This window comes from Mitsuaria sp. 7 (assembly GCF_001653795.1).
Taxonomy (GTDB): Bacteria; Pseudomonadota; Gammaproteobacteria; order Burkholderiales; family Burkholderiaceae_C; genus Roseateles.
The window spans coordinates 4,652,436-4,765,303 of the sequence record NZ_CP011514.1; the positions used below are offsets into that span (position 1 = coordinate 4,652,436).

Annotated in this window: 98 protein-coding genes and 1 pseudogene (2 of these 99 cut by a window edge); 39 read left to right on the top strand and 60 right to left on the bottom strand. The window is 69.1% G+C overall.

Going from position 1 to position 112,868, the window contains the following annotated elements; all coding sequences use genetic code 11:
• From ABE85_RS20465 to ABE85_RS20480, 4 genes are all read right to left on the bottom strand, one after another.
• Window positions 1-491 carry the 5' portion of a methyl-accepting chemotaxis protein gene (locus ABE85_RS20465; protein ID WP_067283221.1) on the bottom strand. Its footprint begins 1,027 nt before the window's first position, so only the first 491 of its 1,518 coding nucleotides appear in the window; its start codon is at window positions 489-491; the stop codon falls past the left edge of the window.
• Between the two features lie 105 nt (window positions 492-596).
• Complete coding sequence (locus tag ABE85_RS20470) at window positions 597-2,051, bottom strand: heavy metal sensor histidine kinase (protein WP_082938795.1); 1,455 nt, start codon at window positions 2,049-2,051, stop codon at window positions 597-599.
• Between the two features lie 40 nt (window positions 2,052-2,091).
• Window positions 2,092-2,799 (bottom strand): heavy metal response regulator transcription factor, encoded by a 708-nt coding sequence (locus ABE85_RS20475; RefSeq protein WP_067278956.1) that lies wholly within the window; start codon window positions 2,797-2,799, stop codon window positions 2,092-2,094.
• A gap of 78 nt (window positions 2,800-2,877) precedes the next feature.
• Window positions 2,878-3,699 (bottom strand): alpha/beta hydrolase, encoded by an 822-nt coding sequence (locus ABE85_RS20480; protein WP_067278958.1) that lies wholly within the window; start codon window positions 3,697-3,699, stop codon window positions 2,878-2,880.
• A gap of 216 nt (window positions 3,700-3,915) precedes the next feature.
• On the opposite strand from ABE85_RS20480, the gene ABE85_RS20485 reads away from it, so the two are divergent.
• Both ABE85_RS20485 and ABE85_RS20490 read left to right on the top strand, forming a co-directional pair.
• The gene (locus tag ABE85_RS20485; RefSeq protein WP_067278960.1) at window positions 3,916-5,043 is read left to right on the top strand and encodes a patatin-like phospholipase family protein; all 1,128 of its coding nucleotides are present in this window, start codon (window positions 3,916-3,918) and stop codon (window positions 5,041-5,043) included.
• Window positions 5,044-5,080: 37 nt separating this feature from the next.
• Window positions 5,081-6,304, top strand: a complete 1,224-nt coding sequence (locus ABE85_RS20490; RefSeq protein WP_067278963.1) for an MBL fold metallo-hydrolase — start codon at window positions 5,081-5,083, stop codon at window positions 6,302-6,304.
• On the opposite strand, the gene ABE85_RS20495 is transcribed toward ABE85_RS20490, so the two are convergent.
• Window positions 6,282-7,898, bottom strand: a complete 1,617-nt coding sequence (locus ABE85_RS20495; protein WP_067278968.1) for a CHAT domain-containing protein — start codon at window positions 7,896-7,898, stop codon at window positions 6,282-6,284. The genes ABE85_RS20490 and ABE85_RS20495 overlap by 23 nt on opposite strands.
• Window positions 7,891-10,422: a GAF domain-containing protein gene (locus ABE85_RS20500; protein ID WP_067278971.1), complete on the bottom strand. Its 2,532-nt coding sequence runs from the start codon at window positions 10,420-10,422 to the stop codon at window positions 7,891-7,893. The genes ABE85_RS20495 and ABE85_RS20500 overlap by 8 nt, the downstream gene beginning before the upstream one ends.
• 333 nt (window positions 10,423-10,755) lie before the next feature.
• Between ABE85_RS20500 and ABE85_RS20505 the strand changes: the two genes are divergently transcribed.
• Both ABE85_RS20505 and ABE85_RS20510 read left to right on the top strand, forming a co-directional pair.
• The gene (locus tag ABE85_RS20505; RefSeq protein WP_157522676.1) at window positions 10,756-11,700 is read left to right on the top strand and encodes an endonuclease/exonuclease/phosphatase family protein; all 945 of its coding nucleotides are present in this window, start codon (window positions 10,756-10,758) and stop codon (window positions 11,698-11,700) included.
• On the top strand, window positions 11,697-12,104 hold the full coding sequence (locus tag ABE85_RS20510; RefSeq protein ID WP_067278975.1) for a hypothetical protein: 408 nt from the start codon (window positions 11,697-11,699) through the stop codon (window positions 12,102-12,104). Before ABE85_RS20505 ends, ABE85_RS20510 begins: the two co-directional genes overlap by 4 nt.
• A gap of 229 nt (window positions 12,105-12,333) precedes the next feature.
• On the opposite strand, the gene ABE85_RS20515 is transcribed toward ABE85_RS20510, so the two are convergent.
• A complete protein-coding gene (locus ABE85_RS20515) occupies window positions 12,334-14,145 on the bottom strand; it encodes a sigma-54-dependent Fis family transcriptional regulator (RefSeq protein ID WP_310732586.1) in 1,812 nt (603 codons plus the stop codon).
• Between the two features lie 101 nt (window positions 14,146-14,246).
• Window positions 14,247-14,507: a hypothetical protein gene (locus tag ABE85_RS28815; RefSeq protein ID WP_310732587.1), complete on the bottom strand. Its 261-nt coding sequence runs from the start codon at window positions 14,505-14,507 to the stop codon at window positions 14,247-14,249.
• Window positions 14,508-14,692: 185 nt separating this feature from the next.
• Here ABE85_RS28815 and adh point away from each other — a divergent pair, with 185 nt between their 5' ends.
• The 9 genes from adh to ABE85_RS20560 all read left to right on the top strand — a co-directional run bounded on the left by adh (window position 14,693) and on the right by ABE85_RS20560 (window position 26,294).
• Entirely contained in the window at window positions 14,693-16,213 is a 1,521-nt protein-coding gene (gene adh / locus ABE85_RS20520; protein ID WP_067278978.1) for an aldehyde dehydrogenase, read from the top strand.
• 91 nt (window positions 16,214-16,304) lie between these two features.
• Window positions 16,305-16,886, top strand: a complete 582-nt coding sequence (locus tag ABE85_RS28545; RefSeq protein ID WP_231993107.1) for a helix-turn-helix domain-containing protein — start codon at window positions 16,305-16,307, stop codon at window positions 16,884-16,886.
• A complete protein-coding gene (locus ABE85_RS27730) occupies window positions 16,790-17,707 on the top strand; it encodes an IS3 family transposase (RefSeq protein WP_231993327.1) in 918 nt (305 codons plus the stop codon). Before ABE85_RS28545 ends, ABE85_RS27730 begins: the two co-directional genes overlap by 97 nt.
• 185 nt (window positions 17,708-17,892) lie before the next feature.
• On the top strand, window positions 17,893-18,993 hold the full coding sequence (locus tag ABE85_RS20535; RefSeq protein ID WP_067278981.1) for a carbohydrate kinase: 1,101 nt from the start codon (window positions 17,893-17,895) through the stop codon (window positions 18,991-18,993).
• A 66-nt stretch (window positions 18,994-19,059) separates the two neighbouring features.
• The gene (locus ABE85_RS20540; RefSeq protein ID WP_197507090.1) at window positions 19,060-19,989 is read left to right on the top strand and encodes a pseudouridine-5'-phosphate glycosidase; all 930 of its coding nucleotides are present in this window, start codon (window positions 19,060-19,062) and stop codon (window positions 19,987-19,989) included.
• A gap of 246 nt (window positions 19,990-20,235) precedes the next feature.
• Window positions 20,236-21,537: an efflux RND transporter periplasmic adaptor subunit gene (locus ABE85_RS20545; RefSeq protein ID WP_067283227.1), complete on the top strand. Its 1,302-nt coding sequence runs from the start codon at window positions 20,236-20,238 to the stop codon at window positions 21,535-21,537.
• A gap of 24 nt (window positions 21,538-21,561) precedes the next feature.
• Window positions 21,562-24,702 carry an efflux RND transporter permease subunit gene (locus ABE85_RS20550; RefSeq protein WP_067278983.1) on the top strand — a complete coding sequence of 1,047 codons (3,141 nt, stop codon included), beginning with the start codon at window positions 21,562-21,564 and terminating at the stop codon, window positions 24,700-24,702.
• Window positions 24,703-24,767: 65 nt separating this feature from the next.
• Window positions 24,768-25,463 (top strand): hypothetical protein, encoded by a 696-nt coding sequence (locus ABE85_RS20555; RefSeq protein WP_067278986.1) that lies wholly within the window; start codon window positions 24,768-24,770, stop codon window positions 25,461-25,463.
• Window positions 25,464-25,571: 108 nt separating this feature from the next.
• Window positions 25,572-26,294 carry a hypothetical protein gene (locus ABE85_RS20560; RefSeq protein ID WP_157522682.1) on the top strand — a complete coding sequence of 241 codons (723 nt, stop codon included), beginning with the start codon at window positions 25,572-25,574 and terminating at the stop codon, window positions 26,292-26,294.
• Between the two features lie 26 nt (window positions 26,295-26,320).
• On the opposite strand, the gene ABE85_RS20565 is transcribed toward ABE85_RS20560, so the two are convergent.
• Together ABE85_RS20565 and ABE85_RS28110 are read right to left on the bottom strand one after the other, a co-directional pair.
• Entirely contained in the window at window positions 26,321-26,929 is a 609-nt protein-coding gene (locus tag ABE85_RS20565) for a DNA-3-methyladenine glycosylase I (protein WP_067278992.1), read from the bottom strand.
• Between the two features lie 142 nt (window positions 26,930-27,071).
• Window positions 27,072-27,413: a hypothetical protein gene (locus ABE85_RS28110; RefSeq protein WP_197507092.1), complete on the bottom strand. Its 342-nt coding sequence runs from the start codon at window positions 27,411-27,413 to the stop codon at window positions 27,072-27,074.
• On the opposite strand from ABE85_RS28110, the gene ABE85_RS20570 reads away from it, so the two are divergent.
• Entirely contained in the window at window positions 27,408-29,315 is a 1,908-nt protein-coding gene (locus ABE85_RS20570) for a hypothetical protein (RefSeq protein WP_197507094.1), read from the top strand. The two genes, ABE85_RS28110 and ABE85_RS20570, sit on opposite strands and share 6 nt — an antisense overlap.
• A gap of 31 nt (window positions 29,316-29,346) precedes the next feature.
• Here the strand turns inward: ABE85_RS20570 and ABE85_RS20575 are convergent, their stop codons facing one another.
• From ABE85_RS20575 to ABE85_RS20585, 3 genes are all read right to left on the bottom strand, one after another.
• Complete coding sequence (locus ABE85_RS20575; protein ID WP_197507096.1) at window positions 29,347-29,820, bottom strand: low molecular weight protein-tyrosine-phosphatase; 474 nt, start codon at window positions 29,818-29,820, stop codon at window positions 29,347-29,349.
• A 20-nt stretch (window positions 29,821-29,840) separates the two neighbouring features.
• Window positions 29,841-30,527, bottom strand: coding sequence for a ribulose-phosphate 3-epimerase (gene rpe / locus ABE85_RS20580; protein WP_067278998.1), 687 nt, complete (start codon window positions 30,525-30,527; stop codon window positions 29,841-29,843).
• 74 nt (window positions 30,528-30,601) lie between these two features.
• Window positions 30,602-31,456, bottom strand: a complete 855-nt coding sequence (locus ABE85_RS20585; protein ID WP_067279000.1) for an ABC transporter substrate-binding protein — start codon at window positions 31,454-31,456, stop codon at window positions 30,602-30,604.
• Window positions 31,457-31,653: 197 nt separating this feature from the next.
• Here ABE85_RS20585 and ABE85_RS20590 point away from each other — a divergent pair, with 197 nt between their 5' ends.
• The 4 genes from ABE85_RS20590 (at window position 31,654) to ABE85_RS20605 (ending at window position 37,755) form a co-directional block, all read left to right on the top strand.
• On the top strand, window positions 31,654-33,918 hold the full coding sequence (locus ABE85_RS20590; protein WP_157522688.1) for a hypothetical protein: 2,265 nt from the start codon (window positions 31,654-31,656) through the stop codon (window positions 33,916-33,918).
• A gap of 68 nt (window positions 33,919-33,986) precedes the next feature.
• Window positions 33,987-34,361, top strand: a complete 375-nt coding sequence (apaG, locus tag ABE85_RS20595) for a Co2+/Mg2+ efflux protein ApaG (protein WP_067279006.1) — start codon at window positions 33,987-33,989, stop codon at window positions 34,359-34,361.
• Entirely contained in the window at window positions 34,361-36,418 is a 2,058-nt protein-coding gene (locus tag ABE85_RS20600) for a site-specific recombinase (protein ID WP_067279009.1), read from the top strand. Before apaG ends, ABE85_RS20600 begins: the two co-directional genes overlap by 1 nt.
• A 164-nt stretch (window positions 36,419-36,582) precedes the next feature.
• The gene (locus tag ABE85_RS20605; protein ID WP_067279012.1) at window positions 36,583-37,755 is read left to right on the top strand and encodes a murein transglycosylase A; all 1,173 of its coding nucleotides are present in this window, start codon (window positions 36,583-36,585) and stop codon (window positions 37,753-37,755) included.
• Here the strand turns inward: ABE85_RS20605 and ABE85_RS20610 are convergent.
• Window positions 37,745-38,026 (bottom strand): DUF427 domain-containing protein, encoded by a 282-nt coding sequence (locus ABE85_RS20610; protein ID WP_067279015.1) that lies wholly within the window; start codon window positions 38,024-38,026, stop codon window positions 37,745-37,747. The two genes, ABE85_RS20605 and ABE85_RS20610, sit on opposite strands and share 11 nt — an antisense overlap.
• A gap of 11 nt (window positions 38,027-38,037) precedes the next feature.
• On the opposite strand from ABE85_RS20610, the gene ABE85_RS20615 reads away from it, so the two are divergent.
• Window positions 38,038-38,307, top strand: coding sequence for a hypothetical protein (locus ABE85_RS20615; protein WP_067279018.1), 270 nt, complete (start codon window positions 38,038-38,040; stop codon window positions 38,305-38,307).
• A gap of 111 nt (window positions 38,308-38,418) precedes the next feature.
• Here the strand turns inward: ABE85_RS20615 and ABE85_RS20620 are convergent, their stop codons facing one another.
• Window positions 38,419-40,065 (bottom strand): GDYXXLXY domain-containing protein, encoded by a 1,647-nt coding sequence (locus ABE85_RS20620; RefSeq protein WP_067279021.1) that lies wholly within the window; start codon window positions 40,063-40,065, stop codon window positions 38,419-38,421.
• Entirely contained in the window at window positions 40,062-41,012 is a 951-nt protein-coding gene (locus tag ABE85_RS20625; protein ID WP_067283231.1) for a DUF2157 domain-containing protein, read from the bottom strand. The genes ABE85_RS20620 and ABE85_RS20625 overlap by 4 nt, the downstream gene beginning before the upstream one ends.
• 112 nt (window positions 41,013-41,124) lie before the next feature.
• Here ABE85_RS20625 and ABE85_RS20630 point away from each other — a divergent pair, with 112 nt between their 5' ends.
• Complete coding sequence (locus ABE85_RS20630; RefSeq protein WP_067279023.1) at window positions 41,125-41,796, top strand: dienelactone hydrolase family protein; 672 nt, start codon at window positions 41,125-41,127, stop codon at window positions 41,794-41,796.
• A 20-nt stretch (window positions 41,797-41,816) separates the two neighbouring features.
• The gene (locus tag ABE85_RS20635) at window positions 41,817-43,310 is read left to right on the top strand and encodes a M28 family peptidase (protein ID WP_067279028.1); all 1,494 of its coding nucleotides are present in this window, start codon (window positions 41,817-41,819) and stop codon (window positions 43,308-43,310) included.
• 21 nt (window positions 43,311-43,331) lie between these two features.
• On the opposite strand, the gene ABE85_RS20640 is transcribed toward ABE85_RS20635, so the two are convergent.
• The 9 genes from ABE85_RS20640 to ABE85_RS20680 all read right to left on the bottom strand — a co-directional run bounded on the left by ABE85_RS20640 (window position 43,332) and on the right by ABE85_RS20680 (window position 50,518).
• Window positions 43,332-43,892: a DUF6036 family nucleotidyltransferase gene (locus tag ABE85_RS20640; RefSeq protein ID WP_067279035.1), complete on the bottom strand. Its 561-nt coding sequence runs from the start codon at window positions 43,890-43,892 to the stop codon at window positions 43,332-43,334.
• A 14-nt stretch (window positions 43,893-43,906) separates the two neighbouring features.
• Complete coding sequence (locus tag ABE85_RS20645) at window positions 43,907-44,584, bottom strand: helix-turn-helix transcriptional regulator (RefSeq protein WP_067279038.1); 678 nt, start codon at window positions 44,582-44,584, stop codon at window positions 43,907-43,909.
• 67 nt (window positions 44,585-44,651) lie between these two features.
• Window positions 44,652-45,338: a YciI family protein gene (locus ABE85_RS20650; RefSeq protein WP_067279042.1), complete on the bottom strand. Its 687-nt coding sequence runs from the start codon at window positions 45,336-45,338 to the stop codon at window positions 44,652-44,654.
• A 59-nt stretch (window positions 45,339-45,397) separates the two neighbouring features.
• Window positions 45,398-45,847 carry a methylglyoxal synthase gene (locus tag ABE85_RS20655; protein WP_067279045.1) on the bottom strand — a complete coding sequence of 150 codons (450 nt, stop codon included), beginning with the start codon at window positions 45,845-45,847 and terminating at the stop codon, window positions 45,398-45,400.
• 36 nt (window positions 45,848-45,883) lie between these two features.
• Window positions 45,884-47,242 carry a glycoside hydrolase family 18 protein gene (locus ABE85_RS20660; RefSeq protein ID WP_067279048.1) on the bottom strand — a complete coding sequence of 453 codons (1,359 nt, stop codon included), beginning with the start codon at window positions 47,240-47,242 and terminating at the stop codon, window positions 45,884-45,886.
• 116 nt (window positions 47,243-47,358) lie between these two features.
• On the bottom strand, window positions 47,359-48,078 hold the full coding sequence (locus ABE85_RS28115; protein WP_067279051.1) for a hypothetical protein: 720 nt from the start codon (window positions 48,076-48,078) through the stop codon (window positions 47,359-47,361).
• Between the two features lie 49 nt (window positions 48,079-48,127).
• A complete protein-coding gene (locus ABE85_RS20670; protein WP_067279054.1) occupies window positions 48,128-48,847 on the bottom strand; it encodes a hypothetical protein in 720 nt (239 codons plus the stop codon).
• Complete coding sequence (locus ABE85_RS20675; RefSeq protein ID WP_067279056.1) at window positions 48,844-49,734, bottom strand: EamA family transporter; 891 nt, start codon at window positions 49,732-49,734, stop codon at window positions 48,844-48,846. The genes ABE85_RS20670 and ABE85_RS20675 overlap by 4 nt, the downstream gene beginning before the upstream one ends.
• Before the next feature lie 208 nt (window positions 49,735-49,942).
• Entirely contained in the window at window positions 49,943-50,518 is a 576-nt protein-coding gene (locus ABE85_RS20680) for an Lrp/AsnC family transcriptional regulator (protein WP_067279059.1), read from the bottom strand.
• Window positions 50,519-50,756: 238 nt separating this feature from the next.
• On the opposite strand from ABE85_RS20680, the gene ABE85_RS20685 reads away from it, so the two are divergent.
• The 3 genes and pseudogenes from ABE85_RS20685 (at window position 50,757) to ABE85_RS28550 (ending at window position 56,282) form a co-directional block, all read left to right on the top strand.
• Window positions 50,757-54,317, top strand: a complete 3,561-nt coding sequence (locus ABE85_RS20685) for an indolepyruvate ferredoxin oxidoreductase family protein (RefSeq protein ID WP_067279061.1) — start codon at window positions 50,757-50,759, stop codon at window positions 54,315-54,317.
• Window positions 54,318-54,622: 305 nt separating this feature from the next.
• On the top strand, window positions 54,623-55,540 hold the full coding sequence (locus ABE85_RS20690; RefSeq protein ID WP_067279063.1) for a DUF2167 domain-containing protein: 918 nt from the start codon (window positions 54,623-54,625) through the stop codon (window positions 55,538-55,540).
• Window positions 55,541-55,544: 4 nt separating this feature from the next.
• Window positions 55,545-56,282 (top strand): annotated as a pseudogene (locus tag ABE85_RS28550) (site-2 protease family protein).
• Between the two features lie 61 nt (window positions 56,283-56,343).
• Here the strand turns inward: ABE85_RS28550 and ABE85_RS20700 are convergent.
• Both ABE85_RS20700 and ABE85_RS20705 read right to left on the bottom strand, forming a co-directional pair.
• On the bottom strand, window positions 56,344-56,868 hold the full coding sequence (locus ABE85_RS20700) for a hypothetical protein (RefSeq protein ID WP_067279066.1): 525 nt from the start codon (window positions 56,866-56,868) through the stop codon (window positions 56,344-56,346).
• 97 nt (window positions 56,869-56,965) lie between these two features.
• The gene (locus tag ABE85_RS20705; RefSeq protein WP_067279073.1) at window positions 56,966-58,582 is read right to left on the bottom strand and encodes an inorganic triphosphatase; all 1,617 of its coding nucleotides are present in this window, start codon (window positions 58,580-58,582) and stop codon (window positions 56,966-56,968) included.
• A gap of 213 nt (window positions 58,583-58,795) precedes the next feature.
• Here ABE85_RS20705 and ABE85_RS20710 point away from each other — a divergent pair, with 213 nt between their 5' ends.
• Window positions 58,796-59,443: a hypothetical protein gene (locus tag ABE85_RS20710; RefSeq protein WP_157522691.1), complete on the top strand. Its 648-nt coding sequence runs from the start codon at window positions 58,796-58,798 to the stop codon at window positions 59,441-59,443.
• 159 nt (window positions 59,444-59,602) lie between these two features.
• Here ABE85_RS20710 and ABE85_RS20715 read toward each other — a convergent pair whose 3' ends face one another.
• From ABE85_RS20715 to ABE85_RS20730, 4 genes are all read right to left on the bottom strand, one after another.
• On the bottom strand, window positions 59,603-61,366 hold the full coding sequence (locus ABE85_RS20715; protein ID WP_067279077.1) for an alkaline phosphatase D family protein: 1,764 nt from the start codon (window positions 61,364-61,366) through the stop codon (window positions 59,603-59,605).
• The gene (locus ABE85_RS20720; RefSeq protein WP_082938805.1) at window positions 61,363-65,376 is read right to left on the bottom strand and encodes an alpha/beta fold hydrolase; all 4,014 of its coding nucleotides are present in this window, start codon (window positions 65,374-65,376) and stop codon (window positions 61,363-61,365) included. The genes ABE85_RS20715 and ABE85_RS20720 overlap by 4 nt, the downstream gene beginning before the upstream one ends.
• A complete protein-coding gene (locus tag ABE85_RS20725; protein WP_067279082.1) occupies window positions 65,336-67,138 on the bottom strand; it encodes a hybrid sensor histidine kinase/response regulator in 1,803 nt (600 codons plus the stop codon). The genes ABE85_RS20720 and ABE85_RS20725 overlap by 41 nt, the downstream gene beginning before the upstream one ends.
• A 289-nt stretch (window positions 67,139-67,427) precedes the next feature.
• Window positions 67,428-68,003: an HD domain-containing protein gene (locus ABE85_RS20730; protein WP_067279086.1), complete on the bottom strand. Its 576-nt coding sequence runs from the start codon at window positions 68,001-68,003 to the stop codon at window positions 67,428-67,430.
• A 322-nt stretch (window positions 68,004-68,325) separates the two neighbouring features.
• Here ABE85_RS20730 and ABE85_RS20735 point away from each other — a divergent pair, with 322 nt between their 5' ends.
• The 3 genes from ABE85_RS20735 to ABE85_RS20745 all read left to right on the top strand — a co-directional run bounded on the left by ABE85_RS20735 (window position 68,326) and on the right by ABE85_RS20745 (window position 70,308).
• Window positions 68,326-68,901, top strand: coding sequence for a cytochrome b (locus ABE85_RS20735; RefSeq protein ID WP_067283235.1), 576 nt, complete (start codon window positions 68,326-68,328; stop codon window positions 68,899-68,901).
• A 162-nt stretch (window positions 68,902-69,063) separates the two neighbouring features.
• On the top strand, window positions 69,064-69,624 hold the full coding sequence (locus tag ABE85_RS20740; protein WP_197507386.1) for a YceI family protein: 561 nt from the start codon (window positions 69,064-69,066) through the stop codon (window positions 69,622-69,624).
• 114 nt (window positions 69,625-69,738) lie between these two features.
• The gene (locus tag ABE85_RS20745) at window positions 69,739-70,308 is read left to right on the top strand and encodes a YceI family protein (protein WP_088407733.1); all 570 of its coding nucleotides are present in this window, start codon (window positions 69,739-69,741) and stop codon (window positions 70,306-70,308) included.
• Between the two features lie 71 nt (window positions 70,309-70,379).
• Here the strand turns inward: ABE85_RS20745 and ABE85_RS20750 are convergent, their stop codons facing one another.
• A complete protein-coding gene (locus ABE85_RS20750; RefSeq protein ID WP_197507098.1) occupies window positions 70,380-71,168 on the bottom strand; it encodes a hypothetical protein in 789 nt (262 codons plus the stop codon).
• 517 nt (window positions 71,169-71,685) lie between these two features.
• On the opposite strand from ABE85_RS20750, the gene ABE85_RS20755 reads away from it, so the two are divergent.
• From ABE85_RS20755 to ABE85_RS20770, 4 genes are all read left to right on the top strand, one after another.
• The gene (locus ABE85_RS20755; protein WP_067279098.1) at window positions 71,686-73,230 is read left to right on the top strand and encodes a sensor histidine kinase; all 1,545 of its coding nucleotides are present in this window, start codon (window positions 71,686-71,688) and stop codon (window positions 73,228-73,230) included.
• Window positions 73,227-73,679 (top strand): hypothetical protein, encoded by a 453-nt coding sequence (locus ABE85_RS20760; RefSeq protein WP_067279101.1) that lies wholly within the window; start codon window positions 73,227-73,229, stop codon window positions 73,677-73,679. Before ABE85_RS20755 ends, ABE85_RS20760 begins: the two co-directional genes overlap by 4 nt.
• 67 nt (window positions 73,680-73,746) lie before the next feature.
• Entirely contained in the window at window positions 73,747-74,583 is an 837-nt protein-coding gene (locus tag ABE85_RS20765) for a LytTR family DNA-binding domain-containing protein (protein WP_067279104.1), read from the top strand.
• Window positions 74,584-74,723: 140 nt separating this feature from the next.
• Window positions 74,724-75,836 (top strand): IS481 family transposase, encoded by a 1,113-nt coding sequence (locus ABE85_RS20770; protein WP_067270535.1) that lies wholly within the window; start codon window positions 74,724-74,726, stop codon window positions 75,834-75,836.
• A gap of 173 nt (window positions 75,837-76,009) precedes the next feature.
• On the opposite strand, the gene ABE85_RS20775 is transcribed toward ABE85_RS20770, so the two are convergent.
• The 4 genes from ABE85_RS20775 to ABE85_RS20790 all read right to left on the bottom strand — a co-directional run bounded on the left by ABE85_RS20775 (window position 76,010) and on the right by ABE85_RS20790 (window position 82,403).
• The gene (locus ABE85_RS20775; protein WP_157522698.1) at window positions 76,010-78,673 is read right to left on the bottom strand and encodes a hypothetical protein; all 2,664 of its coding nucleotides are present in this window, start codon (window positions 78,671-78,673) and stop codon (window positions 76,010-76,012) included.
• A complete protein-coding gene (locus ABE85_RS20780) occupies window positions 78,670-79,368 on the bottom strand; it encodes a lysoplasmalogenase (RefSeq protein ID WP_067279110.1) in 699 nt (232 codons plus the stop codon). Before ABE85_RS20780 ends, ABE85_RS20775 begins: the two co-directional genes overlap by 4 nt.
• A 104-nt stretch (window positions 79,369-79,472) precedes the next feature.
• On the bottom strand, window positions 79,473-80,081 hold the full coding sequence (locus tag ABE85_RS20785) for an ImmA/IrrE family metallo-endopeptidase (protein ID WP_067279114.1): 609 nt from the start codon (window positions 80,079-80,081) through the stop codon (window positions 79,473-79,475).
• Window positions 80,082-80,336: 255 nt separating this feature from the next.
• Entirely contained in the window at window positions 80,337-82,403 is a 2,067-nt protein-coding gene (locus ABE85_RS20790; protein WP_067279117.1) for an ATP-dependent helicase, read from the bottom strand.
• Between the two features lie 64 nt (window positions 82,404-82,467).
• Here ABE85_RS20790 and ABE85_RS20795 point away from each other — a divergent pair, with 64 nt between their 5' ends.
• Window positions 82,468-82,836: a DUF1304 domain-containing protein gene (locus ABE85_RS20795; RefSeq protein ID WP_067279120.1), complete on the top strand. Its 369-nt coding sequence runs from the start codon at window positions 82,468-82,470 to the stop codon at window positions 82,834-82,836.
• A gap of 42 nt (window positions 82,837-82,878) precedes the next feature.
• On the opposite strand, the gene ABE85_RS20800 is transcribed toward ABE85_RS20795, so the two are convergent.
• The 3 genes from ABE85_RS20800 to ABE85_RS20810 form a co-directional block, all read right to left on the bottom strand.
• Window positions 82,879-83,688 (bottom strand): ABC transporter substrate-binding protein, encoded by an 810-nt coding sequence (locus ABE85_RS20800; protein WP_082938807.1) that lies wholly within the window; start codon window positions 83,686-83,688, stop codon window positions 82,879-82,881.
• A 60-nt stretch (window positions 83,689-83,748) separates the two neighbouring features.
• Window positions 83,749-84,228: a hypothetical protein gene (locus ABE85_RS20805; RefSeq protein ID WP_157522701.1), complete on the bottom strand. Its 480-nt coding sequence runs from the start codon at window positions 84,226-84,228 to the stop codon at window positions 83,749-83,751.
• Between the two features lie 297 nt (window positions 84,229-84,525).
• The gene (locus ABE85_RS20810) at window positions 84,526-85,608 is read right to left on the bottom strand and encodes a hypothetical protein (protein ID WP_067279126.1); all 1,083 of its coding nucleotides are present in this window, start codon (window positions 85,606-85,608) and stop codon (window positions 84,526-84,528) included.
• Window positions 85,609-85,643: 35 nt separating this feature from the next.
• Here ABE85_RS20810 and ABE85_RS20815 point away from each other — a divergent pair, with 35 nt between their 5' ends.
• Window positions 85,644-88,190 (top strand): S9 family peptidase, encoded by a 2,547-nt coding sequence (locus ABE85_RS20815; protein WP_157522704.1) that lies wholly within the window; start codon window positions 85,644-85,646, stop codon window positions 88,188-88,190.
• A gap of 8 nt (window positions 88,191-88,198) precedes the next feature.
• Here the strand turns inward: ABE85_RS20815 and ABE85_RS20820 are convergent, their stop codons facing one another.
• The 3 genes from ABE85_RS20820 to ABE85_RS20830 form a co-directional block, all read right to left on the bottom strand.
• Window positions 88,199-89,089 (bottom strand): neutral zinc metallopeptidase, encoded by an 891-nt coding sequence (locus ABE85_RS20820; RefSeq protein WP_067279129.1) that lies wholly within the window; start codon window positions 89,087-89,089, stop codon window positions 88,199-88,201.
• A gap of 126 nt (window positions 89,090-89,215) precedes the next feature.
• Complete coding sequence (locus ABE85_RS20825; protein WP_067279131.1) at window positions 89,216-91,402, bottom strand: ATP-binding protein; 2,187 nt, start codon at window positions 91,400-91,402, stop codon at window positions 89,216-89,218.
• Window positions 91,403-91,417: 15 nt separating this feature from the next.
• Window positions 91,418-92,314, bottom strand: coding sequence for an ABC transporter substrate-binding protein (locus tag ABE85_RS20830; protein ID WP_231993145.1), 897 nt, complete (start codon window positions 92,312-92,314; stop codon window positions 91,418-91,420).
• 156 nt (window positions 92,315-92,470) lie between these two features.
• On the opposite strand from ABE85_RS20830, the gene ABE85_RS20835 reads away from it, so the two are divergent.
• Both ABE85_RS20835 and ABE85_RS20840 read left to right on the top strand, forming a co-directional pair.
• Window positions 92,471-93,118: a helix-turn-helix domain-containing protein gene (locus tag ABE85_RS20835; RefSeq protein WP_067279133.1), complete on the top strand. Its 648-nt coding sequence runs from the start codon at window positions 92,471-92,473 to the stop codon at window positions 93,116-93,118.
• Window positions 93,119-93,134: 16 nt separating this feature from the next.
• The gene (locus ABE85_RS20840) at window positions 93,135-93,854 is read left to right on the top strand and encodes a response regulator (RefSeq protein ID WP_067283241.1); all 720 of its coding nucleotides are present in this window, start codon (window positions 93,135-93,137) and stop codon (window positions 93,852-93,854) included.
• Between the two features lie 9 nt (window positions 93,855-93,863).
• On the opposite strand, the gene ABE85_RS20845 is transcribed toward ABE85_RS20840, so the two are convergent.
• Both ABE85_RS20845 and hemE read right to left on the bottom strand, forming a co-directional pair.
• Window positions 93,864-96,014 carry a primosomal protein N' gene (locus ABE85_RS20845; protein WP_067279135.1) on the bottom strand — a complete coding sequence of 717 codons (2,151 nt, stop codon included), beginning with the start codon at window positions 96,012-96,014 and terminating at the stop codon, window positions 93,864-93,866.
• A 318-nt stretch (window positions 96,015-96,332) separates the two neighbouring features.
• On the bottom strand, window positions 96,333-97,427 hold the full coding sequence (hemE, locus tag ABE85_RS20850; RefSeq protein ID WP_067279136.1) for a uroporphyrinogen decarboxylase: 1,095 nt from the start codon (window positions 97,425-97,427) through the stop codon (window positions 96,333-96,335).
• Window positions 97,428-97,598: 171 nt separating this feature from the next.
• Here hemE and ABE85_RS20855 point away from each other — a divergent pair, with 171 nt between their 5' ends.
• Genes ABE85_RS20855 through ABE85_RS20865 form a run of 3 tightly spaced genes read left to right on the top strand, consistent with a single transcriptional unit; the run spans window position 97,599 to window position 99,752 of the window.
• On the top strand, window positions 97,599-98,228 hold the full coding sequence (locus tag ABE85_RS20855; RefSeq protein ID WP_067283243.1) for a LemA family protein: 630 nt from the start codon (window positions 97,599-97,601) through the stop codon (window positions 98,226-98,228).
• Window positions 98,229-98,238: 10 nt separating this feature from the next.
• A complete protein-coding gene (locus tag ABE85_RS20860) occupies window positions 98,239-99,204 on the top strand; it encodes a YgcG family protein (RefSeq protein WP_067279137.1) in 966 nt (321 codons plus the stop codon).
• Window positions 99,204-99,752 (top strand): TPM domain-containing protein, encoded by a 549-nt coding sequence (locus ABE85_RS20865; RefSeq protein WP_067279139.1) that lies wholly within the window; start codon window positions 99,204-99,206, stop codon window positions 99,750-99,752. Before ABE85_RS20860 ends, ABE85_RS20865 begins: the two co-directional genes overlap by 1 nt.
• 85 nt (window positions 99,753-99,837) lie before the next feature.
• On the opposite strand, the gene ppk2 is transcribed toward ABE85_RS20865, so the two are convergent.
• The 16 genes from ppk2 to ABE85_RS27740 all read right to left on the bottom strand — a co-directional run.
• Complete coding sequence (gene ppk2 / locus ABE85_RS20870; RefSeq protein WP_082938810.1) at window positions 99,838-100,686, bottom strand: polyphosphate kinase 2; 849 nt, start codon at window positions 100,684-100,686, stop codon at window positions 99,838-99,840.
• Window positions 100,687-100,759: 73 nt separating this feature from the next.
• Window positions 100,760-101,605, bottom strand: a complete 846-nt coding sequence (locus tag ABE85_RS20875) for a D-hexose-6-phosphate mutarotase (RefSeq protein WP_067279141.1) — start codon at window positions 101,603-101,605, stop codon at window positions 100,760-100,762.
• A gap of 9 nt (window positions 101,606-101,614) precedes the next feature.
• The gene (locus tag ABE85_RS20880; RefSeq protein WP_082938811.1) at window positions 101,615-102,286 is read right to left on the bottom strand and encodes a DUF799 domain-containing protein; all 672 of its coding nucleotides are present in this window, start codon (window positions 102,284-102,286) and stop codon (window positions 101,615-101,617) included.
• Between the two features lie 19 nt (window positions 102,287-102,305).
• A complete protein-coding gene (locus tag ABE85_RS20885; protein ID WP_231993146.1) occupies window positions 102,306-102,755 on the bottom strand; it encodes a DUF4810 domain-containing protein in 450 nt (149 codons plus the stop codon).
• A gap of 14 nt (window positions 102,756-102,769) precedes the next feature.
• Window positions 102,770-103,456, bottom strand: a complete 687-nt coding sequence (locus ABE85_RS20890) for a CsgG/HfaB family protein (protein ID WP_067279143.1) — start codon at window positions 103,454-103,456, stop codon at window positions 102,770-102,772.
• Between the two features lie 10 nt (window positions 103,457-103,466).
• The gene (locus tag ABE85_RS20895; RefSeq protein WP_067279145.1) at window positions 103,467-104,192 is read right to left on the bottom strand and encodes a 4'-phosphopantetheinyl transferase superfamily protein; all 726 of its coding nucleotides are present in this window, start codon (window positions 104,190-104,192) and stop codon (window positions 103,467-103,469) included.
• Between the two features lie 29 nt (window positions 104,193-104,221).
• Entirely contained in the window at window positions 104,222-104,809 is a 588-nt protein-coding gene (locus ABE85_RS20900; RefSeq protein ID WP_067279147.1) for a hypothetical protein, read from the bottom strand.
• 20 nt (window positions 104,810-104,829) lie between these two features.
• Window positions 104,830-105,252 carry a hypothetical protein gene (locus tag ABE85_RS20905; RefSeq protein ID WP_067279149.1) on the bottom strand — a complete coding sequence of 141 codons (423 nt, stop codon included), beginning with the start codon at window positions 105,250-105,252 and terminating at the stop codon, window positions 104,830-104,832.
• 86 nt (window positions 105,253-105,338) lie between these two features.
• Window positions 105,339-105,809, bottom strand: a complete 471-nt coding sequence (locus ABE85_RS20910) for an excinuclease ATPase subunit (protein WP_231993147.1) — start codon at window positions 105,807-105,809, stop codon at window positions 105,339-105,341.
• 73 nt (window positions 105,810-105,882) lie between these two features.
• The gene (locus ABE85_RS20915; RefSeq protein ID WP_067279151.1) at window positions 105,883-107,112 is read right to left on the bottom strand and encodes a beta-ketoacyl-ACP synthase; all 1,230 of its coding nucleotides are present in this window, start codon (window positions 107,110-107,112) and stop codon (window positions 105,883-105,885) included.
• Window positions 107,109-107,855: a 3-oxoacyl-ACP reductase FabG gene (fabG, locus tag ABE85_RS20920; protein WP_067279154.1), complete on the bottom strand. Its 747-nt coding sequence runs from the start codon at window positions 107,853-107,855 to the stop codon at window positions 107,109-107,111. Before fabG ends, ABE85_RS20915 begins: the two co-directional genes overlap by 4 nt.
• 64 nt (window positions 107,856-107,919) lie before the next feature.
• Window positions 107,920-108,489 (bottom strand): 3-hydroxylacyl-ACP dehydratase, encoded by a 570-nt coding sequence (locus ABE85_RS20925; protein WP_231993148.1) that lies wholly within the window; start codon window positions 108,487-108,489, stop codon window positions 107,920-107,922.
• A complete protein-coding gene (locus tag ABE85_RS20930) occupies window positions 108,482-109,678 on the bottom strand; it encodes a beta-ketoacyl-ACP synthase (protein ID WP_197507389.1) in 1,197 nt (398 codons plus the stop codon). Before ABE85_RS20930 ends, ABE85_RS20925 begins: the two co-directional genes overlap by 8 nt.
• A 2-nt stretch (window positions 109,679-109,680) precedes the next feature.
• On the bottom strand, window positions 109,681-110,379 hold the full coding sequence (locus ABE85_RS20935) for a DUF3261 domain-containing protein (RefSeq protein ID WP_067279159.1): 699 nt from the start codon (window positions 110,377-110,379) through the stop codon (window positions 109,681-109,683).
• The gene (locus tag ABE85_RS27735; RefSeq protein ID WP_067279162.1) at window positions 110,379-111,500 is read right to left on the bottom strand and encodes a class I SAM-dependent methyltransferase; all 1,122 of its coding nucleotides are present in this window, start codon (window positions 111,498-111,500) and stop codon (window positions 110,379-110,381) included. The genes ABE85_RS20935 and ABE85_RS27735 overlap by 1 nt, the downstream gene beginning before the upstream one ends.
• Window positions 111,497-112,868: the 3' portion of an MMPL family transporter gene (locus ABE85_RS27740; RefSeq protein WP_067279164.1), read on the bottom strand. It continues 980 nt past the right edge of the window; only the last 1,372 of its 2,352 coding nucleotides appear in the window; its start codon lies off the right edge, out of view; the stop codon is at window positions 111,497-111,499. The genes ABE85_RS27735 and ABE85_RS27740 overlap by 4 nt, the downstream gene beginning before the upstream one ends.

A 112,868-nucleotide genomic window follows, 5' to 3' on the forward strand; every position in this document is an offset into this window, starting at 1 on the left:
AAGCCGATGATCCAGTCCCACGGCTCGAAGCGGACCACCGCGTAGAGCTTCTCGACCTCGTCCTTCGTGTTGGGCCGCGTGCCCAGCGCGATCACGGTGCCGATCTTCTTGCCCTCGAGCGCGGTGCGATAACGCACGCCGGCCTCCTTGCCGCCCTTGGCGTCGACGATGCCGACGCGCTTCGGGTTCGGGTGCACGAGGTTGACGTCGTCGCTGTAGCCGCGGACGAAGAAGTACAGCTCGTCCTTGCGGAAGCTGCCGATGATCAGCTTGCCCTGCTTCTGCGCTTCCTCGCGGGTGATCTTGCCCGCGGTCTCCTGCTCATGCAGCTTCTCCAGCGCGGACTGCGCCAGCACCACCAGCGTCGAGAGCTGCGCGGTGCGCTCCTTCATCATCGTCTGGCGCAGCGTCGTCAAGGACACCGCCGCCAGGACCACCATGCCGATCAGCGCGGCAAGACACAGGAAGAGGATTCGGGTTCGGAGTTTCATGGGCGTGTGGAAGGCTGGCAGGCCGCGCACGGCGGACGGGATGGCCCGAACGGGCCAATCCGGGTTTATCGGCCAGATCCCCACTGGGATGAACCCTGGCGAGCGCTAACGCACGGCGTTATCCGTCACAACCGCACGGATCGGGGTACGGAGCGTGAAACCGATTTCGGTCTTCCCATCAACCGAGTCGACGAAGGTCTCGCCCCCGTGCATGCGGGCGACCGCGCGCACGATGGCCAGTCCGAGGCCGAACCGGTCCCCCGCCTTGGAGCGCGAGGACTCGCCGCGCCAGAAGCGGTCGAACATCCGTCGGCGGACCTCTTCGGGGATCGGATCGCCGGGGTTGATCACGACGATCCTTGCGCCTTCGACACCATTGGCGCTCTCGCCATTGCCGCCGTCGCGCAAGCCCTGACCCTTCGTCACCGACTCGATGCACACCGTGAGCGTCGCCCCTTCCGGCGCATGCCGCGACGCGTTGGTCAGCAGGTTCACCAGCGCGCGGCGCAGCAGCGCGCGGTTGGCGGGCAGCCGGTGCTCGCCGTCCACGAAGAGACGCTGATGTTTCTCGTCGAGCAGGATCTCGACGAATTCGCCCACGCCGTGCGCCTCATCCCGCAACGACAGCTCGACGAGGTCGGCCGCCGCGTCGCCCTGGTCGGCGCGCGCGAGGAACAGCATGTCGTTGATCATCGACGCCATGCCGCGCAGCTCCTCGAGGTGGGACTCCAGCACGTCGCGCATCTCGGCCTCCGGCCGGTCCCGCGACAGCACCACCTCCGCGCCGTTGATCATGATCGCCAGCGGCGTGCGCAGCTCGTGGGCCACGTTCGCGTTGAAGCCCTCGAGCTGTGTCCAGGCTTCCTCCATCCGCGACAGCACCTCGTTGAAGCGCTGCGCGAGCGGCATCAGCTCGGCGCTGTCCTCCGGCAACGTGAGCCGGCGCGACAACGCGCCGGGCTGGATCACCGCCGCCTCGCGCGACAGCGCCGACAACGCGCGCAATCCGCGCCGCGTGGCGAGCCACGCCAGCGCGATCGTGCAGAGCACGCCGGCCACGCCGACCAGCAGTCCCGCGTCGTCGTAGGTCGCCAGCATCTGCTGACGCGGCCTGGGATCCATGCCGATCAGCACCTGCGCGTCGGGGAACACCGCGTGATCGGGCAGCAGGAAATGCGCGCCGCGCAACTCGACGCCGTCCTGCCGCCGCAGCCAGACCTTGTCGCCGTCGCGCTGCACCGTCGGCGGCAGCGGCTCCGCACCGTACAGCAGCGCGCCATCGCGGCCGACCAGCCACACGTTCCAGCGGAAGCGCCCGCCGATGCTCGTCGCCGAGAGATGACGACGCAGCATCGGCAGATCGTCCATCGAGTGCGCCTCGCCGATGAAGTGCTTCACGACCTCCGTCTTGCCGAGCAGGTCGGCACGCTCATCGGCGACCAGCACCTGCTCCAGCGCCTTGTGCAGCAGCAGGCCGGCGGCGGAGAACACCACCACCGCCACCAGCGCCAGCATCAGCACCAGCCGTGCGGAGATCGAGCCGAGACGCCCCGCGCTCACCGGCGTTCCTCCGTCGACACGAGAGTCGCGGCCGCTCGCCTCATGACGACGACGCCTCCAGCACGTAGCCCATGCCGCGCACCGTGCGCAGCATCTTGGTCTCGAACGGATCGTCGACCTTCGCGCGCAGGCGACGCACGGCGACGTCGACGACGTTGGTGTCGCTGTCGAAGTTCATGTCCCAGACCTGCTCCGCGAGCACGGTCCGCGACAGCACCTCGCCGCGACGCCGCATCAGCAGCGCGAGCAGCAGGAATTCCTTGTTCGTCAGGTCGATCGACTGCCCGCCCCGGAAGGCCTTGCGTCGCGCGAGGTCCAGCTGCAGGTCGCCGAGCGTCAGCATCGTCTCCGACGCGCCGCCCGATCCGGCGCCCGCGCCCGATCCCGAGCGCACGCCGCGGCGCCGCAACGCCGTCAGCCGCGCGAGCAGCTCCGAGAAGGCGAAGGGCTTGACGAGGTAGTCGTCGGCGCCCTCCTGCAGGCCGTGGACGCGGTCCTCGACGCCGTCGCGCGCGGTCAGCATCAGCACCGCGACGTCCTTCTCCGCCTTGATCGCCTTCAGCACGCTGAAGCCGTTGATGCCCGGCAGCATCACGTCGAGCACGATGAGGTCGTACTCCCCGTTCAGCGCCAGGTGGCGGCCGTCGATGCCGTCGGCGGCCACGTCGACGACGTAGCCGTTCTCCGTCAACCCCTTGCGGAGGTAGCCGGCCAGCTTCGGTTCATCTTCGACGACGAGGACACGCATCCCTGCTCCTTGGACGCCGCCGCCGGGCTCGAGTCCCGCGGCGGCACAGGCGTCACGTGGCGGATTATCGGCAGCAAGTCAGCGCTGGCCCTGCGCGGCCTTCACGATCAGGTCGGCGACCGCCTGCGGTTGCGACAGCAGCGAGACGTGGCTGGCGTTCAGCTCGATGGTCGAGGCGCCCATGCGCTGCGCCAGGAAGCGCTGCAGGTCGGGGTTGATGGTCCGGTCCTGCGTCGACACGGCGTACCAGCTCGGCTTCACGCGCCAAGCGGCGACCGTCGTCTTGCCGCTGGCCACGGCCCGGGCGAAAGGCTGCTGCACGGCGAAGTAGCTGAGCGCCTCGGCGGACGGCAGATCGCCGGCGAAGTCCTTCAGGAAGGCGTCCTGCGACAGGCTGCCCCAGTCGCCGTTCCACTTCAGGCCGGCGGCCGCGGGCGCCGTCGGGAACTTGCGGGTCAGGGCGGGATAGTCCTCGCCGGCGTCCGGCGCGCGGGCCGCGATGTAGACCAGGCCGCTGACCTTGGGGTCGGCGCCGGCCTCGCTGATCACCATGCCGGCGTACGAGTGCCCCACCAGCAGCGTCGGGCCGTCCTGCTGCGCCAGCGCGCGCTTCACGGCGTCCGCATCGTCCTGCGGGCTGGTCAGCGGGTTCTGCACCGAGGTCACGTGCAGGCCCTTGGCCTGCAGCAGCGGGATCACCTTGCCCCAGCTGGAACCGTCGGCGTACAGGCCGTGCACGAGCACCACGTTGTGGACAGCGACCGGCGCGGACTTGGCCGAGGCGGCCGCCGACTGCGGGACGGACGGCGCGGCATCGGTGTCGGCCTGCGCGGCGCCGATGGACACGGTGGCGAGGAAGGCGGTGGCCATCAACTGGCCGAGGAAGGTCTTGCGGTTCATGAGGCTCTTTCGCGTGGAGGGATCCGCAGCGGCCCTGTGCCTACTGCTTGGAATGGACTGTAGAAATCGGGCTCCCACGCGAAACGCACAGCCACATTACAAGTTTGAAATCTTCGCGGGGCGTCCCCTCCATTTCCTCGGTCATCCCCAACTTCGCAGATTGCGGCCCGCTCGCGCGAAGCCTAGGCTGGGCGATCCATACAGCGGGAGACCGCCATGCCCTTGGCCCATGACGCGCGCACCAGCGGCATCGCGCTGGCACTGTCGGGCGGCGGCTTCCGGGCCGTGCTGTTCCATGTCGGCGTGCTGTGGCGGCTCAACGAGCTCGGCGTGCTGGGCAAGCTGGCGCGGATCTCCAGCGTGTCGGGCGGCTCGATCACCTCGGGTCTTCTGGCCGTGCGCTGGCCGCGGCTCGCATTCGGGGCCGACGGCCATTCCGCGCAGTTCGAGTCCGAAGTCGTCGCGCCGCTGCGCGAGTTCTGCGCGCGCAACATCGACGTCGCCTCGGTGCTCTCCGGCGCGTTCAACCCGTTCCGCTCCGCGGGAGAAGCCGTCGCCGACGAGTACCGCAAGCGCCTGGGGCTCGATGCATCGCTGCAGTCGCTGCCGGACGACCCGCGCTTCGTGTTCAACGCGACCAACTACGCGACCGGCGTCAGCTTCCGCTTCTCCAAGCCCTACGCAGGGGACTACCGCATCGGCCTGATCCCGAAGCCGCGCTTCGATGTGGCGACGGCGGTCGCCTGTTCCAGCGCGTTCCCGCCGGTGCTCGCGCCCATCGAGCTGGACGTGCGCCCCGAAGACTTCACCAAGGTCGACGGCGCCGATCTCTACGACCAGATCGACTACCGGCGCCGCCTGATGCTGGCCGACGGCGGCGTCTACGACAACCTCGGTCTGGAGACGGTCTGGGGACGCTACGAGACGGTGCTGGTCAGCGACGCCGGCAAGCCCTTCGACATCGACGCGGGCATCGGCACGATGGCGCCGCGTCAACTGATGCGCACGATGGACATCGGCCTGAACCAGGCGCTGGCGCTGCGCAAGCGCATGCTGATCGCGGCCTACGCGCGCGGCGATGCGAAGGGCGCGTTCTGGGCCATCGACACCGACATCGCCGACTACCCGGCAACCGAAGAAGCGAAGCTTCCGGTGGCCCCGGCGCGCGTCGCCGACCTCGCGGCGATCCGCACACGGCTCGACCGCTTCAAGGAACAGGAGCAGTGCGAGCTGATCAACTGGGGCTACGCGGTCAGCGACGCCGCGGTGAGATCGCGCTCGCCGCATGCGGCGACGCGACACCAGTCGCCGGCCTGGCCATATCCGAAGCACGCGCTGAACTGACGTCGCTCAACGCACGCTGCTTCCGAACACGCCCGCGATGTCTGACATCTTCCGCATCGAACTGCTGCCCGCGCGCCACGGCGACTGTCTGCTGCTCGAATACGGCGACGCCGCGCGACCGCATCGCGTGCTCATCGACGGCGGTCCGATCGGCGCGTACGGCGCGCTGTCGCAGCGACTCGCGGCGCTCCCTGCGGACCAGCGCGAGCTGGAGCTGCTCGTCATCACGCACGTCGACGGCGATCACATCGAGGGCTGCCTCAAGCTGCTGAACCACCGCGAGCTGGCCACCTTCCGCGACATCTGGTTCAACGGCTGGCCGCATATCGCGCAGCCGCTGAAGGAGCCGCCGCCGCCACGGCCCGGTGCGACAGGCACTACGGGAGCGATAGGAGCGATAGGAGCGGCGGGAACGATGGGAGCGATGGGCGGCCTTGCGGCCGCCGAGGCCAACGCCCAACGCAGCGCACTGCAGGGCTCGATGATCAGCGTCCGCATCGAAGACCGTCAGTGGAACGCGGCCTTCCAGGGCGCACCGATCTTCGTGCCGGCGATCGGTCCGCTGCCCGTGCGCGAGCTGCCCGGCGGCCTGCGCCTGACGCTGCTGTCGCCGACGCTGGAGAAGCTCGAGAAGCTGCGCGCCGCCTGGGATCGCGCGCTGGACCGCGCCGAGCTGGACGCCACCGATGACGCCGCGCTGAGCGCGCGCCTCGAAGGCCGCGCGGCCTTCCGTTCCGGCGGACTGCGCCGGCGGCCGAAGCCCGAGGAGATGCTGTCCTCCGCCGCGCTGGCGCTCGGCCCGATCGACAACGCCGTGGCCAACGGCTCCAGCATCGCCGTGATCGCCGAGTACCAGGACCGGCGCATCGCGCTGCTCGGCGATGCGCACGCGCCGACGCTGACCGCCGCGCTGCGCCGCCTGGCCGGCGCGGCAGGAGAACCGCGCCTGCGACTCGACGCGGTGAAGATGGCCCATCACGGATCGGCCGCCAACCTGAGCGAGGACCTCCTCAGTCGCATCGACTGCAAGACCTGGCTGGTCTCGACCGACGGCAGCATCTTCAACCACCCCGACGACGAGGCGATCCACACCGTCGTGAGGAACGTGCCGGGGGTACGGCTGCTCTTCAACTACCGCTCGGTGCGAACGGCGCCGTGGGACGACCCGGCCCTTCGCGCCGCGCACGGGCACGAGGCCATCTACCCCGCCGACGCCGCGGCGGGTCTCTCGCTCGACCTCATGACAGGACGCCCGACGTGACCAGCATCGCCGAGGCCCAGGCGTTGTCCTGCCCTTCGTAGCGGCGGTAGAGGCGACGCCGCGCGTGACCGAAGGCGGCATCCAGCGAGCGGCTGCGCTGCAGCATCCGGTAGAAGAGCAGCGCCTGCACGGCCGCCGTCCGGTCGTTCACCCGGCAGCGATAGCCGAGCAGCGCATGGATGCCGGCCTCCGCGGCCAGCGTCGCGAAGCCCGAATTGCCGCTTTCGCAGCTGCTCAGGTAGACGAAGCGCGTGTCGCGCAGATAGCTCAGGATGTCGCCGAAGTCGACGCACTGCGGCTCCTCCTTCGGCCCGACGAACAGGAACCCGGTGCCGCCCAGCTGCCGCGCGCCGGCCGGCTGGAAGCAGGTGTGGCCGGCGAAGTGGATCAGGTCCCAGCCGCCGTCGCCCAGCGCCGCCACGAGGCTCTCCCGGCTGAGCGGGCCGTCGAGGCCGATGACGCTGACGTTGCGCTCGTGGAAGAGCGGCTGGCCGCTGCGCGGATCGGGCCGCGTCAGCAGCTTCTTCACCCGCGCGCATTCGCGCCGCACCGCCGTCAGCGGCGCCAGCTGCAGCGCCCCGCCCTTGAGCTGGTCGTCGTACGCCGTGCCATGCGTGTCCGCGCAGATGAGCAGCGCGCGGCGTGCCGCCACCGGACCGGCGAACAGGCTGCTCTGGCTCTCCTTCGAGGCCGCGAGCCGCCGCGACATCGACGCCGCCTTCGCCAGCCAGGGCACTTCCTGCGAGGGCTCGAACATCGCTTCGAGCAGCAACGGATAGCAGTCCTCCGACACCTCGAAGGTGATGCGGTCGGTCACGTCCTTGCCGGCATCGCCGAGCTGCTGGAAGGCCTTGAGGCGCGCGTTCTCGCGCTGCAGCCGGAAGCTCTCCTGGTCCTCGCACAGCGCGATGCGGATGCTCTTGCCGATGCGGGAGAACTCCTTGTACCAATCGGGCTCGTGCATGTACTGGGCCTGCCAGTCGAGCCGCGCCGACTTGCTGACGGTCAACGGCCCCGCCCCCGTGAACTGGAAATCGATGCCGTGCATCTCGAAGCGCCAGTTGTCCGCGATCGCGGACACCCGGATGTCGAGGCACGGATTCAGGGCCGCCACGCGCGCCCGTCCGCCGCGGCCCGCGAGCGCGCCATCCGCTGCGCCACGGCCTGCGCCGCCTGCATCGCCGCCGGCAAAGGCACCGTCCGCTTCAGGCGACTCCAAGCCCAGCAGTTCGAGCGCGAAGCTGCCCGCCGACGCCGGATCCGCATGCAGCGTCACGCGCAGGCGGATGCAGGCCATGTTCAGTTCCGTGGTCATCGCCGGCGCGAGCAGCATCATCGGCGTGCTGCCGAGCACGCGCACCTCGCGGCAGAACGCCAGACCGCCGTCCTCGGCGACGACCGCGCCCGCGTCGTCGGCCAGTTGGCTGCCGACGATGATGTAGTCGAAGGGCTGGCCGGTCAGCAGTTCGAGCCCGGTCTCACGGTTGGTCTCTTCCTGGATCGTGTGACGGCCCAGCTGCCGCAGCCGCTTCTTGATCTGCGGACCGAGGCTGCCCTGCTGCTGCGGGCTGAGCACGAGCAGGATGTCAGCCATGGATCCTCCGGCGCAGGAAGCTCAGCACGAACTCGGTGTCGCCGTCCGGCAGCACGCCGGCCTTGAGCGCGCCCCCCTGGTTCTTCATCAGCTTGCCCAGCAGCGGGTTGGCCAGGCGCAGGTCCGCCTGCGCCGCCTCGGGCGCGGAGAAGCGCTCGCCGTGGCGCCGCGCGGGCGGCAACCGGCCGCGCAGCCGCAGGAAGACGAGCTCGTCGTCCGGCACCAGCGTGAGCCGCACCATCGCCGTCTCCGGCGCCGCGCGCAGCAGCACCGACAGCAGGCTCTCCACGACGATGTGCATCTGCATGTGGTCGGCTTCCACTTCCACCTTGCGCGCCGCGGTCTCGAAGACGACCTTGCGGCGCTCCGACGCGGCCAGGCTGGCGAGCAGCGCGTCGATCTCGCAGTCGAGCCGGATCGTGCTCGCGACGCGCGAGGCCACACGCGCCTCGCGGTTGTACATGGCGAGCCGCGTGAACGCGTGCTTCACGCGCCCCAGTTGCCGCAGCACGGTCTGCAGCTCCCGCCCGCGTGCCTGCTCGCGCGCCGCCTCGGAGGCGAACGCGGCTTCGAGCTGATCCTCCAGGCACGACATCGCCATGCCCAGCGGCGCCTGCGTCTCGACGGCCAGCTCGTAGGCGGTCTCCTCGAGGAACTCCAGCTGCACCGAACGCCGGATCGGCCGCAGGTCGCGCGCGATGAAGACGTGACCGCCGAGCCTGCCCGGGAAGTCGCGCCGCGTGACGAAGACGGAGATCGCGCCTCCGTCCGCCGCCGGCGCAGCGGCGTCCGCGCCCGGCACGACGGCACCGGGCGCTTCATCGACCACGGCGCTTGTGACGCTCGCAACGCCCGCGACACCCGGACGGCAGACGCGCAACTCGCCGATCCGGTCGCCCGCCTCGGTGCCGTCGAGCAACGCCGCCAGCGGCTCCGGGTTCTGGAACAGCGCCAGCAGACTGCGTCCTTCCAGCGCCTTTCGGCCAACGCCGAACAGCGCTTCCGCCGCCGGATTGACACGACGGATGCGCAGCTTCGCGTCGGTCGCGATGATCGGATCGGAGACGTTGTTGACGCACTCCGTCATCAGCGTCAGATCGCTGATGCGCTCCATCGCGCCGGCCACCTCCTGCGCGATGTCGGCGAGCTGCCGCACGTGCTCCCGCGAGAACGCGTTCACCCGCGGATCGTCGACGTTGACGATGAAGCGCACGCGCTCGCCTTCCGAGAACACGATCGGCACGGCCAGCTCCGAACGGATGGGCTCGCCGTCCGGCGTCTTGACATACTCGGGGTCGCGCGTCACGTCGGGAATCTTCTGCGGCTGCATCGTCCGCACGACCCGGCCGAGGATGCCCTGGCAGAGGCCCTGCGCGTAGTCGCCCCAGGACACGCCCGTATCCACCGCAAGCCCGTCGTCGCCGCGCCGGGCCGAGGCCACGCGCACGATCGCATCCCGCGCGCTGTCGATCCGGAACAGCGACACGTGCTGCCAGTCGAAGATCTCGACCAGCGCATCGGACAGGCAGCGGCAGGCGCCCTGGATGTCGACGCAGCGGTTGAGCTCGCGGAACATCTTCAGCTGACGCCGGTCGCGCACGCGCTCCGCGTGGTCGAGGCTGCACAGCACCGCCTCGATCAGCGGCAGCTGGTTGAACAGCGCCAGGTGCTGCTCGTCATAGGCGCCGCGCTCGCGGCTGAGCAGCGTCATGATCGCCACGGTCCGTTCGTCCTCGCCCTCGCCGCGCGTGATGCGGCGCCACATGCTGGACTTGAGGTCCATGGCGTGCATCTGCCGGCTCATCGGCTCCTCCGCCATGTCGGACCAGGGCGGCTCGCTCATCACCGTCTCGAAGTCGTGCACGCCGCCGCACTGGCTCTCCATGAACGCGCGCTGCGCGGCGTTCAGCTCGTACCACGCGGTCGGCACGTCCTGCCGGAACGGCGGGTGGTTGAAGACGATCTCCGACTCCCAGGCGCTGTCGTCCTCGACGACGCGCGACACCAGCATGAGGTCGAAAGGAAGCTCCCGACGCAATGCTTCCGCCACCAGCGGCAGCAGGTCCGGGCGGCCGGCGTGGCTCAGCGTGAGCGCGCGTACCTGGTCGGTCAGCACCTGGTGCTGCAGGCTGCGGAAGAAGCCGAGCGACCCGACCACGGTGCCGCGCTCGTCCATCAGCGGCAGACCCGTGACCTCGACGGCGACCTGCCGTTCCGGATCATCCTGGCAGGTCAGCGTGACGCGGTAGGCGCCGAGCTCGCGGTTGCGACGCCCGCGCGTCTCCTCGTCGAGCACGCGGCCCGCCTCGCCGGCGAAGAGCCGGTCCAGGCGCAGCTGGTCGACGTGCTCGACGCCGCTCATCGCCAGCGCCGCGGCATTGGCGTAGAGCACGTGGTTGTCGAGGTCGCGCTGGATCACGGCGATGCGCGAGCCGTCGAAGACCGCCCGCTTCATCTGCCCCAGCATCGCGGCGGCGGCCGCCGAGGTGGGCCGCAGCGCGGCGTCTTGCGCGGAGTCATCCATGAGCCGCCTCCCGGCCATCCCTGGCCATCGTTGCTTGCCGACACTCCCCTGCCAACGGCTCGAAGGCTACGCCGATTGATCCGGCGACGCGCCTGACAACCTAGGGATCCGCGATCCCGACGCGTGCCCTGCACAGGTGTCGGTGGGTGCCATGACTCATCGACGGCATCAGCCGTTGAAAGTCCACCAATCGGAGAGCGCTCCGACGCTGGCGTTGCGAATTCCACCCCCGTAGAGTGACTGCCCTCCCCGCGACATTCCGCAGTGGAGCAGGCGCCGGCAGCCAGGGCTCGGCGATGTCGAACGCAGCGTTGCCGAGGATGCATTCCGGCCATGAAAAAAGACCGACCGACTGATCAACACTCGCCTGATCCGGGCATTCGCATTGCATGGTGGAACACGGGACTGTCGCCGACGCGAGTGCCCGACAGGGCAAGCCCGGACGACTTCAAGCTGGCCAGCAAGATGCTGCGCCATCTGGTGGAGGACATCCGGGCGGATGTCGTCGTCCTGGGAGAGATGGCGGAGTGCAGCGTCAAGGGCCTGCGCGAGGCCTGCCCCATCGCCCGTGCCGAATTCACCTGGCTACCCGCCTTCCACAAGGCAGGCCTGAGTCGTTTCTCGTTCTGCGTGCTCAGCAGGACGAATCGCCTCACCGTCAGTTTCAGCTCGCCCATCGTCAAAAACGACGGGGAGCGCATTTGCAAGGTGGGCCTGCACTTTCTCATCCGCCTGCACGAAGGTGGGCGACCTTTCAGCCTGATCGCGTCGCACTGGCCCAGCAGGCTCCATCTGGATCGCAGCGACAGCGCGCGAACCCACATCGCTGCCCATCTGCGGCGATGGATAGACGACCGCATCCTCTCTCTCAGGAGCGAGAACGTCATCCTGATCGGCGACTTCAACGACGAGCCCTTCGACGAGGGGCTGGAACGATATCTGTATGCGAGCCGGGACAGGAACAAGGTCTTGCGGAATCCCAACTTTCTCTACAACCCGTTCTGGCGCCATCTCAGTTCGCTCCCACAGCGCTCGCCCAAGGAACAGGAATGCGATGCCGGCACCTACCACCACCCCGGCGCGCAGTACTCCGACTGGCATACCTTCGATCAATTGATCGTGTCTTCGGCGCTGCTCTTCGGCCAATCCGGATGGCGTCTGAACGAAGAAAACACCCGGGTTTCAAGCGTCCCGGCGCTGGACGACGGCGAGGCATTTCCCCACGGCATCTTCGACCACCTTCCCATCATCGGACACCTGGAAAGGACTTTCCCATGACTGATTTCCTGCGACACATCCAGGAGGGCATAGCGACCGCAAACACCGCTGAGGCGGAACGCGCGGAGATACGCGGCATCCTCGATCAACTGAATCTCGCGGTCCGGACCGCCACCCTCGGCAATGCCGAGCTTTATGTCGGCGAATTCCGAAACAAGGAGGACGAGAAGCTCATGAGCATCTCTGATCTGCCGCAGCGGCTTGTGATCCGAAGCACCAAGAACGACAAGGAGGGCCGGATCATTGCAGGCTGGGACGTCGACATCGACGGCGGCTACTCGGTCAGCCTCGTCTACAACTTCATGCGCATTCCCTGCGGCACTGCCTATCAACTGACGGAGGAACTGAGCGTGCTCATGGAAAGCGCCCGCGTGGGTCGAGCGATTCAACAGTTCTCTGTCTGAGCCACACCGACGCACCGCATCCGCAGCCCAAAAGACGAAGGCGGACATCCTTTCGAATGTCCGCCTTACCCATTGACGTCCGGCTTGCGCCTTTGCGATCCACCACCAGGAACCCTGGACCGCATGAACCAAAGAATACGCAGCGACGCGCGCCCTCGGAAGGCGGGTTCACCCCATCGCGGCTTCAGCGGATCGCTGATGCGCATGTGAGGCGATGCCCTACGCTGCTCTACGCCTCGGGCGACTTGAGCAGCCGGTACAGCGTGTTGCGGCCGATGCCCAGACGCCGTGCAGCCGCGGAGTGGTTGCCTTCGCATTCGTCCAGGACGCGTCGTGCATGCACGCGCGATTGATCGCGCAGCATCGCCGGTGGTGCCTCCGTCGAAGCGGACTTCGACGCCGCCGCTTTCGCGCGTGACGTCGACGATGGCAGCGCCGGGATGAGCACCGGAATCGCCATCGGCTCGTTCTGGTCCAGCTCCTCCACGAGATCATCCGGCAGATGGCCTCGCCGGATCACCGACTCGCCGGGCTCCATCAACGCGCAGGCGATGCGCAGCGCCTGCTCCAACTGGCGCACGTTGCCAGGCCAGCGGTAGGCCGCCAGCTCGCGCGACAAGGTCGGATCGATCACCACGCGGCGGGCCGGCTCCAGCGCCGCGAGCAGGCGCTCGATCAGCAGGGGCAAGTCCTGACGCTCCCGCAGCGGCGGCAGGCACAGCGTCAGGCCGTTGAGCCGGTAGTACAGGTCTTCGCGGAACAACCCCTGCGCGACCAGCGGGCGCAGCGGACGGTGGCTCGCGACGATGAGCTGGAAGTCCACCTGCACCGACGGCCCGCCGCCCAGCGGCTGGACCAGCCGGTCCTGCAGCACGCGCAGCAGCCGCGCCTGCAGCGGCATGGGCATGTCGCCGATCTCGTCGAGGAACAAGGTGCCGCCATGCGCCTCGCGCAGACGCCCTTGCGCCCCTTCCCGCGCAGCGCCGGTGAACGCGCCGGGCCGGTAGCCGAAGAGCTCCGCCTCGATCAGCGTCTCCGGCAGCGCCGCGCAATTCACCGCCACGTAGGGTCGACCGCGGCGCGGACCGCTGTCGTGCACCGCCCGGGCGAAGAGGTCCTTGCCCACCCCCGACTCGCCTTGCAGCAGCAACGGGATCGGCTTGTCGAGCACCCGCCGCGCGCGGAGCACCGCCTGATGCATTGCCGCGTCGCCGAGGTCCAGCGCCTGCAATGCATCTTCCACCTTTGGCACGCAGGGCGACAAGCTCGGCAGAACCTCCGCTTCGACGATCGCCGAGCCCGCGCTCGTGTTTGCGTTCGCGTTTGCGTGTGGCATCGGCGGCGCGGGGCGTCGCCACCCGCGCGGTGCATCCAGCCGCAGCCATAGCGGCGGCGCGTCCTCGCGATGCAGGAGCCGGGCGCCTTCGCCGTCCCGTCGCGCCCAGTCCATCAACTCGGTCCATCGCAACGGCAACACCGACTCCAGTGGGCTCGGCCTCGCCGCGTCCGTCCCCAGCCACGCCTGCGCCGCCGCGTTGCAGCCGAGGATCCAGCCGTCCTCGCTCAGCGCGAGCAGGCCCTCGGTCGGTGTGCCCAGTCCCTCGGGCTGGACGTGGATCTGCAAGCGCAGTCCATCCGCATGGCGCGTCTGGAACAGGCGGTGCTCCACCATCCGCGCCGCCGAGCGCACCAGCGCCAGCGTGTGCCGCTGGAAGCCGCGCTGCTCGCCGGAGATGTCCAGCACGCCCAGCACCCGTCCCTGCGGATCACGGATCGGCGCCGCGGTGCAGCTGAGGAAGGCATTGCGCTCCAGGAAGTGCTCGCCGCCGAGCACCGCCACCGGCCGCTGCTCCGCCAGCGCCGTGCCGATCGCGTTCGTGCCCCGCCAGCGTTCGTCCCAGATCGCACCGGGCCGCAGCGCGACCCGCTGTGCGCGATCGACGAATCGACCGTCGCCGAGCGCGCCCAGCAGCAGCCCCTGCGCATCGGCCAGGATCACGAGGCCGTCACCGTCGCCGGTCTGCTCGAAGAGGTCCTCCATCACCGGGCGCGCATGGGCGACCAGCTCGTGCTGGCGCTCGAGCGCGCGTCGCAGTTGCGCGCCGGACGCGTGCGGCGCGCCGGGCGGTCGGCCGACCGGGCTCAGGCCGAATCGCGGCTGCGCAGCCAGCTGCGGCTCAGCCCTTCGTCGAGCGCCTCGACGCTGAGCCGGCCCGTGTCCAGCAGCTCGCGCCGCGCGGCGCGCAGCAGTCGCGGCGCCAGGGCGGCGCCGCTCGGGGTTTTCACCATGCCGTTGTCTCCTTGGCATTTTTCATGGACGTCACCGGCCCTTTGCGGGCTCTCGATCGTCTCGGCGCGTGATGCCCGCCGGGTTGAACCGGATTCGGCGATCAGGTGTTCCATTCCGGAACACCTGTCCCACCGTTCAGGCGTCTGGTCCAGCGTGGACCGATCCTGACCAACTCTGCCCTCGATGGGAAGAGGCTTTCCGCCCGGCAAGGAGGGTCTTGCGTCCGAAGCCCGCGTTGGCACGGGCCATGCAATGAGGTCTCCGGCGTCCCTCGCCTCAACTACACGGAGACAACACCATGATCTACTCCAAGCCCAACGCGGCCGGCGCGCCGCTGGAGTTCAAGAAGCGCTACGACAACTTCATCGGCGGCCAGTGGACGGCGCCGCGCGACGGCCAGTACTTCGACGTGATCACGCCCATCACCGGGCAGGTCTTCACGCAGGCTGCGCGATCGACGGCCGCGGACATCGAGCTCGCGCTGGACGCCGCGCACGCCGCCTCTGAAAAGTGGGGAGCCACCTCCGCCGCCGAGCGCGCCAACGTGCTGCTGCGCATCGCCGACCGCATCGAGCAGAACCTGGAGCTGCTCGCCTACGCGGAGACCGTCGACAACGGCAAGCCGATGCGCGAGACGCTGAACGCCGACCTGCCGCTGGCGGTCGACCACTTCCGCTACTTCGCCGGCTGCCTGCGCGCGCAGGAAGGCGGCCTCAGCGAGATCGACGCCAACACCATCGCGTACCACTTCCACGAGCCGCTGGGCGTGGTCGGCCAGATCATCCCGTGGAATTTCCCGATCCTGATGGCGGCGTGGAAGCTGGCGCCGGCGCTGGGCGCGGGCAATGCGGTCGTGCTCAAGCCGGCCGAGTCCACGCCGGTCAGCATCCTGGTCCTGGCCGAACTGGTCGCGGACCTGCTCCCGCCGGGCGTGCTCAACATCGTCAACGGCTACGGCAAGGAAGCGGGCATGCCGCTGGCGCAGAGCAAGCGCATCGGGAAGATCGCGTTCACCGGTTCGACCGCGACGGGCCGCGTCATCGCGCAGGCGGCGGCGACCAACCTCATCCCGGCCACGCTGGAGCTGGGCGGCAAGAGTCCGAACGTCTTCTTCCCCGACATCGCCGCGCAGGACGACGACCTGTTCGACAAGGCGATCGAGGGGCTGGTGCTGTTCGCGTTCAACCAGGGCGAGGTCTGCACCTGCCCGTCGCGCGCGCTGATCCATGAATCGATCTACGACAAGTTCATCGCGCGGGCGATCGACCGCGTGAAGGCCATCAAGCAGGGCAACCCGCTGGACACCGAGACGATGATGGGCGCGCAGGCCTCGTCGATGCAGCTGGACAAGATCCTGTCCTACCTGGAGATCGGCAAGCAGGAGGGCGCGCAGTGCCTCATCGGCGGCGGACGCGCGCAACTGGGCGGCGACCTGGCGGGCGGGTACTACATCGAGCCGACGCTGTTCAAGGGCACCAACGACATGCGGATCTTCCGCGAGGAGATCTTCGGCCCGGTGCTGGCGGTCACGACCTTCAAGACGGAGGAAGAGGCCCTGCGCATCGCCAACGACACGCCGTACGGACTGGGCGCGGGCGTGTGGTCGCGCGACATCAACACGGCTTTCCGCATGGGCAAGGGCATCAAGGCCGGACGCGTGTGGACCAATTGCTATCACGCGTATCCGGCGCATGCGACCTTCGGTGGCTACAAGGAGTCGGGCATCGGTCGCGAGACCCACAAGATGATGCTGGACCACTACCAGCAGACGAAGAACCTGCTCGTCAGCTACTCGCAGAAGAAGTTGGGATTCTTCTGACGGAGTCCTGAGTCCCAAGGCCCGCAGGCAGTGAGCGCGGGTGGGGCCGGAATGTCGCTGGGGGTTCCCGGAGTGAAGTGCACCCCGAAGGTTGGACATCAATCCAACCGATGGGGTGTTTTTCATGGCGAAGCACAGTGAGCGTCTGAAGCTCGAAGTTGTTCAGCGGTATCTATCGGGAGAGGCTGGCCACAGAGTCTTGGCCGCAGAGTACGGCGTGGCTCAGGAGCTGCTACGGCGCTGGATAGCGGCTTATCGCGTGCATGGAAAGGCGGGGCTGGAGGGCACCAGGCTTGGCAAGCGCTACAGCGCGGAGTTCAAGCTGGACTTGTTGCGCCGGGCCGAGTGCGAGAAGCTGTCCAACACCAAAGCGGCCATGCTGTTCGACGTGCGTGGGGGTGGTGCCGTGGTTGCCCTGTGGCGGCGCCAGTACGATGAGGGTGGCCCGCAAGCGCTTCATCCCAAACCCCAGGGTCGCCCTCCGAAGAACATGCCAACGCCCAAGCCCACCCCAGTCGCGCCCGAGAAGACGGAAGACAAGCGCTCCTTGGAAGAGTTGCGCGAAGAAAACGAGCAATTGCGTACGGAGGTCGCCTACCTAAAAAAATTAGAGGCCTTGGTTCGAGCCAATCGGCAAGCTGCGCTGAAAGGGCGCAAGCCGTCCTCGAGCTGAGGCCGCAGTTTTTGTTGCGTCGGCTTTTGCTGGCCGCATGTCTGCCGCGCAGCACGTTCTACTACCAGGCCGCGCAGCGGCAGGCCGGCGACAGGTACGCCGGCCTGAAGGCTGGCATTCGTGCTGTGTACGAGCGCCACAAGGGCCGCTATGGCTATCGCCGAATCACTGACGAACTCGGACGAAGCGGTCTGGCGGTCAACCACAAGACGGTGCAGCGCCTGATGCGGGATCTGGGCTTGAAGTCGCTGGTGCGTCCCAAGAAGTACCGTTCCTACCGCGGCGAAATGGCCACGATGCCCAACCTGCTCAACCGGCAGTTCACGGCTGAGCGGCCCAACGAGAAATGGGTGACCGACGTGACCGAGTTCAATGTCCGAGGAGACAAGCTGTACCTGTCGCCCGTGATGGACCTGTTCAACGGAGAGATCGTGGCCTACGAGATGAACGAGCGTGCACTCTTCCCACTGGTGGGAAACATGCTCAAGAAGGCGCTATCGCGGCTCATGGCCCACGAAGCTCCGATGCTGCACTCGGACCAGGGCTGGCAGTACCAGATGCCGGCGTATCGACAGCAACTGGCCACGCGAGGCCTGACTCAGAGCATGTCCCGTCGGGGAAACTGCCTGGACAACGCGGCAATGGAGAGCTTCTTCGGAACGCTGAAATCGGAGTTCTTCCGGCTCAACAAGTTCGACAGCGTCGAGCAGCTACGACATGGGCTGCACCGCTACATCCACTACTACAACCACCACCGCATCAAGCTCAAGCTGAAAGGCCTGAGCCCGGTGGCGTACCGAGCTCAGGCCTTGGGGGCCTAGCTTCCTACTGTCCAACTTCTTGGGGTCACTTCAGAGGGACGCCCCCTGCGACGTGGAGTGCCCGCGCTTGGCCGTCCGGAGTCGGTCGTCGCGCGGCTCCCTTGCAAAATCCCAAGATAGAACAAATGTTTAACTAAAAGACATTTGTTTGCCGCCATGGTGGATTCTCTCTAGAATTGGCCGCCATGACGCCCCCCAAGGAACTCTCCTCGAAGGAACAGCTGCTCTCGCTCGTCGAGGCCAATCCCTTCATCGGCCAGCAGGAGCTAGCGGACCAGTTGGGGCTCTCGCGCTCCGCTGTCGCCGGACACCTGGGGCAGTTGACCCGCGAAGGCCGCATCCTCGGCCGTGCCTACGTGCTGCCGCAGCGCCAGCCCATCGTCTGCATAGGCGGCACGAACCTGGACCGCAAGCTGCGCGCCGTCGGGCCGCTGCGGATGGGCAGTTCGAATCCGGCGCAACAGCATGAGTCCGCGGGCGGTGTCGCCCGCAACATCGCGGAGAACCTCGCGCGGCTCGGTCTGCCGGTGCACCTGCTGACCGCCGTCGGCCGCGACGCTGCCGGGCAGACGCTGCTGACGCAGTTGCAGGGGCTCGGCGTCGATTGCGCGGGCTGTCTGCAAGCCGCGGACGCGGCAACGGGGAGCTACACGGCCGTGCTCGATCCCGATGGCGAGCTGGTGCTGGCGTTGGCGCACATGGAGTTGACCGACCGGCTCGACCCCGCCTTCCTGCGCCAGACCGCGCCGCAGCGCGCGCCGGCGCGCTGGCTGGTCGCCGATCTGAACCTGCCCCGCGAGACGCTCGACGAACTGCGTGCCGAGGCGCGCCTGCGCGACCAGCGCCTCCTGCTGGTGGCCGTGTCGGAACCGAAGATGGCCCGGCTCGGCACCGACCTGCGTGGCGTCGAACTGCTGGTGCTGAACCGCGGCGAATTGCAGGCGCTCTCGGGTCAGGTCTTGCCCGACGACGCCGCCTTGCGTGCCGCGTGGCGATCGCTGCACGACGCGGGGCTGCAGCGGCTCGTGATGAGCGACGGCGCGGCGGGCCTCCGTTTCTCCGAGGGCGACGACCTCGTCCTGCTCCCCCCGCCGCGGCTGAACCCCGCCTCGATCCGCGAGGTCACCGGCGCCGGCGATGCCTTGACCGCCGGCATCGCCGCTGCGTTGCACCGCGATCCCGACGACCTGCGCGGCGCCTGTGCGCTCGGCCTGCAGCTGGCGGCGCTGACGCTGCAGAGCGACGCCACCGTCAGCGAAGCCCTCAGCCCGGCGCTGCTCGTCTGAGCGCGACCGGCGCAGGCCCCGCATCCGCATCCAAGACGAATCAAACACGAATCCAAGAGAGAGCCCATGACCACGCAAGACCTGATCGACCAGAACCTCCTCGACTTCTCGCCCGAAGTGGCCGCAGCGCGTGCTGAAGGCCGTCCGCTGGTGGCGCTGGAGTCCACGATCATTTCCCACGGCATGCCGTATCCGCAGAACGTGCAGACCGCGCGCGAGGTCGAGACGATCGTGCGTGAGCACGGCGCCGTGCCCGCGACGATCGCGGTGCTGGACGGAAAGATCCGCGTCGGTCTGAACGACGCGCAGCTGGAGCTGCTCGGCCAGTCCCCCGACGCCATGAAGCTGAGCCGCCGCGACCTGCCCTTCGCGCTGGCGACGGGTCGCGTCGGCGCCACCACGGTGGCCGCGACGATGATCTGCGCGCGCCTTGCGGGCATCGAGGTCTTCGTCACCGGCGGCATCGGCGGCGTGCACCGCGGCGCGGAAACCTCCTTCGACATCTCCGCCGACCTGCAGGAGCTGGCGCGCACGCCGGTGGCCGTCGTCTGCGCGGGGGCGAAGAGCATCCTCGACCTGGCGCTGACGCTGGAATACCTGGAGACGCACGGCGTGCCGGTGCTGTCGGTGGGACAGGAGAACTTCGCCGCGTTCTACACGCGGGACAGCGGGTTGAAGGCGGACTTCCGCATCGACGCGCCAGAGGACCAGGCGCGGTTCCTGCGGACGAAATGGGCGCTCGGGTTGAGCGGCGGGGCGGTGATCAGCAATCCGGTCCCGGCCGCGCATGAGATGCCCCAGGCGGTCATCGACGGGTTCGTCGAACAGGCGCTCAGGGAGGCCTCGACGCAGGGCATCAGCGGCAAGGCGGTCACGCCCTATCTGCTGGCGCGCATCAAGGACCTCAGCGGCGGCGCCAGCCTCGTTACCAACATCGCGCTGGTCAAGCACAACGCCGTCGTCGGCGCGGCGCTCGCCAAGGCACTGGCACTCTGACGGCCGCTGGCCCTCACCCCCACCCTCTCCCGCAAGCGGGCGAGGGAGTCCGACCGGCGCACCTCCACCTCTTCCTCTGGCCCCCCGGAAACGCTCGTTCACGCTCCAATCGCACAGGTTTTCCTCCCGCTCGCGCAGGATTAACCTGAACGAAACAATCATCGAAAGAGCCGGACTTAACCTTCCGCGCCCTCAGGGAGCTTTGCAAAGCGCTCCCTGGATGACTTGTCGTTGGAGAACGTGTTCATGCGCCGCAAGCCCCTTGTCCTGTCCTTGATCGTCGTCCTGCTCGTCGCGGGCGGGGGCTGGTGGTGGAAGTCGCGCGCCGCGTCCCGGGATGGCGGCGAGGCCGGCCCGGCGGCCGCCGCCCGTGGCGCCTCCGGCCCCGCCGGCACCCAGACGGTCGGCGTCGTCACCGCGCAGCGCCGCGACGTCCCGGTCACCGTCGAAGCCTCCGGCACCGTCACGCCGATCAACCAGGTCGACCTTCGCGCCCAGACCACCTCGACCATCCGCGACGTGCTGGTCCACGACGGCCAGACGGTCACCAGGGGCCAGGTCCTGTTCCGCTTCGACGAGCGCGCGGACCGCGCCAACCTCGACAAGGCCCGCGCCCAGCTCGCCCGCGACAAGGCCGCCCTCGGCGACCTGCAGCGCCAGTACGAGCGCGCCAAGGACCTGCTCGCCCAGAACTTCGTCGCGCAGAGCGCCCTCGACACCGCGCTGGCCAGCCTCCAGGGCGGCCGCAGCCTGGTCGACGCGGACGCCGCCGCCGTCGAATCCGCCGCCGTCGCGCTCAGCTACAACGAGATCCGCGCGCCCTTCTCCGGCCGCGCCGGCGCCGTGAACGTCTGGCCCGGCAGCCTGGTCCAGGCCAGCGCCACCGGCACCCCGCTGGTCAACATCGTCCAGATCGATCCGATCGCCATCAGCTTCAACCTGCCCGAGACCGAGCTCGCCCCCGTGCTGGACGCGATGCGCCCCGGAGCCACCGGCGCCCAGGTCACGCCGCCCGAGGTGCAGGTCGTCCTGCCGACGATCGAAGGCGGACCTTCGCGAAAGGACAGCAAGGGCGGCAAGTCCGTCGAATCGGTGGCCCGCGGCAAGCTGACCTTCGTCGACAACCTCGTCGACGCGACCACCGGCACGATCAAGCTGAAGGCCGAGTTCACGAACGACGCGCAGAAGCTCTGGCCCGGCCAGTACCTGCGCGTGCGCATGACGCTGCGCAGCATGAAGGACGCCATCGTGATCCCGCAGGCCGCGATCATCCTGCGCGGCAGCGACCGCCAGGTCTACGTCGTCGGCCCCGACAAGACCGCCCTGCTCAAGCCGGTCAAGCTGCGCTACACCTTCGGCGAGATGGCCGTCGTCGACGGTGTCGACGCGGGCGCGACCGTGGTGCTCGACGGCAAGCAGAACCTGCGCCCCGGCACGCCGCTGCGCACGCAGCCCGCAGCCGTCGATCCGGCCGCCGCCGCGCGCCTGGCCGCCGCCTCCGCCGCTGCGGGCGGTGGTGCCTCCGCCACCGACGTCGCCGCGCCCTAAGCCTTCAGCCCCGCGGAAGCTGCCATGAATCTCACCGAACTCTTCATCCGCCGGCCGGTCATGACCGTGCTGCTGAACGTGGCGCTGGTCGTCGCGGGCATCGCCGCGTGGAGCCGCATCCCGGTCGCCGCGCTGCCCAGCTTCAACACGCCGGTCATCAACGTTCAGGCCACCCTCCCCGGCGCCAGCCCCGAGACGATGGCCTCGTCCGTCGCGCTGCCGCTGGAGAAGCAGTTCTCGACCATCGCCGGCATCACGACGATCTCCTCGACCAACACGCTGGGCAACAGCTCGCTGACGCTGGAGTTCGACTCCGCGCGCGACATCGACGCCGCCGCGGTCGACGTGCAGGCCGCGCTGTTCCGCTCGCTGCGCGCACTGCCGGTCGAGATGACGACCCCGCCGTCCTACCGCAAGGTCAACCCGGCCGACGCGCCGGTGCTGCTGGTGGCGCTGACCTCGCCGTCGATCAACCTGTCCGAGCTCAACGACTACGCCGAGAACCTGATCACCCCCAGCCTGTCGACCATCGACGGCGTGGCGCAGGTCTCCATCTACGGCCAGAAGCGTTTCGCGGTGCGCATCAAGGCCCGCAACGAGCTGCTCCAGCAGCGCAACATCACGCTCGACGAGCTGCAGGCCGCCGTCAAGGGCGCCAACGCCAACACCCCCGTCGGCACGCTGGACGGCGCGCGCCAGACGCTGACCATCCAGGCCAACAAGCAGCTGCGCGACGCCAACGCCTTCGGCGGCATCGTCGTGGCCACGCGCAACGGCGCGCCGGTGTTCCTGCGCGAGGTGGCCGACGTCGAGGACAGCTACGAGACCGTCAAGTCCTTCTCCAACTTCAACGGCGAACGCTCCATCGTGCTGGCCGTGCAGCGCCAGCCCGACGCCAACACGGTGAAGGTCGTCGACGCGGTGAAGGCCATGCTGCCGCGCTTCGCCGCGCAGCTGCCGGCCTCGGTGCAGATGAGCACGCTCAACGACCGCTCGGTGTCCATCCGCGAAGGCCTGCACGACGTCTACTTCACCCTCGCCCTGACGGTGGCGCTGGTCGTGATGGTGATCTTCCTGTTCCTGCGCCGCATGGTCGCGACGCTGATCCCGACGCTGTCGCTGCCGATCTCGCTGATCGGCGCGGTGACGCTGCTGTTCGCGCTGGGCTACAGCCTGGACAACATCTCGCTGCTCGGGATCACGCTGGCCGTGGGCCTGGTCGTCGACGACGCGATCGTGATGCTGGAGAACATCTACCGCCACGTCGAGGACGGCATGGCGCCCTTCGACGCCGCCATCCGCGGCGCGCGGGAGATGGCCTTCACCATCATGTCGATCTCGATCTCGCTGATCGCGGTGCTGATCCCGATCTTCTTCATGCCGGGCGTGATCGGGCTGCTGTTCCACGAGTTCGCCGTCGTCGTGTCGCTGGCGATCGGCGTGTCGGCCGGCGTGTCGCTGACGCTGGTGCCCATGCTGTGCAGCCGCTTCCTCAGCAGCCATCACGAGGTCGAGGAGAACGCGCTCGGCCGCACCTTCGAGGCCGGTTTCGGCTGGGTGCTGAACAAGTACACGGCGTCGCTGGACTGGGCGCTGGCCCGCCGCTGGGTCGTCGGCGTGGTGGCGCTGGCCACCTTCATCGCCAGCGCGTGGCTGTGGATCGTCATCCCCAAGGGCTTCTTCCCGGAAGAGGACATCGGCCAGATCCAGGCCAGCACCGAAGCGGCCGAGGACATCTCCTTCGCCGCGATGACGGTGCTGCAGGAACGCGTCGCGCAGATCGTGCAGGACGATCCGTCGGTGTCGTCGGTGTCCGCCGCGGTCGGCGGCGGCGGCGGGGGCGGCAACGTCAACACGGGGCGCCTGTTCATCAACCTGAAGTCGCGCGGCGAGCGTCCGCCGATGCCGCAGGTGCTGGAGCAGCTGCGCAAGAAGCTGCGCGGCGTGCCCGGCATCGCGGTCTACCTGCGGCCGGTGCAGAACCTGCAGCTCGGCGGCCGGCAGTCCAAGAGCCGCTACCAGTTCACGCTGCAGTCGGTCAGCACCGGCGAGCTCAACACCTGGGCCGTGAAGCTGCAGGACAAGCTGCGCAACGACCCGGTGTTCCGCGACGTCACCAGCGACTCGCAACTGCGCGGGCTGCAGGCCAACCTCGTCATCGACCGCGAGCGCGCGACGCTGCTGGGCGTGCAGATGCAGGACCTGCGCAACGCGCTGTACTCGGCCTTCGGCGAGCGCCAGGTCTCCAGCATCTACGCGGAGAGCAACACCTACCAGGTGATCATGGAGGCGACCGACAGCGACCGCTTGAGCGAGGACGCCTTCGACAAGATCTACCTGCGCGGCAAGAACAGCATGATGGTGCCGCTGACGGCCTTCGCGAGCGTGAAGCGCGAGCTGGGCCCGACGGCGGTCAACCACCAGGGCCAGCTGCAGGCGATCACGCTGAGCTTCAACCTCGCGCCGGACGTGCCACTGGGCAACGCCACGGGCAAGATCGACCAGTTCACCAGGGAGATCGGCCTGCCGCCTTCCATCATCACCAGCTACGGCGGCGATGCGGCGGTGTTCAAGGACTCGCAGGGCGGACAGCTGCTGCTGATCGTGCTGGCGATCGCGGTGATCTACGTGCTGCTGGGCGTGCTCTACGAGAGCTACATCCATCCATTGACCATCCTGGCGGGGCTGCCGTCGGCGGCGGTGGGCGCGCTGCTGACGCTGCAGCTCGCGGGCATGGAGCTGACCATCATCGCGACGATCGGCATCCTGATGCTGGTGGGCATCGTCAAGAAGAACGCGATCATGATGATCGACTTCGCGCTCGATGCGCAGCGCAACGGCGGCATGACGCCGCAGCAGGCGATCCGTGAGGCCTGCATCCTGCGCTTCCGTCCGATCATGATGACGACGCTGGCCGCGCTGATGGGCGCGCTGCCGATCGCGCTGGGCCTGGGCGCCGGCGCGGAGCTGCGCCAGCCTCTGGGTCTGGCGGTGGTCGGCGGGCTGATCCTGTCGCAGGCGGTGACGCTCTACATCACGCCGGTGATCTACCTGGCGCTGGACCGGTTCAGCGGGAAGGGGCCGGATACGCGGGAAGTCGAAGCGATGCGGCTCACTGAGCATCCGGAACGTCCGACGCAGCCCGTCCCCGGCCATGCGGACTGAGCGCGTGACGGGGCGTCTGCCCAACGAACTCTGAACGCTTGTGGATCGGCATCAACTCAGTTGTCATGTCGATCCAACGCATCATCTTTTCATCGTCCTCCCTGTCTCCAACGTCGCTCGCACCCGACCCCGACTCGGCAGCGTCGTGGCCGACGGACAAGGCCTTTGACACACATCTCCAGAACCTGGGACTTCTCCCCGCCGGTGCGAGCCGCTCGCCGTCCGCAGTTCAAGAGACGGAACATATCTACGACCTTGCGTCGCCCATCAAGCGATTCCTGGACGCGTCCGAGTCGCCTCCCAACAGCTTCGTGCTGCAAGACAGGGTGGCGACGATCGCGGCAGCCGTTCGCAACGGGGATCTGCCCGTAGAACACGCTCGACGCCTCCTGGTACCGAGCGACCCCTCGTGGCTGACCAGCTTGAACACATCGTGGCGCATCCGTCTGGCGCATGACACGCTTCAAACCGTCACCAGAGCCTCCGTATCCAGCAACGGGACGGTTGCCGCCGCCAGCCAATCGCTGTTGAGGGGGCTGCTCGAGACCGCAGGGGGCTCGCCGAGCGAGGTGCTGCTCAGCATGGACTTGTTCGACAACGTCGCTTGGCTGCCGCCTCTCGACCGCCAGAGGGCCACCCTGGCCAGTCGTATGGTCGACTTCATGTATCAGATGCAATTCGCCGAGGCCGAGATCGGCCAGGTCAGCGCGGTACCCCGACAGCTGCCGCCTCCGTTGCCGCTGGCCTCGCAGCCCGCATGACCTGACCCCCTGCGACGCCCCGACGGTTCTGCCCGTCGGGCCTGAAGCGTCGGCGAACAGTGCGGCCGGAGCGGCTATGCATCGAACTTTGAACACATTCGTCGCGGCATGAACTCAGTTGTCATGCCAATTGAAAACTGCACCTCTTCGCTGGCGGCCCTGATGCCGCCGCCGGATCCGCAAGACGTGACCCCGGTCGCGTTGTGGCCCACGCCAGAGACTCTCGAAGTATTTCTTCTGGATCTGAGTCATCTCCCCACCGGAGCGAACCGCTCTCCGGCTGCCGTTCGGGAGACGGAGCGAATCTACGATCTCGCATCGCCGATCAAGCGCTTGCTCGACGAGTCGGAGCCGTACCCAGACGGCTTCACCTTGCGCGATAGGGTGTCGACGATTGCCGCGGCCGTTCGGTATGGGCACCTACACACAGAACACGCTCGACGGTTGCTGGTCCCGAGCGAACCGTCGTGGCTGACCCGCCTGAACACGTCGTGGCGCGTACGTCTGGCGCATGACACGCTTCAAACTCTCGCCCATGGACTCCCTTCGAGAGATGGCAGCGCAACCACCGCCGCAGGCAAATCGCTGTTCCTGCAGGTGCTCGAAGTCAGGGGCGATTCGCCGAGCCAAGTCTTGCTCAGTATGAATCTGTTCTATCCGGCGGCCCACTGGTTGCCACGACTCGATCGGGCCAAGGCTGCGTTGGCCGATCGACTGGTGACCTTGATGTACCACATGGAATTCACCGACGCTGAGATCGGTCCGGCGCAAGACGTGCCTCGCAAGCGACCACCTCCAGCGCCCCCATGGTTCTTTGGCCCGCGCGCATGACCTGACCCCTTGCGGCGCCCGCCGGCTCAGCGCGGCGGCGTGAAACTCCGGCGCGCCAGCGCCGCCGCATCGCGCCCGATGCACCCCGGCGCGTGATCGTTGATCAGCCCCATCGCCTGCATGAACGCGTAGACCGTCGTCGGGCCGACGAATTTCCAGCCGCGCTTCTTCAGCTCCTTGGAGAGCTTCACCGACGTCTCCGACGTCGCCCGCACGTCGCCGCCTTCCTCGGGATCCTCGTAGCGCCAGAAGAACGCGGCTAGTGAGCCGGCTTCCTTCTGGAGCTCGAGCGCGCGACTCGCGTTGTGGATCGCCGCCTCGATCTTGCCGCGGTGGCGCACGATGCCTTCGTCCGCGAGCAACCGCGCGACATCGGCCTCGCCGAACTTCGCGACCTTGGCGATCTCGAACTGCCTGAACGCCTTGCGGAAGTTCTCGCGCTTGGCGAGGATGGTCCGCCACGACAGCCCCGACTGGAAGCCCTCCAGGCAGAGCTTCTCGAACAGCCGCCGGTCCTCGTGGACGGGGTAGCCCCATTCCTCGTCGTGGTAGTCGCGATACCTGTCGAAGCCGGGCGCCTCGCACCACTGGCATCGCCACCGGCCGTCCGGGCCTTGCGCCAATCGATCCGTCATCGGTTCCTCGTGGGACGGGCCGCCCGCGCGACCTCAGAGGAATGATTCTGCCCGTCGCGGACCACGAACACGGTCCCGCCGTGCGCCGACTCACCCTCCCCTCATGCATCCGCTCACGCATCCACTCATCGACGCGTTCACCTCATCCTTCCTGCAGGATCCTGCGCTGGACGCCCCGGTGCCGACGACCGCCGGCGTTGCCGACGAACAGGCGCCGGCCTCCTGGTGGTTCCGCCCCGAGACCCGGCAGTCGCCCGAGGCGTTCGCACGCAGCGGGGACTTCGACCGGTTCGTGTCCCGCCTGAAAGCGCACGTCGCCACGCTGGTGGCGATCGTCGGCGCAAGTTCGGACGAAGCCCGCTCGCTCATCGCGTTCCAGAACCATGTGCTGGACGTCGACGGCCAAGGCGCCAACCGCCACTTCGGTGACGCCGCCGGCAGCGTCTACGGCACCGGCGCTGAATACCTGGATCGACTGGTGCATCTGATCGGCGATCCTCGACTGACGCAGGATGCGCGCGTCACCGAGCTGCGCGACCTCGCCGCGCAGTTGACCGAGTGCGGCCACGGTGCCGTGGTCGCGCTTCAGCACAGCGTCGCGCGTCTCGACCCGAACCGGCAAGGGCTGCGGGGGAAATGCCGCACGATCATGGAACGCACCATCGAACAGGTGGCTGCCGAAGCCGTCGACCGCCGCTATCCCAAGACGATGCGCGCGACACCGGGCATGCATCGCCACTACGTGGCCGGCCTGCAGATCTGCCTGTTTCGCGAACTGGGACTGCCATGGCGTCAACCGGACGATCCGCTGGCCAAGCGAACGTTCCGCCCCTGGACCGTCGACCACTGCCTCCAGCAACTCACCGTCGTGCTGACGCCGCCGGCCTTGGCATTGACCTTGGCGGAGGACTATCTCGCGCGATATGCCGGCGTCATCCGCGATGCCGGCACACGCGTCCCGGACACACCGCTCACGATCGGCGAGATCCACGAGGGGACGCTGACGCTGCTCCCGGAGTTCAACGTGACGCCCGGACCCGCGGCCTTGGTCCGCGTGGACGGAGACACCGGCGCCTGCGTGCTCCAGAACGATCCGATCCTGATGGGTCTCCATTTCCTGGAGGCCCTGTCGAAGGCCGAGGTGGCCCATGCGGCGTGTCACGATCCGGTCGCCGCCTGGATCAACGCCGGCAATGAGCCGGTTCATTGCTTCATCGCCGGCGCACTCGCCTGGGTGATCGAGAACGGCACGCCGCGGCCGCTGATCGCCGCGGACCTTCCCCACCTCGCACGTGCGACTTCCGCGCCGTTGAGCGCGGCGGCCAGACGGTCGATCTCACTGGGCAGCACGCCGGCGGACCTGGCCGCGCACGTCCTGCCCTCCCTGCTGCGGGATCCCGACACCTGCGCCTGGCTGTGCGACCGTCTGGACGACCGCCTGCTGGCTCCCCTGCTGATGGCATGGCAGGCCTGGCAAGTCCTGACCCCTGGGCAGCTCGACTGGATCGCCCAGACGCTCGCCGCGCAGGGGCGCGTCGACCTGTTCATGCACCTGCCGTTCGACTGGCCCGCGAACGCCCGTCTGGACGTCATCCTCCGCGCGCTGCAGGCACGACCACCGAAGCTGGACGCCGACGGCCTGATGAGGGTCCTCACCTGCAAGGTCCGGGACCACGCGTCGCTGCTGGAATATCTTCTCCTGGAGGCGGATACGGCCCGCTGCGCCCGCCTGCTGGACGAACTGACTTCCCGGGTCCGCAGGAACGAGATCGACATGGACGCCCTGGGAACCTTTTCCGATGCCAGCATGGAGAGGACGGGCATCGCCGCCCGCCTCTTCGGGCCTCTCAAGACCTACTGTGCGCTGACCAAGCTCCTCCAGCACTGCAAGCTGCAGCACTTCGTGAGGCAGGGGACGAGCTCGCCCCGCCAATTGGCCGTGTGCCTGCTGCCCGCCATGACAGGGCATTTTCCGCGGGTCATCGACACGGGCTCCAGCAGTCACATCCTGGCCGCGTCACTGGCCGCGGAGGTCATCGGAAAGTTTCCCTGGGAAGGAAAGGAGAGGCGGGGTCGCGAGACCTTGCGTGCCCTGCTCGAGGCCCCCGGCGGATGTGCTTCCGAGGCGCTTCAACGCCTCCTCGGTCAACCCGTCGATCTGTTCATCGTGCTGCTGGGGGACACCCTCAGGGCGATGCGGCGGCTGTCGTTCAGTCCGGAGGAGGCGAGGACCCTGCTCCGCCTGCGCACCGCCTCAGCCCCCGCGGGCATCACCGACATCCTGGCCGAAGTCGCTCGACAGATCGACGACGCCGCCGATCAGGAGCGGCTCCCCGAGTCGCTCGACGAGCTGCTGGCCTACACGATCACGCTCGGCCCGGCCTGATGACGCCGGCGACTTTCACGCCGCGGTGTACTCAGCCCGTCTTGTGGAAGACCGCCTCGTCGCCCGGCCAGGTGTGCGCACGGGCCTCGATCAGGTCGAGCACGTGCACGAAGGCGCTCCCGGCGCCGTAGTACGGGTCGGGTACCTCGTCCAGGCCCAACCCTGTCATGCCGGCGAGGAACAGCCCCAGCTTCGCCGGAGAGACCGCGGGCCGCGCCGCCTTCAACCCGCGCAGCACCTGGCGGTCCATCGCCAGGATCAGGTCGTAGCGGTCGAAGTCCTCGGTCGTCACCTTGCGCGAGCGCCAGCGCCGGTCCATGCCGTAGCCGCGCTGCTCCAGCACCGCCAGCGCGCGCTTGTCGACCGGGTGCACCCGCGACGACGCGAACACGCCGGCCGAGCGAACCTCCGTCAGGCCCAGCTCTCCGGCGCGCAGCCGCAGCACGGCCTCGGCCATCGGCGAGCGGCACAGGTTGGCCGCGCAGACCAGCAGCAGTCGGGTCACCGGGGTCGTCGCTTCCGGGATCAGAGCGCCAGCTCGGCGCGCATGGCGTCGATGACGCCCTTGTAGTCGGGCTTGCCGAAGATCGCCGAGCCCGCCACGAAGGTGTCCGCGCCCGCCGCCGCGATCTCGCGGATGTTGTCGACCTTCACGCCGCCGTCGATCTCCAGCCGGATGTCGCGGCCGCTGGCCAGGATCATCGCCTTGGCCTGCTGCAGCTTCTTCAGCGCGCCGGGGATGAAGCTCTGGCCGCCGAAGCCGGGGTTGACGCTCATGATCAGCACCAGGTCGACCTTGTCGATGACCCACTCCAGCACGTCCAGCGGCGTGGCCGGGTTGAACACCAGGCCCGCCTGCGCGCCCTCGGACTTGATCAGCTGGATCGTGCGGTCGACGTGGCCGCTGGCCTCGGGGTGGAAGCTCACCAGGTTCGCGCCCGCACGGCAGAAGGCCTGCGCCAGGCTGTCCACCGGCTGCACCATCAGGTGGACGTCGATCGGCGCCGGCGTGCCGTCGGGCTTCACGGCGTGCTTCTTCAGCGCCTCGCAGACCATCGGGCCGAAGGTCAGATTGGGCACGTAATGGTTGTCCATCACGTCGAAGTGGATCCAGTCCGCGCCGGCGGCCAGCACGTTGCGGACTTCCTCGCCCAGGTTGGCGAAATCGGCGGACAGGATGCTGGGGGCGATGCGGTAGGTGGGCGGGTTCATGGCAGGGCGGGCGCGGAGCCGCTGGCGGGGAAAGTCGACGATTGTAGAAAGGCTGCGGCGCGCCCGGACGGCCGCTAGCGGTAACGATCCGCGAGCCGCGCGATCTCCCCCGACGCGCTGATCTGGCGCAGCCGGTCGGTCAGGCGCTCCGCCACCGCCTCGGGCAGCTGGCGCGAGACGACGACGTACTGGGTCTCCTCCTCGAACACCTGGGGCCCGATCCGCACGCGCGACTCCAGGCCCGCGCCGCGCGCCGCCTGGCGCAGGTTGAAGTCCTGGCCGTAGACCCCGCCGGTGCGGCCGCGCACCAGCATCTGCAGCGCTTCCTTGTCGCTGCGCGCGGATTCGAGGAAGGACACGTCCGCCTCCTGCAGCGTGGCGGCCAGCTTGGTCCCCTGCGCCAGCAGCAAAGGCTGGCGCCGCGAGAAGGCGCGCAGCTCGTCCCAGGTGCGCGGCGCGCGCTCGTCGCCGGCCCGCATCGCGAGCACATGCGAGATGCGGTACAGCGGCACCGGCAGGTAGCGCATCAGCGCATGGCGGTGCTCGGACTTGAGCAGGCAGAAGAACACGTCGAGGTCGCCGTTGCTCAGCATCAGCTCGAGCCGGCGCAGCGGCACCGGCTGGGCCAGGCCCTCGATGTGCAGGTCCGGATCGGTCCGCATCACGGCCTCGGCGATCTCGCCGCACAGGCCGGGGCGTTTCGGATCGCCCGAGGCGTACTTGGCCGGCGCGCCGGCCTGCGCGGCGCTGCGCAGCGTCAGCGGTCCGGTGGCGCCCGCCCCCGGCACCGTCGGCACAGCAGGTCCGGACGGCGCCGCCATGGCCGAATTCGCGGCCACGCCCAGATCGGCGCCCACAGCGGCGGCCACGCCGACCAGCGCCCAGCCGCGCGTGATGGCCTGGCGCCGAGTGGGACGGAGAGAATCCAACGGGTGTCCTGCCCTTGTCTCCATGACGGATGGCGTCCGGTGCGTGCCGGTCGCGTATGGTGGTCCGTTCGAGCGGGTTCTGTTTTTTGCTCTGTGCGGTACCCAGCATAGCCGAGGCGGGCCCGAACCAGGAGGGCCGCTCATCGAACCTCGCTCGAATGGGAAACAGAGGTTGTCGCCTGCGCCACTGATGCGTCATGCCGTTGTCCTCCCTCCTGCGAAACTTCACCCCGTCCTGCCTCCGTCCCGCGATGGACGAGGCGCCCGCCAAAGGCCGCAGCACCGCGGCCCGCCAGGCAGAGGCCGACGCCTCGGACCCCTGGCGTTACCGACCGCATGAGCACGGCTCGCCGGCCGCATTCGCCCTTCATCCGGACTTCCAGCGATTCCGCGAACACGTCGCCGCCCTCACGCGAGAGTTGTCTGCAGTCGACAAGGATTCCCCGTCGACCGCAGCCAGCCTGCAGACCTTCCGGGACCACGTGACGACCGTCGACGGCAGCGGCTACAACCGCTTCTTTGGCGAGAACGCCGAGGAGATCTACGGCAAGGGCGCCGAGGATCTTGAACGCCTGGTGCAACTCATCCGCGATCCACAGGTCGACAGGGGCCAGGCGCGCGCGGAGATCCGGGAACTGTCGAGCAGGTTGGCGCTTTGTTCGACCGCCGTGACGGAAGAACTGCCGGCCAGCCTCCGACGCCTGTCGCCGCCACCGCGCACATTGCCGGCCAAGTGGCACGACGCGCAGGTGAACCTCGTCCGGCATTCGGCTGCCGAGACGCTGCGACTCAGCGCCTTGAAGACGACGAACCGGCACGCAGTCAATGCGCTGCTGCCCGTCCTGTACAAGGACGTGGGTCTGCCGGACCAACTCCCCGACGATCCGTTCGTCCTCAAGGATCTCCCGAAGTCCGTGGTCGAGGAGGCCAGGCGGCGGCTCGAAGAAGATCTGCGGCCGTCCTCCGTCGCCCTGCGGATCGCGGATGACTACCTCATGCGCCTGAGCGCCTCGGTGAATGGGCCCGACGCTGCGGCGTCTTCCTCTCCGTTGCTGACGCTGGAGCGCATGGAGGAAGCCGTCCAGGCGCTGGCGGCCGAGTTCGGCAGCAAGCCGCCGACATCGGCGGCGTTTCGCGTGGACCCCGCCACCGGCGACTGCGTGGTGGCGACAGACGCCACGCTGGTCGCCGTGCACTTTCTCCGATGCTGGCGCCGCGACTCGGCTTCCAGGAGGCGGGACAAGCCAAGCCGGATGCCACCCGTCGCCCGCCCCGTCAAGGGTCCGGCCTTCATGACCGCGGGGTGCCTCGCCTGGGCCGAGACGCACGGCGAGTGTCGGCTGCTGGAACTCGACGACCTGCCAGCATTGAAACCCGACGACCTGCCGGGTGCCGCGCTGTTATCGGTGATCCGCAACAGCGCACCCGACGACCTGTGGACCAGGTTGCCGGCGGAATGGATGCGCGACAAGGCGACCTTCGACGCACTCCTCGATCGCATCGACGACACCGCGCTGAGGGCGTGTTTCGAGCGATGGCAAAGCGCGTCGACTCCCTTGAGCAAGGATCAACAGGTGCTGCTGATGGAGGCCGTGCTCGGTCGCGGCCGCGGCGCCGCACTCTTCGAAGGCGAGACGCTGGCCTGGCAACGATTGACCCGTCCACACCTGCACGATGCCGGCAGCCTGCGGATGCTGTATCGCCAGCGTCAGGCCGGCCAGCTGACGTCCACTGCGTTCGGCGAGTCCCTCGCGAAAGCCTGGACAGCGGCCCAACAAGCTGGCGTCCTCGATCTCCTGCGTGTGTCGATGCCCGGTTCTTCGCTCGACGAGCGTCACTATGCAAGTGGTCAATTCGCGAAGCAGTGGCTATGCGAGGCCGCTCAAGCGCTGTCCTCGACGCCTCCGCAGGTCACCATCCAGGAGATCTCTGAGGCCATCGGCTCAGGCACACATGCACTGTCGTCGGGAGCCTCGAAGGAAAACGGCAACTTCAACTATCACGCAGTGTTGGACACGATCTCAGCACTGAGAAGCAATCAGGTCGTGTGGGGCAATTCGCAGCAGGCGCACGACTTCCGACCCGAGCATGCCAGCGTGCTTTTGCGCAGCTTCCTGGATCTGGATGCACAGGGGCGATCGAGCCCGCTGTCGTACTTTTGGCGGCACGCCCGCTACAAATCATCGTTATTCAAGATGCTGGAGGAGACGCTGCAAGCCTTGGTTAAATACGGCTGCAACTGGTCCGAACTGGTCGCGATCCTTTCATTCGATGGTCAGCCCACCAAACCAGGAATGCTCACCCGCCTGGAATACGCCCGCGCCTTCGTCATCGCTCGTTCGTACCCGGACGGCCCTGTGCGGAGCGATCTTCTGCCCGAAGGATTCAGCGAGATCCCGACGGAGCGGAAGGCGTTCCGCGATGTCGCGACCCAGCATGACGACACGGACGTGCAGGCGTAGCCCGGCCGCCTGACGGGCGTCCGCATCGCTTTCCAGTGTCTCCGCGCGCGGCGTCCTAAAATCGGTCGATGGCACATCCGCACTTCCATTGCAGCGTCACCGTCGAGCCGATCGCGGACCAGACCTTCCCGGACCGCAACGAGTTCGCGTACGGCTACACCATCACGATCGAGAACCGGGGCGACGTCAGCGCCCAGTTGATCGGCCGTCACTGGACCATCGTGGACGGCAACGGCAAGGAACAGGAAGTGCACGGGCTGGCCGTCGTCGGCCACCAGCCGCTGCTGCAGCCGGGCGAACGCTTCCAGTACAGCTCCTGGGCGCAGATCGCGACCCGCCACGGCACGATGAGCGGCCGCTTCCTGTGCGTCACGGACAAGGCCGAGGTCTTCCACGCCGACGTGCCCGAGTTCCTGCTGGCCGACTCCGGCTCCCTGCATTGATGTTCCGTCGCCAGGGTTGGGACCTCACGGCACTGCTCAACGCGGCGCAGGCGGCGCATCCGCAGGCACCGCTCGCCGAGCGCAACCTCTGGCTGGTGCGGTTGATCGAGTGGCTGCGGCACGCGCCCATCAAGGACGACCGGGCCCCGGCGCCAGCAGCGGCAGCGTCGACACCCGCCGATGAAGCGGCGCCGCCCGCGGCACCCGCGGCGACGCCTTCGGCCCCGCTGCCGATCCGGCGCCTCAAGTACCTGCTCCGCATGCTGGAGCGTCATCCCGAACACGCGATGGCCTTCGCCGAAGTCATCGCCAGCGTCTGGGCGGACGTGGACGCGATCAGCCTGTTCGCGGAGGTCGGCTTCGCGCCGCGCATGGCGCTGTGGAACGAGTTCCTCGGCCGCCTGCGCCGTCGGCTGCTGCCGCTGAGCGCGGACACCAGGGACCTGTCCGAACTCTTCGAACTGCTGTTCCCGCACGAGGCCGACGAGCAGTGGATCAACGCCGTCGACGACGAACTGCTGCAGCGGCTGGGCCTGCTCTTCGCCGGCGCGCCCGAGGGCGACTGGCGCGAGGAGATGCGCGCCGCGATCACGGTGCTGGTGAGCTCGGTGCGCTCGGCCGGACTGTCCGGCGCGCTGCGCGTGCGCATGGATCCGCAGCTGCTGGCGAAGCGCCCGTTCCGCAACCTCGCGACGGCGTGGGAGCAGGTGGAACACGCGCTCGTCGAACACGACCGCGCCGCCCTGCCCGGCCTGCTGCAGTACCTGCGCGGCCTGCTCGACGAATGCCGCGCGGCGGTGCGCTCGGTGCCGGACCACCTGGAGGAACACGGCGTCTCGGTGGACCTGATGTTCGGCGTCGAGCAGATGCAGGCGCGGCTGCGCCGCGTCGAGGACCTGCTCGCGGTGCTGCTCGCGGATCACCCGGAGCGCGAGCTGCTGCGACTGGTCGCCAGCCTGGTGGCGGTCGTGCACGAGCGGCGCAGCATCCGCACGCTGTTCGCGCGGCACTACTCGCTGCTGGCGCGCAAGGTCGCCGAACGCAGCGCCGAGACCGGCGAGCACTACATCACCCGCAACCGCGAGGAGTACGGCGACATGCTGCGCCGCGCCGGCGGCGGCGGGCTGGTGATCGCGGGCACGACCTTCATGAAGTTCGCGATCATGGCGGTGGGGCTGTCCGCGTTCTGGGGCGGCTTCTGGGCGGGCGTGAACTACGCGGCCAGCTTCGTGCTCATCCTGCTGCTGCACTGGACCGTGGCCACCAAGCAGCCGGCGATGACCGCGCCGGCGCTGGCCGACAAGCTCCGCCACATCGACAGCGACGCGGGCCTGCAGGCCTTCGTGGACGAGGTGGCGCACCTGTTCCGGTCGCAGACGGCGGGGATCATCGGCAACCTCGCGCTGGCGGCGCCGATGGTGCTCGTCGTGCAGCTGGCGGCATGGCTGAGCTTCGGCAAGCCGCTGGTCGGCGTGAAGGAGGCCGAGCACGTGCTGCATTCGCTGACGGTGCTCGGACCCTCGCTGTTCTTCGCGGCCTTCACCGGCGTGCTGCTGTTCGCGTCCAGCCTGATCGCGGGCTGGGTCGAGAACTGGTTCGTCTTCCACCGGCTGGACAGCGCGATCGCGTGGAACCCGCGCATCGTCGCGCGCCTGGGCGCGAGCCGCGCGGGACGCTGGTCCCGCTGGTGGCGCGACAACATCTCGGGGCTCACCGCCAACATCAGCCTGGGCCTGATGCTCGGGCTGGTGCCGGCGCTGCTGGGCTTCTTTGGCCTGCCGATCGAAGTCCGCCACGTGACGCTGTCGACCGGTCAACTGGCCGCCGCGGCCGGGGCGCTGGGGCTCGATGTCCTCAAGCACTGGCCGTTCTGGCTCTGCGTGATCAGCATCCTCGGCACCGGCGTGCTGAACGTGGGCGTCAGCTTCTTCCTGGCGTTCAAGGTGGCGCTGCGCTCGCGCGGCATCCGGCTCGCCGATCAGAAGCGCGTGCGCGGGGCGATCTGGGCGCGGATGCGCCGCCAGCCGATGAGCTTCCTGGTGCCGCCGAAGGGGTGAGACTGGGGGAAAGGCCGGGCGCGCGGGCGTCTGGCCGCTGCGTCGCTCAGGTGGCGTCGCGGTCGTCGGGTCGCTCGCCGCCCTTGCGGCCGGAGAACATCGTCCACCAGACGATGAAGACGAGCAGCGCGAGGGCGCCGAGCGCCTCCAGCAAAATCACGCCCATGATTCGTGGTCCGATCCGTTGCAGAACTCGCCGCTGGAGCGCGGCGCTGGCGATTCTAGGCGCGCTGGGCGCCTTCTCCGCGGGCCTCGCTCCCTCCCCTGCGACCGCTGCCGGATTGCCGATCGATCCCGAGAGACTGCTCAACGGCGAGGACGACACCGCCGGCCGCCACGTGCTGCAACGCGAGCGCGCCCGCTGGGTCGCCGCGGCGTGGAACGAGCTGCCGGGCTGGGGCCAGGACCGCGCGCTGGAATGGTGGCCCGCGATGCTGCGCGGCTGCGAGAAGCCGATGCCGGGCTGGGCCTCGATCTGCGCGCAGGCGCGGACCTTCAAGCCCGGCGGCGACTGGGACGCGATGGTCTGGCTGATGAAGCGCCTCCAGCCGTATCGCGTCGAGTCGCACGAGGGGCAGCGCGAAGGCGTGGCGACCGGGTATTACGAACCGGAGCTCGCGGCCCGCCGGCAGTCGCAGGGCGAGTTCCGCGTGCCGCTGCTGGCGCCGCCGCAAGACCTGGCACAGCGCAAGCCTTACGACACGCGCCAGCAGATCGAGAGCAACGCGTCGCTGTCGCGGCTCAGCCTGGCGTGGGTGCAGGACCCGCTGGATGCGCTGGTGATGCAGATCCAGGGCAGCGGCCGGCTGCGCGTGACCGAGCGCGACGGCAGGAGCCGCTGGGTGCGGCTGTCCTTCGCGGCCCACAACGAGCAGCCCTACCGGTCGATGGGCCAGTGGCTGATCGCCCAGGGCGAGCTGCGGGCGACGGAGGCCTCGTGGCCGGGCATCAAGGACTGGGGACGGCGCAATCCGCAGCGGCTCAAGGAGGCGATGTGGGCCAACCCGCGCTACGTCTTCTTCCGCGAGGAGCCGCTGCCCGATCTCGCGGTCGGACCGCGCGGGGGTCAGGGCGTGCCTCTGACGCCGGGGCGGTCGATCGCCGTGGACAAGGCGAGCATCCCCTACGGCACGCCGGTGTGGCTGGACACGACCGAGCCGCTGTCGACCACGCCGATGCGACGGCTCGTGATGGCGCAGGACACCGGCACGGCGATCGTCGGCGCGGTGCGGGCGGACTACTTCTGGGGCTGGGGCGAGGCGGCCGAGACGCAGGCCGGCCGCATGAAGCAGCCGCTGCGGCTGTGGGTGCTGTGGCCGAAGGGGCTCACTCGGTGACCTGGACACCCTTCCAGAAGGCGACGCGGTCCTTGATCTCGGCGGCGGCCTCGGAGGGTTCCGGGTAATACCAGACGGCGTCCGGGTTCATGTCGCCGTGGACCATCAGGCTAAAGTAGTGCGCCTGGCCCTTCCACGGGCAGGACGTGCGGTGATTGCTGAACGTGGTGAACTCGCGCTTCAGCGAGGCGACGGGGAAGTAATGATTTCCCTCGACCACCACGGTGTCGTCGCTTTCGGCGATGACTTCGCCGTTCCAGATTGCCTTCATTCCAACTCCTCGTGCTCAAACGTTATTTCGCCCATCGGGGCAAGGACATCTTCGTCACCGCCGGCTCCGCGAGAGACCTCGCGCCCGGCAGTTTCGGGATCTGTGCGATCGGGGGCGGCGCGGAAGGCTGGTCCGTCGTCCACGTCGGCCCGGACGGCGACGCCGCCGACCTCGGCGGGGAGTACTACTTTGCCACCTCCGAGGAAGCCCTGGCGTTCCTGAAGGAACTGATCGACCTCATGGTGGATGGCGGCGAGCCGGAAGGGCTCCAGGAGGACTGAATCCTCCCGTGAGGCGATTAGACGGCTTAATCGCATCAAATTTGAGGCGATTAGAGGGGCTAATCGCCTCACAGGATGAGGCGATTAGGACCTGGGCCCGGGGAACAGTCTTCACAACGGCTTCAGATCCTCCCCCACCACGCGCACCAGCAGGCCCTTGCCTTCGGGCGTCACGCGGAACTCGCCGTACTTCGCCGGCTGCCAGCGTTCGACCTCGCCTTCCTTGAAGAACCAGGCGTCGGAGACGAAGGTCCACTGGCCGCCCTTGGGGGCCAGCTCCAGCACCTGCGCGCCGGCCGGCACCGCCTCTCCGGGCGCGAGCAGCTTCGGCGAATGTGCGATGCCGCGCTCATCGAGCAGCACGGCGATGCGCGGACGCGCGCCCCAGAGCAGTGAAGCGTCCGGGTCGGAGCGGGAACGCCAGCCCACGCTCGGCAGGTCGTAGTTCAGGCGCATGTAGTCGCCCTGCATCAGCGAACGCGGATCGACCGGCGCCAGCTTCACGAAGACCGGTCGCCCCTCCGCGATGAGTTGCTCCCGACTGGCGATCAGGACGTTCACCAGGACGAGTGCCACCGCGCCCGCGCCGAGCAACAACCCGGCCCCACGACGCAACGCGAGCGTGGGCCGCGTGCCCCCATCGGATGAAGGCGCCGTCGGATGCCACGCCAGCCAGCGGACCCACGCGGCGAGCGCCGCGCCCATCACGACCAGCGCCAGCGACTTGTGCGCGAGCGGCAGTTGCCACTCGTAGTACAGCGCGCCGATCGCCCACACCGCCGCCACGCCGGCGAGCGCGGCCAGGCGCCAGCGCCGGGTCGACGCCATCAGCGCCAGCACCAGCAGGATCCCGCCGAGCGCGGGCATCAACGCGGAAAGCGCCGCCAGCACCAGCAACGGCGGCAACAGCTTCGCAGATCCGGTGGGGCGCCAGCGGCGCAGCAGCCACCACGCACCCGCCAACGCGAACAGCACCGACAAGGTCCGGCTCGCGCCGAGCAGGAACATGCGGGCGCTCGTCAGTTCGGTAGTGACGACGCGCATGAAGCCGCCGACCGAGAACGCGCCGACCGCCGTGAACGACCAGCCCGCCGCCACCGCATGCATCACCAGCACGGCGACCCACCAGCCCTTCAGCGCGGATTCGAGCGCCGCCGCCGCCGACGCGGTGCGCGCCTCACGTCCCAGACGTTCCTGCAGCGCCCACAGCAGCACGCCTTCCACCAGCAGCAGCGCGGCCGCCGCCAGCGACAGACCGCCGTCGTGCTCGTACCAGGCCCTGGGCGCGAGGCCCTCGATCGCCAGGTGCCCGAGATACCCCGCCAGCGCCGCCATGCCGACACCGAGCAATCCCCGCAGCCATCCCTGCTTCAGCAGCACGATCAGCGCCGCGCCAATCGCCAGGCCGATCCACGCCGCGCCGGCATGCGGGAGGTCGCGTTGCAGACCGTAGCCGAGGCACACGAGACCCGTCGGCAACAACGGCACCGCCGCCTGCTCCAGGAACAGCGGAATTGCCCGCGCACGCAGCAGCACGACGGACAGCGCGATCAGGGCGATGCCTTCGATGTACGGCATCGGGCCGCGATCCCAGTCGCCCCCGAACAGCATCGCGAACAGGAAGAGGAACGGCGGCACCGCCAGCCAGGCGCCCAACGCCGTCAGCAGCACCACCGGCCAGGGGCGCTCCGGCACATCGGCCTCGGCGGGAACCAAACCCTCGGCGCGCGCTTGCGCCTTCCAGTCCTGGCTGCTCATGCCCGCACCTCCAGCGCGCGCATGCGCCGCATGATCAGACTCACGCTGGCCGCCAGCAACCCGCAGGCCACGAGGCCGATGAGGAAGACGCCGCCGATGTCGCCCTTCGCATCGATGACCACGCGAGCGAGTCCGACGACCAGCAGCGTGTCGACCGCGAGCGCCAGCGCGCTCATCGCATAGACCTCGCCGCGTCGCCACGCCAGCACGAGGCCCACGCCCATCACGCCGAGTCCGAGGGAGTACTGCGGCGCCACGTCCTTCGTGAACAGCCCGCCCAGCGCCGTCCCCGAGATCGCGATCACCGAGGCCAGCACCGCCACCCGCCACGCCCAGGGCTGCGTGGCCGCATCAGGGCGCATCGCCAGCCCGACGCACAGCACGCCGTACGCGACGAAGCCGATCGCGTGCACCGGCACCGTGGACGCATCGAAGCGCCACGAATGTCCGCCGAAGGTTTCCATCCACAGTCCGATCCCGGTCGCGACCACGAGCGCCCAGGGCGTCCACGCGAGGTCCGAGCGCGACGCCCACGCGATCGGCAGCCCCAGCGCGGCCCAGAGCGCGAAGAGCTGCCAGGGATCCGCCCCGGTCTGGTAGGTCTGTCCGAAGAACGCCAGCAGCCCGCCCAGCGTCAGGAAGGCCACCAGCGCCAGCGGCGCGCGCCATGGCCGGAGCACCGCCGCCGCGATCAGGTTGACCGCGAGCACCGCCTGCAGCAAGCCGAAGCGCATGACGCGGCCGAAGTCGTCCCAGTTCGCCGCGACCCACAGGATCAGCCCGAACCCGATCAACCCTGCCGCCAGCGCGCCCGCGCCGCGGCGCAGCGGCGTCCACGGATCGCCCGGCGGATCATCGACACCGCTGAGCGCCCGCAAGCGGCGTGCGCTGGTCGCATCCAGGCCCTGGCGGGCCGTCCATTGGTACAACTGCTCGTGCAGACTCACGGGTTCCTCCCTCAGGATGCGACCGCCCACGGGCGTCGCCGGTGATGTTCTTCGAGGGGGCCGATTCTTCCTCATCCTTCGCTTCTTCCTCTTTCGGCACTGGGAGTTCCACATGGGACAGATGATCGACTTCACCCGCCCTGACGGCGGCACCACCGCCGGCTACCTGGCCAGCGCCGGCGACGGCGCGCCCGGCATGATCCTCATCCAGGAATGGTGGGGGCTCAAACCCCACATCAAGGAGATCGCCGAGCGCCTGGCCTCCGCCGGCATCACGACGCTGGCGCCCGACCTGTACCGCGGCCGCATCGCCACCACCGCCGACGAGGCCAGCCACATGATGGACGGCCTGGACTTCGTCGACGCCACCACGCAGGACCTGCAGGGCGCGCTGACCCACCTGCGCGAGCATCTCGGCTGCGGCCAGGTCGGCGTGATGGGCTATTGCATGGGCGGCGCGCTGACCATCCTCGCGGGCGTGAACCTCAAGGACCTGCAGGCGGCGGTCTGCTACTACGGCATCCCGCCGAGCGAGTTCGCCGATCCGGCGAAGATAGCCGCGCCCTTCCTCGGCCACTTCGCCACCCGCGACGACTGGTGCACGCCGGAGAAGGTCGACGAACTGGAAGCCCGCATGAAGTCCGCAGGCAAGCACCCGGTCATCCATCGCTACGTCGCGGACCACGCCTTCTCCAACAAGACCCGCCCCGAGGTCTACGACGAAGCGGCCGCCGAGCTCGCCTGGTCGCGCACCCTGGACTTCCTCAAGCAACACCTCGCCTGATCACCGGAATAGCCGAACCCATGACCTGCCATCGCCGCCGCCTCCTTCCCACCGCCGCCGCTGTCTGGGCGCTGATCGCTTCATCCGCCTTCGCACAGACCACGCCGGCCTCGGGGCCGGCGTCGGCGACGGCGCGCGCCGCCTCGGAGACCGCGCCGCCGCCGCTGGATCCGCGCGTCGCGCCGCTGCTCGCGGACATTTCCGCCGAGCGCATCGAATCGACCATCCGCAAGCTCGCCGCCTTCGGCACGCGCCACACGGCGTCGGACACGAAGAGCGACACGCGCGGCATCGGCGCGGCGCGGCGCTGGATCGAGCGGCAGCTGAAGGACTGCAGCGCGAAGACCGGCGGCCGGCTGCAGGTCACGATGGACGCCTTCATCGAGCCGGCGGGCAACCGCCTCTCGGCGCCGACGGAGCTGGTGAACGTCGTGGCCACGCTGCCCGGCGCGTCGGCCGGCACGCCGCGTGAACGCATCCTCGTGGTGAGCGGGCATTACGACTCGCGCAACAGCGACGTGATGGACGCGCAGGGCGAAGCGCCCGGCGCCAACGACGACGCCTCCGGCACGGCGGCTGTCATGGAGATGGCCTGCGCCGCGGCCAGGCAGCGCTTCGACGCGACGCTCGTGTTCATGGCGGTTCCCGGCGAGGAGCAGGGCCTGCTCGGCGCCCGCCACTGGGCCCGTCGAGCGCGTGCGCAGGGGCTGAACGTCGAAGGCATGATCACCAACGACATCGTCGGCAGCTCGCGCGGCGACAAGGGCGAGCACGATCCGAAGCGCCTGCGCCTGTTCGCCGACGGCTTCGATCCGCTGCTGCGCCTGCTGGTCAACGCGAACGCGAACAGCCCTGCCAACGAGGACGAGGTCAAGACGAACGCGGCGATCCGCGCGCAGCTGCAACCGCTGGCGGTGGCCGGCGGCGGCGAGGAGCTGCCGACGCAGCAGTTCGGCCGTCACCTGAAGGCCGAGGGCGAGCGCTACCTGCCGGGCTTCCGCATCGACCTGATCCAGCGTCGCGACCGCTACCTGCGCGGCGGCGATCACCTGCCCTTCCTGGAGCGCGGCTACGCGGCGGTGCGTTTCTCCGAGCCCTTCGAGGACTTCCGCCACCAGCACCAGAACCTGCGCACCGAGGGCGGCGTCGTCTACGGCGACCTGCCGGAGTTCGTCGACTTCGGCTACGTGGCCGACGTGGCGCGCGTGAACCTCGCAGGCCTGGCGACCTTGGCCTGGGCGCCGTCGCCGGTGAAGGGCGCGCGCATCGACGCGCGCGAGCTGACCAACGACACGACGCTGCTGTGGACCGCGAACGTCGATCCGGAGCTGGCGGGTTATCGCGTCGTCTGGCGCCGCAGCGAATCGCAGGCGTGGGAAGGGGCGAAGGACGTGGGCGACGTCACCAAGGTCACGCTGCCGCTGTCCAAGGACAACCTGATCTTCGGCGTGCAGGCCGTGTCGAAATCAGGGCACGCGAGCCTGGCGAGTTACCCGTTGCCGCTGGCGCGTTGAGCGCGGCGTCGGAAAGACGTCTCAAGCCTCAGGCAAGGCGTGTCCCGCATCGCGGGCCGCCTGCGCCCAACGGCGGATCGTCGCGCGCAGTCGCCGGTGTGAGGCATCGTCAAGAGGCATGTCACCAGTGAGCGCGAGTGCAGCATCCGATGTCACGTATCCGTGCTCGAACAGCGCGGTACAGAACTCGCGGTCCTTGTCCCGACCAGCAGCCGCCTTCGCGAGGAACAGATCGACAATGCCAAGGCAGTAGCCCACCCGGTCGTTCGTATTGCCGTTCTGGACCCGACGCACGCGCGTCATCCAGTCCTTCGGCAGGACCGCCGTGTCCGGTCCGACGCCTTGAGCGTAGTAGCCATAGGTCTCGTGGAACGCCGAACCTTCGCCGATGGCGCCGTCGATCATGTCCGCGAGTTCCGGCGCCTGGAGCGGATAGATGTCCGCTTCCATGGAGACGGTGAAGACGTCTTCGGGCTGCGCTGTCGTGCCGAGGATCGACTGGCTCCCCAGGATCACGAATTCGTACTGGTCCGTGATGTCGCCGCTCGCGCGGATGATGTGTTCCAGCTCCTGTCGCGTCATGCAGTCTCTCCCGACTATTCCGGCGGAGTGCCGATGTCCGAGTCGAGGATGACGCCGTTCTTGAGTTCGTTCACTTGCCTCAAGATGCGTTGTCGCACCTCCTCCGGGAGGAGGGTGACCAGAGGAGATGTCTGTCGAAGCTGTTGCGCGCGCCGCGTGGCGCCCAGCACCTTCCGCCAGGTGCCGTCGCGAAGGATGTCCTGCCACTCGCGCCACAACGTTGCCGAACGGGCGTCGCCCGAAGAGAGCCAACGGTCGACAGTGGCTTCGGCCTTTTGAATTAGCGCCGGATCGGCCTTGACCCGACGCACGGCCTCCTGATGAAGCGCAATGCTCTGCAGGTCCTGGAGTCGATGCTTCGCATTGCTGGCAGCGACTTCCACGCGCACAGCCGGCGCCTCTCGCCGCGATCTCGCGGCCGCTGAATCCGCGGGAGGGGGCTGCAGGATGTCGCCAGCGAGCAAGGCGAGTTCACGACTGACCCCCAGTACCGACATCACGCGCAGATAGGTGCCTATCGACGTCGCCGGATCTCCGGTCTCCACGGCCCGCAGGGTGTTGCGCGTGATGCCCACCTGCGCGGCCATGTCGACCGTGCCGAGGCCTTGCGATTTGCGAAGTCGGCGAAGTCGTTCACCGAGCTGGAGCAGCAACTGGCGATCGAGAACCTCGTGGGCTTGATGGACGCTCATTTGGTCAACATATTAACCAAAACACGGAATTTTGGTCATTTTGCTGATCAAGCGATCAAACATCAACTCACCGCAGCACGCCCTTCCCCAACCACTGCCCCCAGATCTTCATCGTCACGCGCTGATCCGAGAGCCCGGGGTACTCGGCCATGGTCTTGCGCAGCGCTGTCTCGTCGGTGCCGCGCGAGAACACGACCTCGCCGATGGGGCCCTCTTCCAGCGAATACCAGGCCCCGATGACGCCCTCGTCGAGCGCGCGTTGCAGGAAGATCGGGACCGCGTCCTTGTCCTTCGCCTCCGCGCGGGTGAACAGCACGATGCGGTTCTCCTCGATCCCGTTCGGATCGATGCCGGTGTGGTGAAGCGCCTGGTGCACCGTCGCCGGCTGGGCGTTGACCACCATGTAGCCTTCTCGGATGTACTGGTCGGGCTCGAAGTAGCTCAGCAGGATCTGCCGGTTGGGCGCCTTCACCACGACGATCCCGCGCTTCTGCTTCAACGGGTCGCGCATCGGCCCGGCGGCGAAGAGCTTCTCGTCGGCGAAGAGCCGCTTGAAGTTTTCCAGGTGCCCGGTCTGCATGGCCGCGACGGCGGCCTTGTCGTCGGGCACCGGCTTGCCGGTCTCCAGGAAGATGAACCAGTACTGTTCGGCTGCGATCATGGACGGACGGGTCTGTGCACGGGCCGGCAGCGCCGCCAGCGCGGATAACGCAGGGACGGCGGCCGCCGTGGCGATCAGGGAACGTCGTTGCATCGGAGTCTCCTTTGTCGTTCACCGGGCCGTCGGACGGACCCCGGCATCGACCAATGACTCTACTCCCGGCCGCCGCCCGTGCCGAGCACCTGCAGCGAACGCAGCATCAGCCGGCTGCTGGTGACGTTGGTGGCGCAGGCGACGTTGTGGACGTCGCAGGCGCGGACCAGCGCATTGATGTCGGGTTCATGCGGCTGCGGCGTCATCGGGTCGCGCAGGAAGACGACCGCATCCACCAGCCCGACCGCCAGCCGCGCGCCGATCTGCAGGTCGCCGCCGTGCGGTCCGGACAGCATGCGCTCGACCGTCAGGCCGACCTCGGCCGCCAGGCGCGAGCCGGTCGTGCCGGTCGCCACCAGGTCGCAGCCGCCGAGGAAACCGGCGAACTCGGTGGCGAGCATCACCATCTCGTCCTTCTTGCCGTCGTGGGCGATCAGGGCGATGCGCAGGCGCGCGGGCGCGGCGGGCGCCGCCGTAGAACCGGGAACGGGAGCGGTGGAGGCAGTCATGCCCGTGATCGTAGGCCCGCAGGAACGGTGCGCGAGTTACCGACGCGGTTCTTTCTGCGTCGCCAGCGGCACGTTGCCGACGCCGCGGTTCATCGCGTTGAGCAGGTCACCGTTGTCCTGGCTGAGTTCCCAGGCGAAGACGCCCGCCAACCCCTGGTCGCGCACGAACTGACCCTTGGCGAGCACGGCGCGCGGATCGTCGTAGCCCATCCAGAGCTTCTGCTTGGGATTGAACAGCGACCACGACTGCGTCACCGGATCCCAGACGGACTGGTAGCCCGCGCGGCCGTTGCCCTTCGCATCGAGGATGCGGCCGGCCATCTCGCGATAGCCCTGCGCGCCCTCGCCGCCGGGATAAGCCCCGGTCTTCGCCGTACCCGCTTTCGTCTCGCTCACGCCCGTGAAGCCGCGGCCGTACATCGCGACGCCAGCCACCAGCTTCGAACGCGGCACGCCGGCCTTCTCCAGGTTGGCCACCGCGCGCTCCAGGCTGTCGTCCGCCTGCGGCGACGACGCGCGCAGCGTCGTGTGATGCCCTGCCACCGGCGACCACATGCCGTAGAAGTCGTAGGTCATCATGAAGACGAGATCCAACGGCTTGGACGCGTCCTTGAAGTTGATCTTGCCGACGATCGAATCCATCGGATTCACCGCCGTCGTCAGCAGGTAGGGACGGCCCGTCTCCGCGGTCAGCGCGTCCAGCGCCTTGCGCAGGTCGGCCATCAGTTCCGCATAGGACTGGCCGTCCTGCGGACTGCCGAGCTGCACGCCGTTGGCGGCTCCGTTGTTGCCGGGGTGCTCCCAGTCGATGTCGATGCCGTCGAAGCCCGGATGGTCCCGCAGGAACTGCTGCGCCGAGGCCGCGAACACCGCGCGCTTCGCCGGATCGCCGACCAGGTGGAAGATGGGATCCGACCCGCCCCAGCCACCCACCGACGCGACGATCTTCAGGTGCGGCGCACGCTGCTTGTAGCGTTGGAACGCGGTGTTGAAGCGCGCATCGATCAGGCCGGTGCCGATCTCGAAATCCTTCTTGCCGACGCACTTGGCGGCGTCCTTCTCCAACTGGCCGGGACCGCACAGGCGCAGGAAGGCGTAGAGCACGTGCGTGAGGTTCTGCGGCGGGATGCGCTCGATCAGTTCGACGGGCTCCCAGTTCGGCACGTAGATGCCGACGATCTTGCCGCCGGTGCGCTCGAACTCGACCGGCTTCGCGCCGAAGAGCGCGTATCCCGGCGATGCCGCCAGCGCACCCGCCTTGGCCGCCGACCTGGCATCACCCTTGGACTCGGCGGCCGGCGTCGCGGCGATCGCAGCCGAAGCAGCAATGGCGCCCAGCGCTGCGATCGCGGCAGTCAGCGGGCTCGGGATGCGGGACAGGACTCGAACGGACATGCGGGGCCTCCAATGGACGCCGCAGCTTAGCGGATCGAGTCGAAAATTAACACCAGTCAAATACCAATTCGACCGATGCGTGGGTTTCAGAGAAACCTTTATGGAGCCACTTCCCCCTATGGCGCCACGTCGACCCGAAGCTGCAGTTCCCGGAGCTTCTGCACCTCCGCGTCCCGCGTGCTGTAGGTGTTGCGGTTGGCGCTCGAGGTCACGCTGCCCGTTCGCGCGATCGTGACCCAGATGCCGAGCGGCGCCTGGACGGTGCTGAGGACGTCGGTGCTGGGACGCTGCTGGCCGTCGGGCAGCGAGGTGCCGTACGCGCCGCCCTGCGGCATCTGCGCCTGGTCGGAGGCGCGGACCTCGACGTCCACCGGGCTGCGTCCGCCCGGCCACTTCGGTCGCACGACGATGCCGCGCACGCGCTCGGCCATGCCTTGGCGCGGCACGACGACGACGCGATCGCGCTCGCGCTCGCGCTCGCCCTGTTGACGATCCATCGCGACATCGACCCATTGGATCGGCGTCGATTCGGTCATCGTGAACGAGGCCTGCGAGCCGTTGAGCACCAGCAGGCGCGGGAACAGCTGCTGGCGTTGCTCGCGGTTCTCGGTGGAGAGCGCCACGCCGCCGCGCGCCGACACGCTGCCGCCTGTGCTGACCACCGTGCTGCCGTCGCGGATGCCGGCGACCGTGGAGCCGCTGAGCTCGGACTCGACCCAGCGCATCTCGACCTGCAGGTTCTGCTTCGGGCCTTGCGCATGGGCCGGCGTCATCACGGAGGCGCCGATGCCGAGCGCGGCGGCGGCAAGAACGACGAAGCGGCGATGGGAGTTCATCGCGGCAGCATACGCCGCGAGGACGTCACTCGCGAGGCCACCAAGGATGTCAGCGGTTCAGCGCTCTGCAGCGGTCGATGTCGCAGGCGGTGGGCAGCGTCGAGCGGTACTCGACGACGCTGCCCCAGCTCTTCGGATCGCGCAGCGCGCAGCGTTCGCCCTTGCCGTTGTCGTAGTAGGACATCGTGTCGACGCAGCGCTTGGAATGCGCCATCAGGCCGAGGAAATGGCCCATCTCGTGCGAGAGCACCATCTGCAGCGTCTGGTCCGCGGGGTGCTTCGGGTTGCGCTCGCGCAGCAGCGCGAAGAGGCCGGGGCCGATCGACAGGCTGCGCGCCGTCACGTTGGCCAGCGCGAACTGGCCGCGGCTGCCGACGTCGCTCCAGAGGATCTGGATGGCGTCCTCCGGCGGCACCTGACCGCGCGGCACCGCGATGACGGCGAGCTTCAGCCCGCAGGCGGACCAGGCCTCGGCGGAGCGCTTCACCAGCGCCATCACCTGCGCTTCGTTGAACCAGGGCGGCGCGTTGTCGTGGCGGTAGGCGAATCGCAAGGAACGCGTCGTGATCGCGCGATCGCGGCCGTCGCCCCAGGTCTGCACTTCGCCGGGCAGGCATTGGGCGATTTCCTGGTCGCGCACGGAGGGGATCGTCGCAGGGGTCTTGCCCTTCTCCGGCGGGACGAGCTGCGCGTTCGCGCCAAGGGGCGTGAGCGCACCGGGCAACGCCAAGGCCATCGCGGCCAACGCACGACGCGCGCTCATGCTCATGCCCGCGAGGCCTTCAGCACGCCGCGCACGTGCGGCCACAGCAGGTTGATCGCGAGCCCGCTGATCACCAGCGCCGCCGCCATCAGCTTCCACGGCGGCAATCCTTCGCCGAGCAGCAGCGCGGAGCAGCTCATGCCGAACACGGGGACGAGCAGCGCCATCGGGACGATGGTCGCGGCGGGGTGGCGAGACAGCAGGAAGCTCCACGCGCCGTAGCCGAAGAGCGTGTTGCCGACCGACTGCCAGAGCACCGCGCCCCATGCGCCGACGCTGGCGTTCCGGATCGCCTCGCCCATCTGCGCGGGACCTTCGACGATGAAGGACAGCGCGAACAACGCGGGCGCGGCGAAGGCACTGCTCCAGACGACATAGGCCAGCATGTTCACGGCGCCGGCGCGCTTGCCGACGATGTTGCCGCTGGACCAGCACAGCGCGGCGAGCAGCACCATCCCGAGGCCGAGCACGGTGGTCGTGCCGTCGGTGTGCGAGGCGATGACGCCGATGCCGGCCGCCGCCGTAATGAGCGCGAGCCACCGGAAGCCCTGGACGCGTTCGCCGCTCATGCGCATGGCGAGCAGCAAGGTGAAGAACACCTGCGTCTGGATGACGAGCGAGGCGAGCCCCGGCGAGATCTGCGAGCGCATCGCGAGGTAGAGCAGCGCGAACTGGCCGACGCCGACAAAGGCGCCATACGCGGCGAGGTTGCGCCAGCCGACCTTCGGACGCGGCAGCAGCAGCATCGCGGGCAGCGCCGCGAAGGTGAAGCGCAGCGCCGCGAACAGCAGCGGCGGGAACGCGTTCAGGCCCCAGCGGATCACGACGAAATTGCTTCCCCAGATGGCGACCACGGACAGCGCAAGCAGGAAATGTCGGAGCGGTAGCGTCATGGCGGCCGGGGAGCGAGGGGGACCGTCGACTATGCCTGCTGGGCTCTGCGCGGACCCGGTACAGGGGATTGGGTGTGCGACCGGTACAGGACCGGCGTACTGCGTCGGCCGCTGGCCCTCACCCCCCGCCCTCTCCCGCTTGCGGGAGAGGGTGGGGGTGAGGGCCAGCGGCGGTGGAAGTGCTGAAGCCTTCTTTCGGCGAGCGCCATCAGCCCTTCGGCTTCAGATGCCCCAACGGCAACGCCCCGCCCGCCTTCACTTCCCCCAGCGAGAAGCTCGTGTGGATGTCCTTCACGTTCGGCAGGTTCAGCAGCGTGTCGATCGAGAACCGGCTGAACGCATCCAGGTCGGTGGCCATCACTTCCAGCTCGAAGGTCCCGGCGCCGCTGATGTAGTGGCAGGCGATCACCTCCGGCAGTTGCCGGATCGCCTCCTCCAGTTGCTTGGTCGCCGCGCCGTTGTTGCGGTCGGCATCGACCCGCACGAAGGCGAGCACGCCCAGGCCGAGCCGGCGCCGGTCGATCTCCGCGCGATAGCCTGTGATGAAGCCCTGCTCCTCCAGCCACCGCACCCGCCGCCAGGTCGGCGCCGCCGACAGCCCGATCCGCGCCGCCAGCTCCGCGTTGGACAGGCGCGCCTCGCGCTGCAACTCTCCCAGGATCGCCACGTGATACCGGTCGAGTTCGCCGCTTGCCGGAGCCCCGGATCCGCCCGCGTCGTCACCCCGATCGGCACTCCGGTCCACCCCCTCGTCGCCGCCCGCGGAACCCGCCGTCGCCCTCATGGTTTTCCCTGAGGCTGCGTTTTTCGATGCCATTCGAATCCCTTTCGTCATTCAGGGAAAGATTCTTGCTCAAACGACCACCGCCGGCGCAGAACTAGCAAACACTCGCCGGGCGTTGTTTCCTACACTGTTCTCTGCGTTTTCCGCGCGCCGCCATACTTGGCGCGACGGCAGCCAAGGCACACGGCCCCGCCACAAGCGGGGCCCGAGGTCAGCCACCCATCAGGAGACTCCCCGCATGAACGCCCCCTTGCCCGAACACATCCTGCGCGCCCTGGAGAAGGTCACGCTGGATGACAAATACGCACTCGACGAGGGCCGCGCCTTCATGAGCGGCGTGCAGGCGCTGGTCCGCCTGCCGATGCTGCAACGCACCCGCGACGCCATCGCCGGCCTCAACACCGCCGGCTTCATCTCGGGCTACCGCGGCTCCCCGCTGGGCGGCTACGACCAGGCCCTGATGGCCGCGAAGAAGCACCTCGCCAAGCAGCACATCGTCTTCCAGCCGGGCGTCAACGAGGAACTCGGCGCCACCGCCGTCTGGGGCACCCAGCAGCTCGCGCTCTTCCCCGAGAAGGCGAAGTTCGACGGCGTCTTCGGCATGTGGTACGGCAAGGGTCCCGGCGTGGACCGCTCCATCGACGTGTTCAAGCACGCCAACATGGCCGGCACGTCCAAGCACGGCGGCGTGATCGCCATCGCCGCGGACGACCACATCGCCAAGAGCTCCACCGCCGCCCACCAGAGCGACCACGTCTTCAAGGCCGTCGGCTTCCCGGTGTTCTTCCCGAGCAGCGTCCAGGAGATCCTGGACATGGGCCTGCACGCCTTCGCGATGAGCCGCTTCTCCGGCCTGTGGTCGGGCATGAAGACCATCCAGGAGATCGTCGAATCGTCCAGCAGCGTCAGCGTCGATCCCGACCGCGTCGAGATCCTGATGCCCGAGGACTTCCAGATGCCCCCGGGCGGCCTGCACATCCGCTGGCCGGATCCGCCGCTGGATCAAGAGGCGCGGATGATGGACCACAAGTGGTATGCCGCCCTCGCCTACGTCCGCGCCAACAAGCTCAACCACAACGTCATCGCCACGCCGCACGACCGCATCGGCCTGATCGCCTCGGGCAAGGCCTGGAACGACACCCGCCAGGCGCTGCACGACCTGGGCCTGGACGACGACACCTGCCGCCGCCTGGGCATCCGGCTGCACAAGGTCAACGTGGTGTGGCCGCTGGAAGCGACCATCACGCGCGACTTCGCCACCGGGCTGCAGGAGATCCTCGTCATCGAGGAGAAGCGCCAGATGATCGAGTACCAGCTCAAGGAAGAGCTGTACAACTGGCGTCCGGACGTGCGCCCGAACGTGCTCGGCAAGTTCGACGAGACCGACGGCGACCGCAGCGGCGGCGAGTGGAGCCACCCGAACCCGAGCAGCAACTGGCTGCTGCGCCCGCAGGCCGACCTGACGCCGGCCATCATCGCGCGCGCCATCGCCAAGCGGCTGAAGAAGCTGGGCGTGGACGCCGACACCGCCGCGCGCCTGGACGCGCGCGTCGCGCTGATCGACGCCAAGGAGCAATCGCTCAAGAGCGAAGAGAAGACCGCCGGCGGCGCCGATCGCACGCCGTGGTTCTGCTCCGGCTGCCCGCACAACACCAGCACGCGCGTGCCGGACGGCTCGCGCGCCGTGGGCGGCATCGGCTGCCACTACATGGTCACCTGGATGCCGGGCCGCAACACCGCGACCTTCACCCAGATGGGCGGCGAGGGCGTGCCCTGGGTCGGCCAAGCGCCGTTCACCGACGAGAAGCACATCTTCAGCAACCTAGGCGACGGCACCTACTTCCACAGCGGCATCCTGGCGATACGCCAGTCCATCGCCGCGGGCGTGAACATCACCTACAAGGTGCTCTACAACGACGCGGTCGCGATGACCGGCGGCCAGCAGGTCGGTGAGCGCCCGGAGGGCCACAGCGTCACGCAGATCATGAACAGCCTGGTCAGCGAAGGCGTGGCCAAGCTGATCATCGTCACCGACGAGCCGGAGAAGTACGACGGCAAGCCGCTGGCGCCCGGCGTGACGGTGCACCACCGCGACGAGCTGGACGCGCTGCAGCGCCAGTTCCGCGAGATCCCCGGCACCACGGTCATCATCTACGACCAGACCTGCGCGACCGAGAAGCGCCGCCGCCGCAAGCGCGGCAAGCTGGTCGATCCGGCCAAGCGCACCGTCATCAACGAGTTGGTGTGCGAAGGCTGCGGCGACTGCTCCGTGCAGTCGAACTGCCTGTCCGTCGAGCCGCTGGAGACCGAGTTCGGTCGCAAGCGCCAGATCAACCAGAACACCTGCAACAAGGACTTCTCCTGCGTGAAGGGCTTCTGCCCGAGCTTCGTCACGATCGAAGGCGGTGAGCTCAAGAAGCCGAAGAAGGACAAGCGCGTCAGCCCGTTCGACGCGTCGCTGCCGGTGATCCCGCAGCCGACGATCCCGAACGCGGTCGAGGCCTGGGGCATCGTCGTGGCCGGCGTGGGCGGCACCGGCGTGATCACCATCGGCCAGCTGCTCGGCATGGCCGCGCATCTGGAAGGCAAGGGCGTGATCACGCAGGACGCGGCCGGCCTCGCGCAGAAGGGCGGCGCGACCTGGAGCCACATCCAGATCGCCAACACGCCGGACGCGATCCACTGCACCAAGGTCGGCACCGCGGAGGCCGACCTGGTCATCGCCTGCGATTCCATCGTCGCCGCCAACAAGACGACGCTGGCCGTGATGCGCGAAGGCCGCAGCTTCGTCGCGCTGAACACGCACGGCTCGCCGACTGCCACGCTGGTGAACGACGCCAACTGGTCCTTCCCCGGCGCGGCCTGCGAGGCCGCCGTGCAGAAGGCCGTGGGCGCCTCGCACCTGGGCATGTTCGACGCGGAAGAGGTCGCGGTGAAGCTGCTGGGCGACTCGCTGTACACCAACCCGCTGATGCTTGGCTACGCGTGGCAGAAGGGCCGCGTGCCGCTGAGCCACGCCGCGCTGATGCGCGCGGTCGAGCTCAACGGCGTGCAGGTCGACAACAACAAGGCCGCGTTCGAATGGGGCCGTCGCTGCGCGCACGATCTGGCGGCGGTGCAGTCGCTGTTCGCGGCGCAGCAGGTCATCAACTTCGTCAAGCGCCAGGGCGTGGACGAGCTGATCACCAAGCGCGTCGAGTTCCTGACCGACTACCAGAACGCCGCCTACGCCGAGCAGTACCGCGCCTTCGTCGAGAAGGTCCGCCAGGCGGAAGCGCCGGTGGGCGGCACGCGACTGACCGAGGCCGTGGCACGCTACCTGTTCAAGTTGATGGCCTACAAGGACGAATACGAAGTCGCCCGCCTGCACACCGACACCAAGTTCCTCGACAAGATCAAGGGCCAGTTCGAAGGCGACTTCAAGGTCGTGCATCACCTGGCCCCGCCGATGCTCGCGAAGAAGGACGACCACGGTCATCTGCAGAAGCGCCCCTTCGGCAGCTGGGTGCGTCCGGCGATGGGCGTGCTGGCCAAGATGAAGGGCCTGCGCGGCACGGCCTTCGATCCGTTCGGCCACACCGAGGAACGCAAGTCGGAACGCCAGCTGATCAAGGACTACCGCGCGACGATCGAGGCGATCCTGGCCAAGGGCCTCACCACCGAGCGCCTGTCGACGGCAGTCGAGCTGGCACGGATCCCGGAAGACATCCGCGGCTACGGCCACGTGAAGGAGCGCCATCTGAAGGCGGCGCGCCTCAAGTGGGACCAGCTGTCGAAGCAGTGGAACGAGGTGGTATGACGCGCCAAGGTCGCCGCTGACGGACGGCCGAGCGCGGGCTCTCCGCAGGGCATGGGGCCTCGCGTCCGCGAACCCCAAGCCCTACTCCGGCCCCACTCCCGCTCACTGCCTTCGGGCCTTGGCGATCGGATAGATGCAGCCCGCCCCGGGATGACCGGGGCGGGCTGTATGTCTTTCGTCACTCATCAGGCTTTTGGACGCCCCCGGATGGGGGAAGTGCGGATTTCCCGGCGGGTCACATCGATAGACTCGCACCCTTCGGCCCGCCAGAGGCCAGGTTCGATACACCGTTTCGAGGGAATTCCATGACCACCACCCCCTTCACCCGCAGCTTGCGGGTCCTTGTCGGCGCGCTGTTCGGCGCCCTGTTCATCGCGGCCACGCCTGCGTCGGCACAGTCCGGCGAGAACGATTTCGCCAAGGTGCTCACCGCCGCGCAGAACGACATCGTGAAGGGGCCGCAGGACGTGAAGCTGTCCAGCCAGGCCGTGCTGCACCTGCCCGAGGGCAAGGTCTACATCCCGCAGCCGCACGCGGCCAAGCTGATGCGCGCGATGGGCAACCCCGGCGACTACAGCGATCTGGAAGGCGTGGTGTTCCCGCGCGGCGACGCCGACTGGTTCGCGACGCTGCGTTTCGAGAAGTCCGGCTACATCAAGGACGACGACGCCAAGCACTGGGACGCCGCCGACATGCTCAAGAGCTTCAAGGAAGGCACCGAGGCCGCCAATGAGGAGCGCAAGAAGATGGGCGTCCGCGGCCTGGAGATCACCGGCTGGGCGCAGGAACCCGCCTACGCGGCGGACACGCACCGGCTGGTCTGGGCGATGAAGTCGCGCGAGGTCGGCGCGGCCGCCAACGAACCGCAAGGCGTCAACTACAACACCTACGCGCTGGGCCGCGAGGGCTACATGAGCCTGAACCTGGTTACCGGCCTGGACGATCTGCCGAAGTACAAGGGCGATGCGCAGCTGCTGCTGGGCGCGCTGGAGTTCAACGACGGCAAGCGCTACGCCGACTTCAACAGCAGCACCGACAAGGTCGCCGAGTACGGCCTGGCCGCACTGGTGCTGGGCGTGGGCGCGAAGAAGCTGGGCCTGCTGGCAGTGATCGGCGCGTTCTTCCTGAAGTTCGCCAAGATCATCATCCTGGCGGTCGTCGGGTTCGGCGGCGCGATCATGAAGTTCTTCGGCCGCAAGAAGAGCGAGTCCGCGGAGTCCTGATCGCATGACCAAGCTCCTGTTCCTGCTGTTCTCGGGCGTCAAGTTCAGCAAGCTGCTGCTCAGCGGGGGCACCATGCTGCTGTCGGTGCTGCTGTACGCGACCTTGTACGGCTGGCGCTACGCGGTCGGCTTCGTCGCGATGATCGTGATCCATGAACTGGGCCACTTCTTCGCGGCCCGCCACCGTGGACTGCCCGCTGGCCTACCCATGCTGATCCCCTTCATCGGCGCGTGGACCTCGATGGAGAAGATGCCACACGATGCGGAAACCGAGGCCTTCGTGGGCCTGGGCGGTCCGCTGTTGGGAACCGTCGCGGCCACCGGCTGCTATCTGATGGCACGCAGCTGGAACATCGACTGGCTGCTCGCGATCTCGTATGCCGGCTTCTTCCTGAACCTGTTCAACCTGATCCCGATGTCGCCGTTCGACGGCGGCCGGATCACGGCGGTGCTGTCGCCGCGGATCTGGTTCGCCGGCGTGCCGATCATGGTCGGGCTGTTTCTGTTCCGGCCCAGCCCGATGCTGCTGCTGATCGCGTTGCTGGCCGCGCCGCAGTTGATGGAGGCGTGGAAGTACCGCGCGGACAGCGAGGAGGCCTTGACCTACTACGCCGTCCCCACGCGCGTGAAGTGGGAGTACGCCGCGTACTACATCGGCCTGGCGGCCTTCCTCGCGGTCATGACGCAACGACRTCCACGAGGAWGMYRRKCGTCGRCSYGCMSGCWWGYMRGCKKSGCSTRATCATSGYCRCCTCGCCGCGGCGCAGCAGCGCGGCGGCGAAAGCGGCGTGGCGGCGTGGTGATCAGCCCGGTGCGCCGGGCGCGCCGGGCGCGCGATAGAACATCGCGGTGGGCGTCTTGCCCCCCTGGGCGCTCGCCCAGCGGAAGTGCGGGTAGGCGGCCTGGTTGTCGACGACGATCATCTCGTCCTGGTTGACGCAACGCACCACGAGGAAGACGTGGTCCTCGCCGTGGTGCTTCTCCTCGCGGCAGGTGCTGCCGATGTCCCCGCCGCGCTGGCTGCCGGGGGGCACCTCGATCCAGCCGCGCGCGAGCAGCGTCGCCGGCACGTCGATCGCCCAGCAGAGTTCGGGGATGTCGAAGCCCGCCGCCCGCATCAGCACCGACAGCGTCATCGCGCACCCGTCGGCGGGCTGCGCCTCGCCTTGCGAATCCAGCAATCTGCGCGCGGCGAGCGCCTGCGCGGCACAGAGCCGGTCGGGGTCGACCGCCAGCGCCAGCAGCCCGGGGATCCGGGCGCGATCCGGGGCGTCGTCGCCGGGACGGGGAGGAAGTTCGGTGAACGGCAGAGGATGGAACAACGGCATGGGGGCCTCGCAGTGACTGAAATGAGGGAGTGCCTCCCATCGCCTCGGCATGAGGCGGTGGGCGCACCCCTCAGTGAAGTCAGTCGGCCAAAGCGATTCAGTCCTGCTTGCGACGCTTGGCCGGCGGGGCGCTCTTGACGCCCTTGGCACGCTTGGCGGCATCGCGCGGCCCCGTGAGCTTCACAGCCTTCACGGCCTTGGCCGCCTTCTCCAGCGCCTGCCGCTGACGCGGCCTCAGCCATCCCAGCGAGAAGCCGGCCTGGGCCGCCGCGGGCACGTCGCTGCGTGCCATCACCAGCGCGAGTTGCTCACGCGCCTGGGACAGGCCCACCTCGAGATCGTTCAGCGCACCGAGCCGCTGCGCCGCCTCGTGCACACGGGCGAGCTGCCGGGCCCGGCCCTCGATCTCCTTCCTGGACAGCTTGCCGCCATCGGCTCCGCCGGGGACGGCGAACATCAGTTCCATCGCCAGGCGCAGCCGTCTGAGGCGGCGGCGCAGGTGATGCCGGCCCTCGACGTCGAGCCGGTCGAAGCGCTTGACCTGCTTGTCCGTCGCGGCGCGCCACTGCGCGAGCTGCGCGTGGACGGGGGCCAGGCCTTGCTCTTCCTCGGGCAGATGCTCCGGCGCGGGCCGCGCGAGCCAGCCGATGACCGCGAGCAACCAGCCCTGGATCTCCGGCGTGAGCAGCAGGCCGGCGACATCGATGGGCGGCACCGGCGCCGCCTCGGAGGCGGCGGACGGGCGCTCGGCATGCCAGGCGGCGAGCATCGTGCCGCGCCAGCCGGCTTCGGCCTGCGCATCCGCGTCGCGCGCGGCGGTGAGCCGTCGCGACAGTTGCCCCGCGCCTTCAGCGAGCGCATGCAGCGCGACGTCGTCGTCCGTCGCGAGGAGCCGCAGTCCGGCCCGCAGACGACGCAAGCCGACGCGCATCTGATGCAGGTGCTCGGGCCGATGACGACCGCTCGCGATCTGCGAGGCGTTGCCGATGACCGGCTCCAGGCACTCGCGCAGGAGGACGTGGAGCGCATCGTCGCGGCTCATGTCGCCGGTCCAGTGGATCGCGTGGGAAGCAGCCACCGGGGCGCAGTCGAGGTTGCGCGCGAGCAGGTCGCCACGCAGCGCTTTCGTGCGCAGCTCCAGCGAAAGTCCGAAGCGTTCGATGGCCCATTGCCGCGCGGTTTCGAGCACGGCGCGGGCCTCACCGCTCTTCAGCTCGATCTCGAGTTCGGCGACCGGCGTGCTGCGCAGCGACTCGCCTTCGCCCGCGAGCAGCGCGCCGTGATCGAGCGCCAGTTCGACGGTCCCATGCGGCGTGCGCAGCGGACGCGTGAGGCGGAGGATGTCGGTGCGGAACAGCGCCTGGAGCGCGCCCTCGGGCAGCGTGGCGAGCAGCGCCTGCAACGCCTGTCCCGCGGGATGGTCGGCGTGCCGCGTGACGTCGAGCTGAGGGATCTCGGCGCCGAGCGGCACGTTGTGTTCGAGGCGGGTCATGCCGTCGGGCGCGGCGCCCTTGAGCGTCTGCACCCAGACCTCGCCCTCACGTCGCAGCCGCAACGCGAAGCCGGCGTGCGCGAGGTCGCGCTCGGGCGTATCGAAGTACGAGGCCTGCAGACGTTCTTCCGTGGCCACGGACTTTCCGGTCCCGGCGACCCAGCGGCGCACGGCGGGCCATTGCGATTCGGGGATCTGGAAACGCAGTTCGATTTCGGTCATCAGGCAGTGTCGCATGCGAGGGGTGACAGGGATCGGGGAGCGACCGGCACGACTCAGTCGGCATGGGCTGCAACCTTACTCATCAATGGTCGCCGCTTCGCGACGAACCACGCAAGTTCTGCTTGACCAGCGGCGATGTTGACGGGGCGCAAGGCATGAAAGGAACTGGGCCGGAAACATGACCGCCCCGCTGTTCCGAGACATCCCCTCGTCATGATCAGTTCCACACTGGAGAGTGAGCCGCACGCAGCCACGGTCTCCTCAAGCGCGATCACCGATATTCCGGTGGCAGAGCACCTCGATGCGGTATCGCCGCGAAACCGAAGCAGGGTCGTCACACGCTTTGGTGCGCCGTGGGACCTCACCCATCTCGAGCCAATGGCATTCCGGATCGACCCGGGACTCGGCTTCGACATCGTGGTCGTCGCGTACTTCTCAAGTCATTGCTTCACACGCTCAGTCTCTTGGGACGGCAGGCCGCAACACATGATTCCGACGGGCGAGCTTTTCGACGACGGTCAAGAGATTCGCGTACTTTGCGAAGAGCGCCATTCCCTGTCGTTGATGCATCTGCCCAGGATCATCAGGGAACTGCCAAAACGTGCGATCCGCATCGCCCGTGAACAGCCGCAGAACTTCGTCACTGTCGAATCGGTGAACAGCAAGACTGGGACGTCGCAGCAGCACTATGTGCTGTTCTTCGAATTGAGCCGTGATGCCAAGCGGAAACGCCGACTCGTGCTCAAGGTTCAATCGGCCTATCTGAAACATCCGTTTGATGCCAGCTTGACGAAGGGCCGGAAAGTCAGCTTTGCGAAGCTGCTGAAAGCAACTTGCCTGCGACAACCTTTGAGGGGCTGACCGAAGCGATTGCACAAAAAAACAGGCGGCCACCCGGAGGTGGCCGCCGCACGCGGGGTTCTCTATCGCGTCACCGCGAACTCCCATTCCAGCTGGGACCCGATTGCTCGGGCGGCTCGACCTTCTCACTCCGCCTGGTTCGATCTTGAGGCCTGAAGTCTATCGACGCGACTTGGTCGGCGCAAGATTTCCAGATGACAACACCCCATCCGGCAAGTCCGAAATTTGACCGGCTCGGTCAAACCAGAGTTCGACGTCGCCGCCTCGAACTCGAAGCACTGCGAAGCCGTCGCCCGGATGATCCGCCCACGCGCTGACCACACAACGCAGGCGCTGCCCTTCCGGTCCATCGAACTCGAATGCGTCGGGCGCAGCAAGCTCCTCGGTGGCCGTGATCGCGAACGGCCACGGCGCATACAGCGCCGAGCTGTGGACCGAGTGGATCCGCACCGGCGCGTGGTTGTCATCCTCGCCGCCGTCGACGGCAGAAATTTCCGCGCTCACCCAACCGGAGCGGTGCTCGTCGCCGGACAGGAACACCAGCCCCGATGCACGATGCCGCCACACCGCCCCCAGCAGTTCGTGCAGACTGTGCGGATAACCATCCCACGCATCGGAGCGCAGGCAGCTTGCGGCGTGCTCCACCGTCGTGCGGCGCCGCGGTAGCGGCAGCGATCCGCTCAGAACGAATTTCTGTTGCGCCGCGCCGCGTGACAGCCACTCGCCAAAGGCATCGCGCTGCGCGGTCGACCACAGCCGCGCGCTCGACCAGTTCGCGACGCGTCGCGACTCGCGCTCGCAGCGCGCATCGGCGATGAAGAAGGCCGCGCCGCGCCAGTCGAATTCGTGCCACAGCAGCTCCGGGCCGCCGATGCGCGCGCCTGCCTCCCATCGGTGATGCCAGGCCGCTTGCCGCGCGACGTCGAACCACGGACCGTTGCCGCCGTGGCTCGCACCAGGACTCGGCTCCCAGTTGTCGACGATCTCGTGGTCGTCGACCGCCTGCACGACGCGCGCCACCGTCGGCGGCAGCAGCCGCACCGGACCGGCCTTGAACTCGCCGTAGCCGCACGCGTAGCGCTCGATGCCGCTGCGGGAATCGGCCAACCCGCCGCTCGCATCCGCATAGATCTGGTCGCCGGCGAACAGCACCAGCGAGCAGTCCCGACCTCTCTCCGTCGACCGCGTGAATCGATGCAGACGCGCCAGCGACGCAAGACCCGGCCCCGCCTGCGACGCATCGAGCTCCCAACCCGGGCTCGCATCGAGCAGCCCCGGCGGGTACTGGCACGCCGCGAGCGCGAAGCACACGCCGTCGCCGCCGCCGCCGCCGCCGCCATCGTCATCGTCATCGGCCGCGACCTCGGCCTCATCCGGCGACGGCACGAAGCCATGCGCCCATCGATGCGGCGGCAGATCGAAGAACTGATCGAGCGCGCCTTCCACCTGCGCGCGCAGTTCCTCGTCCCCGAGCTCGTGCATCACGCCGCGATGCGCGCCCTCCATGGCGAGCGCGCGCGGCTCCAGGTACAGCGCAACCAGCAGCAGCCCCTGGACGTCGATCTCGCGCGCCTCGCCGCGCTCTTCATCGTCGCCATCGAAGAAGCGGGGTGCGGAAGGCGGGAACGCCTCCACGGCCAGCGAGAGGCGCCACGGCGCGCCCGGCTGTCCCACGCCCGGGAGCACGAAGGGCTCGATGCGCCAGGGCAGCGGCAACTGCTCATACGCCCATCCCCCCCGCCACCGCATCGGCACCCACAGCAGCCAATGCGGCCAGCCGCGCTCCGGCCGCAGCGCCGTGAGCAGCGGCACGCGGCCCGTCTCCGGCGGCGCGCGCTCGACGCGATGCCCCGGCGCCTCCGCGCCTATCAGCAGCGCGTTGGCCGCCGTGCCCCGCCGGGCCGCATGCAGGACGCCGCTCATGGCTGCGGCGCCTCGGCCAGGAAGGCCAGCACGTGCGGGAACACCTGCGTCGCGACATGGCGTCCGATGAGACAGTCCTGGTGCCCGTGGCCCGCGATCACCCGGTATCGATAACGACCCGGCGCGGCCTGGTCGTAGTAGTCCTTCAGCAGCTCCGCGCTGTCGGCGCTGCACAGCCCGTTGTCCTCGCCGTGCAGCGACAGCACCGGGAAGGCCTTCAGCAGCGCCAGGCTCTTCGCCAGGCTGTCGAGGTAGACGCTCGCGCCCTGCCAGTCGGTGATCTCGTGGCACCGCGCAAAATGGATCGCCTGCGCCACCGTGTCCATGTTCAGCGGCCCGAAGTGGTCGTCGATGAAATCGAACACGGCGCGGTCGACGTTCCCGATCGCGAAGTCCCGCCCGTAGAGCAGGTCCATGCGATGCCGCGTCGCCGTCCACGGCGTGCGCCGCATCCGCCACGGCGGCCAGGGCGGCGGGTTCTCCAGGTCGAACTCCGCGTCCGGATACGGCAGGCTGGCGAGCAGCCGGTCGAGCAGGTGATCGAACAGCGTCGGCGTGCCCTCCGGCCGGAACGCGTAGGTGCCCAGCGGCAGGTAGGGCCTCAGGTACTGCATCAGCACGCCGCGCAGGCTGTTGGTGGGCGACATCACCATCAGCGGCGTGACCTGCGAGATCACCAGCTTCGAGATCCGCTCCTTCAGCACCGCGCGCAGCGCGAAGCAGCGCTCCCATGGCTGCTGACGCGGCTCCAGCAGCGCCATGTGCAGCATCACCGAGCCCATGCAATGCGCGAAGACGGTCAGCTGCGCGCGGCCGGTCTCGCGCAGCACGCGGTCGACGGCCAGCGGGATGTCGTTGAACGCGGATTCCTCGAAGGTCCACGGCAGCGCCGCGGTCGGCAGTCCGGCGCTGGTGCGCAGGTCCAGCAGCCAGACGTCGTAGCCCGCGTCCCACAGCAACTTCGCCGGACCCGGCCGCACCGAGTGATGCGCGAAGGTCGTGCCGCTGGCGCTGTAGCCGTGGATCATCAGCACCGGTTCGCCGCCCGGTCGCGCGTAACGCGTGAGGCGGATCAGCACCGGCCGGTCGTCGTCCTCGCGGGTTGCGCGGTCGAGGTCCTGGCGCTGCGCGCCCGCGTCGCCCCAGCGGCCGGCGGCCATCTCGGTCACCACGGGATCCGGCAGGCCGGGCACCGCGCCCGGCAGCCGCGAGATGCGCCGCGGCGGCGCCTCGTCGGGCTTGCGGAAGGTCCAGGCATGCAGTCCGATCGTCATCCGCGCGACGTAGGCCATGAGCGCGCCGACGTCGCGCACCGCCGAGGGAATGTCGCGCGCCTGCCGGATGCGCAGCAGCGGCACGCGCTCGCGGGCGAGGTGGTGCATGTCCAGCGTCAGCACGATGTCCCGCGCGCCCGCCGGCGGCGCCATGCCGGCGACCGGCGTCAGCACCATGCGACTCAGCTGCGCCCAGGGATTGCCGCGCCGGGTGTAGCTGATGCGCTTGGTTCCCCGGAGTGGCTGGCCGCGCAAGGCGGCGGCCCAATCAGGCAGCGCCGCGGCCGGATCGATGAGCACCTGGTAGCGCATCACCCGTGCCTCGCCCGCGTGACCCGCGAGGTGCCAGGCGTTGACGGCCCGCGCGCGCAGTCCGGCTCTCGCCGCGCCCGGTGCCTTGGGCGGCGATCGGCGTCCGGCCCAGTCGATCAGGCCTTGCCAGGAATCGCGCACGCCGCGGTTGATCGCCCACGCCCACAGGCCGCGCGCGTGTCGCCGCAGCGATCCCGATTCCTCGCGCTGGAACAGCGTCAGCGCGCCTTCGGCCAGCGGTGCCGTGAACAGCGCCTGCTCGTCACCGCGTTCCTCATGCGCCCAGAGGCGGCCATCCCCCGGCTCCGGACCGACGATCTCGAAGGATCCGGGCCGGCGCTCGCGGGCTTCGAAGACACGCAACCGACTGCCCGGTGCCACGATCAACCGACGCTCGGGGCCAGGTCTCAACAGCTCCACCAGCGCCTTCGGACGGTAGACGACGCAGAGCTCCACGTACTTCACCGGCGATCCCGGCGCACCGGACCAGCGCACGAAGCCGCCGAGGCGCTCGCGCACTTCGATCACCGTAGGGGTCGAGGTCGAGTCGGCAGACCCCGCGAGCTGACGGAAGACGGGCCGCTCCGGTTCCCGGCGGGCGGTCACCGGCGAGGGCGCGCCCAGTTGCCACAGGCTCGTCAGTTGATCCAGCGCCCGTTGCGCGAGCGCGCTGATCGTCAACGCCGGATTGATGCCGAGCGAGCCCGGCACGATCGCGCCGTCGAGCACCACGAGCCCGTCGTGCGTGGCCTCGTCGTCGCCGGAAAACACCCGCCCGATGGCATCGACGACGCCGTCGCTGCCGCGGTCGCCCATCGCGCAGCCGCCGAGCGGATGCACGCTGACCATGGGCCCTCGCGCGTCGTTCGTGAGGAAGGCCATCTCCGGCGGCAGCAGCTGCCACAGCGGATTGCGCAGCAAGCGTGCCCCCTGGGTGCGGAGCTGCCGTTCAAGCGCCTCATGACGGCGCGCGACCGCGGGCTCGTCGCGCAGACCGGGCCAGTCGACCTGCAGCCCGCCGGGTTCCTCGAAGCCCTCGCGTCGGACGAGTCGGCCGGTGCCACTGTCGCGCCCGACGATGGCCAGCGGCAGTTGACGCTCGGTCACCGATGGCCGCACCGCGAAGGGATCGTCGAAGTCGGCGCGTTCCTCGTGCGCGCCGGGGTTCGCATGCGCCAGCGCGTCCAGCGTCGCCGCGAGCGCGAAGCTCTCCTCGAAGATCGGACGCAGCGCGCCGGGGATCGCCAGGTCCTCGACGACATGGTCCGGCCCCGCCGCCCACACCCCGGTGATCGTCGGGCCCACCTGGCGCGCCGCGGGCGTTTGATCCTCGTCGGCGACGGCGTGAACCGTGCGCGGCCATTCGTGGCCGACCGCGATCACATCGCCGTTGGCCGAGAACGCCTGGCCCAGCATCCTCGACAGCGTCAACCCGCGATCCCTCGAGCGCATCAGGATCTCCGTCGATCCGAGGGTGCCGGCCGCGAGGATCACCCGCCGCGCGAGCACCTCGAAGGGCTCGCCCTGGCGCTGGCGCAACAGCTCGTCGGTGTGCTGCAGCGTGACGCGCCAGCCGGCGCCGGGAACCGCCGCCAGCGTTTCGACGCTCGCGCCGCAGACCAGCTCCGCGCCCTGACGCCAGGCCTGCAGCAGCAGGCCCGTGTCGAGCGATTGCTTGGCCTCGTGATTGCAGCCCGTGGCGCAGTCGCCGCAGGCGATGCAAGGCTGGTGCGACCAGTCGGCCGCACCGCGCGGGCGGTCATCCATCGCGACCTGGATCCTCGCGGCGCGCGTGCCCGTCGGGCCGAGCGCCTTCAACGCGTCGAGCCGGCGCGTCTTGAAACCGGTCTTCGCGCGCAGCCGCTCGATCGTGTTGTCGCCCTCGTCATCGCGCACGCCGAGCAGCCGCTCCGCGCGCTCGAACCAGGGCGTCATGTCCTCGTCCAGGAACGCCTGCGGCCAGCCGGGCTCGCGGAACACCGACGGATCGGGCCGCTCCATCACCCCCGCGTTGATCAGCGATCCGCCGCCCAGGCCGTTGGCCAGCGCGACGCACACGTCCGGCCCCAGCCGCAGATCGAAGAGCCCTTCGCGCCGCCCCATCGGCGCGTCCGCGCCGGGGCGCACGAGCCGCACGTGTCCCGGCAGATCGGCGAAGCGGCTGGGGAATGCGCCGGGCAGGTACTCGCGCCCGCGTTCGAGGACGACGACGTTGAGCCGCCGCCCCGCTTCGTCGCGTCGTCCCGCGAGCGCATGCGCCGCCGCCGCGCCGCCGTAGCCGCTGCCGACGATCAGCACGTCCACGGCGGCCGGGCCGGGTTCCGGGCTCGCCAGCCGCTCGGCCATCCAGTCCTCGAGCGGCCGTGACAGCCAGCGCGTGCCCTCAGAGCGGACTCTCGGCGCCTCCTCGAACGGTCGAGACATCCGCACCCTCCCTGCGATATTCGGCGAGCGCCGCCTGCATCGCGTTGATGAGCAGCTCCTCGGTGACTGGCTTGTGCAGCAGCATGAGGCCCGCGTCGTGGGCCTCGCGCAAGCGCTCGGGCGCAGTGTCGCCGCTCACGATCAGCGCGGGCAGTCCCGGGAACGCGCTTCGCAGCGAGCGCACCGCGCTGATGCCGTCCTCGCCGCCGCGCAGACGGAAGTCGGTCAGCAGCAGGTCCGGCTGCTGGCCCATGCTCTTGAGCAGGCCCTCGCGCGTGCTGCCGGCCAGCAGCACCTGGCAGCCGTGCGCCGTCAGCAGCGCGTGCATCGCGACGCGCACCGGCTCCTCGTCGTCGATCACCAGCACGCGCATGGGCGGCAGCGCCGGGCCTTGCGTCGGCGCGGCGCCCGGCCGCACCAGCGCGATGTCGGCGGCGGTCACGTTCAGCATGAAGCTCGAGCCGTGGCCCGGGGTCGAGCGCAGCGCCAGGTGCAGGTCCAGCAGGTCCACCAGCCGCGTCACGATGGACAGGCCCAGCCCCAGGCCCTTGGCGCGGTCGCGCTCCGGATTCCCGACCTGGTAGAACTCGTCGAAGATCCGCTGCTGCTCGTGTTCCGGGATGCCCATGCCGGTGTCGCGCACCGACAGGCGCCAGACTTCCTCGTCCTGGCCGCGGTTGACCTCGATCGCCACCTCGCCGCGCGCCGTGTACTTCAGCGCGTTGTCGATCAGGTTGCGCACCACGCGCTCCAGCAGCACGGGGTCGCTCTCGACGCAGGCCTCCGGCGGGCAGTCCAGCCGCAGCAGCAGGTGCTTGCGGATGGCGGCCGGCTGGAACTCCCGCTGCAGCCGGCCCAGCCAGGGCTGCAGGGCGAAGACCTGGTTGTTCACGGGCACCACGTTGGCGTCGAGCTTGGAGATGTCCAGCAGCGCGTCCATCTGCGAGGACAGCGAGTGCAGCGCCAGGTTCATCTGCGTGACGATGAGGCGGCCCTCGTTGTCCAGCGGCCGCTTGTCCAGCGCCGCGCCGAACAGCGACAGCGTGTGCATCGGCTGGCGCAGGTCATGGCTGGCGGAGGCGAGGAAACGCGTCTTCGCCGCCATCGCCGATTCCGCCTGTGCGAGCGCCTGGCGCAGCTGCTGGTTGCTCTTGTTCTGCTGCAGCCGGATCAGCACCGATTCGGCGAAGACGCGGTAGGTGTCGCGCGCCAGGCCGGTCAGGATCAGGCCGAAGAAGACGATCAGCGCCGACAGCACCCAGTCCAGCCAGCGGTGCTCCGCGCCGGGCTCGTGGAACAGCCCCCACGACAGCGCCGTGGCGAGCGTCACCGGCCAGAGGAAGACCTGGAAGACCACGCGGTGCCCGGCGGTCGTCGCGACCGCGCCCGCGCACAGGCCCAGCAGCACGATGGTCTGCACCATCCGCTGGAAGTCGCTCAGGTGGGGGGCGGCGATCAGCGAGGCGCTGAAGGCCAGGCCGTTGGCCAGGCTCAGCCACACGGCCCAGTCCATGCGCTGCTCGAGCGGGCGGTCCTGCATCTCCGGCAGCCGGCCCAGCACGGCCCAGCGCGTCACCAGCACCGCGTAGACGATGGCGAGCCATCCGTAGGCCAGCCAGGGCGACATCACGCTGGCCGCCATCACCGCCATCATCAGCGCGGCGATGCTCACCGGATACGGGACGCGGCGGCCCTGCTTGCCGATCAGGCGCAGCAGCTCGAGCTCGACGCTCGCCTGCTCGGCGCTGCGCTCACCCGCCATGACCGGAACAGACAGCGCCTGGCCGCTGCCGCGAGGGGAACTGCATGGGTTGTGTAAAGCTTGTTCTGGGCGGGCAATATATCTTGCCGATTCCCTTCACGCCCAAGCGTTCGCCCTGCGCCACGCAGATAAAACTATGCCGACCACCGCCACCCTTGCGGGCTTTGGTAGGTCGGCATAGCACTCCTCCCCTTGATCACTACGCTGAGGTCCAGGCAGCGAGCGATCGGGATCCAGTATGCAAAGCGACCCGCGGGTCGGATATCCCCCTCAAGAGGGAGACATTCTTTTACACCCGGACCCGCAACGGGGCCTGCGTGTCGCGCAACAGCTCCTCGATCAGGACCAGGTAGTAACCGAGCGGCGGCGTGCGCATGCCCGGCCGCTTCGCGAGGTCGTCCCAGCGGCGCAGCTGCAGCGAGGCGCTCGCCTGCGGATGGGCCATGAAGAGCAGCCGCTCCTCCGCGTTCATCGGACCGCCCTGCAACGCCAGGCTGTGGCGCGAGGCGTCCGACAGTCCCGGCCCGTACGCCGGGTCCGTGCTGACCAGATAGCGCTTGGCGGCGACGTGCAGCCGGATCGGCTCCACCACGGCCGGGCCCAGCCCGCCGGCGCGCAGCAGCGGCAACGCGGTCAGCTCGTGCTCGTCGTCCCGCAGGGGGGTGGCGGGACCGCCGTCCATCAGCTGCCCGATGTCATGCAGCAGCGCGGCGACTACAAGGCTATGCTCCGCGTGGGCCCACTCGGCGAGTTGGGCGCATTGGAGCGCGTGCTCCAACGCGGTGACGGGTTCCCGGCGCTCGTCCCCGTACTGCAGGTGTCCGCGACGGTGAAACACCGCCTCGATCTTGGCGATCAGGTCCATGGCAACTCCTAGCCATCGCTCCAAGGGCGGAGCGGGCGCCAGTCTCGACCCCGCCCATGACGGATCTGTGAAGCATGGTCGGGGCTCCCATTCAAATTGGATGAACAGTGGCCTCAGTTCCGGTGAACCGACGAGGGAGGGCGCACGCAGACACTGCATGCCAGCCCGGACCTCCTGACGCCCCAGGTTTTCCCAAGGACGCGAGCCCGACATGACCGCCATCGACCCCCAGAACAACGATCCCGACCAGCAGCCCACGCTGCCCGCCGAGACGCTCGACGCCGCGGCACCGCCGGTGGCCGTGACGTCGCCGGCGAAGACGATGCCCCCGGTTCCGGTGGCCGTCGCGGCGCCGGTGGCGCCCGCGGGCAAGACCCGGTACGACGGCCTGGCCATGCTCTTCCACTGGGTGCTGGCGATCGCGATCATCGGCACCTTCTCGGTGGGCTGGTACATGGCCGACCTGCCCTTCTCGCTGACGCGGCTCAAGCTCTTCAACTGGCACAAGTGGGCCGGCGTGACCATCCTGGCGCTGTCGGCGCTGCGGCTGCTGTGGCGCCTGACGCACCGCCCGCCGGCGGACCTGCCGATGCCGGGCTGGCAGAAGCTGGGCGCCCACGCGGTGCACTGGCTGCTGTACGCGGCCTTCTTCGCGGTGCCGTTGAGCGGCTGGGCCTACAGCTCGGCGGCCGGCTTCCCGATCGTGTGGTTCGGCGTGCTTCCGCTGCCGGACTTCGTCGGCAAGGACAAGGAACTCGCCGAATCGCTGAAGCAGGTCCACCAGTTCTTCGCCTACGGGTTGGGCCTGCTCGTCCTTGCCCACCTTGGCGCCGTGGTCAAGCATGTCGTCCTCGACAAGGACGGTCTGCTGCGGCGCATGCTCCCCGGCCGCGCCTGAGCGCACCGACCCCGATCGACCCGGACAACACCTGACCCCCAACGGGGATCCAAGTCCCTTCATAGACCCGCAGAGGACCACATGACCGCACGCATGGCCACCCATCTCTCGATCACCGCGCTGTCGGTGCTGAGCGCCGCCTTCATCCTGGTGGCGCCGGCGATGGCGCAGACCAAGCCGGCGGCTGCGCCTGTCGCGGCGGCTCCCGCCACGGCAGCGGCCGCGCCCAAGCTGGTGCCGGCGCAGAGCGACATCGCCTTCACCTTCCGCCAGATGGGCGTGCCGGTGGATGGTCACTTCAAGAAATTCGACGCTCAACTGGCCTTCGATCCGAAGAACGCCGCCGCCGGCAAGGTGACCTTGTCGATCGAGCTGGGCAGCGCCACGCTGGGCGACGCCGCGACCGACGCGGAGCTGGTCAAGCCCGAGTGGTTCAACGTCAAGAAGGTGCCGACGGCCACCTTCCAGAGCACGGCGCTGAAGGCGCTGGGCGGCGGCAAGTTCGAGGCCACCGGCAAGCTGACCATCAAGGGTCAGGTCAAGGACGTGGTCGTCCCGGTCGCGCTGGCGCAGGCCGGCGGCACGACGACGGCGACCGGCGCGTTCGCGATCAAGCGCCTGGACTTCAACATCGGCGAAGGCGAATGGAAGGACACCTCCATCGTCGCCAACGACGTGCAGGTGAAGTTCAAACTGGCCATCACCGGCATGGCGCCGTTGTAAACCCCGATTCTTTCCAACCGGTCCGGGTCCTTCGCCCGGTTCCTTTCCATCGCGGTACCCGCCGCGGTTTCCACCACTGTTGCGACCCCTGGTCGACAAGGACCCATTACCATGATGAAGAAAGCCCTGCTGCTCGCCTCCCTGATCGCCGTCACCGGCCTGGCGCAAGCCGAAGCCGCGACCTACGCGATCGACCCGACGCACACCTACGCCACGTTCGAGATCAAGCATTTCGGCACCTCGACCAACCGCGGCCGCTTCGAGAAGAAGGAAGGCACCGTGCAGTTCGACAAGGCCGGCAAGTCGGGCAAGGTCGAGATCACCTTCGACATGAACGGCATCAGCACCGGTTCGTCGCAGTTCGACACCCACCTGAAGAGCAAGGACTTCTTCGACGTGGCCAACAACCCGACGGCCAAGTTCGTCGGCGACAAGTTCACCTTCTCCGGTGACAAGGTCGCGACGGTGGCCGGCCAGTTGACGCTCAAGGGCAAGACCGCGCCGGTGACCCTGACGGCCACCAACTTCAACTGCTACGAGAACCCGATGCTCAAGCGCGAAGTCTGCGGCGGCGACTTCGAGACCACCTTCGACCGCACCGCCTTCGGCGTCGACTACGGCATCCAGTACGGCTTCTCCAAGGACATCAAGGTCATCGTCCAGGTCGAGGCCGTGAAGCAGTAATCCCCTCGGGAACACTTCACAACCAATGCCGGAAGGCCCGCGGAAGCGGGCCTTTCGCGTTTGTGGCGTTGCTACACCGCGGCCGTGACGGGGACGCCGGCAGCCATGGATATCAACCGCCCGCTGTTCGCGTGGTCTGCCATGAATGCCGTCACCGCGTGCGTCGTGCAAAGCTTGTTGAACCAGTCCCAACCGAATGAGGCTCGATAGGCGGCCGCAGACTCCGGCGAACTCCATGCAAGCAACTGATGCAGTTCCTCATGAAACTGCCGGAACGCGGCCACAGTATGGCTCCAGTGGCTGCTGCGCTGATGGCCGCTTGCAAACCAGTGCGCCTTCCAGATGGGTTCGAAGTGACAGACCCGGTTCCTCAATTGCTGAAGGCGCTTCATCCGAAGCAGCACGGGTTGCCTGTTGACCTCCCGGCTCCAATACGGCGGCTTCGAGTGCGGATGATGCGGGAAGACTTCCGTGAACGTCCTCGGCGCGTGTCGATTCGACAGGCCTTCCAGCAGATTCGGCCAGAACCCGAACGATAGGCATGCCACGACCGCGTCCGGTGACGGTTGCGGCTGCTTGCGCATGGGCGGGTTGCCTTCGGACAGCAAAAATTCGATCCGCTCGAACGATTTCCCCTTCAGCGGGATCGCGCCAGGCACTGCCCGGTCATACCAGGCAAAGGACGCGCTGGACTGCGCCGAGACCTGCATCGAGAGGGATCGATGAATCGCATTCCGCAACACCACCTCGACCAGTCCAACGAACGGATGGATGCTGGCACTCAGCGCCTGCGCCCACTGGTAGCAGCCCAATGTCGCTGTATCCGATGCCGGCGCAAACGCAGCGCTGTACGGTGTCATCCGAGCAGCGGACAAGCATTGGAGGACCTCAGTCGCCGTCGACTCTGACGCGAACTGCGAGATCGTCAATTGCGGCGCTTCCGCTCGTGGAAGAGTTTGACTCGTCAAGTTCAACTCGCTAATCTCCAGCCCCGTAGGCACTGCGGATCCCACTCCCGCACCTCTTGGCAGGTTCCAAAGCCGGTGATGCCCGCAGCAGCAGTAGAGCAAGACGCCACCTTCGGGTGGCGTTGAGCTTTCTGGGTCGCAGAACGCTGCGCAGCAGCAGGCCAAGACGTCTATCGTCCGTCGCCTTGGGTCACCCCGACATCAGCCGTGAACGACTTCACGCAGGCAATTTGACCAATCCGGGGTACCGGCCAGCAAAGGGCCGGCTGGCCCGCGTCTTCACGCCCCATAGACCTCCGGCCTGTCGCCGTTCGGTGCAGTCCATCCCGCCGTCCGCACGGCGCGTCGCCCGCCGCCCCGGGGACCTCGGGGTCTTGCGTAAAGTGCGCTCCATACGACAGGTCCTCCCATGAACGCGCCGACTCCCGCCTCCCCCACCCCGCGCCAGCGCTGGCAGAGCTTCATGAAGACTGCCGAGCAGGTCTTCCACGCCTACGGCAACTGGCTGGTCTCCATCACCTGGAAGCGCTTCACGCTGCTGGCGGTGATGCTGATCATCGGCGCCAACATCCTCCAGACCCTCCCGCCCTTCTCCTTCAGCTGGCAACTGCCGGTCGAGACGACCGAGACCATCCATCCGCCCAAGGACCTGCGCCGCGATCGCAACGCCGACCGCGACCGCCGCGACAAGGAGCGCGCCGCCGAGGTGGAGAAGAAGGTGGCCGAGGCGCAGAAGAAGGTGGAGAAGGCCACGCAGCCCGCCGACGCCGCCAATGCCGGCTCCGAGGCCGGGCACGGCGCCTCCGACGCGGTCGAGGGCGAAGGCCTGCGCTACGAGGTCCAGATCGACAGCCGCGGCGTGCGCATCGTGCCGCGCCATCCGGTCGCGGCCGCCGCCAGCGCCGCCTCCGCGGCGGACGCCGAAGGGGCCGTCGATCCCAGCCTGCCGTCCGTCGACATCCGCATCCCGAACGAGAAGCAGCGCGAAGCCATCCGCGACGCGGTGAAATCCGCCGCCGCCGACGCCAAGCGCGCCCTGGAGGAAGCCGCCGAGGAAGCCCGCCAGGCCAAGGCCGACGCCGAGGAAGCGCGTGACGAGCTCGAACAGGTCCAGCGCGAGACCTCCCGCAAGACCCGGTACCGCACGGTGCACCTGGGCGACTTCCTGGACAAGCTGGCCGTCCTGGTGGTGCTGGCCTCGGCGCTGCTGAAGGCCACCTACAAGGGTCGCCTGCAGGCCGAAGTGAAGGCCGCCAAGGCCACCGAGACCGCCGAGGCCGAATCGCTGCGCCGCCAGGTCGTCGAGGCCCGCATGGCCGCGATGCAGGCGCAGGTCGAGCCCCACTTCCTGTTCAACACGCTGGCCTCCATCGACCACCTGATCGAGACCGATCCGCCGCGCGCCTCGCAGATGCAGAAGAACCTGATCGCGCTGCTGCGGGCCTCGATGCCCACCATGCGCGAGGCCAACGCCAACGGCGGCGTGCGCGACCTGGGCCGCGAGATGGCCGTCATCCGGCCCTACCTCGAGATCTTGCAGGTCCGCATGGAAGAGCGCCTGGTGTCCCGCATCGAGGTGCCCGACGGCCTGCTGTCCGCCGAGTTCCCGCCCATGATGATCCAGAGCCTGGTCGAGAACGCCATCAAGCACGGCCTCGAGCCCAAGGCCGAAGGCGGCAGCCTGCTGCTCAAGGCCGAGATCGTCCACGGCAAGCTGCAGGTCACCGTCGCCGACACCGGCCTGGGCTTCGGCCGCGCCGCGACCTCGGGCACCGGCGTCGGACTGGCCAACATCCGCGAGCGCCTCTCGCTGCTCTACGGCAAGGCCGCCAGCGTCACCGTCGCCGAGAACCAGCCCTCCGGCACCGTCGTGATCATCACCGTCCCCTACCGGACGTCCTCCCACCACGCCCCCGAACAAGGGTCGCCAGGATCGCAAGGAGCACACGCATGAAAACGCTGTTCAAGACCTTTCTCGTCCTCGGATTCATCCTCGTCGCCGGCGCGCTGCTGCTCGGCTGGGGCGTGGTCCATCTGCTCGGCGATGTGCCGGGCGTGCACCTCACCGTCGACGGCGAGGAGGTCATCCTCAGCGGCATGGGCGTGGCCGATGCCTTCGGCGCCGGGCTCGGCCTGATCATCGCCTTCGTCGTGATGTGCCTGGTCGTGCCGCTGGTGCTGCTGCTCGGCCTCGGCCTGCCGCTGCTGATCCTCGGCGCGGTCGCGCTCGTGGCGCTGGCCGCCCTGGCGGGCGTCGGCGCGGTGGTGGGCTCGCCGCTGCTGCTGATCGGGCTCGTCGTCTGGCTGCTGGTGCGGGACAAGCCGCGCAAGACGCCGCGGGTTCCGTCCGCTCCGGCGGCGCCGACGATGACGTCCCCGGGCGAGCCCACCCTGCACGCCTGAGTCCGCCCCAGGCCCACCTTCGAGTCCGCCGCCGGATCGACCGTCACCTGCCCTAACATCGCCTCCCATGAGCGACACCAGCGACACCCCCCAAGGCCCGCGCGCCATCCTCGCGGACGACGAACGCCTGATGCGCGAGCAGCTGCGCAGCCGCATCGCCGAGGTCTGGCCCGAACTCCAGATCGTCGGCGAGGCCAAGAACGGCCTGGAGGCCGTCGAGCTGGTCAAGGAGCACAAGCCCGACCTGGTCTTCCTCGACATCCGCATGCCGGGCCTGACCGGCGTCGAGGCCGCCAAGCAGATCGCGCAGCTGCCCGACGACGACGACTGGTCGTTGCCCGAGATCGTCTTCATCACCGCCTACGACCAGTACGCGGTCGAGGCCTTCGAACAGGGCGTCTGCGACTACGTGCTCAAGCCGGCGGAGCGGGATCGCCTGATGGTCACCGTCGAGCGCATCAAGAAGCGTCTGGCGCTGCGCAGCGGCGAGGTCGAGCCCGAAGGCCCCAGCACCGGCACGCTGCAGCAGCTGCTGCACTCGCTGTCGGCGCGGGTGAACAACACCAGCGGCTCGCCGCAGTACCTGCAGTGGATCCAGGCCTCGGTCGGCCAGACCATCCAGATGATCCCGGTCGAGGACGTGCTGTTCTTCATCAGCGATGAGAAGTACACCCGCGTCCAGACGACGACGGTCGAGGCGCTGATCCGCAAGCCGATCAAGGAACTCGTCGACGAGCTCGATCCCAAGCTGTTCTGGCAGATCCACCGCTCGACGCTGGTCAACGTCAAGGCGATCAACGGGATCGGGCGGGACTTCCGCGGTCGGCAGCTCGTCGGCGTGCGCGGGCTCGATGAGAAGCTCGAGGTCAGCCGCAGCTACACGCATCTCTTCAAGGGGATGTGAGGCCGAAGGCTTCAGGACTGCCACCGCCGCTGGCCCTCACCCCCGCCCTCTCCCGCAAGCTGTATGGACCGAGGACATAGGTAACAGGCGTGCCAGGACATGGGTGACACTTTTCCCGCCTAGTCAGCGGGAGGACGAAGTTGCCCTGGAGCCAAGACACCGTGAAGGATCAACGAGAGGAATTTGTTCGACTGGCCCGACAGCCTGGCGCCAATATCAGCGAGCTATGTCGACGCAGCGGGATCAGCCGCAAGACAGGCTACAAGTGGCTCAGCCGAGACGATCTCGAGGATCGATCTCGGCGACCACACACCTCGCCGACTCGTACGCCCGAACAGCTGCAGGCGCAGGTGCTTGCAGTGCGGGCCGAATGTTCTGCTTGGGGCGGTCGCAAGATCGCGAAGGTGCTGGCGCGCGATCATGGTGTGCACGTAGCAGCCAGCACAGCCAACTGGGTGCTGCGCCGAAACGGCCTGATCGACCCGGCAGCAAGCCAGGCCGCGACGGCATGGCAGCGCTTCGAGCACGAGACGCCCAATGCACTGTGGCAGATGGACTTCAAGGGCCACTTCGCCACCGACACTGAGCGCTGCCATCCGCTGACCGTGCTGGACGATCACTCGCGCTTCAACATCGTGCTGCAAGCGCTGAGTAACGAGCGGCTAGAGTCCGTGCAGCCGGTGCTGCAGCGCGCCTTTGAGCGCTATGGGCTGCCTGAGCGCATCAACGCCGACAACGGTCCGCCCTGGGGCTCGCCGACGCGCGGAGCACTCACCGAGCTGGGCGTCTGGCTGATTCGCTTGGGAGTGCGGTTGAGCCACAGCCGACCGATGCATCCTCAGACCAACGGCAAGGACGAGCGATTCCATCGCACCCTGAAAGCCGAGTTGCTGGCCAGTCGGCACTTCAAGGACCTGGACGATGCCCAGCACCACTTCATCCAGTGGCGGCATCTGTACAACGCCAAGCGCCCGCATCAAGCGCTGGGCATGGACACGCCAGCCAGCCGCTACGCGGCCAGCCCGCGCTCGATGCCAAGCTCTTTGCGGCCCGTCGAATATGGCGATGGCGCCATCGTGCGCCGGGTCGGATACGGTGGACGGATCGCCTTCAAAGGCAACACCTACCGCGTCGGCAGAGGCCTCATCGGCCAGCCTGTAGCCCTACGACCTCACCTGGATCTTGATGGCAGCTTCGATGTCTTCTTCTGCCATCAAAAAGTACGCATGATTGACCTGTGCCAGGCTGACTAACCTGGACCTGACCTGTTACCCATGTCCTGGCACACCTGTCACCCATGTCCTCGGTCCATACAGCAAGCGGGAGAGGGAGTCCGACCGGCGCGACTCGCGGCACTGGCTCCTCTTGCTCCCTCTCCCGCTTGCGGGAGAGGGTGGGGGTGAGGGCCAGCAGACGTGGCAGTCAGTCAGCGTGGTGGACCCTTGAGCTTCACACCCGCCGCCGCCATCGCGCGGCGGACTTCCGGCGCATCCTCGAAGGCGGACTCCAGCTCCGGCTGCAGCGTCTCCAATTCCAGCCGCGAGTCGGGATCACCCGGGCGGTTCGACTTCCGCGACGACGCCCGCAGGCCGAGTCCCAGCGCCATCAGCGCGTAGAACAGGAAGGCGATCCGCGGCGCGTCGATGAGGCTGTCGAACAGCCCCACGACCACGAAGCCCGCCAGCCCGCCCACCACCGCCGGCGCCAGCGGATGGTGACGACCCGCGCCGAAGCTCAGCCGCACCAGCACCGTCACCAGCAGGCTGGTCCACAGCGCGAGGCCGAACAGGCCCTGCTCGAACAGCACATGCGCCGGCAGGCTCTTCATGTGGAAGGGCATGTGGTTGCGGTCGCTGGTGAAGAACCACCGCGCGAGACCATCGCTGAAATCGCCGTTCTGGATCACCGGACCGTGCACGCTGTCGGCGATCGAGATCGATGCGATCTCCAGCACGCCGCCGCGCCAGTTCTGCGTCACCGACGCCACCAGACGCTTGGGCGCCCAGGCCCGGCCGCCGAAGTCGACGGGCGCCTGGCCCAGCTTCAACTGCACCGGTTGCCACGCGCCGCCCTTCGGCTCGACATCGGCCTCGCGGTCCACGCAGCGCAGCGGGTAGAGCAGGAACTTCTCGCAGATCTCCACGCGCAGACGCGTCTTGAACTGCGTGCGCAGCGTCACCGTCGCCGCGACCTCGCCGGCCACCGCCGGCACGCGCTGGCTCAGCCGGAACATCTCGCCGTGGCCCATCTGATGCAGGCCGCTGGTCAGCGTCACGGTCGGGTTCGGCGAAGGCTCCGTGCCGGGCAGGCCGGACGCGGGCATCTCGGACCGGGCCGGGTTCAGGCGGTAGTCGCCGACGCGTTCTTCGAAAGGCCCGCCGTTGGCGAAGCTCGCCGGGAATCGTCCGCTGCCCTTGCCCAGCAGCCATTCGTCCATGGACTTGAGCAGTCCCAGGCTGACGCGCCAGTGCTCGAGGCGGCCTTCGAAGTCCTGCTGCCCGGTCGACATCCGCTGACCGATGTAGGCGCCGCCGCCCAGCGCCGCGACCACCGCGCACGCCAGCAGGCAACCGGTCCAGACCAGGCCCCGGATGCGCCAGCCGGCGGTGCGCAGATCGGCGCCGACCCGCGGCGACCATTGCGTCGCGATCCATGCGATCGCCAGCACCGACAGCACGAGCGCGATGGCGACGAGGTCCTGTCCACCGCCCCAATTCGCCGCGACCAGTCCCGTCCCGGCGAGCGACGCCATCCACACCACCGCCAGCGCGAAGGCCTGCGACGGCTGCGTCAATCCGCCGCGCCACAGCCAGGCCAATCCGAGGCCGAGCAGGACGAGGATCCCGTCGATCAGATAGGCGCCCTTGGGCACCAGGTCGATCAGCAATCCGCCGAGCGAGGCCAGCAGCAGCGCGGGCAAGGGCGACAGCGCCATCAGCGCCCGCTGCTGGCCGCGCGGCCAGGCGGCGCGCGAGGCCGGCATCGCCAGCAGCACCGCGACGCTGCCGGACAGCGCGAGCAGCGCGCGATAACCGCCGGCGCCGAAGAGCACCCAGGCGGCGACGGCGGTCCCGGCGATCACGCCGACGGACCAGGCGAGCGGCACCTTCGCGCGCGCGCCGGGGAAGACAGGCGACGACGGCGCGCCGTCCTGTCGCGGCGCATTCTGCTCATCGCGGCGCTGCACGGCCCACAGCAGCGCGCAGAGCGCCATGCCGAACGGCACCGCCAGATAGACGCCGCGCGAGAAGGTCGTCAGCGACGCATAGAACGCCAGCAGCATCACCGCCAGCGCCGCCGCGAAGCTCAGCGGGCGGCGCTCCCGCATCGCCCACAGCATCGCGAACGGCAGGCTCAGCGCCAGCGCGCCGTCCAGCGACGCGCCGCCCACGTTCATCTCCCAGAACAGCGAGGTCGTCCGGTAGTCCGACGAGAAGTCCAGCAGCCCCGTGTAGACCCAGCGCTCCCACACCGCGCCCAGCGAGGTCGTGATCAGCACCAGCACCCAGGCCGCGCGCGACAGGCGCTGCACCGAGGAAGGCCGCAGGTCCGACGCCTTCTGCCACAGCGGCAGCAGCAGCAGGACCAGGAAGAAGCTCTTGCCGGCGCGCAGGCTGTTCATCGGCTCCTGGAAGCCTTGCCAGAAACCGAAGTCCACGCCGCCGGCCTGATCGAACCCGCGCCAGACCGCGATGAACGCGGACAACGCGAACACCGCCATCAGCACCCGTACCGCCGCGCGCCAGCGCAGCGTGCGGTAGCGCCAGGCCACCGGCTTGCTCGGCGGCACGGTCAGCGCGAGCGCCGTGTAGCCGCCAGCGGCGACGGCCAGCACGAGCAGGTCCAGCTCTTCGAAAGTGATCCAGCCGGTCCACGGCGCGAAGCCGATCACCGGCACCAGCGCCGGCACCAGCAGCGGCAGCGAGCGCCATCCGAAGAAGCTGGCCACCGCGATCGCCACCCACAAGGCGGTGGCGGCCACCGGTTGCACCGGGTAGTGCCGCATGAGCCAGAGTCCGACGGCTGCGCACGCCACGCCGGTGACCATCCTGGTCAGGGACGACAGGCCCCGGGGCAGGACGAACTTCATGCGCGCGACCGTCCCAGGCTGCTGGCGATGCACCATTGCGCCGGCCAGTAGCTGGCCAGCACCCAGACGCTGGCCATCTCCAGCGGACCGGCGAACTTGTTGATGGCCAGCATCGCGTCGGAAAACACGAACAGCGTGCCGCCCCACGCGGCCCAGCGCGCGAGCGGCTCATCGGGCTGGCCGACGCTGCCACGCCACCAGGTCCAGGCCTGCGCCGCCATGGCCGAAAGGCAGACGACGTAGACGACGACCGGTGCCCGCAGCTCGCCCGGGATGTGCGGCCAGAGTTGTCCCAGCACCGCCGCCGCGATGACGCCGAACATCAGGAAGGGCCAGCGCACCGCGCCCAGCTTCTTGCGGGTGCAGAAGCCGACGGTGTAGCAGACATGGGCCGCCAGGAAGCTCACCAGACCGGGCAGGAAGCCCTGCTCCGGCCACAGCAGCGCGATGTCGCCCGCCAGCGAACACAGCAGCCCGGCGCGCAGCCAGCGCGCCAGCCGCGGGCGATCGGCACCGCGGGGCCAGGCGTAGAGCAGGATCAGGACCGTCGTCAGCGGCTTGAAGACGAAAGCCAGGGCCGGCGGCAGTGGCGCGGGTTGGGACAACGCGAGGATGGCGGCGGCCGCGCTGAGCAGGGTCAGCAGCGGGAGCGCGGCGGTGAGCCAGGTGGCGGACTTGGCGGCGGAGGCTGTCATGCGGCGGCATTTTGCCGTTTGCAGACGACGCCTACCCCCCGGTTCAGGGTGACATGGCAGACCTTACAGGGTGGTTGCCGCTCTCAAGTCTGCTCACAAGTCGGTCACAAGTCCGCTCCAGGTCCCCTTACAGGTCCGCTCAAGGTCCGTTCACAGGTGCGACCAGTGTCGATCCAGGCCTGCAGACGCTCGTGGACGGCGGACTCGGGGACGAAGAACTTCTCCGCGAGCCGGCGCGCGCTGACCACGCCCTGGTTCATGAGCCGGTAGATCGCGAAGTCCGGCATCAGCAGGTCCAGCGCGAAGCGGTGGGCTTCCTGCTCGATGCGTCGGGGGCCGTGGGTCGACAGGGTGGGCGCCGTCTCCGGCGGCACCGGGCCGTGCCCGAGCACGTGATGCCCCAGCGCATGCGCCAGCACGATGCGGCGACGCATCGGTTCCTCGGCCAGGTTGAGCTCGATCACCGGCTTCTCATCCAGATACAGCAGCCGGCCGCGATAGGGATACATCGGCTCCTGCGGGCCGCCGCGGTCGCGGACCTCGACGCCGGCGCCCGCGGCCAGTTCGAGGGCGCTCAGCGGCAGGGTGGCCTGGTCCCAATGCGCCTTGCGCAGTTCATCGGCGGCGGCATCGATGACGCCGTGCCGCGCCGCGACTTCGGCGGGCGTGCGGGACTCTCGAAACGGGAAGCAGGAAATCGGGGCGGCGGACATGGTCGGTCTCCTCGGCAGGCGCAGAGGGACCGGATGCTAGAAATCTGTGCGTCGCCGCGAAATGACTCGAACCAGTAAGAATCGTTCGCCCACCACTGTCACTGACTGTTCGAGTGACAGGTCTTGCCAGTTCCCCATCACCGGTCGTCGACAACGGGTAGTCAGCGAGTGCCAGTGGGGCCGGAATGATGCTTGAGGGTCCTGGAGGGAGCCCTCATGCATCGTGGAGAGCCCGCGCTTGGCCCAGCGCAGGACTCAGCGGTCGTCCTTCGCCGCCTGCGCCTGCTTCGCCGCGGTATCGGCGGCCTTGGCGGCGAGCTGCTCCCGCATGCGCTTGAGCTTCTCCCGGGGGTCTTCCTTGACCCCGCCCTCGCCCAGTTTCATCTCGGCGATGAAGCGGCTGGGCACGCCCATGACCGTCTCCCGGTTCTTCTTGCGCCGCCGCAGCGTCGACACCGCCAGCGTGCGCCGCGCGCGCGTGATGCCGACGTACATCAGTCGGCGTTCTTCCTCGACGCGCTGGGGCGTGAGTTCGTCGTTCTCCGCCTTGAAGGGCAGCAGGCCTTCGTTGACGCCGGCCAGCATCACGTGCGGCCATTCGAGGCCCTTGGACGCGTGCAGCGTCGTCAGCACCACCTGGTCCTGCTCCTCCTGGCGTTCTGCCAGCGACAGGATCACGCTGATCGTCTGCGCCACTTCCAGCAGCGTCTGGCGCGGGCTCTCGGTGGTGATGCCGCCGTCGGTCGAGATCTCGCCGCCGCAGCGCTTGGCGACCCAGTCGACGAAGTCGAGCACGTTGCCCCAGCGGGCCTGCGCGACCTTCTCGTTGTCTTCCTGGTCGATCAGGTGCTGCTCGTAGGCGATGTCCTTGAGCCATTCCATGATCAGCGCCTTGCCCTCCTCGGCGCCGACGGCATGGCGCGCGCGGTACTCGAGGTCCACGACGTAGCGGCCGAACTCGTGCAGCCCGTGCAGTGCCTTGCTCGACAGCGTCGCCTTGAGCGACTCGGCGAACAGCGACTCGAACATCGACAGCTTCCACTTCGCCGAGAACTCGCTCAGGTGTCCCAAGGTCTGGTGGCCGATGCCGCGCTTGGGCGTGGTCACCGCGCGCAGGAACGCCGGATCGTCGTCCTGGTTCACCAGCAGCCGCAGCCAGGCGCAGAGGTCCTTGATCTCGGTGCGGTCGAAGAAGCTCTGTCCGCCGGACACCTTGTAGGGGATCTCGGCGCGGCGCAGCGCCTGCTCGAAGATGCGCGACTGATGGTTGGCGCGGTAGAGGATCGCGAAGTCGGAGAACTTCGTCGTCGGCTCGTTGGCCCGGATCGCCTGGATGCGGGCGACGGCGCGTTCGGCCTCGTGCTCCTCGCCGTCGGCCTCGATCAGCGAGATGGGATCGCCCTCGCCGAACTCGCTCCACAGCGTCTTCGGGAACAGCTTCGGATTGCCGCCGATCACGTTGTTGGCCGCGCGCAGGATCGCGCTGGTCGAGCGGTAGTTCTGCTCCAGCGGAATGATCTTCAGCTGCGGGAAATCGACCGGCAGCTTCTTGAGGTTCTCGATGGTCGCGCCGCGCCAGCCGTAGATGGACTGGTCGTCGTCGCCCACGGCGGTGAACATCGCGCGGTCGCCGACCAGGCATTTCAGCAGCTCGTACTGGACCGCGTTGGTGTCCTGGTACTCGTCAACCAGCACGTAGCGCAGCGTCTCCTGCCACTTGCCGCGCGCCTCTTCATTGGTCTGCAGCAGCTTCAGCGGCATGCCGATCAGGTCGTCGAAGTCGACCGCCTGGTACGCGGTCAGCCGCTCCTGGTAACGCTGCATGACGACGGCGGCGGCGCGCTCCATGTCGTCCTTCGCATAGGCCAGCGCCTGCTGCGGGCTCAGGTTCTGGTTCTTCCACAGCGAGATGGTCCATTGCCAGGACTTCGCCGTCGCCGCGTCGGTCGTGCCGCCGGCATCGCGCAGCACCGACAGCACGTCGTCCGAGTCGAGGATGGAGAACTGTTCCTTGAGTCCGAGGTGGCGCCCGTCCTGGCGCAGGATGCGCACCCCCAGCGAGTGGAAGGTCGACACCAGCAGTTCCGAGCCCGCCTTGTTGCCCACGAGGTGCTTGGCGCGCTCCCGCATTTCCTGCGAGGCCTTGTTCGTGAACGTGATCGCGGCGATGTTCTTCGGCCGGTAGCCCTCGGACATCAGCTTGGCGATCTTCTGCGTGATCACGCTCGTCTTGCCCGAACCCGCGCCCGCGATCACCAGGCAAGGACCCGACAGGTGATGCACCGCCGCCAGTTGGGCGGGGTTGAGCTGGGCTTTGGACATGGAACGTGCGGGACAGGAAAGCGCGAAGGGGCCGGGGATGATAGCGGGACGTACAGTGCGAACCATGAACACAACACTCACCCTAGCCGCCAATGTCGTCGTCGCCCTCGTGGCGCTGATCCACGTCTACATCCTCATCCTGGAGATGTTCCTCTGGACCACGCCCAAGGGTCGCAAGGCCTTCGGACTGACCCAGGAGTTCGCCGAGGCGAGCAAGGTCCTCGCCGCCAACCAGGGGCTGTACAACGGCTTCCTCGCGGCCGGCCTGATCTGGGGTCTGGCGCTGGGCGCGGCGGGCGGTCCGGTGAAGGTCTTCTTCCTGGCCTGCGTGCTGGTGGCGGGTCTGTACGGCGCCGCGACGGCCAGCCGCAAGATCCTCTTCATCCAGGCCATCCCGGCGGCGATCGGTCTCGCCCTCCTGCTGCTGAGCTGAAGCGCTCGGACCGCGGTCTGCGGTCCGCTTCAAGCGAGGCGTTCAGTCCGGCACCGCGACGCCGCGCCGGGCCGCCATCTGCTGCAGCTCGCCGCTGGCGCGCAGGCGTTGCATGCCGGCGTCGATCAGCGCCGACCAGGGCTCGCCCGCCGCGTCGCGGCTGAAGGCGAAGTGGCCGCGCAGCTGCGCGAACGGCGGGGTGCACAGCGCGATCTGATCCGTCAGCGCCAGTTGCTCGATCACCGGCTCCGAGTTGCGCTGGTTGGCCGCGATCAGGTCCAGCCGGTTGAGCTGCAGCATGCGCAGCGCGGTGGCCAGGTCCCGCACGGCGGTCACGTTCAAGCCCCGGCGCGCCTGCTCGAAGCGGTCGCCGTAGACCCAGCCCTGCACCGCGCCGATCCTCAGCGGCACCAGCGCCTGGAAGTCGCCCCACCAGAGCCCTTCCTCGCGGCGGCGCGCGTAGAACACCAGCGCGTCCTCGTAGAAGGCCTGGCGGGAGAAACGCATCAGGCGCTCGCGCTCCGGCGTGCGGTACGGACCGACGAGGATCTGCGCCGGACCGTGCTCGATCATGGCCTGCGCCCGCAGCCAGGGATAGAACTCGTAGCGCGGCTGGTGGCCGGCGGGGATCAGGATCGCGTCGAGCAGGTCGACGGCCAGACCGCGCGGCTTGCCGCCGTCGGCCGCGGGCTCGAAGAGCCGCGCGAAGGTCGTCCCCGCGATGTGCACCTGCGCCGAGCGGGGCCGCGTCGCGCCGACCCTCCCCATCGCGCCCGTCATGCCGACGGCCATCGCGCCGAGCGCGGCATCACGGAGCAGGTGTCGGCGGAAGGCGTCCATGGGAGTGCCCATGATAGGCGTGCGCTCCGTCGTCGCGCAGCCCCGCGACGCGGGGTGGCGCAGACCCTCGCTTCAGGGCCCGCGTGTCTCCGCGGCGAGGTCCTCGGGCACCAGCGCGCCGGGGATGAAGATCGGTGTGCGGATGGGATCGCGGCCGATGTCCTCGCCGTGTGAACCATGGACCGCGAACGCCGCCGCGAGCGTCGCATGGACCTGTCCCATCGTCTCGTAGGACGGCGAGGAGCCGCCGGCGAAGAACACCTTCGCGTCCCCGATGCCCAGCCCGCACAAGCCGTAGAGCCGGTCACCGACGCGGGCGCAGAACTGGTCGGCGATCTGGCGTCCGATCAGCGACGGCAGGCGGACCAGGTAGTCGCCCGTTCCCCCGTCCACGGCCCAGCGCACGGACAGCCGCATCCAATGTGCGTTCTTGCCGTCGATGCAACTCTCCAGCACGCCCCGCAGCCACGGCGAACACTCGGGATCGGTGACCGAGTCCCGCCAGCAGTTGCGCCAGTCCGCCGCGGACATCGGCCGAATTTCGAAACTCACGCACATCCTCCTCGCGTCGCCACCCAGGGCGACAGAAGGACGATCGTAGGCAGGCGACCCCCACTCGGACAATCCGCCTTCATCGATCGATGCGTGACTCTTACGAGTCGGTCGGAAGCGCGAAGTTGTCGATTCGCAGGGGGGTTTCCGACGGGCTCTGCCTCACCCCTGCGGGAGAACTAGTGCATCGAGGTGGGTCGCCGACTCATGGTCGGAAGAGCGCGTGACGGGCCGCGTCACTGGTCGCGTCACTGGCCGCATGAATGGCGGCGCGAGAGGCGCTGCGGCGTGGCGCGCTCAGCCGCCTCGCACCAGCAGCCAGGCGACGACCGCCGCCAGGGCCAGGACCAGGGCGATGCCCGCCAGGCGTTCCGCCCACGATGCGTGCGACGAGGCCGGACGGTCCTCCGTCTCGAGCGGCGGCGGCGAGGGCAGCAACGGCATCGGCGCCGACGGCGAGCCGGATGAGGCACGTGCGGGCGCGGGTGCGGGCTCGACCTCGATCCAGTCGCGCACCGCCTGCGCCAGCAGCTGCCGGTCGGTGAACGAGCGCCCGTCCATCATGGCCCGGTCCAGCAACTGGTCCAGGCTCTCCCGTTGCGCGGCCGTCAGCGACAGCCACGACTGCAGCGACGCCACCGGCGTGGCGCCGGGTTCGGGCTCTTCCTCGAAGCCGTCCTCGGTCGCGTCGCGACGCGGCAGGCGGCCGTTGACCAGCATGCCCAGCAGGCGTCCCAGCGCATGGGTTTCGCTGTTGGCGTCGGGGCGGCCGCCGGCGCGCTGACGCGCATTGGCCAGCGGCTCGGCGGCGCGCACCAGCGCGGTGGGGGCCTGGCTGTCGCGCGGCGTCAGGCCTTGCCCCAGCCAGTGCAATTGCTGCGCCGGACTCAGCCACAAGGTGCCGGGGTCCAGTTCATGCAGCACCAGGCCGTGGTCATGGGCGGCGTCCAGCATGGCGATCAGGTCCAGCAGCAGCTGCATCCGCCGCTTCAGCGGCAGCGCCATCGCCACGCGCAGCAGCGGCGCGCCCTCCATCGCCGGCACCACGAGGTAGGGCAGCCCGGCCGGACTGAGCCCGCTGTCCAGCGGCGCGCCGTAGGCCGGATGCTGGAAGCGCGCCAGCGATTCCGAGTCCTCCGCGAAGCGCATCAGCACCGCCTGCGCATCCGACTCGTGGCGGTAGACCAGCGCGAGGCCGGTCTGCGCGGCGGCCTTGCCGTGCTCGACGCGGAACCACACGCCGGAAGCGCACTCGAAGAGCATGGCCGAGACCCGCCACACGCCCAGCCGCTCGCCGACGGCCGGCAGCACCGCGGGCGCCCGGGGGGCCGGGTCGTGCGGTGCGCGGTCTTGCGCGTGCGGGGCGGGGGGCTCGATCATGGGCGCGAATCCTAGCGCAGCGATACTTCGACCCCATGTCCTCCCGCGTCCCCTCTGTCGGCGTGAGCCGTCCGTCCGTCGGTGCCAGTCCTGCCTCCGACGCCTTCGGCGACCTTGACGCCATCGGCGCCCTGGCAGCGCCGCCGGCGCCGCGTCCGTGGATCCGCCGGGCGACCGTCGCCCTGCTCGCGACGGCGCTCTGCGGGTGGGCCGCCGCGGCGCCCGCGCCGTACAAGCAACCCTCCCAGGCGATCCGCGACCTGCTGGACGCGCCGGCGCTGCCGCGGCTCATCCCGTCGCCGGACCGGGCCGCGCTGGCGCTGGTCGAGCAGCGCCGCTACACGCCGCTCGAGGAACTGGCGCGGCCGGGACTGCGCCTGGCCGGCGCGCGTTTCGATCCGCGCAACGCCAGCCAGCAGAACCTGCTCGCCGTGCAGCGCGTGCGCCTGCGCACGCTGCTCGAGCCGGAGGCCACGGAGCGCGACGTCGAGCTCCCCGCCGGCGGCACCTGGCACAACTTCATCTGGGCGCCGGACGGGCAGCGCTTCCTGCTGTCCCGGCGCACCGACACGGCCGACGAGCTGTGGGCCGGCGCCACCTCCAACGGCCAGCTCTGGCGCATCTACAACGTGCGACTGAACAACGCCGTCGATGCCGACGACATCGCCTGGCTGAACGCCCGTGAGGCGGTCGTGCTGACGGTGCCCGACGATCGCGGCCCCGCGCCCAGCCGGGCGCAGTCGGGGCCGGCGATCCAGGAGACGCACGGCAAGGCCTCGCCCGAGCGCACCTATCCGGACCTGCTGCGCAACCCGCGCGACGAGGACCTGTTCGAGCACTACGCGCGCTCGCAGCTGACCCTGATCGATGTCGCCAGCGGACAGAGCCGCGACATCGGCGCGCCGGGACTGTTCACCAGCGTCTCCAGCGTCGGCACTGGCCAGGCGCTGCTGACCGAGCGACTGGTTCGGCCGTTCAGCTACAACCTGACCTTCGATGATTTCCCGACCGTGGTCGAGGTCCGCCAGCGCGACGGCAAGGTCATCCGGGAGCTGGTCAAGATGCCGCTGAAGCAGGGCGTCGCGATCGACGGCGCGCTCTCGGGACCGCGCGTGTTCTATCCGTCGCCGACCAAGGATGCGGCGATCTACTGGGTCGAGGCGCTGGACGGCGGCAACCCGGCCAACCGCGCCGCGTTCCGCGATCGCGTCATGCGGCTGGATCCGCCCTACACCGGCGATCCCTTCGAGGTGCAGCGCATGCCCTACCGCTTCACGCGGCTGCGCTTCCTCGACGACGGCATCCACGGCCTGTTGACGGAAGAGGACCGCAGCCGGGGCTGGTCGCGGACCTACCTGCTGCCGCTCAACGGCAAGCAGAGCCGGCCCTTGTTCGAGCACTCGGTGCGCGAGCGATACCGGCACCCCGGTTTCCCGTTCATGCGCACGCTGGCCAACGGCCACCAGGTAGCGCAGACGCTCAATGGCGACCTGCTGCTGTCGGGTCAGGGCGCGGGTCCGAAGGGCGACCGGCCGTTCCTGGACAAGCTGTCGCTGAAAGACCTCAGCGTGCAGCGGCTGTTCCAGTCCGCCGAGGGCGTGTACGAGCAGCCCCTGGCGCTGCTCGAGGATCGCCGGCTGCTGACGCAGCGCGAGACCGAGCATGAGCCGCCCAACCTCGTGCTGCGCGAGAACGGCAAGGTGACGCCGCTGACGCGGATCAAGGATCCGGCGCCGCAGCTGAAGGGCGTGCGCCGCGAGCTGGTGAGCTTCAAGCGCAACGATGGCGTGGAGCTGTCCTTCTGGATGTACCTGCCGCCGGACCAGCGCGAGGGTGAGAAGCGCCCGGCGCTGGTGTGGGCCTACCCATTGGAATTCAACGACGCGGCGATCGCGGGGCAGTTGAGCGGGTCGCCGGGCCGGTACATGAGCTTCTCGGGGATCAGCCCGCTGAACCTGCTGATGGACGGGTACGTGGTGTTGATGGACGCGACGATGCCGGTGGTGGGTGACTCGCGCAACATGAACGACAGCTTCATCGAGCAGATCACGGCGAATGCGCGGGCGATCATCGACAAGGCCGAGGACCTGGGCACGGTGGATCCGCGGCGCGTGGCGATCGGCGGTCACAGCTACGGTGCGTTCATGGCGGTGAACCTGATGGCACACACGAAGCTGTTCCGCTGCGGCATTGCGCGCAGCGGCGCCTACAACAGGACGCTGACGCCGTTCGGATTCCAGAGCGAGCGCCGTTCGCTCTGGGATGCGAAGGACGTGTACCTGAAGCTGTCCCCCTTCCTCTTTGCCAACCAGATCAAGGATCCGCTGCTGCTGATCCATGGCGACGCGGACAACAACTCCGGCACCTTCCCGATGCAGAGCGAGCGCCTGTACCAGGCGTTGGCGGGTCTGGGCGGCACTGCCCGCTACGTCCTGCTGCCGTTCGAGGCCCATGGCTACACCTCGCGCGAGTCCGCGGGCCAGGTGCAATGGGAGATGAGCCAATGGCTGAAGGGCTGCGTGGGTGATCCGCGGATCGAGGCCAAGCCTCGCCCTGCAGCGGGATCAGGTGCGTCGCAGTAGGCGCGACCTCAGAGCTGTTTCACCGCGAACGTATCGCAGTCCCTCAAGTCCCCTTGAGCCATCCCCCGCTTGAACCAGCGCTGCCGCTGATCGCTGGTGCCGTGGGTGAAGCTCTCCGGCACGACCGCGCGGCCGGCGCTGCGTTGAAGCGTGTCGTCGCCGATCTTGGCGGCGGCATTGAGCGCCTCGTCGATGTCGCCGGCTTCCAGCCAGCCCTTCGACTGCTGCGAATGATGGGCCCAGACGCCGGCGAAGCAATCGGCCTGGAGTTCGACGCGGACGCTGGTCGCGTTGGCGGCGGTTTCTGACTGACGGCGCCGGGCGGCGTCGACCTTGTCGGTGATGCCGAGCAGATGCTGGACGTGGTGTCCGACCTCGTGGGCGATGACGTAGGCCTGGGCGAAGTCGCCGGGGGCGCCGAGCCGGTCGCGCAGGGTCTGATAGAAGCTCAGGTCGATGTAGACCTTGCTGTCGCCGGGGCAGTAGAACGGTCCCATCGCGGCTTGTCCGAGCCCGCAGGCCGTGCGCGACTGGCCCTCGAAGAGCGTGAGCGTCGGCGCCTGGTAGGTCTTGCCGCCGGCCTTGAAGAGCGGCGTCCAGACGTCCTCGGTGTCGGCGAGCACGATGCTGACGAACTTCGCGGGCGTGTCCTGGGGACGGCTGTGCTCGACGGGCCGTTGGGCCGGGCCGGGCGTGGTCTGGACGGCGCTGCCGTCGAGCGCGCTGAGCACCGTCAGCGGATTGATGCCGAACGCCCAGGACGCCAGCAGCGCCACCACGATGCCGCCGATGCCGATGCCACGTCCGCCGATGGGCAGCCCGCCCCCGCCGCTGCTTCCGCCGCCGCTGCCGCGCAGATCTTCGACGTTGTCGCTCTCGCGATTGCCTTCCCACTTCATGGTGTGCTCCTGGTGCCCTCACGCGGGCACGAACATCCGGCAAGGATGGCACAGCGCGTGTGACGCGGCTGTCGGACGAGGCCCCGAGCGCCCTCCCCGTCCCCTCGATCAGGGGACATCGCAGGCTCAGTCTGCCGCCTGCGCCTCGTCCCGCGCCTGCGGCGTGTCGCGTGCCGGGAGGATCAGGTGGAATTCTGCGCCACCGCCTTCGCGATTGGCGGCGTAAAGCTGGCCGCCGTGCATCTCCACGATCCGCCGGCTGATCGGCAGGCCCAGGCCGGTGCCGCCGGAGCCGTCCTTGGTCGCGCTGGACTGGACGAAGGGATCGAAGATCCGTTCCAGCTCGTCGACCGGGATGCCCGGTCCCCGGTCGGCGACGCAGAGGTGCAAGGCGCCCTCGGCCGTGCGGCCGCCGCGGAGCTCGATGGTGCCGCCCTGCGGCGCGAACTTGATGGCGTTGGCCAGCACGTTGCGCACCGCCTGCTGGAAGCGTGGCGGATCGACCTGCGCCGGCATCGGCGCGGGCAACTCGACGGCCAGCGTCAGCTGGCGCTTCGCGGTCAGCGGCGCCAGCTCGCGCATCACGGCATCGACCGGCTCGCGCAGGTCCTCCGCGCGCAACTCCAGCGCGCCCACGGCGTCCAGCTTGGACGCGTCGAGCAGGTCGTTGACCAGCGCCAGCATCCGCTGCCCGGAGCCGTGGATGTCCGAGAACATCGCCTGCAGCCGCTCCTGCCCGCCGCTGCGCATGAGGCCGAGCTCGGAGAACCCGAGGATCGACTGCAGCGGCGTGCGCAACTCATGGCTGATGTTGGCGAGGAACTCGGTCTTCGTCCGCGAGGCCTCTTCCGCCGCGTCGCGCGCCTGGCGCGTCAGCCGCTCGGCGGCGGCGCGCTCGGTGATGTCGACCGCGCTGCCGGCGTAACCGAGCAGCTCACCGTCGCGACGCAGCGGCACCGTCGCGATCTGGTAGCGGCGCGGGGCGCCCTCGCCGTTGCGGATCGTGGCCTCGACGCTGCGCACGCCCTCGTCGCCGCCGAACAGGCTGGCCACCGCGTCGCGGTCGGCCGGCTCGGCGAGGTCCGCGAGCCGGCGCCCGACCGCTTCGTCCGGCCGCCCGCGGTGCAGCGTCGTCCAGCGCGCATTCACGAAGGTCAGCGTGCCCGCCGGATTGGTCCGGAAGATCACCTCCTGCACGCTCTTGAGCAGCACGCGCATGTCGCGCTCGCGATCGGCGAGCTGCTCATGCGCGCCCTCGAGCGCTTCCATCGCCTCCGCCCGCGCCTGCAAGCTGCGCCGCACCGTGATCGTCGCCAGCGCGATCAGCGCCAGCGCCAGCGAGCCGATCAGCAGCAGCCATCGCAGCCCCGCGTGCCAGCGCGCCAGCACCTCGTCGATAGCCTGCTCGACGCCGACGATCAACGGACGCCGCGGCGCCGCCCGGTACGCGACGATGACCTCGCCCGGCAACGCGCCGGCGCCGATGTAGGTGTCGTGCTCGCGCCCGCGGCGCAGCGCGTCGAAGGCCGGATGTCCGTCCAGCCGCTGCCCCGGCAGTTGATGCAAGGTCTCCATCGCGGCGAGCAGCTGGCCGTCGGTCGAGGCGAGCCACGCGGCGCTCCGGCCCGTCGGCAGCGCGCGCTGCTGGACCTGCGTCAGCGCGTCCGGGTTGATGAGGGCCAGCAGCCAGCGCGGGTCGCGTTCGCGCGTGCCGGGCGAGATGCCCAGCGGTGTCGGCGCGGACGCGCTGCCGGCGGGGTCGTCGGGCAAGGCCGGCAGCTGCAGCAGCAGCGGCAGCATGCCGACCGGCGAGCCGCGTGCGCCGCGTCCCCGCGCGAGGTCCGCCAGCCCCCGTCCCGGCCGCAGCGGCATCAGGAGGTCGCGGTCCGGCGCCGGCAGGCGGCCGAAGTCGTCGAGCGGGATCTCCAGGCCGATCTCATCGGCATTGGTGCTGATCAGCACCCGCCCGCGCGTGTCCAGCAGCGACACGCTGCGGATGAAGGGCAGGCCCACCAGGACGTGGCTGAAATGCTCCTCGAGGTGCTGCGCCTCGTGCGGGTCGGCGACCGTGCGCGTCAGCCCGTCGCCGATCGCGTGCAGGGACAGCGAGGCCGTCTCGATCGTGCGGCTCGCGTCGCTCTCGAGCACCTGCGCCAGCAGTGCGCCGCGGGCGCGCGCCTCGTCGATCGCCTCCTGGCGGCCGACCCAGGCCGGCCCGATCAGGCCGGCCAGCGTCCCGACGCCCGCGACCAGTCCCGCCCACAGCGTGGCGCGACGCAGGCGCAGGAGGGAACGGACGGCCGGACCGAGCATTGCTGCGACTTTGCCTCAGGGCACGACGATCGCGCCAAGACCGTGGCGCTCGGCGGCGGCGCGCAGGCGCCCGTCGCGCTTGATGCGGGCGACGAAGTCGTCCAGCCGCGCCAGCCACACCGCATCGCCGCGCTTGATCGCGTAGGCATACGGCAGGACGTGGAAGGGTCGGGGCGACGCGATCAGCTGCGCCCAGTCGGCGTTGTCCAGCAGTCGTCGGCTGTACGGGTAGTCGGTCATGAAGACGTCGGCGCGGCCGGACTCCAGTTCCCGCTCCCGCGTCGCGGGCGGCTGCACCACGAGCAGCGTCGCCCGCTTGAGCGTGTCCCGCATCACCCGCTCCGTCGAGGTGCCGGTCTGGACGGCGACCACCACGCCCGTCTGGTCGATGTCCTCCCAGCGCTTGACGACGCGGCTCGCGCGGCTCGCGATGGCGTAGATGTCGCTCTGCAGGTAGGGCTGCGTGAAGGACAAGGCCACCGCCCGCTGGGGCAGCACGGCGACGGCGAACATCGCGACATCGCAGCGTTCCGCCTCGAGGTCGGGGATCAGGCGCTGGAACGAGGATTCGACGTAGCGCAGACGCACGCCGAGTTCCTTGGCCAGCTCATTGGACAGATCGATGTCGATGCCGCTCAGCGTCTCGTCGCGCGGGTGGCGGTAGGTGATGCCGTAGTAGTCCGGCCAGATGCAGACGCGGAGCACGCCGTTGGCGAGGATCCGCTGCAGCGTCGGACTGGTCGTGGCGGTGGCTGTGGCGACCGACGTCGGCGCGGACGCCGCCGTCGGGGCGCTCCAGGCCCCCGGCGCCATCGCCAGCAGGGAGGCCATCAGGAGGGCCAGCATCAGGCCGGCCGCGCCCCTGCGGGCCAGCCGGACCGTCGCGGCCTGTCCGGTCCATCGCTTCGTCATCGCATCTCCTCAGCCCGGGATTGCACCAGAGTTCGTCCCACCCGGTCGCGAGGGAAGGCCCACCCTCGACCGAAGTCACACCCGATATCACTTTTATCGCTTATAAATGGGGATATTGCCCACCTGCAAGTTTGGTTAATTCGGCAAAATCGACTCATGACTGCTATTGCCCGTACACCCGACGACATGCAAGAGGATTTCAGCACGCGCGAAGTGGCGCAGCGCCTCGGCATGGCCGTCCGCTCGGTGCAACTCATGGTCGACCGCGGTGAGCTGCAGGCCTGGCGCACGCCGGGCGGGCATCGCCGGATCCTGCGGACCTCGCTGGACGCGTGGCTGACCGGCCGCGGCCTGGCGCCGACCAAGCCGGCCGACCTGTCGCCCAACGACGGCGTGCCGGCACGGCTGAAGGCGCTGCTGATCGAGGACTCGGTCCACTACCAGAACCTCGTCATGCTGCTGGCGCAGCAGGAGTTTCCCGACCTCGACCTGCACACGGCCAACGACGGCATCGGCGGGCTGGTCATGTACGGGCAGCTGCAGCCCGAGATCCTGCTGGTCGACATCCTGCTGCCCGGCATCGACGGTGCCGCGCTGGTGACCAGCCTGCGTTCGCAGCCGCAGTTCGCCAGCAGCGAGCTGATCTTCGTCACCGCGCTCGACGAGCAGCAGCGCGCGCCTTACGCGTTCGCGCTGGCCGGACTGCCGCTGGTGCACAAGCCGCGTCTCGTGACCGATCTGCCGCCGCTGCTGGCCGCCGCCGTCCAGCGCATCCAGGCCCGCCAGCCGCAATTTGCCGGTTGAAGTCGGCCGGTTGATCATGGCGTCCCGCGTCCGGGTCCTCCTGGTGGAGGACGACATCACCCTGCAACGCTTCGTCTCCATGGCCCTGGAGGACGACGAGGTGCGCCTGCAGGCCTGCATCTCCGTGGACGAGGCGCTGCTCGCGCTGGCGACGCAGAGCTTCGACCTGGTCATCAGCGACCTGATGCTGCCGGGCCGGCACGGCCTGGATCTGCTGCAGACGCTCAAGCAGCGGCCCGGACTGCGCGGCAACGCGCGGCTGGCCGTGTTCAGCGCGGGGCTCAACCCGGCCGTGCGCGAACAGCTGGAAGCCCTGGGCGTGACGCGTTTCCTGTCCAAGCCCTGCTCGCTGGGCGAGCTCCAGTCCTGCCTGGACGGCCTGCGCGACGCGGCGCCGCCGGCCGCGATGCCGTCGATCCACCAGGCCGCCATCGAACAGTACTTCGGCGGCAATGCCGCGCTGTACCAGGCCTTCCTGGCGCGCTGCCGGGTGCAGTTCCCGCTGGACATCGCCAACGGCCGGCTCGCCTGCGACCGCGGCGAGCATGTGAAGCTGCGTCATCTCGCGCACAGCCTCAAGAGCGTGCTGCTGACGCTGGGGCACACGGAGGCGGCGGAAGTCGCGCGACAGCTGGAGCTCGATGCGGAACAGGCCGCGACGGGGTCCGAGGAGGCCCTCGCCGCCGCGCGCGCCGCGTGGCCGGTCCTCGAAGAGGCGCTGGCGCGCCTGCTCTGATCCCGCGGCTCAGATCGCCAGCGGATCCACGTCCACCGCCCACCGCGTCAGGCCCTTCTGACGACGCTTGAGCGCATGCAGCTCCGGCAGCCAGGCGCGCAGGAAGCGCTGCAACTGCGCGCGGTTCCCCGCCTCGATCAGCATCTGGAACCGTTCGCTGTCGGCGACACGTGAGATGGCCATCGGCACCGGCGGATAGAGCAGCAACCCCAGCGACAGCGGCAGCGTCTGCGCCGCCTCCTGAGCGGCGGTGAGGAAATCGCGCGCGGCTTCGACCGTGCGGCCCTCCGCCCGCACCAGGGCCAGATGCGCGAACGGCGGCAGGTTGGCCGTCATCCGCTCATGCAGCTGACTGCCGGCGAAAGCCTCGTAATCGTGCTTCTGCAGCGACTGGTACAGCGCGTGCTCGGGGTACCAGGTCTGGATCCACATCTCGCTCGCGGCCGCCTGCGCGGCGTCCCGGCCCGCGCGGCCGCCGGCCTGCATCAGCAGCGAGAAGAGCCGCTCCGGCGCGCGGAAATCGCTGCTGAAGAGCGCCCCGTCCGGGTTCACCGCGGCGACCAGCGTGATGCGTCGGAAGTCGTGGCCCTTGGCGATCATCTGCGTGCCGACGAGGATGTCGACGTCGCCCTCGTGCACGGCCGCGAGCTGCGTCTCCAGGCTGCCCTTGAGCCGGGTCGTGTCCGCGTCGATGCGCGCCACGCGCGCGCCGGGCAGCGCCTGCGCGAGCTGCTCCTCGAGCCGCTCCGTGCCCCGCCCCAGCGGCGCGATGTCCGGATTGCCGCAGGACGGACAGGCGCGCGGCACGCGCGTCGTCACGCCGCAGTGGTGGCAGCGCAGCGTCCGGTCCTCCTTGTGGAAGACCTGGTGCGCGCTGCAATGCGGGCAGTCGCTCTTCCAGTTGCACTGGTCGCAGTGCAGCACCGGCGCATAGCCGCGGCGGTTCAGGAACACGAGGCTCTGCTCGCCGCGGTCCAGCCGCTTGCGCATCGCGTCCAGCAGCGGCACCGACAGCGCCGTCGTCACGCCTTTCTTGCGTTCGAGCCGGTTCATGTCGAAGAGCCGGACCCGCGGCAACGCGCCGCCGCCGATGCGCTCGGTGAGGTCGACGCGGCGATACCGCCCGGCCAGCGCGTGTTGCCAGCTCTCCAGCGACGGCGTCGCCGAACCGAGCACCACCGGCACCTTCTCCAGATGGCCGCGATAGACCGCCAGGTCGCGCGCCGAATAGCGCGCGCCGTCCTGCTGCTTGTAGGAGGGGTCGTGCTCCTCGTCGACAACGATCAGTCCCAGCCGCGGCATGGACGCGAACACCGCCAGCCGCGTGCCCAGCACCAGCTGTGCGCGGCCCAGATGCGCGGCGAGCCAGTTGCGCAGGCGCTGCGCCGGCGTCAGCGCACTGTGCAGCGACACGATGGAACGACCCGCGAAACGCTCGGCGAAACGCGCCTCGAGCTGCGGCGTCAGGTTGATCTCGGGCACCAGCACGAGCACCTGCTGCCCGCGTTCGAGCGCGGCCTCGGCGGCGCGCAGGTAGATCTCGGTCTTGCCGCTGCCGGTGAGCCCCCACAACAACGCGGGCGGCGGCGTCTCGCGGTTCGCCTGCTCCGCCAGCGCATCCAGTGCCGCCTGCTGCTGAGCAGTCAACGCGGGGCGCTGCAGCGGATCGGCCAGCGTCCCGTCCGCAACCTCGGCGGCGGCGGCGGCGACAGCAGCGTCGATCTCAGCCGCGGCCTTCGCCGCTGCCGCATCGGCCTTGTCCAGTTTCTTCAGCCGCGCCTGCAGCTGCTTCGCGTCGAGGTCCCGCAGTTGCGGCGGCAGCACCGCCAGCGCCAGCTCACCGACGCTGCGCTGGTAGTACTGCGCCGCGAAGTCGAGCAGCCGACGCCAGCGGTCCGACAAGGGCGGCAGCGCATCGAGCGCCTCGCCCACCGGACGCAGCTCGGATTCCGGCAACTGCCCGTCCTCGGGCAAGTCCTGGCCCTCGGGCAGGTCGTCCCAGACCAGTCCCATCACGTCGCGACGGCCCAGCGTCACATGCACCAGCGTGCCGGGGGTCAAGTCTTGCGGGCCGAGGTAATCCAGCGGTCCGGTCAGCCCGCTGTGCTGCGGCGCCTCCACGGCCACCCGAACGCGTCGAAGGGATGGACCCTCGCTCATCGTCCCCGCCCCTCGCGCCGGACAGCGGCGCTCGCGGCGTCCCCTCCGGCCTCCACCGGCCATGAGGAAAACGCGCCAAGTGCCTGATTTCCAAGGGTGTTCACAACGGGGGCTGAAGCCTGTGGATAACTTTGTGGGAAACGCCCCGGCTTTTCAGGGGCTGCCGCGATTGCCGCCGCGGCGGCTCTGCGGCGTCAAATTCCGGGGAAACGCCGAGCTCCCTTTGAAATCAACGACTTACGCGCCCATCGGGGAAAGCCCTAGCTCAGATGCCCCGCATGTGCTGCGTTTCGGTGACATGCACGGATTTGGGGATAACTACGCCGAGCCCTTGCGCAGTTTGCGCGAATGCATATGCACTTCGTCGACCAGTTCGGACACGCTTTCCGGCGGCGTGAACTGGCTGATGCCGTGGCCCAGGTTGAACACGTGTCCGCCCCAGCCGCCGTCCGCGCGTTGCGGCGCGCCGAAGCTGTCGAGCACCGCGCGCGCCTGCTCGCGCACCGCGGCCGGCGGCGCGAACAGCACGTTCGGATCGAGGTTGCCCTGCAGCGCGACGCGGTCCTGCAGCTGCGCCCGCGCGCGGCCGAGGTTCACCGTCCAGTCCAGGCCCACGACGTCGGCGCCGGCCGTGGCGATTTCATCGAGCCACAGTCCGCCGCCCTTGGTGAACAGCAGCTTGGGAATGCGGCGGCCGTCGTGTTCACCCTTGAGCTGCGACAGCACGCGGCGCGAATACGCCAGGCTGAACTGCTGGAACTGGCCGTCGGCCAGCACGCCGCCCCAGGAGTCGAACACCATCACCGCCTGCGCGCCGGCCTCGATCTGCGCGTTGAGGTAGGCCGCGACCGCGTCGGCGTTGATCGACAGGATGCGGTGCATCAGGTCGGGACGCGCGTACATCAGGCTCTTGACGTGGCGATAGTCGTCGGAGCCGCCGCCCTCGACCATGTAGCAGGCCAGCGTCCACGGGCTGCCGGAGAAACCGATCAGCGGCACGCGGCCGTTCAGCGCGCCGCGGATGGAGGTCACCGCGTCGAAGACGTAGCGCAGCTTGTCCATGTCGGGCACGGCCAGCGCGTTCACGGCGGCCTCGTCACGGACGACCTTCTCGAACTTCGGGCCCTCGCCCTGCGCGAACGACAGGCCCAGGCCCATCGCGTCCGGCACGGTCAGGATGTCGCTGAACAGGATGGCGGCGTCCAGCGGGTAGCGCTCCAGCGGCTGGAGGGTCACCTCCGTCGCGTAATCCTTGTTGGTGGCCAGGCCCATGAAGCTGCCGGCCTTCGCGCGGGTGTCGCGGTACTCGGGCAGGTAGCGGCCGGCCTGACGCATCAGCCAGACGGGGGTGTACTCGGTGGGCTCGCGCAGGCAGGCGCGCAGGAAGACGTCGTTCAGAAGGGGGGCGCTCATGGGGAGGGGATTATGCTCGGGCCACCCTGCCCTTGAATTCCGGGACCCGGCACACGATATGCCGCTGCGCACAAGGAGGATCCGCTGATGACTTCGACCCTGTCCCGTCCGTCCGCCGCCATTTCCGGCGCTGTTTCCGGCACCGTCCGCACGGCGCTGCGCGCCACCGCGATGGCCGCGCTGATCGTGGGCGCGCCGATGGCGCTCACCGGCTGCGGCTACAACGAATTCCAGAGCCTGGACGAGCAGGTCAACGCCAGCTGGTCCGAGGTGCTCAGCCAGTACCAGCGCCGCAGCGACCTGATCCCGAACATCGTCAACACGGTGAAGGGCGAGGCCAGCTTCGAGCAGGACACGCTGACCAAGGTCGTCGAAGCACGCGCCAAGGCCACCAGCATCCAGGTCACGCCTGAACTGGCGCGGGACCCGGCGGCGCTTCAGAAGTTCCAGGCCGCGCAGGGCGAACTGTCCGGCGCGCTGAGCCGGCTGATGGTCGTCAGCGAACGCTACCCGCAGCTGCAGGCCAACCAGGGCTTCCGTGACCTGCGCGTGCAGCTCGAGGGCACGGAGAACCGCATCACCGTTGCTCGCAACCGTTACATCAAGTCGGTGCAGGAATACAACGTGCTGACCCGCCGCTTCCCGTCCAACCTGACGGCGAAGATCTTCGGCTACGACACCAAGCCCAACTTCACCGTGCAGAACGAGGCCGCGATCTCCGCGCCGCCGACGGTGAGCTTCGACAAGCCGGCCACGACCACGCCGGCACCCGCACCGGCGGCCTCGCCCGCGTCGAACTGAGGCCCCGCGCATGCGGGCTGTCCGACTCCTGGCGCTGGTCTTCTTCGGCCTGCTGATGAGCCTCGGCATGCTGCCGCGGGCGCGCGCGCAGGACGTCCAGCCGATTCCGCCGCTCAGCGGTCGCGTCATCGACCAGACCGGCACGCTGAACGCCGCGCAGCGCGAGGCGCTGGACGCGAAGCTCGCCGCCTTCGAGCGCGAGGCCGGCCCGCAGATCGTGGTGCTGATGGTGCGCACGACCGCGCCGGAGGACATCGCCGCGTTCGCGCAACGTCTCGGCGACCAGTGGAAGATCGGCCGCCGCGACGTCGGTGACGGGCTGCTGGTCATCGTCGCCAAGGACGACCGGCGCATCAACATCCAGACGGCCAAGGCGCTGGAGGGCGCGGTGCCCGACCTTGCCGCGCGGCAGATCATCGAGCGCGACATCACGCCCGCGTTCAAGGCCGGCGACTATGCCGGCGGACTGAACCGCGCGATCGATTCGCTGCAGGCGCGCATTCGCGGCGAGCATCTGCCGGCGCCGGCGCCGACGCCGCGGACGTCGAAGTCCGGCGGCGGGCACAACATCGACATCGGCGAGATCGCGATGATCGCGTTCCTCGCCGTGCCGCTGGTGGGCGCGGTGCTGACCTCGATCTTCGGCCGCAAGATCGGCAGCGTGTTCACCGGCGCGGGCGCGGGCGTCGTCGGCTGGAGGCTGAGCAACAGCCTGCTGCTGGGCGCCGGCGCGGCGGTCGCGTCGCTGATCCTGGTCGGCGTGCTCGGCATCGGCGCGGCGCGACGACGCAGCGCAAGTCCGTCGTATGGCGGCTACCGGCGCAGCGCGCATGGATCGGGCGGCATCGCGCCGCCGATCATCTGGGGCGGCGGCGGCAGTTTTGGCGACGGCGGCGGCGGCAGCAGCGACGGGGGCGGCTTCTCCTCCGGCGGGGGTGGCGACTTCGGCGGCGGCGGCGCTTCGGGAGACTGGTGATGGACCGACCCACCGACCGCGACATCCGCCACGCCGGCGACACGAGCCGGCTGGGTCGCTTCTTCCGCCACCGTTTCTGGGACGAGGCCGACGTGCGGCGCGTGCTGCCGTCGGCGGCGCTCGCGCGTCTGTCCGCGCGCGTCACCGAGAGCGAACTGAGCCACGCCGGCGAGATCCGCCTGTGCGTCGAGGCCAGCCTGCCGATCAGCTACCTGTGGCGCGGCCTGACGGCGCGACAGCGCGCGCTCGCGCTGTTCGGCAAGCTGCGCGTGTGGGACACCGAGCACAACAACGGCGTGCTCATCTATCTGCTGCTCGCGGAGCACGCGATCGAGATCGTCGCGGACCGCGGGCTGAACCAGCGCGTCAGCGCGGCGCAGTGGCAGCCCATCGTCGACGGGCTGCGGCAGTCGCTGCGCGGCAGGCAGTTCGAGCAGGGACTGGTGGAAGCGATCCGCGCCGTCGAGGCGCTGCTGGCGCAGCACTTCCCGCCGCAGGCCGGCGTGGTGCCGCGCAACGAACTGCCCGACGCGGTGGTCGTGCTGTAGCGCTCTCTTGCTCCCTCTCCCGCTTGCGGGAGAGGGTGGGGGTGAGGGCCAGCGGCGGTGGAAGTGCCTAAGCCGCCTTGCGACTTCAGAGACTCTTGATCGGCTTGAGCTTCCAGTCGAACCGCTCTTCCTTCAGCCCGCCCTTCACCGCCGGGAACTGCAGTTCCTTCGCCGGCACGGTCACGTCCGGCAGATGGTCCAGCAGATGGCGGATCAGCGTCAGCCGGCCGCGCCGCTGATCGTTGAAATCGACCAGCGTCCAAGGCGCCTGCTTCGTGTGCGTGTGCGCCAGCATGCGGTCGCGCGCACGGCCGTAGTCTTCGTAATGCTGTCTCGCCTCGAGGTCGATCGGCGACAGCTTCCACTGCTTCAGCGGATCCTCCGCGCGTTCGGCGAAGCGCTCTTCCTGCTGCTGCTGGTCGACCGTCAGCCAATACTTGAACAGCAGCAGGCCGTCGTCCACGAGCAGCCGCTCCAGCACCGGCGCCTGCTTGAGGAAGTCGTCCGTCTGCTGCGGCGTGCAGAAGCCCATCACCGCTTCGACGCCGGCGCGGTTGTACCAGCTGCGATCGAAGAGCACGATCTCGCCGGCCGACGGCAGGTGCGTCATGTAGCGTTGGAAGTACCACTCGCCCTGCTCGCGCTCGCTGGGCTTGCCGAGCGCGACGGTGCGGCACTGGCGCGGGCTCAGCGTCTCGGAGATCGCGCTGATGACGCCGCCCTTTCCCGCCGTGTCGCGGCCCTCGACGATCACCAGCAGCCGCTTGCGCGCGTGCTGCAGCCAGCGCCCGAGGTTGTTGAGCTCGACCTGCATCGGCTGCAGGCGCTCCAGGTAGTCCGACTTCGAGAGCTTGCCGTTCTTGCCGTTGCCGTTCCTGTCGCTGCTCTTGTCGTCGCCGCGCTTGCCACCGTTCTTGGACTTCTTGTCGGCCATGCCGTCTCCGTGCCGTGAAGGACGGGCCAGCTTACCGCGCATCGCCGCCGCTGCGGCGAACGCGGGAACGGGGTCAGAGCAGCTCGAGCGTCTGCATCCCCGCCCAGGTCTCGCCCGGCGGCAGTTCGATCGGCTTGAGCACCTGCGCGGCCTCGACGCACAGCATCTGCTTCCAGCCGCCCTCGGGCATGTCGGCCAGCGCGTCGCCCTTGGCCTGGCCCGGATTCCAGACCACGGCGTCGGTGAAGCCCTGCTGGCGGATCGCGAGGCGGCGGTCGCCGTCGCGCAGGGTCAGGTCGTGCTTCGCGTCCTGGTAGATGCGGTCCGTCTCGCCGTCCAGGCGCAGCAGGTCTTCGTGCTGGGTGCCGGCGCGGTCGATGGTCGCGTCCCAGTAGGCCAGGCCGGACAGGCCTTGCACCGAGGCCGACATGATCTGCGTCAGCCGCAGGTAGGTGTGCAGCGCGGCGGTGAAGGACAACGGCGCCTCGCCCTTGTTCTCGCAGGCCAGCTCGATCTGGAGCGCGCGGCCGGCGATGCGGATGCTGATCTCGGCCTCGAAGGCATGCGGCCAGACCATGCGCGTGGCGGCGTCGTCGGTCAGGCGCAGGACGGCGAGCGCGTCCTCCTTGCCGGACTCGGCGCTGACCAGTTGCCAGGGCTTGCCGCGCGCGAAGCCGTGGCGCTGCAGCGGACCGCGGGTGGAGAACTGCGGAAAGATCACCGGCACGCCGCCGCGGATCGCCTGGCCGCTGGCGAAGGCGCTCTTCGGAGACAGGAACAGCTGCTCGTCGGCGCCGGCAGGCACCCACGACACCAGATGGGCGCCGTGCAGCAGCAGCGTCGCGCGGGCGCCGCCCGGGGCGCGGAGTTCGAGGGCTTCAAGGCCCTGGTGGCGGGTGATGGCGATCGGAGTGGTCATGCAAAGCCCCTAGTTTTTCACAGCCGGGCGCGCCCGGGGACCGGGCAACAGGCCATTGGGGGCGTTGACCAGACGATTGCCGGCCACGCCGGCGATCTGGTAGCTGCGATCGGACAGGTTGTTGGCGATCTGATCCACCAGCGCCTTCACCAGCAGCCCCACCAGTCCGCCCTGGCTGTTGTTGTTCTGCTCGGCGCTGGAGGCCGTGGCCTTGCCGTCCCACAGCGGCGTGCCCGTGCGCAGGTCCACCAGCCGGGCTTGCACCTCGACCACGGTCTCGCTGGACAGCACCCGGTAGACCGAGCCGTACTGCTTCACGCCGACATACAGCACGGCATCGGCGCCGAAGATCTGGCGCAGCTTCACCGGGTCGATGTTGTGCGCGTCGACCGGCGTGGTGATGCCGTTGGTGCGCAGGGCCTCGTCGACCAGCGTCACCGGCAGGACGTAGTAACCGGCCTCGGCCAGCGGCATCGACAGGTTGGACAGCACGCCGTAGGTGGCGTTCACGTCGGGCGTGTCGTTGACCGGCGGCAGCACCAGCAGCGAGGCCGGCTTCGCTTCCTTCAGCGCGGTGTAGTCGTAGGGCGTGCCGGGCGTGGCGCAGCCGGTGAGCGCGGCCAGCACGGCGAGCACGGTCACAGCGCCCAGGCGGCGGATCAGGGACAGAGGATTCATCATGAGGGGTTCTCCCGGACGCTCAGACACCGCTCGCCGGCTTGGCGGGCGAGGCTGGCGAGATGGGCACGGACGCCGTGGCGGCGGCGGCGGAGGCCGCTGCGGTCTTCTCGGACGGCTTCTTCAGCAGGAAGTCGACGAAGGCGGCGGACTCCGGGAACAGCGCGCGCTCGGCTTCCAGATGCGCGCGCGCGGCGTCGTCGTTGCCGACCTTCGCGTACAGCAGCGCCAGATGGCCGTGCAGTCCGGGCGGGGTCGCTTCGTTGGCGGCCTTGTTCTTGATGAGCTGCGATTCCAGCTGTGTGATCTGGTCGCCCGGCGCCGTGCCGTTGGTCTTGAAGTACTGGTAGACGCTGCCCTGATAGCCGCCCCATTGGTACAGCGGCTTCTGCGGCTTGGCGCAGGCGGTCATCAGCAGGGCGAGCGCGGCCAGCGCGCCCACGCGGAGCGCGCGTTGCATGCGGTGGGTCATGTGCGGACTCCTGCTCAGCGCGCCGCTTGCGGCTTCCAGGCGCCGTTGTCGATGCCGGCGACCATCGTGTTGACGGCCTCCTTGATCGCCAGGTCCAGGACCTTGCCGTTGAGCGTGGCGTCGTAGCTGGCGGTGCCGCCGAAACCGACGACTTCGCGGGTCGACAGCTCGTACTCGCCGGCGCCCTGCGCGGAGTAGACGACTTCCGAGGTCTGGCTGTTCACGATGTTCAGCGTCACCTTGGCGTAGGCGATCTGCTTCTTGCCGCGACCCAGCACGCCGAACAGCTGCTGGTCGCCGACTTCCTTGCGGCCGAACTCCGTCACCGAGCCCGTGACCAGGAAGTCCGCGCCCTTGATCGCCAGCGTGCTGTTCTTGAACTTGGCTTCCTGCTGCGCCTCTTCGAGGTTGTCGCGGTCCAGCACGTTGAAGCGGTTGGTCTGCTGCAGGTGGGCGATCAGGATGGACTTGGACTGGCCGCCCAGGCGATCGATGGCGTCGGCGAACATGCCGCGCATGAAGCTCGAACGGTTCTCGAACTTGCCCACCGCGATCGGCGCGCGCTGACCCTGGTACTGGGCCGGCGCCGGCGTGGTGGCGCGCGGGACCTCGATGGTGCGGGACTGCTCGGTGGCGCAGCCGAAGAGCGCGGTCAGCGCGAGTGCGATCGTGGCGCCACGCGCCAGGACTTGGAATGACATGGGAACTCCCTCAAAAGCAGGATTCTAGAAGCCGCCAGCGCAGAGGCTCGCCGGCCAAAGCGGCAGGAAGGTCAACGCAACGCAGCCCCCTCCCGATGACACCGGGATCGACGACGACCGCGAGCATCAGGCCGAGGCCGTCCACACGGGCGCAGGCGCAGTCCGCGGGCCGGTCATCGGACGTGGCAGAGGTGGCGGACATGGCGGACGCGGTGGTGTCGTCCTGCGGATGGAATTCGAGCGAGCGCATCAGCGCGAAATCGAGACCGCGTCCGCGGCACTTCAACCACGCTTCCTTGAGCGTCCACCAGCCATAGAAGACGGCGAGCGCATCGCTGTCGTGCCCTGCGGCCAGCAGGCGCCCGATCTCCGCGCATTGCGCGTCGCCATGCACCTGCCGCGACAACGCGATCAGATCGCCGCGACGCGGCCGCAGCACTTCGAGGTCGACGCCGATCGGCCGCGCGGAGGCACCGGCGAACAACCAGTCGCCGCTGTGGGACAGATTGATGTGCCCGGACGGCAGCGTGCTGCGACCGTGGGCATCGATGTCGGGAGGAACGGACGCAAGCTGCCTCAGCAACCGGCGTCCGTCGACGAAACGCTCCCGCGCGTCGTCGTGCCGGCGTGCCGCGAGCCGGGCGCGCTCGCCCGGCAGCAGGTCTTCAACGGACAACGCCGGGCCGGACAAGCCGGCCCGCGTCGTCAGCGCCAGACGCAGGACAGGCGGCGACATGGCGCTCGCGGTGTCCGCCGATGTCCGCGTCACTTGTTGGCGATGGCCAGGTCGTCAGCGCCTGTCGGACCGCCACGGGCGACCTTGTAGTTGTCCAGCAGGTAGGCGCTGGCCAGGTTGGCGACACGCGTCAGCATCAGGTCGTCGTGAATGCCGACGGTGTAGCCCGCCGCCCATGCTTCGGCCCGCTGGAAGAACACGGGCGACGCGATCTCGCGTCCCGACTGGTCGGCGATCTTCAGACGCATCAGCACGCCCGAGCTGCCGGCGAGCGGACCGAACAGCACGCGGGACGCACGCCCGGTGAACTCCAGCTGCTCGATCACCGGCGTGACCGTCAGCGTGCGGCCGTTCTCCGGGCCTGCGTTCCAGAGACGCTTGGAGCCCACCAGGTTCTTGTCGAAGTTGGTCTGCAGCCGCGCCATCGGGCGGGCGTCCGCCGTGACGCCGTCGGCCAGACGGATGGGCAGCACCTCGATGCGGCCGAAGGCGGCGAAGACCTCGGCTGGCGGCGGATTGGTCCGCTCGGTGGTCTTGACCCGCGTGGCGCAGCCTTGCAGCGCGGCCAGGGTCACCAGGCCGGCGACGGCGATCAGGCGTAGGAATTGACGATGCATGAAAGTTTTCCGACCGTGGTTCAGCGACGCACTTCTTCCTGGATGTCCTTGCCCAGGTTGATCACCCAGCCGTTGTACAGCGGGTGGATCTGGGTCACGCCGTCCTTGACGCCCCACAGCAGATCCCTGCTGGACACGTACTTGATCTGGAAGCTCGCTTCGTCGTAGGTCACGGAGACGACCGCCTCGTGCTTGCCGTTCTGCTTGTCCAGCACCAGCAGCACTTCGCCGGGCTTCTCTTCGCGGACCTGCCAGGTGCGTTTCGCGCCGGCGCGGATGATGGCGTCCTTGAGGACTTCGGCACCCGGCGCCTTGCCAGCGGCGTCGGTCACGGTCACGCGCTCCGGCTCCAGCAGCGGCGCAGGGCTGCGGGCAGCCAGCGCGTTGGTGGCGGCAACGCCCAGCGCGGCGGCCATCAGGCCGGAGATCAACAGCTTCTTCATTCGGTACTCCCTCGTTCGGACGGTAGGGTGGATCAGCCCCCCGCGCGCGCCGTCCTGCGCGACACGGGGGGGAAAACCGTTCGCCGTTACTCGGCGATCTTGGCGTAGGTGCCCTTCAGCGCGACGCCGATGATCATGGCGCCGGCATGGCATTCGAAGGTCGTCTCGCTCCGGGTCTCGTTCTTCTTGTAGTAGCTGACCATGTCGACCACCGCGTTGGCGCCTTCGCGCTTGGCGCTGTTCTGGAAAGCGATCAGCGCGCTCAGCGCGGCCCACTTGCAGCCGAACTCGTCGGACTTGCCGACGCCGTTGGTCTTCTGGTTGGAGCTGTCCGAGCCCATGCGCTTCTCGATGCGCGGCGTCTTGGCGCCGGCCAGGAAGAACTTGACCGACCCGTCGAGCTTGCCCTGGGCTTCCGGCATGGCCAGCACGTCGGCCAGCGGGATGTTGAGCACCGTGTCGCGCGCCTGCGCGGCACCGGCGGCCAGACCCAGCGCGGCGACGCCGACAGCCAGCGAGCGCTTCAGGACGAGGGCGAACGTGTTCTTCGTGGTCATGGGTTCCCTTTCTTGAGGACGTCTTGAGGACGTTGATGACGGTGGTCGGGGTGACGGCTCCGCAGCCGCGGACTCAGATCCGGCGGAAGATCAGCGACGTGTTGATGCCGCCGAACGCGAAGTTGTTGCTCATGACGAGGTCGGTCTGCAGCGCGCGGCCGTCGCCGGTGATGTAGTCCAGCTCGCCGCAGCGCGGGTCGACCTCGGTCAGGTTGAGCGTCGGGGCGAACCAGCCCTCGCGCATCATCTCGATGGTCATCCAGGCTTCGAGCGCGCCGCACGCGCCCAGCGTGTGGCCCATGTAGCTCTTCAGCGAGGAGATCGCGACCTGGGGACCGAACACCTCGTTCGTCGCGCGCGACTCGGCGACGTCGCCGTGCTCGGTCGCCGTGCCGTGCGCGTTGACGTAGGGGATCGCGGCGGCATCGAGGCCGGCGCTCTCCAGCGCCAGGCGCATCGCCTGCGCCATCGTCGGCGCGTTGGGCTGCGTGACGTGGCAGCCGTCGCTGTTGGTGCCGAAGCCGATCACCTCGGCCAGCATCGTCGCGCCGCGCGCCTTGGCGTGCTCGTAGTCCTCCAGCACGAAGGTGCAGGCGCCCTCGCCCAGCACCAGGCCGTCGCGATGGACGTCGAACGGGCGCGGCGTCAGCGACGGGCTGTCGTTGTGCCTGACGCTGGTGGCGAACAGCGTGTCGAAGACCGCCGCCTCGGTGGCGTCGAGCTCCTCCGCGCCGCCGGCCAGCATCGCGACCTGCTGGCCGCTGCGCACCATCTCGTAGGCGTAGCCCAGGCCCTGGCTGCCCGACGTGCAGGCGCTGCTGGTCGTGACGACGCGGCCGGTCAGGCCGAAGGTGACGCCGATGTTCACCGGCGCCGTGTGCGACATCATCTTGATGTAGGTCGTGGCGTTGATGCCCTCGGTACTCTTCTCGAGCAGCATGCGGCCGAAGTCCCCGATGGCCTTGGGCGTGCCGGCGGAGGAGCCGTAGGACACGCCGACCTTGCCGCCCTTGAGCACCGGATCGCCGAGCAGGCCGGCCTGCTCCAGCGCCATCTCGCTGGCGCGCACCGCCATCAGCGCGACGCGGCCCATGCTGCGCGTGGCCTTGCGGTTGTAGCGGACCGGGTCCAGATGGAAAGGCGCGGCGGGTACGCCGACGCGGGTGTTCAAGCCCTCGTACAGGTCCCACTCGTCGATGTGCTGGACGGCGTTGCGGCCGCTGCGCAGATGAGCGAGCACCGAGGTCCAATCGCAGCCCAACGGGCTGATCGCCCCAATGCCCGTGACGACGACGCGCCTCATCCCACCATTCCTCCGTTGACCGAGATCACCTGCCGGGTGATGTAGGCCGCGTCCTTGCCCATCAGGAAGGCCACCGTGGCGGCCACCTCCTCCGGTGTCCCGACGCGTTGCGCCGGGATCAGCTTCATCGCTTCCTCGAGGACCCGCTCGTCCACCATCTCGGTGGCGATCAGGCCGGGCGCGACGCAGTTCACCGTGATCTGCCGGCTGGCCAATTCGACCGCCAGCGCTTTTGTGGCGCCGATGATACCGGCCTTGCTGGCGCTGTAATTGACCTGACCCCGGTTGCCCATGACGCCCGACACGGAGGCCAGCGTCACGATGCGGCCCGGCTTGCGGCGGCGCACCAGCGGCATCGTCAGCGGGTGCAGCACGTTGTAGAACGCGTCCAGGTTGGTGTGGATGACCTGGTCCCAGTCCTCGCCGCTGAGCGCGGGGAAGGCGCCGTCGCGCGCGATGCCGGCGTTGCAGACGACGCCGTAGTAGCAGCCGTGCGCCTCGACGTCGGCGAGCAGGGCCGTCGACGCGGCCTCGCGGTCGGCGACGTCGAACTGCAGCACGCGGGCCTGCCGGCCCAGCGCCGTGATCTCGGCGGCGACGGCCTGGGCTTCCTCGACGCGGCTGCGGCAATGCACCACCACGTCGTAGCCGTCGCGCGCCAGGCGCAGCGCCACCGCGCGCCCGATGCCCCGGCTGGAGCCGGTCACCAGCACGGTGTCGTTGGAGTCGTTGTTGTTCTTCATGGAGCTTGGTAAGCGGTCTTTTCTCGAATTCTCGTCGGGCGCGAGGCGCCTCTTCACCCCGGTTTCAAGGGGCCGTGCCGGCCAGGAAGGCGGCCGGATCGGGCGGTCCGAACACCGTGAGCTGCGCCTGCGCCAGCGGCGGCGCTTGCGCCGCGGCGCCCGCCAGGTGCAGCACGCAGGCGAACTGGCCGAGGCCGTTGTCGGCCTGGAACTCGCGCGCGATCTCGATGCGCAGCGTCTCCCCGGCCTCGAAACGGGCACGCGTGCTGCGGTACTTGCGGCAGCCCAGCAACAGGCCGATGCGCGGCGCCTCACCGCGCGCGCGGCCCTGCACGCCGGCCCACGCGGCCACGGCCTGCGCCATCAGCTCGATGCCGATCCAGCCGCCGATGCCGGTGCCTTCGCCCTGGCTGTCATGGAAGAGTTGATCGCCGGCCAGCACCGCCTCGGCGACCAGGCGATCGCCCTCGCAGGCCAGCACGCGCGTCAGCAGGCCCATGCGCCCGGCGTGCGGCACGAGGTCCGCCGCCGGCATCGGGAACACGAGGTCGAAGGCGGCGTCGACTGCGGTCGGCTCGGCGTCGGACGGGTTCGACGGGTTCGACGGGTTCGACGGATTCATCGGCTCAGACATCGTGTCGACTCAGGATCAGCGCGGCATTGCTGCCGCCGAAGGCGAAGGAGTTGCTCAGCACGTGGCGCGGCGCGCGGCCCAGGCGCCCGCCGGGCGCGGCAAGCCGGATCGCGGGCAACGCGGGATCGCGGCGGCCGTCCCACCAGTGTGGCGCGAGCCGTCCGTCCGGGTTGTCGCGCAGATGTATCCAGGCGATCGCGGCTTCCAGCGCGCCGGCGGCGCCCAGCGTGTGACCGGTCAGCGGCTTGGTCGAGCTGCACGGCAGGTCGAGCCCGAACAGCGCCTCCACCGCCCGGCTCTCCATCGCGTCGTTCTGCGGCGTGGCCGTGCCGTGGAGGTTCAGGTAGTCGATGTCGGACGGCGCCAGGCCGGCCTGCGTCAAGGCCGCGCGCATCGCGGCCAGCGCGCCGGTGCCGTTGGGTTCGGGCGCCGAGATGTGATGCGCGTCCGAGGTCTCGCCCCAGCCGGACAGACGCACGGGACCGGGCTCGCGCGTCATCAGGAACAGGGCGGCGGCCTCGCCGATGTTGATGCCGTCGCGGCCTTCGCTCATCGGATTGCAACGTTCCTCGGCGACCGAATCGAGCGCCGCGAAACCCGCGACGGTGAAGCGGCACAGCGAGTCCGCGCCGCCGCAGACGACCGCGTCGCAGAGGCCGGCACGCAGCAGCCGCGCGGCGCTCGCGAGCGCCTTCGCGCTGGACGAGCAGGCCGTCGAGATCACATGCCGCGGACCGGCGGCGCCGAGCTCGCGCGCCAGCATCAGCGCGGGCGCGCCGATCTCCTGCTGGCCGACGTGGAAGGACGACGGCAGTCGAGGCACTTCGTCGCCGGCCTGGGCCGAGGCGTTCCAGGCCTGCTCGGCCTCGCCGACCCCCGACGTGCTGGTGCCCAGCACCACGCCGACGCGGGCGGCGCCGTAGCGCGTGATCGCCGCCTCGACGGCCGGCCGGATCTGGGCGAGCGCCTCCAGCAGCAGCGCGTTGTTGCGGCTGCGCTCGGCGAGCGGACGCGCATCGACGGATTGCAGCGCGGCGCTCACCGCACCGAGGTGCAGGGTGCGCCCGGGCCAGATCGCCTCGTTCGGCGCGACACCGCCCGGCGCTTCGGCGAAGACGCCGGCGCGCAGCGCCTCGACGCCGCTGCCCAATGCGCAGACGACGCCCGGTTCATGCAGATAGACGGCCACGCTCATCGACCGGACTCCAGGGGTCGGGACTCGATCAGGAGCCGATAGTGCTCCCGCTGGTTGGTGATGACGATCCGGCTGTCCCCGGCGAGGTCCCCGGAGACGGCGACATCGATGACCGGGTGGGCGAGGTCCGCGCCCGCGATCAGTGCCCGGTGGCCCGGCGTCCCACGCAGCGTCCAGCCCGGCGGCAGCGCGCCGCGCAGCGCGGCGACGGGCCAGTAGACCAGCGTCATGTCGCGCAGCATGCGCTGCTCGTCGACTTCGGCGGGCAGGCGCGGATGGCGCTGCGTCTTCAGCTCGCGGCCGTCCCACTGCATCAGCAGCACACGCTGGCCGATCGCAAAGGCGGCCAGGCGCAGGCCCTCGCGGTCGATCTCCAGCTGCACGTCAACGACCTGCGGCGCACGCCCGCTGTCGTCCAGCGGCGTGACCGTGAGACGCTGGCTCAGGCTCACGTCGCGTTCGAGCAGCGCGGGCGCGAGACGCAGCATCGGCAGCGGCATGGCCTCGGCGGCCAGCGCCGGCGTCGATGTCGCCGTTGCCGGTGCTGCCGGTGCTGCCGCTGCTGTCGGTGCGGTCCCTGCCGTCGAAGCGGTCGACGGCGCGCGCGCGGAGGCGCACCCCGTCATCACCGCCACCAACGCGGCGATCGGGACGAGGAACGACGCCTGCAGCGTCCGGCGGAGCATCGGAGGCATCACGCCTTCGTCAGCCGCATCAGGCTGTGGCAGTAGCCGATGTTGTCGCGCATCGTGACGAGCTTCAGGCCGGCCTGCGCGGCCAGGCGCAGGTAGTCGCCGCTCTGGTAGACCTTGGAGTTCCCGCTGGCCATCGCGGTGAAGTACGGCGAGGTGTTGATCAGGCAGTACGCGGCGATGTCGTAGCGCTGGCGGTCCCACAGCGTGTCCAGGATCAGCACCTGGCCGCCGGGCGCCAGCGCGTCCGCCACGCGGCGGAAGATGCTGGCGATCTGCGGTTCGCCGAAGCAGCTCAGGAACTGGCTCATCCAGACGATGTCCATGCCTTCGGGCAACGCGGCGCTGTCGTCGAGCATGTTGCGGCCGTGGAACTTCGCGCGGCCGACGCTGCCGGCCTCGGTCAGCGTGGCGCGGGCCAGCTCGAGTTGCTGCGGCAGGTCGACCAGGTTGAGCTCGAAGTCGGCGTTGTAGGCCAGGGCCGCGCGGCTGAACTTGCCGGTGTTGGCGCCGATGTCCATCACGCGCCGGGGCGCGGTGGCGAAGACGTCGGGCAGGATGTCCGGGAACGAGGTGTCGGAGTAGAAGTGGTCGAACTCGAACCAGCTGGTGCGCGCCGGTTCCTGCAGCGTCGACAGGCCCTCGTAGATCGTCGGCCACGGGCCGAGGTGTGCCAGGCCCAGCGGGCGCTCCTCGTCGAGCGAGCGTTCCAGGTCGAACAGGCCCTGGTAGCAGACGTCCTGGACGAAGTTGATGTTGATCTGCGTGATGCGGTCGCTGATCAGGCAGTAGCCGGTCTTGTCCAGCACCCAGCGGCCCTGCTTCAGCTCGACCACGCCCGCCGACAGGCAGGACTCCAGCGCGAGCTTGAGCGCGTAGGCGGTCCAGCGGCCGTCTGCCAGCAGTTGTTCCATGTCGAGTCCGGCGTCACCCGCGCCGGCCAGCGTCTCCAGCATGCCGCGCTTCCACGCGTAGCGCACGCACTGGAAGACGACCGGACCGAAGGCGATCTTCTGCGCCTCGAAGCGCGCGGCGAAGGCGCTCTGCTTGGGCGGGGAGAAGCGCTTGTCGATGGCCTCGGTGGCGCCGTTCGCTGCGGCGTCCAGGGTCGGGGTCGTGGTCATGGAGTCCCTTGTGATGAAGGTGATGCGGGTGATGCGGGCATGAAGAACGGCGTCAGCCACCAGGCGAGCGTGACGCCGATCAGCATCGTCAGGCCGAAGGCGCGCAGCGCCGGCGTCGTCGACAGCGCCAGCAGGCCGAAGGCCAGCAGCGTGGACAGCGCGGCCAGGCTCACGGACAGGAAGGGCTGGATCTCGTGGCGGCCGGGTTGTTCGAGCAGGAAGATGCCGTAGTCGACGCCCAGGCCCAGCAGGATGAGCAGCGGCAGCAGGTGGAACAGCGTGACGGGGACGCCGACGACGCCGAAGACGGCAAGCGTCAGCAGCGTGGCCAGCGAGGTGGGCACCAGCGCGCGCCACGCGCGACGGCCGAAGCGCGGCATCAGTGCGAGCCATACCAGCAGGTGCCCCGCCACCACCATCACCGCGAAGAGCGAAGCGTAGCGACCGAGCAGCGCGGAGATCTCGCCGACCTTGTCGACCCAGATCGCGCCGGGGATCCCGCCGATCGCCGCGGACAGACGCGCGGTGTCGAGCGCCGTGTCGCCGCCGCGCAGCAGCACGGCGCTGCGCCAGACGCCGTCCGCGCCGCGACCCAGCCATTGATGGCGCAGCGGCTCCGACACGGGCGACGCGAGCCACGGCGCCGGCAGCAGCGGCGATGCGACAGCGGCGGGTGCGGGCAGCGTCTCGTCGAGCATCGTCGACAACGCGCCGTTGATCTCCGTCGCGCGGCGCGCGATCAGCGCGGCGTCGTCGCGCTGCGCCTGCCGCGACGGCAGCCATTGCGACACGGCCTGCGCATCGACGTTCAAGGTGCCGAGCGCGCGCACCACGGCCTCGTCGCGGATCAGCAGCTGCTCTTCGCTCCCGCCCTCGACCAGCACGAAGCGCGCAACGCCGGGCAGGCCCATGAGGCGGCTGACCTCGCGCTGCTGGTCGATCAGCGCGGCAGGCGCGCTCTGCAGCTGGCGGATGTCGTCGTTGCGCGCGAGCAGGGACAGCCCGATCACGATGAACGCGGTCGTGACGACGACCGAGGACCACATCCATGTCCGTGTGCGGGGGCCCGAGGCGACATGAGGGACGCGCGCGCGCAGGCCGCCGATCCACAGGCCGAAGCGCGTCGGCGGCGCGGCCTCACCGTCCAGCCATGGGAACCAGAGCATCACGGTCACGAACGCACCGAGCAGGCCGACCGACGAGAAGACCGCGATCTGGCGCAGGCCGGGGAACGGGGCGATGCCGATGAGCGCGTACGCGATCACCGTCGTCAGCATCGCCAGGCTGACGATCGGCCATTGGCGCCGCAGCATCTCCCAGCGCGCCTCGCGCGGCAGGCCCATGCGGGCGCAGAAGTAGTTGCTGCCG

Bases quoted from the DNA above. Each gene is read 5' to 3' on its own strand.
- ABE85_RS20475 (WP_067278956.1), bottom strand. From the start codon at position 2,799: ATGCGTGTCCTCGTCGTCGAAGATGAACCGAAGCTGGCCGGCTACCTC.
- ABE85_RS20480 (WP_067278958.1), bottom strand. From the start codon at position 3,699: ATGAACCGCAAGACCTTCCTCGGCCAGTTGATGGCCACCGCCTTCCTC.
- ABE85_RS20485 (WP_067278960.1), top strand. From the start codon at position 3,916: ATGCCCTTGGCCCATGACGCGCGCACCAGCGGCATCGCGCTGGCACTG.
- ABE85_RS20490 (WP_067278963.1), top strand. From the start codon at position 5,081: ATGTCTGACATCTTCCGCATCGAACTGCTGCCCGCGCGCCACGGCGAC.
- ABE85_RS20495 (WP_067278968.1), bottom strand. From the start codon at position 7,898: ATGGCTGACATCCTGCTCGTGCTCAGCCCGCAGCAGCAGGGCAGCCTC.
- ABE85_RS20500 (WP_067278971.1), bottom strand. From the start codon at position 10,422: ATGGATGACTCCGCGCAAGACGCCGCGCTGCGGCCCACCTCGGCGGCC.
- ABE85_RS20505 (WP_157522676.1), top strand. From the start codon at position 10,756: ATGAAAAAAGACCGACCGACTGATCAACACTCGCCTGATCCGGGCATT.
- ABE85_RS20510 (WP_067278975.1), top strand. From the start codon at position 11,697: ATGACTGATTTCCTGCGACACATCCAGGAGGGCATAGCGACCGCAAAC.
- ABE85_RS20515 (WP_310732586.1), bottom strand. From the start codon at position 14,145: ATGGAGGACCTCTTCGAGCAGACCGGCGACGGTGACGGCCTCGTGATC.
- ABE85_RS28815 (WP_310732587.1), bottom strand. From the start codon at position 14,507: ATGGAACACCTGATCGCCGAATCCGGTTCAACCCGGCGGGCATCACGC.
- adh (WP_067278978.1), top strand. From the start codon at position 14,693: ATGATCTACTCCAAGCCCAACGCGGCCGGCGCGCCGCTGGAGTTCAAG.
- ABE85_RS20535 (WP_067278981.1), top strand. From the start codon at position 17,893: ATGACGCCCCCCAAGGAACTCTCCTCGAAGGAACAGCTGCTCTCGCTC.
- ABE85_RS20540 (WP_197507090.1), top strand. From the start codon at position 19,060: ATGACCACGCAAGACCTGATCGACCAGAACCTCCTCGACTTCTCGCCC.
- ABE85_RS20545 (WP_067283227.1), top strand. From the start codon at position 20,236: ATGCGCCGCAAGCCCCTTGTCCTGTCCTTGATCGTCGTCCTGCTCGTC.
- ABE85_RS20550 (WP_067278983.1), top strand. From the start codon at position 21,562: ATGAATCTCACCGAACTCTTCATCCGCCGGCCGGTCATGACCGTGCTG.
- ABE85_RS20555 (WP_067278986.1), top strand. From the start codon at position 24,768: ATGTCGATCCAACGCATCATCTTTTCATCGTCCTCCCTGTCTCCAACG.
- ABE85_RS20560 (WP_157522682.1), top strand. From the start codon at position 25,572: ATGAACTCAGTTGTCATGCCAATTGAAAACTGCACCTCTTCGCTGGCG.
- ABE85_RS20565 (WP_067278992.1), bottom strand. From the start codon at position 26,929: ATGACGGATCGATTGGCGCAAGGCCCGGACGGCCGGTGGCGATGCCAG.
- ABE85_RS28110 (WP_197507092.1), bottom strand. From the start codon at position 27,413: ATGCACCAGTCGATCCAGGTATTCAGCGCCGGTGCCGTAGACGCTGCC.
- rpe (WP_067278998.1), bottom strand. From the start codon at position 30,527: ATGAACCCGCCCACCTACCGCATCGCCCCCAGCATCCTGTCCGCCGAT.
- ABE85_RS20590 (WP_157522688.1), top strand. From the start codon at position 31,654: ATGCCGTTGTCCTCCCTCCTGCGAAACTTCACCCCGTCCTGCCTCCGT.
- apaG (WP_067279006.1), top strand. From the start codon at position 33,987: ATGGCACATCCGCACTTCCATTGCAGCGTCACCGTCGAGCCGATCGCG.
- ABE85_RS20600 (WP_067279009.1), top strand. From the start codon at position 34,361: ATGTTCCGTCGCCAGGGTTGGGACCTCACGGCACTGCTCAACGCGGCG.
- ABE85_RS20605 (WP_067279012.1), top strand. From the start codon at position 36,583: ATGATTCGTGGTCCGATCCGTTGCAGAACTCGCCGCTGGAGCGCGGCG.
- ABE85_RS20610 (WP_067279015.1), bottom strand. From the start codon at position 38,026: ATGAAGGCAATCTGGAACGGCGAAGTCATCGCCGAAAGCGACGACACC.
- ABE85_RS20620 (WP_067279021.1), bottom strand. From the start codon at position 40,065: ATGAGCAGCCAGGACTGGAAGGCGCAAGCGCGCGCCGAGGGTTTGGTT.
- ABE85_RS20630 (WP_067279023.1), top strand. From the start codon at position 41,125: ATGGGACAGATGATCGACTTCACCCGCCCTGACGGCGGCACCACCGCC.
- ABE85_RS20635 (WP_067279028.1), top strand. From the start codon at position 41,817: ATGACCTGCCATCGCCGCCGCCTCCTTCCCACCGCCGCCGCTGTCTGG.
- ABE85_RS20640 (WP_067279035.1), bottom strand. From the start codon at position 43,892: ATGACGCGACAGGAGCTGGAACACATCATCCGCGCGAGCGGCGACATC.
- ABE85_RS20645 (WP_067279038.1), bottom strand. From the start codon at position 44,584: ATGAGCGTCCATCAAGCCCACGAGGTTCTCGATCGCCAGTTGCTGCTC.
- ABE85_RS20650 (WP_067279042.1), bottom strand. From the start codon at position 45,338: ATGCAACGACGTTCCCTGATCGCCACGGCGGCCGCCGTCCCTGCGTTA.
- ABE85_RS20655 (WP_067279045.1), bottom strand. From the start codon at position 45,847: ATGACTGCCTCCACCGCTCCCGTTCCCGGTTCTACGGCGGCGCCCGCC.
- ABE85_RS20660 (WP_067279048.1), bottom strand. From the start codon at position 47,242: ATGTCCGTTCGAGTCCTGTCCCGCATCCCGAGCCCGCTGACTGCCGCG.
- ABE85_RS28115 (WP_067279051.1), bottom strand. From the start codon at position 48,078: ATGAACTCCCATCGCCGCTTCGTCGTTCTTGCCGCCGCCGCGCTCGGC.
- ABE85_RS20670 (WP_067279054.1), bottom strand. From the start codon at position 48,847: ATGAGCATGAGCGCGCGTCGTGCGTTGGCCGCGATGGCCTTGGCGTTG.
- ABE85_RS20675 (WP_067279056.1), bottom strand. From the start codon at position 49,734: ATGACGCTACCGCTCCGACATTTCCTGCTTGCGCTGTCCGTGGTCGCC.
- ABE85_RS20680 (WP_067279059.1), bottom strand. From the start codon at position 50,518: ATGAGGGCGACGGCGGGTTCCGCGGGCGGCGACGAGGGGGTGGACCGG.
- ABE85_RS20685 (WP_067279061.1), top strand. From the start codon at position 50,757: ATGAACGCCCCCTTGCCCGAACACATCCTGCGCGCCCTGGAGAAGGTC.
- ABE85_RS20690 (WP_067279063.1), top strand. From the start codon at position 54,623: ATGACCACCACCCCCTTCACCCGCAGCTTGCGGGTCCTTGTCGGCGCG.
- ABE85_RS20700 (WP_067279066.1), bottom strand. From the start codon at position 56,868: ATGCCGTTGTTCCATCCTCTGCCGTTCACCGAACTTCCTCCCCGTCCC.
- ABE85_RS20705 (WP_067279073.1), bottom strand. From the start codon at position 58,582: ATGACCGAAATCGAACTGCGTTTCCAGATCCCCGAATCGCAATGGCCC.
- ABE85_RS20710 (WP_157522691.1), top strand. From the start codon at position 58,796: ATGATCAGTTCCACACTGGAGAGTGAGCCGCACGCAGCCACGGTCTCC.
- ABE85_RS20715 (WP_067279077.1), bottom strand. From the start codon at position 61,366: ATGAGCGGCGTCCTGCATGCGGCCCGGCGGGGCACGGCGGCCAACGCG.
- ABE85_RS20720 (WP_082938805.1), bottom strand. From the start codon at position 65,376: ATGTCTCGACCGTTCGAGGAGGCGCCGAGAGTCCGCTCTGAGGGCACG.
- ABE85_RS20725 (WP_067279082.1), bottom strand. From the start codon at position 67,138: ATGGCGGGTGAGCGCAGCGCCGAGCAGGCGAGCGTCGAGCTCGAGCTG.
- ABE85_RS20730 (WP_067279086.1), bottom strand. From the start codon at position 68,003: ATGGACCTGATCGCCAAGATCGAGGCGGTGTTTCACCGTCGCGGACAC.
- ABE85_RS20735 (WP_067283235.1), top strand. From the start codon at position 68,326: ATGCCCCCGGTTCCGGTGGCCGTCGCGGCGCCGGTGGCGCCCGCGGGC.
- ABE85_RS20740 (WP_197507386.1), top strand. From the start codon at position 69,064: ATGGCGCAGACCAAGCCGGCGGCTGCGCCTGTCGCGGCGGCTCCCGCC.
- ABE85_RS20745 (WP_088407733.1), top strand. From the start codon at position 69,739: ATGAAGAAAGCCCTGCTGCTCGCCTCCCTGATCGCCGTCACCGGCCTG.
- ABE85_RS20750 (WP_197507098.1), bottom strand. From the start codon at position 71,168: ATGACACCGTACAGCGCTGCGTTTGCGCCGGCATCGGATACAGCGACA.
- ABE85_RS20755 (WP_067279098.1), top strand. From the start codon at position 71,686: ATGAACGCGCCGACTCCCGCCTCCCCCACCCCGCGCCAGCGCTGGCAG.
- ABE85_RS20760 (WP_067279101.1), top strand. From the start codon at position 73,227: ATGAAAACGCTGTTCAAGACCTTTCTCGTCCTCGGATTCATCCTCGTC.
- ABE85_RS20765 (WP_067279104.1), top strand. From the start codon at position 73,747: ATGAGCGACACCAGCGACACCCCCCAAGGCCCGCGCGCCATCCTCGCG.
- ABE85_RS20775 (WP_157522698.1), bottom strand. From the start codon at position 78,673: ATGAAGTTCGTCCTGCCCCGGGGCCTGTCGTCCCTGACCAGGATGGTC.
- ABE85_RS20780 (WP_067279110.1), bottom strand. From the start codon at position 79,368: ATGACAGCCTCCGCCGCCAAGTCCGCCACCTGGCTCACCGCCGCGCTC.
- ABE85_RS20785 (WP_067279114.1), bottom strand. From the start codon at position 80,081: ATGTCCGCCGCCCCGATTTCCTGCTTCCCGTTTCGAGAGTCCCGCACG.
- ABE85_RS20790 (WP_067279117.1), bottom strand. From the start codon at position 82,403: ATGTCCAAAGCCCAGCTCAACCCCGCCCAACTGGCGGCGGTGCATCAC.
- ABE85_RS20795 (WP_067279120.1), top strand. From the start codon at position 82,468: ATGAACACAACACTCACCCTAGCCGCCAATGTCGTCGTCGCCCTCGTG.
- ABE85_RS20800 (WP_082938807.1), bottom strand. From the start codon at position 83,688: ATGGGCACTCCCATGGACGCCTTCCGCCGACACCTGCTCCGTGATGCC.
- ABE85_RS20810 (WP_067279126.1), bottom strand. From the start codon at position 85,608: ATGATCGAGCCCCCCGCCCCGCACGCGCAAGACCGCGCACCGCACGAC.
- ABE85_RS20815 (WP_157522704.1), top strand. From the start codon at position 85,644: ATGTCCTCCCGCGTCCCCTCTGTCGGCGTGAGCCGTCCGTCCGTCGGT.
- ABE85_RS20820 (WP_067279129.1), bottom strand. From the start codon at position 89,089: ATGAAGTGGGAAGGCAATCGCGAGAGCGACAACGTCGAAGATCTGCGC.
- ABE85_RS20825 (WP_067279131.1), bottom strand. From the start codon at position 91,402: ATGCTCGGTCCGGCCGTCCGTTCCCTCCTGCGCCTGCGTCGCGCCACG.
- ABE85_RS20830 (WP_231993145.1), bottom strand. From the start codon at position 92,314: ATGACGAAGCGATGGACCGGACAGGCCGCGACGGTCCGGCTGGCCCGC.
- ABE85_RS20835 (WP_067279133.1), top strand. From the start codon at position 92,471: ATGACTGCTATTGCCCGTACACCCGACGACATGCAAGAGGATTTCAGC.
- ABE85_RS20840 (WP_067283241.1), top strand. From the start codon at position 93,135: ATGGCGTCCCGCGTCCGGGTCCTCCTGGTGGAGGACGACATCACCCTG.
- ABE85_RS20845 (WP_067279135.1), bottom strand. From the start codon at position 96,014: ATGAGCGAGGGTCCATCCCTTCGACGCGTTCGGGTGGCCGTGGAGGCG.
- hemE (WP_067279136.1), bottom strand. From the start codon at position 97,427: ATGAGCGCCCCCCTTCTGAACGACGTCTTCCTGCGCGCCTGCCTGCGC.
- ABE85_RS20855 (WP_067283243.1), top strand. From the start codon at position 97,599: ATGGCCGCGCTGATCGTGGGCGCGCCGATGGCGCTCACCGGCTGCGGC.
- ABE85_RS20860 (WP_067279137.1), top strand. From the start codon at position 98,239: ATGCGGGCTGTCCGACTCCTGGCGCTGGTCTTCTTCGGCCTGCTGATG.
- ABE85_RS20865 (WP_067279139.1), top strand. From the start codon at position 99,204: ATGGACCGACCCACCGACCGCGACATCCGCCACGCCGGCGACACGAGC.
- ppk2 (WP_082938810.1), bottom strand. From the start codon at position 100,686: ATGGCCGACAAGAAGTCCAAGAACGGTGGCAAGCGCGGCGACGACAAG.
- ABE85_RS20875 (WP_067279141.1), bottom strand. From the start codon at position 101,605: ATGACCACTCCGATCGCCATCACCCGCCACCAGGGCCTTGAAGCCCTC.
- ABE85_RS20880 (WP_082938811.1), bottom strand. From the start codon at position 102,286: ATGATGAATCCTCTGTCCCTGATCCGCCGCCTGGGCGCTGTGACCGTG.
- ABE85_RS20885 (WP_231993146.1), bottom strand. From the start codon at position 102,755: ATGACCCACCGCATGCAACGCGCGCTCCGCGTGGGCGCGCTGGCCGCG.
- ABE85_RS20890 (WP_067279143.1), bottom strand. From the start codon at position 103,456: ATGTCATTCCAAGTCCTGGCGCGTGGCGCCACGATCGCACTCGCGCTG.
- ABE85_RS20895 (WP_067279145.1), bottom strand. From the start codon at position 104,192: ATGTCGCCGCCTGTCCTGCGTCTGGCGCTGACGACGCGGGCCGGCTTG.
- ABE85_RS20900 (WP_067279147.1), bottom strand. From the start codon at position 104,809: ATGCATCGTCAATTCCTACGCCTGATCGCCGTCGCCGGCCTGGTGACC.
- ABE85_RS20905 (WP_067279149.1), bottom strand. From the start codon at position 105,252: ATGAAGAAGCTGTTGATCTCCGGCCTGATGGCCGCCGCGCTGGGCGTT.
- ABE85_RS20910 (WP_231993147.1), bottom strand. From the start codon at position 105,809: ATGACCACGAAGAACACGTTCGCCCTCGTCCTGAAGCGCTCGCTGGCT.
- ABE85_RS20915 (WP_067279151.1), bottom strand. From the start codon at position 107,112: ATGAGGCGCGTCGTCGTCACGGGCATTGGGGCGATCAGCCCGTTGGGC.
- fabG (WP_067279154.1), bottom strand. From the start codon at position 107,855: ATGAAGAACAACAACGACTCCAACGACACCGTGCTGGTGACCGGCTCC.
- ABE85_RS20925 (WP_231993148.1), bottom strand. From the start codon at position 108,489: ATGTCTGAGCCGATGAATCCGTCGAACCCGTCGAACCCGTCGAACCCG.
- ABE85_RS20935 (WP_067279159.1), bottom strand. From the start codon at position 110,379: ATGCCTCCGATGCTCCGCCGGACGCTGCAGGCGTCGTTCCTCGTCCCG.
- ABE85_RS27735 (WP_067279162.1), bottom strand. From the start codon at position 111,500: ATGACCACGACCCCGACCCTGGACGCCGCAGCGAACGGCGCCACCGAG.